The organism is Lacticaseibacillus zhaodongensis (genome assembly GCF_009687905.1).
GTDB lineage: Bacteria > Bacillota > Bacilli > Lactobacillales > Lactobacillaceae > Lacticaseibacillus > Lacticaseibacillus zhaodongensis.
On sequence record NZ_BLBG01000001.1, the window covers coordinates 115,344 to 228,124 of the forward strand.

121 protein-coding genes, 3 tRNA genes, 1 other RNA gene, 1 pseudogene and 1 other annotated feature (2 of these 127 cut by a window edge) are annotated in these 112,781 nt (G+C 52.3%); of the genes and pseudogenes, 95 read left to right on the forward strand and 31 right to left on the reverse strand.

Translation table 11 applies throughout. The features are described from left to right. The 5 genes from GN107_RS00545 to GN107_RS00565 all read left to right on the forward strand — a co-directional run. On the forward strand, positions 1 to 501 hold the 3' portion of the coding sequence (locus GN107_RS00545; RefSeq protein ID WP_155286173.1) for a uracil-DNA glycosylase. It extends 189 nt beyond the left edge of the window; the window shows 501 of its 690 coding nt (coding positions 190-690); its start codon lies beyond the left edge, outside the window; it ends in the stop codon at positions 499 to 501. Positions 502 to 595: 94 nt separating this feature from the next. Then, positions 596 to 1,567: a phosphate acetyltransferase gene (gene pta, locus GN107_RS00550; RefSeq protein ID WP_155286172.1), complete on the forward strand. Its 972-nt coding sequence runs from the start codon at positions 596 to 598 to the stop codon at positions 1,565 to 1,567. Beyond that, entirely contained in the window at positions 1,567 to 2,043 is a 477-nt protein-coding gene (gene tsaE / locus GN107_RS00555) for a tRNA (adenosine(37)-N6)-threonylcarbamoyltransferase complex ATPase subunit type 1 TsaE (protein WP_155286171.1), read from the forward strand. Before pta ends, tsaE begins: the two co-directional genes overlap by 1 nt. A 161-nt stretch (positions 2,044 to 2,204) precedes the next feature. Then, positions 2,205 to 2,642: a DUF805 domain-containing protein gene (locus tag GN107_RS00560; protein ID WP_155286170.1), complete on the forward strand. Its 438-nt coding sequence runs from the start codon at positions 2,205 to 2,207 to the stop codon at positions 2,640 to 2,642. A gap of 125 nt (positions 2,643 to 2,767) precedes the next feature. Continuing rightward, the gene (locus tag GN107_RS00565; RefSeq protein WP_196246214.1) at positions 2,768 to 3,343 is read left to right on the forward strand and encodes a DUF805 domain-containing protein; all 576 of its coding nucleotides are present in this window, start codon (positions 2,768 to 2,770) and stop codon (positions 3,341 to 3,343) included. 407 nt (positions 3,344 to 3,750) lie between these two features. On the opposite strand, the gene GN107_RS00570 is transcribed toward GN107_RS00565, so the two are convergent. Both GN107_RS00570 and GN107_RS00575 read right to left on the reverse strand, forming a co-directional pair. Then, positions 3,751 to 4,284, reverse strand: a complete 534-nt coding sequence (locus GN107_RS00570) for a 3'-5' exonuclease (protein ID WP_155286168.1) — start codon at positions 4,282 to 4,284, stop codon at positions 3,751 to 3,753. Positions 4,285 to 4,310: 26 nt separating this feature from the next. Then, positions 4,311 to 5,078 carry an exodeoxyribonuclease III gene (locus GN107_RS00575; protein ID WP_155286167.1) on the reverse strand — a complete coding sequence of 256 codons (768 nt, stop codon included), beginning with the start codon at positions 5,076 to 5,078 and terminating at the stop codon, positions 4,311 to 4,313. 151 nt (positions 5,079 to 5,229) lie between these two features. Here GN107_RS00575 and murB point away from each other — a divergent pair, with 151 nt between their 5' ends. From murB to GN107_RS00605, 6 genes are all read left to right on the forward strand, one after another. Next, positions 5,230 to 6,141 carry a UDP-N-acetylmuramate dehydrogenase gene (gene murB / locus GN107_RS00580; RefSeq protein ID WP_155286166.1) on the forward strand — a complete coding sequence of 304 codons (912 nt, stop codon included), beginning with the start codon at positions 5,230 to 5,232 and terminating at the stop codon, positions 6,139 to 6,141. A 3-nt stretch (positions 6,142 to 6,144) separates the two neighbouring features. Then, positions 6,145 to 8,250, forward strand: coding sequence for a cation:proton antiporter (locus tag GN107_RS00585; RefSeq protein ID WP_155286165.1), 2,106 nt, complete (start codon positions 6,145 to 6,147; stop codon positions 8,248 to 8,250). A 418-nt stretch (positions 8,251 to 8,668) separates the two neighbouring features. Then, complete coding sequence (locus GN107_RS00590; RefSeq protein WP_155286164.1) at positions 8,669 to 9,760, forward strand: ABC transporter ATP-binding protein; 1,092 nt, start codon at positions 8,669 to 8,671, stop codon at positions 9,758 to 9,760. 2 nt (positions 9,761 to 9,762) lie between these two features. After that, positions 9,763 to 10,590: an ABC transporter permease gene (locus GN107_RS00595; protein WP_155286163.1), complete on the forward strand. Its 828-nt coding sequence runs from the start codon at positions 9,763 to 9,765 to the stop codon at positions 10,588 to 10,590. Next, complete coding sequence (locus tag GN107_RS00600; protein WP_155286162.1) at positions 10,583 to 11,383, forward strand: ABC transporter permease; 801 nt, start codon at positions 10,583 to 10,585, stop codon at positions 11,381 to 11,383. Before GN107_RS00595 ends, GN107_RS00600 begins: the two co-directional genes overlap by 8 nt. Before the next feature lies 1 nt (position 11,384). Next, complete coding sequence (locus GN107_RS00605; RefSeq protein WP_155286161.1) at positions 11,385 to 12,458, forward strand: ABC transporter substrate-binding protein; 1,074 nt, start codon at positions 11,385 to 11,387, stop codon at positions 12,456 to 12,458. Positions 12,459 to 12,569: 111 nt separating this feature from the next. Here GN107_RS00605 and GN107_RS00610 read toward each other — a convergent pair whose 3' ends face one another. Beyond that, a complete protein-coding gene (locus GN107_RS00610; RefSeq protein WP_155286160.1) occupies positions 12,570 to 13,673 on the reverse strand; it encodes a glycosyltransferase in 1,104 nt (367 codons plus the stop codon). 431 nt (positions 13,674 to 14,104) lie between these two features. Between GN107_RS00610 and GN107_RS00615 the strand changes: the two genes are divergently transcribed. Together GN107_RS00615 and GN107_RS00620 are read left to right on the forward strand one after the other, a co-directional pair. Beyond that, on the forward strand, positions 14,105 to 14,530 hold the full coding sequence (locus tag GN107_RS00615) for a nucleotide pyrophosphohydrolase (RefSeq protein ID WP_155286159.1): 426 nt from the start codon (positions 14,105 to 14,107) through the stop codon (positions 14,528 to 14,530). Positions 14,531 to 14,907: 377 nt separating this feature from the next. Further along, complete coding sequence (locus GN107_RS00620; protein WP_196246213.1) at positions 14,908 to 16,839, forward strand: alpha/beta hydrolase family protein; 1,932 nt, start codon at positions 14,908 to 14,910, stop codon at positions 16,837 to 16,839. 83 nt (positions 16,840 to 16,922) lie between these two features. Here GN107_RS00620 and GN107_RS00625 read toward each other — a convergent pair whose 3' ends face one another. Continuing rightward, positions 16,923 to 19,427 (reverse strand): glycoside hydrolase family 31 family protein, encoded by a 2,505-nt coding sequence (locus GN107_RS00625; RefSeq protein WP_196246212.1) that lies wholly within the window; start codon positions 19,425 to 19,427, stop codon positions 16,923 to 16,925. A 216-nt stretch (positions 19,428 to 19,643) separates the two neighbouring features. Next, positions 19,644 to 19,883: a binding site (T-box leader), on the forward strand. 81 nt (positions 19,884 to 19,964) lie between these two features. Between GN107_RS00625 and GN107_RS00630 the strand changes: the two genes are divergently transcribed. From GN107_RS00630 to GN107_RS00645, 4 genes are all read left to right on the forward strand, one after another. Then, positions 19,965 to 20,663 carry an amino acid ABC transporter permease gene (locus tag GN107_RS00630; RefSeq protein ID WP_155286287.1) on the forward strand — a complete coding sequence of 233 codons (699 nt, stop codon included), beginning with the start codon at positions 19,965 to 19,967 and terminating at the stop codon, positions 20,661 to 20,663. 12 nt (positions 20,664 to 20,675) lie between these two features. Next, entirely contained in the window at positions 20,676 to 21,422 is a 747-nt protein-coding gene (locus GN107_RS00635) for an amino acid ABC transporter ATP-binding protein (RefSeq protein WP_155286156.1), read from the forward strand. 44 nt (positions 21,423 to 21,466) lie between these two features. After that, positions 21,467 to 22,288, forward strand: coding sequence for a transporter substrate-binding domain-containing protein (locus tag GN107_RS00640; RefSeq protein ID WP_155286155.1), 822 nt, complete (start codon positions 21,467 to 21,469; stop codon positions 22,286 to 22,288). A 167-nt stretch (positions 22,289 to 22,455) separates the two neighbouring features. Then, positions 22,456 to 23,538: a hypothetical protein gene (locus GN107_RS00645; protein ID WP_155286154.1), complete on the forward strand. Its 1,083-nt coding sequence runs from the start codon at positions 22,456 to 22,458 to the stop codon at positions 23,536 to 23,538. Between the two features lie 40 nt (positions 23,539 to 23,578). On the opposite strand, the gene GN107_RS00650 is transcribed toward GN107_RS00645, so the two are convergent. After that, positions 23,579 to 24,214 carry a TMEM175 family protein gene (locus GN107_RS00650; RefSeq protein WP_155286153.1) on the reverse strand — a complete coding sequence of 212 codons (636 nt, stop codon included), beginning with the start codon at positions 24,212 to 24,214 and terminating at the stop codon, positions 23,579 to 23,581. 198 nt (positions 24,215 to 24,412) lie between these two features. Between GN107_RS00650 and GN107_RS00655 the strand changes: the two genes are divergently transcribed. Further along, positions 24,413 to 24,498: transfer RNA gene (locus GN107_RS00655), tRNA-Leu, on the forward strand. Positions 24,499 to 24,667: 169 nt separating this feature from the next. Here GN107_RS00655 and GN107_RS00660 read toward each other — a convergent pair. Beyond that, entirely contained in the window at positions 24,668 to 25,135 is a 468-nt protein-coding gene (locus tag GN107_RS00660; RefSeq protein ID WP_155286152.1) for an HIT family protein, read from the reverse strand. Between the two features lie 324 nt (positions 25,136 to 25,459). Here GN107_RS00660 and GN107_RS00665 point away from each other — a divergent pair, with 324 nt between their 5' ends. The 6 genes from GN107_RS00665 (at position 25,460) to msrB (ending at position 30,464) form a co-directional block, all read left to right on the forward strand. Continuing rightward, the gene (locus tag GN107_RS00665) at positions 25,460 to 26,140 is read left to right on the forward strand and encodes a response regulator transcription factor (protein WP_155286151.1); all 681 of its coding nucleotides are present in this window, start codon (positions 25,460 to 25,462) and stop codon (positions 26,138 to 26,140) included. After that, positions 26,128 to 27,264: a HAMP domain-containing sensor histidine kinase gene (locus GN107_RS00670; RefSeq protein ID WP_155286150.1), complete on the forward strand. Its 1,137-nt coding sequence runs from the start codon at positions 26,128 to 26,130 to the stop codon at positions 27,262 to 27,264. Before GN107_RS00665 ends, GN107_RS00670 begins: the two co-directional genes overlap by 13 nt. Positions 27,265 to 27,318: 54 nt before the next feature. Beyond that, positions 27,319 to 28,194 (forward strand): ABC transporter ATP-binding protein, encoded by an 876-nt coding sequence (locus tag GN107_RS00675; RefSeq protein ID WP_155286149.1) that lies wholly within the window; start codon positions 27,319 to 27,321, stop codon positions 28,192 to 28,194. 188 nt (positions 28,195 to 28,382) lie between these two features. Further along, positions 28,383 to 29,306 (forward strand): ABC transporter permease, encoded by a 924-nt coding sequence (locus tag GN107_RS00680; protein WP_155286148.1) that lies wholly within the window; start codon positions 28,383 to 28,385, stop codon positions 29,304 to 29,306. Beyond that, positions 29,275 to 29,898, forward strand: a complete 624-nt coding sequence (locus GN107_RS00685; protein WP_155286147.1) for an ABC transporter permease — start codon at positions 29,275 to 29,277, stop codon at positions 29,896 to 29,898. The genes GN107_RS00680 and GN107_RS00685 overlap by 32 nt, the downstream gene beginning before the upstream one ends. Before the next feature lie 122 nt (positions 29,899 to 30,020). Next, positions 30,021 to 30,464, forward strand: coding sequence for a peptide-methionine (R)-S-oxide reductase MsrB (gene msrB / locus GN107_RS00690; RefSeq protein WP_155286146.1), 444 nt, complete (start codon positions 30,021 to 30,023; stop codon positions 30,462 to 30,464). Between the two features lie 87 nt (positions 30,465 to 30,551). On the opposite strand, the gene GN107_RS00695 is transcribed toward msrB, so the two are convergent. The 7 genes from GN107_RS00695 to nrdH all read right to left on the reverse strand — a co-directional run bounded on the left by GN107_RS00695 (position 30,552) and on the right by nrdH (position 39,753). Next, positions 30,552 to 31,100: a hypothetical protein gene (locus GN107_RS00695; protein WP_155286145.1), complete on the reverse strand. Its 549-nt coding sequence runs from the start codon at positions 31,098 to 31,100 to the stop codon at positions 30,552 to 30,554. A 221-nt stretch (positions 31,101 to 31,321) separates the two neighbouring features. After that, positions 31,322 to 33,265 (reverse strand): PTS fructose transporter subunit IIABC, encoded by a 1,944-nt coding sequence (locus tag GN107_RS00700; protein WP_155286144.1) that lies wholly within the window; start codon positions 33,263 to 33,265, stop codon positions 31,322 to 31,324. A 36-nt stretch (positions 33,266 to 33,301) separates the two neighbouring features. Continuing rightward, on the reverse strand, positions 33,302 to 34,216 hold the full coding sequence (pfkB, locus tag GN107_RS00705) for a 1-phosphofructokinase (protein ID WP_155286143.1): 915 nt from the start codon (positions 34,214 to 34,216) through the stop codon (positions 33,302 to 33,304). Continuing rightward, positions 34,213 to 34,962: a DeoR/GlpR family DNA-binding transcription regulator gene (locus GN107_RS00710; protein WP_155286142.1), complete on the reverse strand. Its 750-nt coding sequence runs from the start codon at positions 34,960 to 34,962 to the stop codon at positions 34,213 to 34,215. Before GN107_RS00710 ends, pfkB begins: the two co-directional genes overlap by 4 nt. 224 nt (positions 34,963 to 35,186) lie before the next feature. Further along, the gene (locus GN107_RS00715; protein WP_155286141.1) at positions 35,187 to 36,380 is read right to left on the reverse strand and encodes an SAM-dependent methyltransferase; all 1,194 of its coding nucleotides are present in this window, start codon (positions 36,378 to 36,380) and stop codon (positions 35,187 to 35,189) included. Positions 36,381 to 37,165: 785 nt separating this feature from the next. Next, positions 37,166 to 39,337, reverse strand: a complete 2,172-nt coding sequence (gene nrdE / locus GN107_RS00720; protein WP_155286140.1) for a class 1b ribonucleoside-diphosphate reductase subunit alpha — start codon at positions 39,335 to 39,337, stop codon at positions 37,166 to 37,168. Positions 39,338 to 39,525: 188 nt separating this feature from the next. Beyond that, positions 39,526 to 39,753, reverse strand: coding sequence for a glutaredoxin-like protein NrdH (gene nrdH / locus GN107_RS00725; RefSeq protein WP_155286139.1), 228 nt, complete (start codon positions 39,751 to 39,753; stop codon positions 39,526 to 39,528). Positions 39,754 to 40,091: 338 nt separating this feature from the next. Here nrdH and nrdF point away from each other — a divergent pair, with 338 nt between their 5' ends. The 4 genes from nrdF (at position 40,092) to GN107_RS00745 (ending at position 45,555) form a co-directional block, all read left to right on the forward strand. Further along, positions 40,092 to 41,117: a class 1b ribonucleoside-diphosphate reductase subunit beta gene (gene nrdF / locus GN107_RS00730; protein WP_155286138.1), complete on the forward strand. Its 1,026-nt coding sequence runs from the start codon at positions 40,092 to 40,094 to the stop codon at positions 41,115 to 41,117. Further along, a complete protein-coding gene (locus GN107_RS00735; RefSeq protein WP_155286137.1) occupies positions 41,117 to 41,614 on the forward strand; it encodes a class Ib ribonucleoside-diphosphate reductase assembly flavoprotein NrdI in 498 nt (165 codons plus the stop codon). Before nrdF ends, GN107_RS00735 begins: the two co-directional genes overlap by 1 nt. A 361-nt stretch (positions 41,615 to 41,975) precedes the next feature. Further along, positions 41,976 to 43,763 carry an ATP-binding cassette domain-containing protein gene (locus tag GN107_RS00740; RefSeq protein ID WP_155286136.1) on the forward strand — a complete coding sequence of 596 codons (1,788 nt, stop codon included), beginning with the start codon at positions 41,976 to 41,978 and terminating at the stop codon, positions 43,761 to 43,763. Further along, a complete protein-coding gene (locus GN107_RS00745; RefSeq protein ID WP_155286135.1) occupies positions 43,744 to 45,555 on the forward strand; it encodes an ATP-binding cassette domain-containing protein in 1,812 nt (603 codons plus the stop codon). Before GN107_RS00740 ends, GN107_RS00745 begins: the two co-directional genes overlap by 20 nt. Positions 45,556 to 46,241: 686 nt before the next feature. On the opposite strand, the gene carB is transcribed toward GN107_RS00745, so the two are convergent. From carB to argF, 3 genes are all read right to left on the reverse strand, one after another. After that, complete coding sequence (gene carB / locus GN107_RS00750; protein ID WP_155286286.1) at positions 46,242 to 49,388, reverse strand: carbamoyl-phosphate synthase large subunit; 3,147 nt, start codon at positions 49,386 to 49,388, stop codon at positions 46,242 to 46,244. Beyond that, positions 49,381 to 50,463, reverse strand: a complete 1,083-nt coding sequence (locus GN107_RS00755; protein ID WP_155286134.1) for a carbamoyl phosphate synthase small subunit — start codon at positions 50,461 to 50,463, stop codon at positions 49,381 to 49,383. Before GN107_RS00755 ends, carB begins: the two co-directional genes overlap by 8 nt. Before the next feature lie 230 nt (positions 50,464 to 50,693). Next, positions 50,694 to 51,719 carry an ornithine carbamoyltransferase gene (gene argF / locus GN107_RS00760; RefSeq protein ID WP_155286133.1) on the reverse strand — a complete coding sequence of 342 codons (1,026 nt, stop codon included), beginning with the start codon at positions 51,717 to 51,719 and terminating at the stop codon, positions 50,694 to 50,696. Between the two features lie 232 nt (positions 51,720 to 51,951). Here argF and GN107_RS00765 point away from each other — a divergent pair, with 232 nt between their 5' ends. The 25 genes from GN107_RS00765 to GN107_RS00885 all read left to right on the forward strand — a co-directional run bounded on the left by GN107_RS00765 (position 51,952) and on the right by GN107_RS00885 (position 77,253). After that, positions 51,952 to 53,169, forward strand: a complete 1,218-nt coding sequence (locus tag GN107_RS00765; RefSeq protein WP_371863469.1) for an argininosuccinate synthase — start codon at positions 51,952 to 51,954, stop codon at positions 53,167 to 53,169. 230 nt (positions 53,170 to 53,399) lie between these two features. Then, positions 53,400 to 54,788 carry an argininosuccinate lyase gene (gene argH, locus GN107_RS00770; protein WP_155286131.1) on the forward strand — a complete coding sequence of 463 codons (1,389 nt, stop codon included), beginning with the start codon at positions 53,400 to 53,402 and terminating at the stop codon, positions 54,786 to 54,788. After that, entirely contained in the window at positions 54,788 to 56,257 is a 1,470-nt protein-coding gene (locus tag GN107_RS00775) for an ABC transporter substrate-binding protein/permease (RefSeq protein ID WP_155286130.1), read from the forward strand. The genes argH and GN107_RS00775 overlap by 1 nt, the downstream gene beginning before the upstream one ends. A 334-nt stretch (positions 56,258 to 56,591) precedes the next feature. Further along, a complete protein-coding gene (locus GN107_RS00780; protein ID WP_155286129.1) occupies positions 56,592 to 57,008 on the forward strand; it encodes a PTS sugar transporter subunit IIA domain-containing protein in 417 nt (138 codons plus the stop codon). A gap of 18 nt (positions 57,009 to 57,026) precedes the next feature. Beyond that, positions 57,027 to 57,515, forward strand: coding sequence for a PTS sugar transporter subunit IIB (locus GN107_RS00785; protein ID WP_155286128.1), 489 nt, complete (start codon positions 57,027 to 57,029; stop codon positions 57,513 to 57,515). Between the two features lie 33 nt (positions 57,516 to 57,548). Further along, complete coding sequence (locus GN107_RS00790; protein WP_155286127.1) at positions 57,549 to 58,388, forward strand: PTS mannose/fructose/sorbose/N-acetylgalactosamine transporter subunit IIC; 840 nt, start codon at positions 57,549 to 57,551, stop codon at positions 58,386 to 58,388. Continuing rightward, positions 58,385 to 59,212: a PTS system mannose/fructose/sorbose family transporter subunit IID gene (locus tag GN107_RS00795; RefSeq protein WP_155286126.1), complete on the forward strand. Its 828-nt coding sequence runs from the start codon at positions 58,385 to 58,387 to the stop codon at positions 59,210 to 59,212. The genes GN107_RS00790 and GN107_RS00795 overlap by 4 nt, the downstream gene beginning before the upstream one ends. A 206-nt stretch (positions 59,213 to 59,418) precedes the next feature. Next, entirely contained in the window at positions 59,419 to 60,879 is a 1,461-nt protein-coding gene (locus tag GN107_RS00800; RefSeq protein ID WP_155286125.1) for an ABC transporter permease, read from the forward strand. Between the two features lie 11 nt (positions 60,880 to 60,890). Next, positions 60,891 to 61,580 carry an ATP-binding cassette domain-containing protein gene (locus tag GN107_RS00805; protein WP_155286124.1) on the forward strand — a complete coding sequence of 230 codons (690 nt, stop codon included), beginning with the start codon at positions 60,891 to 60,893 and terminating at the stop codon, positions 61,578 to 61,580. Between the two features lie 131 nt (positions 61,581 to 61,711). Beyond that, positions 61,712 to 62,554 carry a diadenylate cyclase CdaA gene (gene cdaA / locus GN107_RS00810; protein ID WP_155286123.1) on the forward strand — a complete coding sequence of 281 codons (843 nt, stop codon included), beginning with the start codon at positions 61,712 to 61,714 and terminating at the stop codon, positions 62,552 to 62,554. Further along, positions 62,551 to 63,549, forward strand: a complete 999-nt coding sequence (locus GN107_RS00815) for a CdaR family protein (RefSeq protein WP_155286122.1) — start codon at positions 62,551 to 62,553, stop codon at positions 63,547 to 63,549. The genes cdaA and GN107_RS00815 overlap by 4 nt, the downstream gene beginning before the upstream one ends. Positions 63,550 to 63,600: 51 nt before the next feature. Next, positions 63,601 to 64,956, forward strand: a complete 1,356-nt coding sequence (gene glmM / locus GN107_RS00820; RefSeq protein ID WP_155286121.1) for a phosphoglucosamine mutase — start codon at positions 63,601 to 63,603, stop codon at positions 64,954 to 64,956. 772 nt (positions 64,957 to 65,728) lie between these two features. After that, positions 65,729 to 66,475, forward strand: coding sequence for an EAL domain-containing protein (locus GN107_RS00825; protein ID WP_155286120.1), 747 nt, complete (start codon positions 65,729 to 65,731; stop codon positions 66,473 to 66,475). A gap of 382 nt (positions 66,476 to 66,857) precedes the next feature. Next, positions 66,858 to 68,669, forward strand: coding sequence for a glutamine--fructose-6-phosphate transaminase (isomerizing) (glmS, locus tag GN107_RS00830; RefSeq protein WP_155286119.1), 1,812 nt, complete (start codon positions 66,858 to 66,860; stop codon positions 68,667 to 68,669). A 152-nt stretch (positions 68,670 to 68,821) separates the two neighbouring features. Continuing rightward, positions 68,822 to 69,358 (forward strand): VanZ family protein, encoded by a 537-nt coding sequence (locus GN107_RS00835; RefSeq protein ID WP_155286118.1) that lies wholly within the window; start codon positions 68,822 to 68,824, stop codon positions 69,356 to 69,358. 335 nt (positions 69,359 to 69,693) lie between these two features. Beyond that, on the forward strand, positions 69,694 to 70,428 hold the full coding sequence (locus GN107_RS00840; protein WP_155288042.1) for a YebC/PmpR family DNA-binding transcriptional regulator: 735 nt from the start codon (positions 69,694 to 69,696) through the stop codon (positions 70,426 to 70,428). A 458-nt stretch (positions 70,429 to 70,886) separates the two neighbouring features. Then, on the forward strand, positions 70,887 to 71,783 hold the full coding sequence (locus GN107_RS00845; RefSeq protein WP_196246211.1) for an ATPase, T2SS/T4P/T4SS family: 897 nt from the start codon (positions 70,887 to 70,889) through the stop codon (positions 71,781 to 71,783). Then, entirely contained in the window at positions 71,773 to 72,741 is a 969-nt protein-coding gene (locus tag GN107_RS00850) for a type II secretion system F family protein (protein ID WP_155286115.1), read from the forward strand. The genes GN107_RS00845 and GN107_RS00850 overlap by 11 nt, the downstream gene beginning before the upstream one ends. 1 nt (position 72,742) lies before the next feature. Then, entirely contained in the window at positions 72,743 to 73,099 is a 357-nt protein-coding gene (locus GN107_RS00855; RefSeq protein WP_155288043.1) for a type II secretion system protein, read from the forward strand. Between the two features lie 21 nt (positions 73,100 to 73,120). Further along, positions 73,121 to 73,546 (forward strand): hypothetical protein, encoded by a 426-nt coding sequence (locus tag GN107_RS00860; protein WP_155286113.1) that lies wholly within the window; start codon positions 73,121 to 73,123, stop codon positions 73,544 to 73,546. Further along, entirely contained in the window at positions 73,546 to 73,833 is a 288-nt protein-coding gene (locus GN107_RS00865; protein WP_155286112.1) for a hypothetical protein, read from the forward strand. The genes GN107_RS00860 and GN107_RS00865 overlap by 1 nt, the downstream gene beginning before the upstream one ends. Continuing rightward, positions 73,784 to 74,284, forward strand: coding sequence for a prepilin-type N-terminal cleavage/methylation domain-containing protein (locus GN107_RS00870; protein ID WP_155286111.1), 501 nt, complete (start codon positions 73,784 to 73,786; stop codon positions 74,282 to 74,284). The genes GN107_RS00865 and GN107_RS00870 overlap by 50 nt, the downstream gene beginning before the upstream one ends. A 304-nt stretch (positions 74,285 to 74,588) precedes the next feature. Next, the gene (locus GN107_RS00875) at positions 74,589 to 75,599 is read left to right on the forward strand and encodes a class I SAM-dependent methyltransferase (protein WP_155286110.1); all 1,011 of its coding nucleotides are present in this window, start codon (positions 74,589 to 74,591) and stop codon (positions 75,597 to 75,599) included. 14 nt (positions 75,600 to 75,613) lie between these two features. Then, a complete protein-coding gene (locus GN107_RS00880; protein ID WP_155286109.1) occupies positions 75,614 to 76,804 on the forward strand; it encodes an acetate/propionate family kinase in 1,191 nt (396 codons plus the stop codon). Next, positions 76,801 to 77,253: a hypothetical protein gene (locus tag GN107_RS00885; RefSeq protein WP_155286108.1), complete on the forward strand. Its 453-nt coding sequence runs from the start codon at positions 76,801 to 76,803 to the stop codon at positions 77,251 to 77,253. Before GN107_RS00880 ends, GN107_RS00885 begins: the two co-directional genes overlap by 4 nt. A 71-nt stretch (positions 77,254 to 77,324) precedes the next feature. On the opposite strand, the gene GN107_RS00890 is transcribed toward GN107_RS00885, so the two are convergent. Further along, a complete protein-coding gene (locus GN107_RS00890) occupies positions 77,325 to 78,803 on the reverse strand; it encodes a sensor histidine kinase (protein ID WP_155286107.1) in 1,479 nt (492 codons plus the stop codon). Further along, entirely contained in the window at positions 78,800 to 79,513 is a 714-nt protein-coding gene (locus tag GN107_RS00895; RefSeq protein WP_155286106.1) for a response regulator transcription factor, read from the reverse strand. The genes GN107_RS00890 and GN107_RS00895 overlap by 4 nt, the downstream gene beginning before the upstream one ends. A 163-nt stretch (positions 79,514 to 79,676) precedes the next feature. On the opposite strand from GN107_RS00895, the gene ssrA reads away from it, so the two are divergent. Continuing rightward, positions 79,677 to 80,047, forward strand: a transfer-messenger RNA (tmRNA) gene (ssrA, locus tag GN107_RS00900). Between the two features lie 117 nt (positions 80,048 to 80,164). On the opposite strand, the gene GN107_RS00905 is transcribed toward ssrA, so the two are convergent. From GN107_RS00905 to GN107_RS00915, 3 genes are all read right to left on the reverse strand, one after another. Continuing rightward, a complete protein-coding gene (locus tag GN107_RS00905) occupies positions 80,165 to 80,734 on the reverse strand; it encodes a hypothetical protein (RefSeq protein WP_155286105.1) in 570 nt (189 codons plus the stop codon). A 25-nt stretch (positions 80,735 to 80,759) separates the two neighbouring features. Then, on the reverse strand, positions 80,760 to 81,509 hold the full coding sequence (locus GN107_RS00910) for a hypothetical protein (RefSeq protein WP_155286104.1): 750 nt from the start codon (positions 81,507 to 81,509) through the stop codon (positions 80,760 to 80,762). A gap of 155 nt (positions 81,510 to 81,664) precedes the next feature. Next, positions 81,665 to 83,971: an LTA synthase family protein gene (locus GN107_RS00915; RefSeq protein ID WP_155286103.1), complete on the reverse strand. Its 2,307-nt coding sequence runs from the start codon at positions 83,969 to 83,971 to the stop codon at positions 81,665 to 81,667. Between the two features lie 111 nt (positions 83,972 to 84,082). On the opposite strand from GN107_RS00915, the gene GN107_RS00920 reads away from it, so the two are divergent. Beyond that, complete coding sequence (locus GN107_RS00920) at positions 84,083 to 84,724, forward strand: VanZ family protein (RefSeq protein ID WP_155286102.1); 642 nt, start codon at positions 84,083 to 84,085, stop codon at positions 84,722 to 84,724. A 367-nt stretch (positions 84,725 to 85,091) separates the two neighbouring features. Here the strand turns inward: GN107_RS00920 and GN107_RS00925 are convergent, their stop codons facing one another. After that, complete coding sequence (locus GN107_RS00925) at positions 85,092 to 86,141, reverse strand: tagatose 1,6-diphosphate aldolase (RefSeq protein ID WP_155286101.1); 1,050 nt, start codon at positions 86,139 to 86,141, stop codon at positions 85,092 to 85,094. A gap of 316 nt (positions 86,142 to 86,457) precedes the next feature. On the opposite strand from GN107_RS00925, the gene GN107_RS00930 reads away from it, so the two are divergent. Beyond that, the gene (locus GN107_RS00930) at positions 86,458 to 87,318 is read left to right on the forward strand and encodes a GRP family sugar transporter (RefSeq protein WP_155286100.1); all 861 of its coding nucleotides are present in this window, start codon (positions 86,458 to 86,460) and stop codon (positions 87,316 to 87,318) included. A gap of 272 nt (positions 87,319 to 87,590) precedes the next feature. Next, positions 87,591 to 88,931 (forward strand): glucose-6-phosphate isomerase, encoded by a 1,341-nt coding sequence (locus GN107_RS00935; RefSeq protein WP_155286099.1) that lies wholly within the window; start codon positions 87,591 to 87,593, stop codon positions 88,929 to 88,931. Positions 88,932 to 89,034: 103 nt separating this feature from the next. Here GN107_RS00935 and GN107_RS00940 read toward each other — a convergent pair whose 3' ends face one another. The 6 genes from GN107_RS00940 to GN107_RS00965 all read right to left on the reverse strand — a co-directional run bounded on the left by GN107_RS00940 (position 89,035) and on the right by GN107_RS00965 (position 92,682). After that, positions 89,035 to 90,258 (reverse strand): tyrosine-type recombinase/integrase, encoded by a 1,224-nt coding sequence (locus GN107_RS00940; RefSeq protein ID WP_155286098.1) that lies wholly within the window; start codon positions 90,256 to 90,258, stop codon positions 89,035 to 89,037. 93 nt (positions 90,259 to 90,351) lie between these two features. Further along, positions 90,352 to 90,924: an SHOCT domain-containing protein gene (locus tag GN107_RS11340; protein ID WP_230678530.1), complete on the reverse strand. Its 573-nt coding sequence runs from the start codon at positions 90,922 to 90,924 to the stop codon at positions 90,352 to 90,354. A 167-nt stretch (positions 90,925 to 91,091) separates the two neighbouring features. Further along, positions 91,092 to 91,394: a hypothetical protein gene (locus GN107_RS11345; RefSeq protein WP_230678529.1), complete on the reverse strand. Its 303-nt coding sequence runs from the start codon at positions 91,392 to 91,394 to the stop codon at positions 91,092 to 91,094. Next, positions 91,387 to 91,848 (reverse strand): hypothetical protein, encoded by a 462-nt coding sequence (locus GN107_RS00955; protein ID WP_155286097.1) that lies wholly within the window; start codon positions 91,846 to 91,848, stop codon positions 91,387 to 91,389. The genes GN107_RS11345 and GN107_RS00955 overlap by 8 nt, the downstream gene beginning before the upstream one ends. A gap of 13 nt (positions 91,849 to 91,861) precedes the next feature. Further along, on the reverse strand, positions 91,862 to 92,278 hold the full coding sequence (locus GN107_RS00960) for an ImmA/IrrE family metallo-endopeptidase (RefSeq protein ID WP_196246210.1): 417 nt from the start codon (positions 92,276 to 92,278) through the stop codon (positions 91,862 to 91,864). Next, positions 92,278 to 92,682: a helix-turn-helix domain-containing protein gene (locus GN107_RS00965; RefSeq protein WP_155286095.1), complete on the reverse strand. Its 405-nt coding sequence runs from the start codon at positions 92,680 to 92,682 to the stop codon at positions 92,278 to 92,280. Before GN107_RS00965 ends, GN107_RS00960 begins: the two co-directional genes overlap by 1 nt. Before the next feature lie 142 nt (positions 92,683 to 92,824). On the opposite strand from GN107_RS00965, the gene GN107_RS00970 reads away from it, so the two are divergent. Continuing rightward, on the forward strand, positions 92,825 to 93,049 hold the full coding sequence (locus GN107_RS00970; protein ID WP_155286094.1) for a helix-turn-helix transcriptional regulator: 225 nt from the start codon (positions 92,825 to 92,827) through the stop codon (positions 93,047 to 93,049). Positions 93,050 to 93,060: 11 nt separating this feature from the next. Further along, positions 93,061 to 93,279, forward strand: a complete 219-nt coding sequence (locus tag GN107_RS00975; protein ID WP_155286093.1) for a hypothetical protein — start codon at positions 93,061 to 93,063, stop codon at positions 93,277 to 93,279. On the opposite strand, the gene GN107_RS00980 is transcribed toward GN107_RS00975, so the two are convergent. Then, a complete protein-coding gene (locus tag GN107_RS00980; protein WP_155286092.1) occupies positions 93,274 to 93,546 on the reverse strand; it encodes a hypothetical protein in 273 nt (90 codons plus the stop codon). The genes GN107_RS00975 and GN107_RS00980 overlap by 6 nt on opposite strands. A gap of 67 nt (positions 93,547 to 93,613) precedes the next feature. Between GN107_RS00980 and GN107_RS00985 the strand changes: the two genes are divergently transcribed. After that, entirely contained in the window at positions 93,614 to 94,399 is a 786-nt protein-coding gene (locus tag GN107_RS00985; RefSeq protein ID WP_155286091.1) for a phage antirepressor, read from the forward strand. 12 nt (positions 94,400 to 94,411) lie between these two features. Then, complete coding sequence (locus GN107_RS00990; protein ID WP_155286090.1) at positions 94,412 to 94,639, forward strand: hypothetical protein; 228 nt, start codon at positions 94,412 to 94,414, stop codon at positions 94,637 to 94,639. Here GN107_RS00990 and GN107_RS00995 read toward each other — a convergent pair. Both GN107_RS00995 and GN107_RS01000 read right to left on the reverse strand, forming a co-directional pair. Further along, positions 94,636 to 95,040, reverse strand: a complete 405-nt coding sequence (locus tag GN107_RS00995) for a DUF2513 domain-containing protein (RefSeq protein ID WP_196246209.1) — start codon at positions 95,038 to 95,040, stop codon at positions 94,636 to 94,638. The genes GN107_RS00990 and GN107_RS00995 overlap by 4 nt on opposite strands. Before the next feature lie 91 nt (positions 95,041 to 95,131). Then, entirely contained in the window at positions 95,132 to 95,716 is a 585-nt protein-coding gene (locus tag GN107_RS01000; RefSeq protein ID WP_196246208.1) for a helix-turn-helix domain-containing protein, read from the reverse strand. Between the two features lie 122 nt (positions 95,717 to 95,838). Between GN107_RS01000 and GN107_RS01005 the strand changes: the two genes are divergently transcribed. The 34 genes and pseudogenes from GN107_RS01005 to GN107_RS01165 all read left to right on the forward strand — a co-directional run. Further along, the gene (locus tag GN107_RS01005) at positions 95,839 to 96,063 is read left to right on the forward strand and encodes a helix-turn-helix transcriptional regulator (protein WP_155286087.1); all 225 of its coding nucleotides are present in this window, start codon (positions 95,839 to 95,841) and stop codon (positions 96,061 to 96,063) included. A 37-nt stretch (positions 96,064 to 96,100) separates the two neighbouring features. Next, positions 96,101 to 96,418 (forward strand): hypothetical protein, encoded by a 318-nt coding sequence (locus GN107_RS01010; RefSeq protein ID WP_155286086.1) that lies wholly within the window; start codon positions 96,101 to 96,103, stop codon positions 96,416 to 96,418. Positions 96,419 to 96,432: 14 nt separating this feature from the next. Continuing rightward, positions 96,433 to 96,597: a hypothetical protein gene (locus tag GN107_RS01015; protein ID WP_155286085.1), complete on the forward strand. Its 165-nt coding sequence runs from the start codon at positions 96,433 to 96,435 to the stop codon at positions 96,595 to 96,597. 70 nt (positions 96,598 to 96,667) lie between these two features. After that, complete coding sequence (locus GN107_RS01020) at positions 96,668 to 97,219, forward strand: hypothetical protein (protein WP_155286084.1); 552 nt, start codon at positions 96,668 to 96,670, stop codon at positions 97,217 to 97,219. After that, positions 97,198 to 97,491 carry a hypothetical protein gene (locus tag GN107_RS01025; protein WP_155286083.1) on the forward strand — a complete coding sequence of 98 codons (294 nt, stop codon included), beginning with the start codon at positions 97,198 to 97,200 and terminating at the stop codon, positions 97,489 to 97,491. Before GN107_RS01020 ends, GN107_RS01025 begins: the two co-directional genes overlap by 22 nt. A 2-nt stretch (positions 97,492 to 97,493) precedes the next feature. Continuing rightward, complete coding sequence (locus tag GN107_RS01030) at positions 97,494 to 97,661, forward strand: hypothetical protein (protein WP_155286082.1); 168 nt, start codon at positions 97,494 to 97,496, stop codon at positions 97,659 to 97,661. After that, positions 97,658 to 97,918 (forward strand): hypothetical protein, encoded by a 261-nt coding sequence (locus tag GN107_RS01035; protein WP_155286081.1) that lies wholly within the window; start codon positions 97,658 to 97,660, stop codon positions 97,916 to 97,918. Before GN107_RS01030 ends, GN107_RS01035 begins: the two co-directional genes overlap by 4 nt. Positions 97,919 to 97,949: 31 nt before the next feature. Further along, positions 97,950 to 98,903, forward strand: coding sequence for a recombinase RecT (locus GN107_RS01040; RefSeq protein WP_230678528.1), 954 nt, complete (start codon positions 97,950 to 97,952; stop codon positions 98,901 to 98,903). Then, entirely contained in the window at positions 98,821 to 99,681 is an 861-nt protein-coding gene (locus tag GN107_RS01045; protein ID WP_308779390.1) for a PD-(D/E)XK nuclease-like domain-containing protein, read from the forward strand. The genes GN107_RS01040 and GN107_RS01045 overlap by 83 nt, the downstream gene beginning before the upstream one ends. A gap of 11 nt (positions 99,682 to 99,692) precedes the next feature. Continuing rightward, the gene (locus tag GN107_RS01050; protein WP_155286079.1) at positions 99,693 to 100,586 is read left to right on the forward strand and encodes a phage replication protein O; all 894 of its coding nucleotides are present in this window, start codon (positions 99,693 to 99,695) and stop codon (positions 100,584 to 100,586) included. Further along, positions 100,583 to 100,987: a RusA family crossover junction endodeoxyribonuclease gene (locus tag GN107_RS01055; protein ID WP_155286078.1), complete on the forward strand. Its 405-nt coding sequence runs from the start codon at positions 100,583 to 100,585 to the stop codon at positions 100,985 to 100,987. The genes GN107_RS01050 and GN107_RS01055 overlap by 4 nt, the downstream gene beginning before the upstream one ends. Continuing rightward, positions 100,984 to 101,352: a hypothetical protein gene (locus GN107_RS01060; protein ID WP_155286077.1), complete on the forward strand. Its 369-nt coding sequence runs from the start codon at positions 100,984 to 100,986 to the stop codon at positions 101,350 to 101,352. Before GN107_RS01055 ends, GN107_RS01060 begins: the two co-directional genes overlap by 4 nt. After that, on the forward strand, positions 101,349 to 101,519 hold the full coding sequence (locus GN107_RS01065) for a hypothetical protein (protein ID WP_155286076.1): 171 nt from the start codon (positions 101,349 to 101,351) through the stop codon (positions 101,517 to 101,519). The genes GN107_RS01060 and GN107_RS01065 overlap by 4 nt, the downstream gene beginning before the upstream one ends. A 206-nt stretch (positions 101,520 to 101,725) precedes the next feature. Continuing rightward, positions 101,726 to 102,268 (forward strand): single-stranded DNA-binding protein, encoded by a 543-nt coding sequence (ssb, locus tag GN107_RS01070; RefSeq protein WP_155286075.1) that lies wholly within the window; start codon positions 101,726 to 101,728, stop codon positions 102,266 to 102,268. 97 nt (positions 102,269 to 102,365) lie between these two features. Further along, a complete protein-coding gene (locus tag GN107_RS01075; protein ID WP_155286074.1) occupies positions 102,366 to 102,878 on the forward strand; it encodes a hypothetical protein in 513 nt (170 codons plus the stop codon). A 15-nt stretch (positions 102,879 to 102,893) separates the two neighbouring features. Beyond that, the gene (locus GN107_RS01080; RefSeq protein WP_155286073.1) at positions 102,894 to 103,280 is read left to right on the forward strand and encodes a hypothetical protein; all 387 of its coding nucleotides are present in this window, start codon (positions 102,894 to 102,896) and stop codon (positions 103,278 to 103,280) included. Further along, positions 103,258 to 103,476, forward strand: coding sequence for a helix-turn-helix domain-containing protein (locus GN107_RS01085; RefSeq protein ID WP_155286072.1), 219 nt, complete (start codon positions 103,258 to 103,260; stop codon positions 103,474 to 103,476). The genes GN107_RS01080 and GN107_RS01085 overlap by 23 nt, the downstream gene beginning before the upstream one ends. Beyond that, entirely contained in the window at positions 103,473 to 103,868 is a 396-nt protein-coding gene (locus GN107_RS01090) for a helix-turn-helix domain-containing protein (protein WP_155286071.1), read from the forward strand. Before GN107_RS01085 ends, GN107_RS01090 begins: the two co-directional genes overlap by 4 nt. Next, complete coding sequence (locus tag GN107_RS01095; RefSeq protein WP_155286070.1) at positions 103,865 to 104,398, forward strand: DUF1642 domain-containing protein; 534 nt, start codon at positions 103,865 to 103,867, stop codon at positions 104,396 to 104,398. Before GN107_RS01090 ends, GN107_RS01095 begins: the two co-directional genes overlap by 4 nt. Continuing rightward, positions 104,388 to 104,564, forward strand: coding sequence for a hypothetical protein (locus GN107_RS11285; RefSeq protein WP_196246207.1), 177 nt, complete (start codon positions 104,388 to 104,390; stop codon positions 104,562 to 104,564). Before GN107_RS01095 ends, GN107_RS11285 begins: the two co-directional genes overlap by 11 nt. Beyond that, positions 104,554 to 104,949, forward strand: a complete 396-nt coding sequence (locus tag GN107_RS01100) for a hypothetical protein (RefSeq protein WP_155286069.1) — start codon at positions 104,554 to 104,556, stop codon at positions 104,947 to 104,949. The genes GN107_RS11285 and GN107_RS01100 overlap by 11 nt, the downstream gene beginning before the upstream one ends. Further along, positions 104,946 to 105,215, forward strand: coding sequence for a hypothetical protein (locus GN107_RS01105; protein ID WP_155286068.1), 270 nt, complete (start codon positions 104,946 to 104,948; stop codon positions 105,213 to 105,215). The genes GN107_RS01100 and GN107_RS01105 overlap by 4 nt, the downstream gene beginning before the upstream one ends. Then, positions 105,215 to 105,523: a hypothetical protein gene (locus tag GN107_RS01110; protein WP_155286067.1), complete on the forward strand. Its 309-nt coding sequence runs from the start codon at positions 105,215 to 105,217 to the stop codon at positions 105,521 to 105,523. The genes GN107_RS01105 and GN107_RS01110 overlap by 1 nt, the downstream gene beginning before the upstream one ends. Further along, on the forward strand, positions 105,523 to 105,879 hold the full coding sequence (locus GN107_RS01115; RefSeq protein ID WP_155286066.1) for a hypothetical protein: 357 nt from the start codon (positions 105,523 to 105,525) through the stop codon (positions 105,877 to 105,879). The genes GN107_RS01110 and GN107_RS01115 overlap by 1 nt, the downstream gene beginning before the upstream one ends. Next, on the forward strand, positions 105,876 to 106,157 hold the full coding sequence (locus GN107_RS01120) for a hypothetical protein (RefSeq protein WP_155286065.1): 282 nt from the start codon (positions 105,876 to 105,878) through the stop codon (positions 106,155 to 106,157). The genes GN107_RS01115 and GN107_RS01120 overlap by 4 nt, the downstream gene beginning before the upstream one ends. Continuing rightward, on the forward strand, positions 106,141 to 106,587 hold the full coding sequence (locus tag GN107_RS01125) for a hypothetical protein (RefSeq protein ID WP_155286064.1): 447 nt from the start codon (positions 106,141 to 106,143) through the stop codon (positions 106,585 to 106,587). The genes GN107_RS01120 and GN107_RS01125 overlap by 17 nt, the downstream gene beginning before the upstream one ends. Next, positions 106,584 to 106,838 carry a hypothetical protein gene (locus GN107_RS01130; protein ID WP_155286063.1) on the forward strand — a complete coding sequence of 85 codons (255 nt, stop codon included), beginning with the start codon at positions 106,584 to 106,586 and terminating at the stop codon, positions 106,836 to 106,838. The genes GN107_RS01125 and GN107_RS01130 overlap by 4 nt, the downstream gene beginning before the upstream one ends. Before the next feature lie 71 nt (positions 106,839 to 106,909). Further along, the gene (locus tag GN107_RS01135; protein WP_196246206.1) at positions 106,910 to 107,398 is read left to right on the forward strand and encodes an ArpU family phage packaging/lysis transcriptional regulator; all 489 of its coding nucleotides are present in this window, start codon (positions 106,910 to 106,912) and stop codon (positions 107,396 to 107,398) included. A 255-nt stretch (positions 107,399 to 107,653) separates the two neighbouring features. After that, positions 107,654 to 107,724, forward strand: a tRNA-Trp gene (locus GN107_RS01140). 1,553 nt (positions 107,725 to 109,277) lie between these two features. Further along, entirely contained in the window at positions 109,278 to 109,736 is a 459-nt protein-coding gene (locus tag GN107_RS01145; protein ID WP_155286061.1) for an ArpU family phage packaging/lysis transcriptional regulator, read from the forward strand. Positions 109,737 to 109,922: 186 nt separating this feature from the next. Continuing rightward, a tRNA-Ala gene (locus GN107_RS01150) sits at positions 109,923 to 109,997 on the forward strand. A 299-nt stretch (positions 109,998 to 110,296) separates the two neighbouring features. Then, a complete protein-coding gene (locus GN107_RS01155) occupies positions 110,297 to 111,520 on the forward strand; it encodes a DNA modification methylase (RefSeq protein ID WP_155286060.1) in 1,224 nt (407 codons plus the stop codon). Between the two features lie 225 nt (positions 111,521 to 111,745). After that, positions 111,746 to 112,270: a helix-turn-helix domain-containing protein gene (locus GN107_RS01160; protein ID WP_155286059.1), complete on the forward strand. Its 525-nt coding sequence runs from the start codon at positions 111,746 to 111,748 to the stop codon at positions 112,268 to 112,270. Further along, a pseudogene (locus tag GN107_RS01165) lies at positions 112,233 to 112,781 on the forward strand (PBSX family phage terminase large subunit) (its annotated part continues 390 nt past the right edge of the window); the annotation flags it as partial. The gene GN107_RS01160 and the pseudogene GN107_RS01165, both read left to right, overlap by 38 nt.

The following is a 112,781-nucleotide window of genomic DNA, read 5'->3' on the forward strand; positions in this document are numbered from 1 at the left end:
CAGGACCCTTACCACGAACCGGGGCAGGCGGTCGGGGCTAGTTTTGCTGTTGCGCCAGGGGTGCAGCTGCCACCATCACTGATTAACATCTACAAGGAGCTGCAGGATGACTTGGGCATTACGCCCGTGCAGCACGGCTACTTGAAGGCTTGGGCGGAGCAGGGCGTCTTGCTACTCAACTCGGTGCTCACGGTGCGCCGTGGCGCCGCGTACTCGCATCGCGGCCAAGGCTGGGAGGAAGTCACCGATGCGGCCATCAAGGCGCTCTCGGCGCGTGGTGGCGTCGTCTTCATCCTATGGGGGCGCGCTGCGCAGAACAAGCGTGAGTTTATCGACGAAACCAAGAATGCGGTCATTGCGTCGGCGCACCCGAGCCCGCTCTCCGCGTACCGGGGCTTCTTCGGAAGCAAGCCGTTTTCGCGGACGAATGCGGAATTGCAGCGGATGGGTGAACAGCCGATTAACTGGCAGTTGCCGACGACCGTTGCTCCGTTAAACTAGGTCTGACTGTTACCCGGGAAATATTCTTGCTAGAATAGAAACTGATAATTGTGTTGGCACGCCGCCGTTAACACCGGCGGCCAAGGAGGAAATCGTGGATCTTTTTACAACTCTCGAACAAAACGTTAAGGGGAAAGGTGTTTCCATTGTCTTTCCTGAAGGTACTGAGCCCCGCATTTTGGGTGCCGCGGCTAAACTGCAGAACAATGGTGTTCTGAACGCCACCGTTTTGGGCAAAGCCGACGATGTTGCGGCCGTCGCTAAGGACAACGGTTTTGACATCAGCAAGTTGACCGTGCGTGACCCAGAAAATGATGCCAGTTATGACAAGCTGGTTGCGGCTTTTGAAGAGCGGCGCAAGGGTAAGACCACGCACGAAAAGGCGCTGGCCACTGTCAAGAACGCCACCTACTTTGCGACCATGCTTGTCTACACGGGTGAGGTTGATGGCTTAGTTTCCGGCGCCGTGCACTCAACTGCCGACACCGTGCGCCCAGCCCTGCAGATCATCAAGACCAAGCCTGGTATTTCGCGCACGAGTGGGGCCTTCATCATGCAGCGCGGGGATGAACGTTACCTCTTCGCCGACACCGCGATCAACATTGATCCGAACGCGGACGAACTGGCTGAAATCGCCGTCGAGTCTGCGGCGACCGCCAAGGCGTTCGGCATCGACCCCCGCGTGGCAATGCTGTCATTCTCCACGAAGGGATCCGCGGCTGGCGACATGGTAACGAAGGTACAGGACGCAACGGCCAAGGCCCAGAAGCTGGCGCCAGACGTGCCGATCGACGGTGAGTTGCAATTCGACGCCGCCTTCGTGCCTAGCGTGGGTGCACAGAAGGCGCCGGGTTCCAAGGTTGCCGGGCACGCCACCGTGTTCGTCTTCCCTGAACTGCAGTCTGGGAACATTGGCTACAAAATTGCCCAGCGGCTCGGCGGCTTCACGGCGGTCGGCCCGATCCTGCAGGGGCTGAACAAGCCGGTTTCCGACTTGTCTCGTGGTGCCTCAACTGATGACGTCTACCAGACCGCCCTGGTGACGGCGACCCAGGTTCTTGCATAATGGCTAAGAAGTGGGCGTTTGCAAACGAAGTGCAGTTGCAAAATTTTGCCAAGCAGATTGCCCCCCTACTGCAGGCGGGGGACGTGCTGTTGCTTGACGGTGACCTCGGTGCGGGCAAAACCAGCTTCACGCGGGCTCTAGGGACTGCGCTCGGCATTACCGACGAGCCGATCAAGAGTCCGACCTTCACCATCATTCACGAGTATCCCCAGGGCCGCATTCCGCTCTACCACATGGATCTATACCGGCTTGAAAATGGCGGTGCCGGTGACCTTGGCCTTGAGGAGTACTTCGAAGGCGATGGGGTCAGCGTCGTGGAGTGGCCTGACTTTCTCGGCGTTAGTGCTCCGGTTGACGCCCTGACCATCCACTTCTTCAAGGATGATGACGATGACAACCGGCGGGTCCTAACAACAGATGCCGTTGGTAAGCGCAGTGCGCAGCTGCAGCAACAGATCGAACAATTAACAGCTTAAACTAAAACGGCAATAGGCCCTGAATCTGACTGGATTCGGGGCCTATTTGCGCTCAGGACAAAATCTTTCCGGTAGCTTGTAAGCGATTACATTATCCTGCTATAATATAGTTAACAAGTAGGAGGCAGTGCAGACAGGACAAAGGATAAGGAGCTGATAACATGACCGAATTGATGGGTCCAGGCAAGGCGCTGCGGCGGCTGACGCTGCGGTACGTGGATTTCGATGGCCGCAGTGGGCGGAGCGCGTACTGGTGGGCGATGCTCGTGCTGGCTATTATCACCGGTGGCTTTACGCTCTGGCTGCGCACGCGGGGGGCCGCGTTAACGGTGACCGCGATTTTTGCGGCGGATGTTATCTTCTTAGCGATGTTTTTCACCGCCGCGATCTTGGCGGTCCCATATGCGAGCCTGCACGTGCGCCGCTACCGGGACGCGGGGCTCAACCCGTGGTTACTGCTGCTGACAGTGTTCCTGCCGCTGATCATGATCGTGGCGGAGACGGGTGTGCAGTGGGTCAACATTAGTGCCGCCGCTCTGCTGGTGGTGAACCTGATTCTGTGCACCTTGCCGAGCAAACCAAATTACTCTTTCTTCTAAGCAGATTGTTTATCAGGATGAACAAAATCTCGGCGGTGGCGCCGAGATTTTGCTATACTTATGCCAAGCTGTGAGACTTGTGGCCGGTAGAAGGGGCTACCGGTGGGTTGATGGAGGAAATTACGATGGAACAGAAGCGAGTTGGTTTTTTAGAAGCATTTAAGCTGTTTTTCAAAAACTACGTTAATTTTGAGGGCCGGAGTACGCGTGCGGAGTATTGGTGGGTCGTTCTTTGGAATCTGATTATCAGCACGATTTTCATCGGCGGCGCCGTTCTGGTGTTCATTAGCGCCATTAGTAGTCAGGAAATGGGCCGGTTCATCTGGTTGCTCCCAATTCTGCTACTGCTGGTCATTTACAGTCTGGGGACCCTGATCCCGCGCATCAGTCTGGCGGTGCGCCGCTACCGTGATGCTGGCTTTAACCCCCTGCTGGTGATTCTGACTTACGGCTTGCCTTACGTCCTCGGGCAGATCACTAGCATTGGCAACATGTTCCAGGGACGGCAGGCACTGACGCACGAGGTCAGCCACAACTTTTTCATTGCCGCGCTGACGTCCAGTTTCGGGGGCAGCGTGCTCGCAATCTTAAGTTTCGTGACAATCATTGCTTGTGAGATTTTCAATCTGGTCGTGTTGCTACGGCCGAGCAAGTTCGTTGCCGGTAATCCGCACCCGCAAGATGACCAAATGAACTGGTAGGCAAAATTATATAAGTAACGCCCCGTGCGGTTATAGACTGCGCGGGGCGTTTGCTCATCAGCTTTGTAATTAATACCGAGCATCGCGGCCGGCCGTTTCACTGTCCATTCCACTACGGGCAGCAAGCTGCGCTAGTGGAAGTGGCGACTCCTGACCAATCTTAACTGAGGTGAGGAGTCGGCCACCTCCGCTACGCTCCGGATGTAGGAGAGTATGCGGCAAGCCGCCAACTCTCCCAGCATGGAAACGTGCTCCACAATGCAGATCATACTCCGTTGTCCATTCCACTAAGGGCGAAATTCGCCCAAGTGGAAGTGGCTCCGCTTAGCCCAAAAAAGCCAACTCCCAAGTGCGGAAATTGGCTTTTTTATGCTAATGCTCATGAGCTAAACGCATTGTGGAGCACTCTATGCTAACTTAATAAACGGCTTCAGCCGCTCGGCGCTGAACTGCTGCTCCTCTTCAATCAGAATGCGCGCACAGGCGTAGGAATCGGCGAGGGCGTTGTGGTGATTGTTCAAGGTGATGTGCAGGGCGTCGCTGACCGTGTCCAGCTTGTGGTTGATCAGTTGTGGATAGAATTGCTTAGAGGTCTTAACCGTGTCGATGTACTGGAAAGTTGGCACCGGCATGTGGTAGCGCTCCAGACTTTTGCGCACCACCGACACGTCAAACGGTGCGTTGTGAGCCGCGACCAGTTGCTGGCGGGTGAAGAAGGTCTGGATGTGCGGCCACAGCTGCGGCCAAGTTGGGGCGCCCTGCACCATGTCCGCGGTGATGTGGTGAATGCGCGTGTTGTAAGGACTGAACGGCACCTCGGGGTTGATTAGGCTGTAGAACGAGTCCACGACCTTGCTGCTGCGGACTACAACAATAGCGACCGAGCAGGCGGAGGCCCGCTGACCAGCGGCGGTTTCGTAATCCATGGCGATAAAGTTCATTGCTATCTCCTCGTTCTCAGGCTGCGTTAGGCAAGCAGGTCCTTGGTGGTCAGTTCAACGGGACAGTGGTCGGAACCCAGAATCTCGTTGTGGATTTTGGCGTCCTCTAGCTTGCCGTCGAGGGCTTTGCTGCTGACAAAGTAGTCAATTCTCCACCCGGCGTTGCGGGAGCGGGCGGCACCACGGTAGCTCCACCAGGAATAGATTCCGGCCTGGTCGGGGTAAAAGTGGCGGAAGGTGTCGGTGAATCCGGCGTCGAGCTGGGCTGTGAAGTCCTGACGCTCTTCATCGGTGAACCCGGCGTTGTGGTGGTTGGTCTTGGGGTTCTTCAGGTCGATTTCCTTGTGGGCAACGTTCAGATCGCCGCAGTAGATAACCGGCTTAGTTTCCGCCAGCTTGCTGGTGTAGCCGCGGAAGGCTTTATCGAAGCCTTGGCGGAAGTCCAGCCGCTTGAGTTCACTACCGGAGTTCGGCACGTACACTGTAATTAGGTAAAATTTCGGGTATTCAAGTGTGATGACCCGGCCTTCAGTGTCGTATTCGGGCACATCGATGCCGTAGTGGACGCTCTCCGGCTCGTGTTTGGTGAAAATGGCGGTGCCAGAGTAACCCTTACGCTCCGCGTAGTTGAAGTACTGGTGGTAACCGGGTAGGTCGAGCGTGAGCTGGCCTTCCTGCATCTTGGTTTCTTGCAGGCAGAACCAGTCGGCATCGAGCTCCTTGAAGGCTGCCGCAAAGTCGGGCTTCTTCACGATTGCGCGTAAACCGTTAACGTTCCATGAAATAAATTTCAAGATTCTCAGCTCCTTATCGTTGCGGCCAAATGGTGGTGACAATTATGCCACATCGTCCGCATTCACTTCCTAATTGTACATTAGCGGGCAAGCGAAGGCGAACGCATGTGTTAAAATATAGTATCTGAATTGATAAAGAAATGGACGTGATATGGTGCTAGCTAAAACGGATACTGTTGCGGGCTTGCCCGTACTTAAAAACGAACCCCTATCAAATTACACATTTACAAAAACTGGGGGGCCAGCGGACATGCTCGGCTTCCCAGAGTCAGTTGCGCAGGTGCAGACTTTTGTTGATTACGCGAACGAGAATGATGTTCCGCTGACCGTAATCGGTAATGCCAGCAACTTGATCGTTAAGGATGGCGGTATCAAGGGCCTCGTGATCATTTTGACCCACATGAAGAATATTGAAATCAAAGGCACTCAGGTCAGGGCGGCTGCGGGCGCACGCATCATTGACACCGCCGACACCGCCGCTGCGGCTGGCTTGTCCGGGCTGGAATTTGCGGCCGGGATTCCCGGTTCCGTCGGTGGGGCCGTGTTCATGAACGCGGGCGCTTATGGTGGTGAGATCAAGGACTGCATTAGTGGCATTGATGTCATCAGCCGGGCCGGCGAACTGCACAGCTATCATGGCAGCGAGATGCATTTTGCGTACCGGCACTCGGTTGTGCAGGAAACGGACGAAATCGTGCTGGGGGCCACTTTTGACCTCAAACCTGGCGATAAGAACAGTATTCGCAGTGAGATGGATCACCTGAACGAGCTGCGCGCAGCTAAGCAGCCGCTCGAATATCCATCTTGCGGGAGTGTGTTCAAGCGGCCAGTCGGGCACTTTGTGGGGCCGATGATTCAGGAGGCCGGTCTGCAGGGCCACATCATTGGCGGCGCGCAGATTTCGAAGAAGCACGCGGGGTTCATCGTCAACATTAACCACGCCACGGCCACTGACTACATGGACATGATCCACTACGTCCAAAAGCACGTGAAGGCCAAGTTTGACGTTGATCTGGAGCCGGAAGTCCGGATCATTGGGGATGAACCTAAGAAAGCGAGGTAGCGGATGGCATTAATCCAGGGAACAGTTTTACTGGTGTGTTTCGTGCTGCTTGGGAACGTGATCGGTCACTTTATCCCGATGGTGCCGGACGCACTGATTCAAATTGCCTTGGGTCTGCTCCTCGCGCTCACCGTCAAAATTACGGTGCCGGTCGCCACTGACTGGTTCATGTTGCTGTTCATCGCGCCCTTGCTGTACAACGACGGCCGCCACTTTCCCCGCCGGGCGCTCTGGGCACTGCGGGGGCAAATCGTTAGCAACGCCGTCTTCCTGGTGTTTGCGACGATGTTCTTTGGTGGTTTCCTGATCCACGCGCTCGTGCCGCACATTCCCTTTGCCGCGGCCGTTGCCTTGGGTGCCATCCTCGCCCCAACTGATCCGATTGCGGTCGAAGGGATTGCGAAGCGGGTGCACCTGCCGAACCGGGTCTTGCACCTGGTGGCGGGGGAGAGCCTGATTAACGATGCCAGCGGGCTGATCGGCTTCAAATACGGGATCGCGGCGGCACTGTCCGGAACTTTTGTGTTCAGTCAGGCTGCCGGCGACTTTCTGTACATTAGTATCGTCGGCGTGATTGTCGGGGCTGTTCTCATGCTGCTTATCAACTGGCTGCGCAAAATTTTGTTTAGCCAGGGCATTGGCGACACGGTCGTGCACACAGTTTTGCAACTGATCACTCCCTTCGTCATTTACCTAGTTGCTGAGGAGGTTTTTCACGCGTCCGGCGTGATTGCCGTGGTTGTGGCGGGTTTGCTCAGCAACTCGCGCACCAACGTGTTCATGAGTGCTTTGCCGCAGCTACGGTTAGTCAGCGCCCACGTTTGGGACATCGTGGTGTACGTGCTGAACGGGCTGATTTTTGTGCTCCTCGGTTTGGAGCTACCGGTGGCCATGCGTGGGACGATTGTTGATAACGACGTTGGGACCCTGCAGGCCATCATGTACGTGCTGATTGTGTACGCGGCGCTGCTCCTGCTGCGCTTCGTGTGGATTTTCTTCAACGACTCCTTTAGCGCGCACCGGCGCGGCAAAAAGGCGCGGCCAATTTCCGCCCTTTTGTCCGCGGTTGCGGGCGCGCGGGGGGCCATTACCGTTATCGGGGTGCTGGGGCTGCCTTACGAGATGATCAACGGCACCGCCTTTCCGGAGCGCTCGCTGATGCTGTTCATTGCGGCGGGGGTGACGCTGACTAGTTTGATTGTCGCCACCATGGCATTGCCACTGCTGGTGCAGTTGTTGCCGCACCAGACGCCGATTGCAGTGCCCGAGACCGATACCGACACCAAGCCTGAAGATGACAGTAACACCGCGCCGCGGAAGCTGACCCGGGCCGAGGCTGAGTCCTACGTGCTGCAGGCCGCCATCAAGGAGATTCGCGCGCAGCGGCGTGACGACATGCAAAAGCCCGCCTTTGACCTCATTGCCGAGTACCAGCGGCGCCAGCGCCGGGTCCGGCTCAGCGCGGACAGTGGCCACAGCGGGATCCCGCTGATGGTGCGCGATGAACTCGAAATGAAAATCATGGGCACGCAGGGCGAGTTGCAAGCTGTCGCCAAAATGCGGCAAGACGGCAAGATCAGTACCAAAATGCTGGATCACACTGAGAAGCGTCTTCGCCTCAAGCTCCACGACTTGCAGTACATGCAGGGTCACGACGGTAAACGGACCGTGCGGATGCACTGGCAACAATTGCGGGGCCGCATCCGCCACACCCTCGATTTTCTCCAGGTCTTTCACAGGATGGGCGGCAGCGCGGAGTATCGCCAGGTGCTCCAGAACACCGCCAAGGGGGCACTGCACAACATGACGGTGACCCTCAAGAGCCCCGACTACAAGCACCGCAAGTTTAGCAAGCAGGTGGTGTACACCCAGTTCGTGCACTATCGGAACCGGATCGAAACGGTGCGCGTTTACGGCAAGACCAAGCACGCCCATTACGACACGGAACTACAACGGCTGCGGATGATTGCCTTCACGGCAGAGCGCGCCGCCGTCCACCAGTTGATGGAGGACGGCTACATCACGCCAATCACCGCGCAACACCTATCCTCGAACATTTCCTACAGTGAAAATGCCGTCAGCTTGCGGGCGGCGGATGAAGATGAATAAGAGTTGCCCACAATGCGTTTAGCTCCTGAGCATTAGAAAAAGCACCACCTAGTCCCGCACTTTGGGATTAGGTGGTACTTTGGCTAAGCGGAAGGAGCTGCATTGTGGGCCACGTTTCCATGCTGGGAGAGTTGGCGGCTTGCCGCATACTCTCCTACATCCGGAGCGGAACGGAGGTGGCCGACTCCTCACCATAATTAAGATTGGTCAGGAGTTGGCCGACATCGATGGCCGATATTAAATTCGAAGTTACTCTTCATGGAGCTGCATTTGTCTATCCCGCCCCATTAGTAAACTAGTATTCACAGCCAGAATTGGATATAATTTGTGCTGGACCGCTTGGTTTCAAGCGGTTTTTTCGCTGTTTGGGGCTATCTGGGCCTAAGCGGGCGGCGAAAACAATGAGGAGGCGGAAGAATTGGGCGCAGCAATTGTTGAATTAAAACATGTCGATAAGAATTACGGGGACACAACCGTATTGCGAGACATCAATATCACACTTGAAGAGGGGAAGTTCTACACCTTACTGGGGCCCTCAGGTAGTGGCAAAACCACCATCCTGCGGGCAATTGCGGGTTTCCTGAACGTCACTGCTGGCGATATTTACATCGCCGGTAAGCGCGTCAACGACATCCCGGCCAATCTCCGTCAGGTCAATACCGTCTTTCAGGACTACGCACTGTTCCCGCACATGGATGTGTTTGAGAACGTTGCGTACGGTTTGCGGATCCGCAAAGTGGACAAGGCTAGTGTCGAAAAGCGGGTGCTGGACGCGCTCAAAATGGTGCGGCTGGACAACCTGATCGACCGGCAGATCAGCGAATTATCTGGGGGCCAGCAGCAGCGGGTCGCCATCGCGCGGGCCATTGTGCTCGAACCCAAAGTACTACTGCTGGATGAACCGCTGTCCGCGCTGGACGCAAAGCTGCGCAAAGACATGCAGTACGAACTGCGTGAACTGCAGCAGCGGCTCGGAATCACCTTCCTGTTCGTCACGCACGACCAGGAAGAAGCACTAGCGCTTTCAGACGAAATTTTTGTCATGAACGACGGGAAGGTCCAGCAAAGTGGGACCCCCGTGGATATCTATGACGAGCCGATCAACCATTTTGTTGCCGACTTTATTGGCGAAAGTAATATTGTTTCTGGCCGGATGGTTGCCGACTACAAGGTTAAATTCAACGGGAAGGTCTTTGACTGTGCCGATGCCGGCATGCGGCCCAACGAACCGGTCGAAGTCGTGCTGCGGCCCGAAGATCTGGACATCACCAGCGCCGAGAAGGCCAAAGTGACGGTTTCAATCGACACGCAGCTTTTCCGTGGGGACTTTTACGAAATTGTCGCTTATGATGACGGGCACAACGAGTGGCTGATTCATTCGACTAATCCAGCCCCAGCGGACGGTTCGCTCGTGGGTCTGTACTGGGACACCGAGGACATGCACGTAATGCGTTTCGGTGAGTCAGAGGAGGACTTCGACGCCCGGCTCGACAGCTACGAGGGGGAATAGTCATGCGCAAAAAAGTAAACACCGCGTTCTACGTTCCTTATGGCTTGTGGCTGCTGCTGTTTGTCATCGCCCCAATGCTGCTCATTGTCTACCAAAGTTTCTTTAATATTAACCATCAATTTACTCTGGCTAACTACGCCACTTATTTTCAGTCCGGGACTTACCTCACCATGACCTTTAACTCGGTCTGGTATGCCTTTGTGATCACGGTGGTGACGCTGCTGATTAGTTATCCCGCGGCGTACATTCTGCACTACATGAAGCACAAGCAATTATGGCTACTGCTGATCATTCTGCCGACCTGGATCAACTTGCTGCTGAAGGCCTACGCCTTTATCGGAATCTTTGGCCGGGACGGGGGTCTGAACAACTTCCTCGGCTGGTTCGGCATCGCGCCGAAGCAACTGCTGTTTACCGACGCTGCCTTCATCTTTGTGGCCGCCTACATCGAGATTCCGTTCATGATCCTGCCGATTTTTAACGGGATCGAGGAACTTGATGAGGGCTTGGTCAACGCCAGCCGCGACCTTGGCGCCAGTCCGTGGCAGACTTTTATCCACGTCACCTTGCCGTTGACGATGAGTGGGGTCAAAAGTGGGGTCCAGGCCGTGTTTATCCCCAGCCTGAGTCTCTTCATGATCACGCGTCTCATCGGTGGGAACCGCGTTATCACTCTCGGGACCGCGATTGAGGAACACTTCCTTACCACGATGAACTGGGGGATGGGGTCTACGATTGGGGTTGTCCTGATTGTGACCATGTTCGTCATCATGTTCCTGACCGGTGAACGCAATAAGCGCCGGGTGAAGGGAGGCAAACACCATGCGTAAGTTTAAGTGGAGTCACCTCTACCTGATTTTTGTCTTTATCATTCTCTACGTACCAATCGCCTACCTGGTTGGCTTCTCCTTCAGCGATGGCGACCGCATGAGCCACTTTAGCGGCTTCACCTTCCGGCACTATGGGGAATTGTTTAACGACCCACGGATGATCCAAATCGTGCTCGACACGCTGCTGCTGGCATTGTTGTCAGCACTGATCGCGACCATTATTGGGACGTTCGGGGCGATGGCTATCAACAGCGCGCGGCGCAGCGTGACCAAGAACACGGTGCTCTCGCTGAACAACATCCTGATGGTCAGCCCAGACGTTATCATCGGGGCGAGTTTCCTGATTTTCTTCACTGCGTTAAACATTCCGCTCGGCTTCGTGTCGGTACTGCTCAGTCACATCGCCTTCGAAATTCCAATCGTGGTGCTGATGGTGCTCCCAAAATTGCGCGAGCTGCCGAGTAGCATGCTCGATGCCGCCAGTGACCTCGGGGCCAGTGACTTCCAGGTTTTGCGCGACGTAACGCTGCCGTACATCATGCCCGGGATTTTCTCTGGCTTCTTCATGGCCTTTACCTACTCGCTCGATGATTTTGCCGTCACCTACTTCGTCACCGGGAACGGCTTCTCGACCCTGTCAGTTGAAATCTACGCGCGGGCGCGGCAGGGCATCAGCCTGGAAATCAACGCGCTGTCCGGCGTGATGTTCATCTTCGCGCTCGTACTGGTGGTTGGTTACTACTTCATCCAGCAGCAGCAGACCGCCCACAAGCGCAAGAAGGGGGTCCGCTAAGATGAAAAAAATTCTGACGTATATTCTGCTCATTTTGCTGGTCTGCACCGGCTTGGCCGCGGCCAGTCACAAGCTAGCGGCGACGCAGGGGGCCACGAGCGGCAAGGTGCTGAACCTGGCCAACTGGGGTGATTACATCGACCCCGCCCTGGTTAAAAAGTTCGAAAAGCAGAGCGGTTACCACGTGAACGTTGAGACTTTTGACAGTAACGAAGCCATGTACACCAAGGTCAAGCAAGGTGGCACTAGCTACGACCTGACTGTGCCATCTGAGTACATGGTGCAAAAGATGGCCCAGGACAAGCTGCTCATTCCGCTCGATAAACAGCGCTTGCATGGCCTGGGTAATTACGGCCATTACTACATGAACAAGACCTTTGACCCCGGTAACAAGTACTCACTGCCGTACTTCTGGGGCACGTTGGGGATCATTTACAACGACAAATTCATCAAGCCTGGGAGTGTCGATCACTGGGACGACCTCTGGAATCCCAAGTACAAGGATTCAATCATGTTGATTGATTCCGCCCGGGACATCATGGGGATGGGCCTCGTTTCGCTCGGCAAGTCAATGAACACGACCGATGCACCGACCCTGGACGCGGCTAAAGCCAAGCTCGACGCGATGTCGGGTAATGTGAAGGCCGTGGTTGCGGATGAAATCAAGATGTACATGGAGAACAACGAGGCGCCGCTAGCGGTGGACTGGTCCGGTGAGGCCAGTGAGATGCTTGCGGAAAACAAGCACCTACACTACGTTGTGCCGAGTGAGGGGAGTAATCTCTGGTTCGACAACCTGGTCATTCCGCGGACGGCCAAGCACTTCGATGCCATCTACGCCTTCCTGAACTTCATGACCGAACCGAAAAACGCCGCGCAGAACGCCGAATACGTTGGCTACGCGACGCCAAACGATGCGGCCCGCAAAATGTTGCCAGCCAGCATTCGTAACGACCGGCAGTTCTACCCGAATGAAACCACGATGAAGCACCTGCAGGTTTACGAGAACCTCGACCCGACCGTGGTGGGTAAATACAACGATCTGTTCCTGGAGTTTAAGATGTTTAAACATTAATTAATCGCAACACAAAGCGCCGGTAATCTGGTTTTGGTCCAGATCACCGGCGCTGTTTATTGCTATCCAAGATTTTATCCTCCAAATTGCTAGTTAAAGCGGTGCTTCTGCTCAAGCCACAGCGGCTATCTGCAATAATTCACGTTCCCAAGCTGTGCGGACGGCTTCCAGGGAGAAGTCTTGTGCGCGGATGAGTGATTGTTCGGCGTAGTAGGCGCGCAGTTCAACATTATCGATCAGCGCGTTGACGCCAGCACTGAACGCATTGACATCCATCGCTGGTGTCAGCAGGCCGTACTGGTCATTCTTGATAAATTCAGTTGAGCCCGTGTTGGCCATGGCCACTATCGGTAGTCCCGCAGCCATTGCCTCACCAATCACTAACGGCATACCTTCCCAACGTGATGTTGAAACGAACATTGAGGCGGCCTCATAGTGGGCGTGTAGCCCCGCGTCGTCTAAGGGCCCGCGGTAGATGATGCGATCTTTAACGGCCGGGTCTTGAATGTGGGCTTCGAACCACTGCTGGTCAGCGGGTTTGCCCGCTCCTGCGATTGCGACCTGCCAGCTTGAGCGCAGTTTTGGAATTGCTTCTAGGAGCAGGTCGACGCCCTTGTGCCGAATATCGATGCGGCCGGTAAAGGCAATGATTCTGCTATCGAGGTTGCTGTGGTGCTTGGGCTGCAAGGTAATTGGGTTGTAGAGCTTCTGGGTGTTCGGGTTGCAGTAGGCATAGGCGTTCAGATCCGCGTCGGTCAAAACGACCAGTTCATCGACCGCATTCATCCCCGCTTCGAACTCCGCCTGCATCTGGCCGTAGTAGTCATTCATATAGGTGGCGTAGTTGTTGTGCATCCAGCCAATCAGTTTGACGCCCGGTACCGCGCGCTTGAGGAAGGGCGCGAAGCTGGTCAATAGTCCGCCCGGCAGAATGACCACGTCGATTCGGAGTCGCTTGACCGTGCGAATTAGGTCCAGGATTTGGTCGTGGTAAACACTGTAGGGCTTAGTCCCAAAAAAATTCGCGATGCCCGATGTGACCGGCGGGGTGGCGGTGATAATCGGGGCTTTAATGTCGAAAATGGGGGTGCCCATAACCGGGGCTAGTGAATAGTACCAGAGTGGATTATGTTCTGCCAAACTGTTGGCAACGACGGTCGACGCCCGTTTAACGCCGTCGACCTTTAAGTTTTCAAGTGTCATCAAAATACGCATATTGTACCCTCCGTTCGGTCCGTTGCCGCGGGAAACCAAGCCGGCAAGCAGACCGCAGTTCAGACAGCAGTGCCACTTCCAATCAGGCTGCGGGTTGAATAGATGTTGATAACCACGCCCCAAAATAAAGTACTTGTAATTTAATAGTAGCATGTTGGACCGTTAAAATCTAAAGCATCCATTATGTAAATTAGATGCATTTTGTACTAAAAAGTGTACAGAGCACCGGTGGCAAAGGGATTACGCGACTGCAAAAATATTTTTACATTCCGCATAGCTGTCACATTCTGCCCGAAAGTTCGTGTTTTGTATGCAAATAATGGTAGCGATAACAGCGTTCTTTGCAATCAGGGCTGGTGCTGCAGAGTCTTAATGCGGTGCGTGGGCGAAGGGTGGTATGATGGGGCCATAATCTTTTGGAGGTAAATTATATGAACGGCAAAATCCACGAGCTCGATGCGGCCGACCACGGCGCAAAACTACAGATTGATGCAGACAGTGATCCGGCCATCGCGGCGATGATGCATGACCTCGAACACTTTCGCGACGTTGAAAAGCATTGGGCCCCGTACCACACGCCTAAGAACCTGGCGATGGCGCTGGGAGTCGAGGCCAGTGAACTGAGCGATATTTTCACTTGGACTAAGGACGGTTACGATATTGACGATACTCAGCGTGCACACGCCGCTGAAGAATTGGCGGACGTGATGATTTACGCGTTCTTCATGTGTTCCCGCCTGCATCTTGATCCACTCAAAGTGATCCGCGCCAAGCACGAAATCAATCAGGGGCGGCACTGGCAAGAAACTGAACCCAATCAGGGGGAAAAGGTCGACGCTAAAGACAAGGATAAATAAGCTAAACCAAGAGAACCGGTTACAGCGAGTGGCTTTGAATTAACTGTCGACCATCGCTGCCGGCCGACTCCTGACCGTTCGTAATTGTGGTGAGGAGTCGGCCACCTCCGCTCCGCTCCGGATGTAGGAGAGTATGCGGCAAGCCGCCAACTCTCCCAGCATGGAAACGTGGCCCACAATGCACCTCCTTGCGCTTAGCCTGAAAATCACTGTATTCCCGGAGTTCGGGAATACAGTGATTTTTTGCTAATGCTCAGGAGCTGACCGCATTGTGGTCCACTCTCTTTAATTTGCATAGCCCGGCACTGTTGACAAGCTTCTCAGCGTAGCTTAATCTGAACTTAATCTGAGCAGTAAAGAAAGGAATGTGTGATGTAATGCAGGCAATTAAGGCAACAGATATTTTTCAAATCAAAACGCTGTCCAAACCACAGGCGGCCGGCGACACGGTTTTTTACGTCGAGAACCGCATTGATCAGGACCAAAATGCATATTTAAGCGCCATTTACGCTTATGCGCGCGGCAAACGGCGTCGGCTGCGTTTTGGCACGAACGGTGACCATGATAACAACCCCCAGGTGAGCCCGAACCAGCACTTGCTGGCCTTTACCGCGCCTGACGCGGCCGGTAAAACGCAGATTTACATGCAGCCGGTAACCGGTGGCAGTGCGCAGCAGTTCACCAGTTCACCGTACGGAATCAATACATATGCTTGGCGGGCGGATGGCAACGTGCTTTACTACGTTGAAGCCCAGCGCCCGGAGCGCCACCCCAATCGGGATGCCACGCGCATCACCCGGCTTAACTACCATTCAAACGGGCGGGGCATCCTGCCGGAGAACGGACAGTATGTGCTGCAGCGGCAGGAGTTAAAGCGGAAAACCCCGCTAGAAGTTTACCGCCAGTCTGAAGAGTTCGCACTGGATGCAGTCGATCACCAGGACCATTATGTTGCCCTGAGTATGGCTGCGGCCGACCCTGAAGTTAGTGGTATCGCCAGCCAGAACCTGCTCGTGGATGTGCGCACGGGTGCCGTGACGACCATTGCCACACAGGCCCCCCGCGGTGATTTTAAAGCGGCCGCGTTTAGTCCCGATGGCAGTCAGCTACTGATGGTGGGTTCCACACAGGCAACGGCGGTCGATCTATCGCAGCATTTATACACCTACAATTTAGCTAGCGGTAGTTTTAGCTCGGCGCAGACCGATCAGAACCTTGAAATCGGCGATGAACTCGCCGCCGATACTCAGCAGAATTTAAGCGGGCGGACTGCGGCGTTTGGTCCCAGTGGGGAGTATTTTGCCATCAGCTGTCAAAAGGGTGCGGTGGGTCTGTACCAGGGCCCCGAGCTGGCGCCGCTGCTGACGGGGATGCGTCACATTACCGACTTCAGCATTCAGCCGGACGGGAGCGGGATTTACTTTACCGTCAGCTCCCCAACTGTCCCGAGTCAACTGGCTTACTACAGCTTTGAGCGCGGGCTCGAGTCGACGCTGTATGACCCTAACCGGACCTACAGTCGCAACCACCGGATCGTTGCCCCCCAGGAGTTTAGCTACAAGCGCGGGACGATGACCATTCAAGGTTGGTACTACGCGCCGACCCAAAGCGGTAAGCACGCCGCGACGCTGTACATTCACGGTGGCCCACACGCGGCGTATGGCTACACCTTCTTCCACGAGCTGCAAGTGCAGGCCAGCCGCGGTTACGGGGTGATTGCCGTTAATCCGCGCGGCAGTGCTAGTTACGGCCCTGACTTTAAGGCGGCGGTGCTGCAGGATTACGGTGGCGAAGACTATCAGGACCTCATGGCCGGGGTTGACGCGGCTATGAAGCTGGATCCGGATATTGACCCCGAGCGGCTGTACTGTACTGGTGGTTCATACGGCGGCTTCATGAGCAATTGGGTCGAAACACACACCGACCGTTTCCGGGCCGTGGTGACGGCTCGCTCAATTTCGAATTGGGTCAGCTTCTTTGGCACTAGTGACATTGGCCATACCTTTACTCCGCGCGAGATGCAGGCCAACTTCCAGGGTGACCTGTCCGACCCCGCAACTCTGTGGAAGTACAGTCCGCTGGCATACGTTGACCAGGCGGTGACACCGATCTTAATCATGCACGGTGAGGAAGACCTGCGCTGCCCGATTTCGCAGGGCGAAGAGTTCTACGTCGGCCTCAAGAAACACGGCGTGACCTGTGAGTTTCTGCGTTTTCCGCACAGCAATCACGAGTTGTCGCGTAGCGGTGACCCGCGGCTGCGGGTCCAGCGCATTCAGGCAATCATCGACTGGTTCGCACGGTTTTAGCTAGAGTTAACAAAATAGTCCCGGTAGCACCGCTGTTCGTTGTGGTGCTACCGGGATTATTTACGTACGTTTAATGTTCATTCTCAGTAGTTGATTGTAACTGTGATACTGGCCACGTTGGGGTTGGTTTCTTGAAAATCAATACGCAGCGGCTGGCAATTGCGGTACTCGGCGAGGGGGTCCGCTGCAGCCGGGCCGAATTGCCACTGCGCCGCTTGCTCTTTACCATCGACCAGCACCTGCACACTTACCGGTTTTGCGGAAGAGTAGACGTTGATGGTGGTGGTGATTTTGCTAGCGGCCCCGGCAAAGGTTCCCTGGCGCGGATCAATTGTCATCGTGATCTGATCGCTCTTCATGGCAGCCGCAATGTGAGTCGTGGCGCAAGCACCCTGACTGTATTCCAGCCCGCTGCCCGCATCTTCATACAGGGTGGTGGCACTAGCTGGCCCGGGGTAGTAGTCGATAACGCGATTTTGTGTAAACGCACTTGGATTCTGACTCCAATTGGTTCGCGGAATAATGCTGCCCGCGCGAACAAAAATTGGGAGGTGGCTGATTGGCGTCTGCAGGTCACTCAGGGTCTGACCGCCATTAATGCGGGTGCCGGTCCAAAAGTCGTACCAGTCGCCGTGCGGTAGGTAGACGTGGTCGCGGAGGCTGCCGCCGTCTTGCTGCAGGCCATAGGGGTTCATGATTGGCGCAAGCAGGAATGCATCCCCCAGCGTGAACTGCTCGTTTAAGGAATTGCCGTGGGTGTACGCATCGGGGTCACGCCACCAGCTTGGCCGCATAATCGGTGCACCGCTATTGCGTGCCGCTGCCGCCAGACTGTATAGATATGGCAGCAGGGTCGTGTGGTATTGCAGGTAGGCGCGGTTGATGCTATGGAGCGGTTCCGGCGCGTCCATCCCCAGCCACTTGGCGCGTTCGCCCCAGCCGTCCATCGCGAAGAAGAAGGGTGTGAAGGCTTTCCACTGCAGGTCGCGAGTCTGAATGACGTAATCACTACCGGCGTAGATCCCGTCGACATCGCTGGCAACGTAGGGCAGGCCGGACAAGCCGGCGCTGAGGTAACTGGCGATGTGGGTCGCCATACTCTGCCAGTTGCTGCCGCTCTGGTCGCCGGTCCAGATAATGGCGTCGCGCTGGCTGCCGGCCCAGCCATCTAAACTGATAATCAGCGGCCGGAGCCCGAACTGCTTGAGGCTAGTCGCTGCTTGATCCGTTGCGTTGAGGCCAAAAGTATAACCTTCACCAACCCAGGCGACGTCCGTCTTCAATGCCTTGACGCCGCCCGTTTTGATTTCCGCGTCCAGGTCGCGCTCGCCCTTTTCCGGGTGCTGCGGATCCTTGGGCGTGACGTTTTGCTGGGTCCAGAGGCCGGTGGTGATGCCGCGGACGGCGGCCCATTTGCTGAAGTCGGCGAGGTTGGCGAGGTCACCGGCAAAACTGTCACTCTGGCCGTAACCAGCCCCATAGCCATCATTCGGCAGGAGCCAGCCCAGTGGGAACTGATTGCGCTGGTATCGGTCCACCACCGCGCGGGCCGTGAACTGGTAATTTTCCGGGCCGTTCAGTGATTCCCGCCGGTAGCTGCGGGGCATGCCGGCCCCGTCAGCATCCACAAACTGAACGTGGCCGGAGCCATACACGTTCGGGACGAGTTGCACGCCGCCGACCGTAATCGTGCCGGGCCGATACTCCGTGTTGAAGGTTTCCTTCTTGATTGGCTGGTATTCCTTATAGTATTTGCCGTCTTCAAAGCGCACCGCGGCCGCGGAGCCCGCCGTGACCTCGACCCAGTAGTCACGGTTGTAGGCGTTCAGGTGCGCGGGGTAGAAAGCCGTGCGCGGTGGCAGTGCCGGCAGCCCAGTCAGTTCGTGATAAGTATGCAAAATTTGTGCTGGTTCAGCCGCCAAAATCACGTAGGCATCGTACACCGGATCCTCGTGGGTCAGGCGGACCCCGCGGTGCGGCGTGCTGAAGTCATACTCACCTGGCGTGAAGGTGTTTTGCAGCATACCGTAGCCGCTGGTGCTCCAGTAGAAGGGGACGGGGCTGGTCACGCCGCCATCCGTCCAGCGGTTCTCATTTTTGATTGCAGTCAGCTTTTCGTTGAGGGCGACGGGGCCGTGCTGCATGCCGCCACCATAATAAAAGCTGGTTGGTGTCGCGCGCACCATGCTGCTCCAAGAAGTGTCTGTTAGCTGCGGTAAGCTCTGTTCAAAAATCAGCTGTTTGTCTTGCGTGCACGTCAGCAAGCCATCGTGCACCCGCAAGCGGTAGGCACCGATTTGAACGGTGTCCGCAGCTAAGGTGAGTGGGTGATCCTGGTTTTGCAGCACGATTGGTGCGCGGAAAACCTGGCCGCTGCCGCCACTGGCCACGGTCTGATCTGCGTGTTTTTCCACTTTGGGGGCGGCGGGGATGCTGGGGTGGTCTGGCCAGGTTTCTGCCGCGGTGACGGTCAGCCGGAAGACACGGTCGCTCCAGCCACTGATGCGTGCATGCCACTGGTTATAGTCGAAGTACACCTGTCCGGCAGCTAGGTGCAGATTGCGAATCTGGTTTGGATTATCAGTCATGGGACACCTCCCGAAATTTAGCCTAATCATACCGCAGATTAATTGTGAATTAGAAGCTGCTGGCAAACATTTCTAATTTATCAGCGGCCAAACCCGATGGGGGCGGGGCTGCTGGCTGTAGATAACTTTTGGCTGCGGCCTCTGATTAAAATAAACCTAGTAATTAATGTTGACTTATTGTGACGTAACCATTAATCTAAGAGCTAAGAAATAATAAGTATGTGGTTGAGGGAATGAGTAGGCCGCTTAGCAACAGCAGAGAGCTCACGTTTGGTGAAAGTGAGTGTTGCGGCGCGACCGAAGATGGTTCCGGACACGAATGCCGCCGAGCGTGAGTAAGGTGGCAACGGGTACTCCCGATAACGAGTAAGGCTATCCGCTGATGCGGGCAGCTGAAGGAGACGGCTTTTTGGCGTCTCGAAGAAGGGTGGTACCGCGAAAGACTTCGCCCCTGTCTACTATTACGTTAATAGTGGGCAGGGACGGAGTCTTTTTGTGTCTATGCCCCCAATCACGAGGAGGAGATGTAACTTGAATATTTGGCACATTATTGTTAGTTCCGCACCGCAGTTACTGGCAGCGGGCATTAAGTACACAATTCCGATTGCAATCGTTTCGTTTGCAATCGGCCTGATTCTGGCGCTGGTCACCGCGCTCATTCGGATTTCTAAGCAGCGCGGGGCCTTCAACATTCTGCGCTGGATCGCTAGCTTCTACGTCTGGTTGTTCCGAAGCACGCCGCTGCTGGTCCAATTGTTTATCGTTTACTTCGGTTTGCCCTACCTCAAAATCAAGGGCATCTTTCCGAAGGGAATTCAGCTCGACCCGGTCGTTGCCGGAATCATCACCTTCTCACTGAACACCGGTGCTTACTGTGCCGAGACCATCCGTGGGGCAATCGAATCGATCCCGCGCGGGCAGTGGGAAGCTGCCAGTTCGATTGGCATGACCCGAACGCTGGCGCTGCGGCGGATCATCATTCCACAGGCGGTGCGGGTCTCATTGCCACCACTGGCAAACAGCTTCATCAGCCTGGTCAAGGACACCTCGCTGGCGGCGTCAATCACCATCGTCGAAATGTTCGAAGTTAGTCAGCAGATTGCCGCCGCCAACTACCAGCCACTGGTCATGTACTGTGAGGTCGCCGCGTTTTACGCCGTCGCCTGCACGCTTTTGGCTTGGCTGCAGAAGTACTTGGAAAAGGTGACGTCCCGTTACGTCAGCCCGATGAACTAGGAGGTCGCAAACATGATTAAGTTAGAACATGTGCACAAGACTTTTGCCGAGCACAAGGCACTGGTGGACATCTCCACCGAGTTTCCGGAGCACAAAACGACCGTGATCCTCGGGCCGTCCGGATCCGGAAAATCGACCCTGTTGCGAAGCCTGAACCTGCTGGAACGGCCGGAGAGTGGCACCTACCAACTGGACGACCTGACCATTAACTACGCCGAGCCCATCAGCACCGCGACTACGCTGGATGTGCGCCGGCGCACGGGGATGGTGTTCCAGGGTTTCAACCTGTTCCCGCACCTGACCGTGCTGCAGAACCTGATCGAGGGCCCGGTCCACGTGCTCAAGCACGACAAGGCGGCCGCGACGAAGGAAGCGCAGGAGCTGCTCGCAAAAGTTGGCCTGGCCGATAAGGCGGACGTCTATCCCAACCAGCTATCTGGTGGGCAGGCGCAGAGGGTTGCCATCGCGCGCAGCCTGGCCATGCACCCCGACTACATTTTCCTCGATGAGCCGACCAGTGCCTTGGACCCAGAACTTGAGTTGGAAGTACTCAAGGTCTTGCTCAAGATTGCACGGGATCAGCAGTCGATGATCATCGTGACCCACAACATGGCCTTCGCGCAGAAGGTGGCGGACAAAATTCTCTTCGTTGAGGACGGCCAGATCCAGTTTGATGGTTCTAGCCAGGACTTCTTTAACACTGATAACGCCCGCATCAAGGCGTTTGTGTCTGCGATGACCTTTGCCACTTTGGATTAGTTATTCACCATTACTGGATGCTCAAAATTAAGGAGAATTTGATTATGAAAATTAACGCAAATGGATTGAAGAAGACTTTGGTTGGCGCCGCAGCATTGGCGAGCGTCATTTTGCTGGCGGCTTGTGGTAAGAGCAGTTCATCTAGCTCCAGCCAGGATACTTACAAGAGTAACTTGGTCAAGAAGGGTGAGCTCACAATTGGACTTGAGGGAACATATGAGCCTTACTCATTCCGGAAGGACGGCAAGCTGACTGGTTTCGAAGTCGATTTGGGCAAGGCCGTTGCCAAGAAGCTCGACTTGAAGCCGAATTTTGTCCCGACCAAGTGGGATTCACTGGTCGCCGGCCTGGGCAGTGGTAAGTACGACATTGTTATGAACAACATCACCCAGACGGCCGCGCGGCGCAAGGTCTACCTGTTCTCCGAGCCTTACGTTTACTCCCGTTACGCCCTGATCACTAAGACCGGGAACAAGAGCATTAAGTCGGTTGCGGACATCAAGGGGAAGAAGTTTGCTGAGGGGACTGGGACCGATAACGCCGTGGTTGCCAAGAAATTCGGCGCCACGATCGTTCCGCAGGGCGAATTCGCTACTTCCCTGCAGCTGATCAAGCAGGGCCGGGTCGATGGCTCGATCAACGCCACCACCGCATGGTACGCATTCAAGAAGAGCAACGCTACTACGGGGCTCAAGCTGCAGGTGCTGAAGGATTCCGACCAGAAGCCTGCTAAGGCCTCCGCACTGTTTGCCAAGAAGAACGGCAAGCTGCGGACCAAGTACAACAAAGCGCTGGATGAACTGCGCAAGGACGGCACGCTCAAGAAGCTGTCCGTGAAGTACTTCGGCGCAGACATTACCAAGTAGAGCGCAATTAATTAACGGGGTCAGGGCTACCGGCGACATTCGGTGGTCCTGGCCTCTTTTGTTGTGCACAACATAGTTCCACTATCATCAAACACTTGTTTGCACTCGCGATTAGCGCTAAAATTAATGCCTGTGTTTTCACCAAATCGGGACGGAGGAGCAAGTAAATGGAGACTTTCACCATGACGGCGCGCAACCGGGCGCAGATGTGGGCCCAACTGAACGCGCAGCAGCTGACGGTGTTGCAGAAGTACAGCATGTACGCGCTGAAATCGCAAATGTTCAATCAGATCTATGCGCGGGGTGCGCAATGGACACTGGTGGATGTGCGCACCGACTACCACTGGGACGAGCACAAGGCCGGCCGTAAAGCTGCCGGGCGTTTGCACTGCATGTGCGGCCGCGTTGTGAAACACCAGTACGTACTCCAATCCGTCACTGACCACCGCCGGGTCGTGCGGCTCGGCATCACCCATTTTGAACAGGAAATGGGGATTCCCCAGGCTATCGCTAGCGAGGTCCATCAGCGCCTCAACCAGGTCGAGCTCTACATGGACGAGATTTTGACCTACTACAAGCGGGGGCGTCGCTTTCCGGCGGGCCTTTACCAGGAGGCGCAGGCGCGCGGCGTGCTTGCACAGAACGTCGATGCCACCAGTTTTGCGGCCAAAATGGCGGATTTTGCGGCTGCCGATTTTCCGCTCTTTCACGTGGATCAGCAGCGACTGACACAGTACGTGCTAGCGGCGCGGGCGGTCGCAAGTCAGGAGCGGGTGGTTCGAGCACCGCAAGTAGTCGCTGGCGAGCAACGCGGACAAGCTAGCGCGCCTAAACGCCAAGTTAGTGTTGAGGAGGGTGCCGTCACTAATTTCGCCCGCCGGTTGTGGCCGGAGCGCAAACGGTCCGAGCTGACGGTTGCCAATTTGTGGCGCGAGCAGCCCGTACTCAAACGTTTGTGGCTTCATGATCCTGCGGCGCTGCAAAAGTTCAGTTCGGCGCAAATTGCGCAACTGCGCACGATTCTGCAACAAGATGTCAGCAATCGGAGCCGTTTGCGGCGCTTGGCTAAGCCGGCACGCAACTATTACGATGCGCATTATCCCGCTGTGGTGGCGGCCCAATTCACGCAATTCAGGAAAGACCAGGCTGATGATGGTGCTTTGAAGTACAGTTTAGCCTGGCAGGCAACCCTGCAGAAACTGCAATCTCGCTGTCTGTTTGAGGCAACGCGGGGCCAAGTGTACTTATAAAAATCAAAATGGACTGGCCGCAATTGGTCAGTCCATTCGTTCACTTAACGCTGTTTTTCTTGACCCCGATTTTGATTACCTGGCTGTAGCGCAGGTAGGCGACGAAGTGGAAAATGACCCCGCCAATCAGGAGAATCCCCGCGAGGATGTTACTGAAGAAGCTGGCGATGATCGAGGCACCATAAATTGTCACGCTGCGCGCCGGGTCGGAACGGATCCGGGAGTAGTGGTCCTTGATACCGGTGAAATTTTGCAGTTCCGGATGGTGCTCGAGGTAGCGGTAAAGAATCAGGAAGGAAAATGAAATCAGCATGGCCACCAAATCGTAGACGATGATTCCGATTTGGATGTCCAGGTGGTTTCCGTTCGTGAGTGCCTCGATGATGAGCACCATGGCGTAGTTAACCAAGGTGACGGTAAACAGCAGGAACAGGTTCAGGATGTTGAGCGTGCGGTTAGTCTTCTTGACGTAGATGAAGTAGTCGTGGTGAAATAGCCAGGACGTCCCCACGTAGACATAGGACATCACGTACATCGCGAATAGCGGCCCTTGTTTCAGCATCAGCGGCAGCAAACCACCGGGGTGAATGTTGACGGGTTTGAATTCTAAAATCAAGATGGTGAGTAAGATTGCAAAGACGCCGTCACTCAGGGCATTCAGGCGGGCTTTGGACATGACAGTGACCTCCTCCAAGGTGTTTGCGCTTAGTATTGCATTGCTGAGTAAATTTTACCAGCTTGCAGCAAGCGATGCCGCGACGGATACTTTGTGCAAAATGCCACATTTTTAATCTTTGTGGGCAAATTCCATTGACAGCATGGCCTAAATTCGGTATGATATTTCTTGTGCTTGAGGCACAAAACATACCAGATTGCGGGTGTGGCGGAACTGGTAGACGCGCAAGATTAAGGATCTTGTGGCTAATTATGGCCATGAAGGTTCAAGTCCTTTCACCCGCATCATTGAGTCAGGCGAGCAGCCTGGCTTTTTTTGTATACAGAGCGGAGGCCCGCGGTCAGAAGCTGAGCATTTGCGTACTTTTGGGGTAAGGCCAGGTCTTAGGCCTTGCCCCAAAAGTGTGCAAAGCGCAGGCTTCTGCGGGCCGCAGCTCGACTCGGCACCGTAACTTCACGCATTATACTTTTCTTCAATTTCGCTAAGTGCTGCTTGCAACTGAGACTTGAGTTCAGTTAATTTTGCGGCCGATGGTGCCGTTGCATCTGCATACATAATTTTGGGATCAACCCACCAAATTGGGCCGGGTTTTGGTGTGTCACCAATGTGTCTGGGAATGATGTGCCAGTGTGCATGTGCATCACCGTTGCCAAGCATTTCAACATTCATTTTGTCGGCGTGAAATGCAAGTGAGCAAGCCTCTGCGACCCAACTCATCTCCTGAAGAAATTGCATCTTCAATTCTTCAGGCATTAAGTGTAGTTCGGTTACGTGTTCTTTGGCGAGAAATAATGTGTAGCCGGGAAAGTATTGGCTGTCTGCCAGCACAACGTAGCCAGTAGCCATTTCTTTAACAAAATACGGGTTCTTGTGGTCTTTGATCATTGCGATGCGCTTACAGATTAAGCAGTCCTGTTCCATAATGGTTGGCCTCGATTTTGTAGTTTTGATTTTGCGGCGTTCAGTGCCGCAATTATGGCATGCTGCATTTGCCTTGTCTACTTACAGCAGATAATATTTGCATACTCGTAAGTATCAAAAGGTGGTGGTATTAATGTACCGCAGTGACAATCTCCGTTCGATCGGCATATAATCAGAGTGGTTGGCGACGCTTTCACGGCGACGCTGCAACTTGTCATCAAATTGTAACTGGTAATGAGTATTTTAGTTAAGGGGTGCAAATCATGATAGGACAGTCTCACCATAATTGCACACAAGTGTGGTCACGCCTTGTAAGTAATCGCTATGAATAAGCGTGTATTGGCTGTTGATGACGACATCGACATTTTAACCATGCTCAACCGCTTTTTTGCTGGTTATACACCGCATTACTTACTTGATACGGCAACTGATGGGAGTTCAGCATTCGCACAGCTAGTCAAAAAGCCGGACTTGATCCTCTTAGACGTCAACCTACCGGATACTGATGGTTTCACCTTAATTACTCAAATTCGGCAAGTCACATCGGTGCCCATCATTTTTCTAACTGCTCGTGTTAGTGATCAGGACAAGATTCGGGGCTTAAGCGCTGGTGGTGATGATTACGTTGTCAAGCCATTCTCCCTAGGGGAGCTTGCAGCCCGAATTAACGCTCACTTGCGTCGGGAAACGACACCGAAACATCAAGACCAAGTTGCTGTCTTTGGTTCGGTAGTAATTAATTATTCTGCGCAAACGGTCACTGCTGGTTCAGAGCAACTGGATTTAGCGTTAAAACAATACCAACTGATTGCGGTATTAAGTCAGAATCCCAACCAAGTATTTAGTCGAGAACAGCTTTACGAGAAAGTCTGGGGGTATGACGCGGAAGGTGATGATCACGTGATTGCTGAACATATTCGGCGAATTCGGCATCAGTTTGAACAATGTAACGTGGTGACACCAATTGAAACCGTTTGGGGAGTTGGTTATCGATGGCAAAGTTAGAACGCAAATTGGCCAATTTGCCAATCAGGCAGGCATTGCTGCGGATTATCCTGGTTGGAACTCTGATTGCCACTGCAATGATTCTCGTGTTTCTCTTTGTTTGGAACACTTTACTTAATCTTTGGGCAACAAGGCTGTTAGCAATCAGTGGCTGGAACCTGTTGGGCTTTTCCGCGAACGCAGTCGGTATCTTCGCATTATTTGGTGGTGCCATTCTCGGTAGTTTCTTGATTCTTGCTTTGGTGATGCGCAAGACAGCTGATGTTTTCTATGCCATCAAGCTCGCACGTCCACTAGAACAGCTCAATTACGGTGTTGACCAGATTCAGCATCAGAATCTTGATTTCAAGCTCCAGAACGCAAGTCACGATGAACTCGGCGATCTGGCCCGCTCGTTTGAGAAAATGCGTCAAGCCCTGCAAGAAGCACTTCAGAAGTCTTGGCAGCTGCTTGAAGATCAAAAAGAAGTCAACGCCGCATTTGCACACGATCTGCGCACGCCGTTAACCGTCCTCCAGGGCGATGTTGAAATGTTGACGGTAAGTAATAATCAGACAAATCAGCAAGTGCTTGTTCAAGACATGCAAGGCCAATTGCAGCGTCTCACCAGTTTCATTAGTCTGATGAGTAAAATCACGTCACTACAAACTGCGCCAGTTGAGAAACACGATTGCACCTCAGAGCAGCTTGTTACGTTAATTAAAGACGAAGCCGCACATACGCTCGGTGACTGTCACTTTACTTTTGATATTGACGATGAACTGGCAGTCGATTCGACATTCAGGCTCGCCACCAGTGCGGTGCTCGAAGTATTCGACAATCAGCTGAGCAATGCTAAGAAGTTTACCAAGTCAGCAGTTAGCATTACGGCAGGTCTGACTACTCAAGAGCTGCAAGTGACGGTGGTGAACGACGGTCAGCATCTTTCCAAGGTTGAGCTTGCTAACGTGCGGGTACCGTTTTTCTCATCCCAAAAGGCCGGTCACCACCTTGGCGTTGGCATGTATATTTGCAAAGTGATTTGTGAGACGCAGGGTGGTAGCTTCACCGTGCGCAATGTACCAGAGGGCGTTGCTACGATTGCACGTTTTCGAATCGAACAATCTAACAGCGTTGATAGATAATTGATAATTGCTTGGTATCGTCTCCTTGTAAACAAAACGAGGAGGCGTATTTTTATGAGCTCAATTAAAGTTGCTGATATTACCAAGGTCTACCGCAAGAAACCGACTCCGGCACTAAATCACCTGACACTTGAAATTGGTAATGGGATGTTTGGTTTGCTCGGAAAAAATGGCGCAGGTAAGTCCACACTGATGAAAATCCTGACTACACTTGAACAACCCACCAGTGGTCGCGCGGAAATCTGTGGTATTCCGTTAACGCAGCCGGGGGCAATTCGCAACATTATCGGGTATCTACCACAGAATTTTGCATTCTACCCAAACATGAAAGTTACTGCTGCACTCAGTTATTTGGCAACACTAGCCAATGTGCCAGTTCGTGAGCAGCGGCGGCGGATTGAGCAGTTACTTGATGAAGTTAATCTAACCGCCAAGGCCAACGTCAAGATCCAGCAATTATCGGGTGGCATGCTGCAACGGTTAGGAATTGCTCAAGCTTTGATCAACAACCCGCAGTTGCTGATTGTTGATGAACCGACTGCCGGCCTTGACCCTGAGGAGCGAATTAGATTTCGCAATCTACTGACTGATTTTGCCAGTAGTCGAACCGTACTACTTTCAACCCATATCGTGTCTGACGTTGAGGCAACGACGAACCGAATTGGTATTCTCGAACACGGACAACTATTGTTTACAGGTACCACTAATGAGCTAATAGATGCGGCGACTGGACATGTTTTCCAAGCGTTGATACCCCTTGAGGCGGCTGCTCAGTTCAAGCAAACGCATCAGATCAGTGAGCAAGTTGCCCAGGCTGACCAGATTCGCTTTCGCTTCATTGCCGGCTCATCTACTAGGTCACCGATTGCCCCAACCCTTGAGGAAGCTTATCTATTTCTTCAAGCTGAGCAAGAGGGGGTGCTACCATGAGGTTGTTTTGGCTTGAATGCAAGCGAATGTGCTTTAGCCTCGCGTTTCTGATATACAGCGGGCTCGTCTGTGCGTTTATTGTTCTCAACGTTAGTCCGATGGTCAACCGTAGTTTGACAGAAATGCCAGCGCCTAGTCACTATGACGTTATTTATGCCTCTGACTTTGGAACATTGAAGGAGGGCGTTTTGGAGCAGTTAGTCGCCGAATATAAAGAAAACAGCTACACGACTTACTCATTAGGCTTTGCCAAGACAAACTCGTTAAAAGCAAATAAACGTGCTTTAATGCAGACACAAATTAGCGCGTTAAAGCATTCCAAAAACCGCCAAACTTTCAATGCTGGCCTAAGGCGTGTGGATACGGTTCTGGGTGGACATTCTGCTTACACTCCAGCAAACGCTGTGACATTGGCGGAACGGCCCATGACCAAAAGCGAGGCTAAACGCGACTACCGCTTAATCGTTAAGCGTGACAAAATTTCTGGTACTTTCGCACGTGTTTTCGCGGACATCGCGAGTCTAATTGTGGGTATTTTGCCCACCGTCATCATTATTTCGTTCTGTTACTCTGATCGGCGCAGCCGTGCACTTGCAACGATTCAGTCGAAGTTCGTTTCAAGCGGCAGAAGGCTGTTTACGCAGTACTGGGTGAGCCTGATTGTTTTATTACTGCCAGTTCTGGCAGTCGGGATGTATTTCACCCTACGTGTCATTAGTTTGTATCCTAACCAGACCATCGATTTGCTTGCATTCATGAAGGTTACGTTCGTTTGGGTATTGCCAACTCTGATGGTTAGCAGCGCAGTCGGCTTTTTAACCTACCAACTTTTCGGAAATTTCATGGGCTTCGCATTTCAAATCGCTTGGTGGCTTGTGACAACATTAATAGGAGCTCAGCGAGTCGATGGTAATTATGGGTGGCTGTTTATGCCTCGCCACAATTCTCTGCACAATGTTACTTACTTCTACGATCATTTCGCCATGTTCATCATCAATCGTGTCAGTTATGCGATTCTGGCGCTGGCAATGGTAGTTGCTGCGATTCTTGTTGCGCGAGTAAGAAAAGGGGCTTATCGCAATGCTTTTTCGAGTCATCACCAAAGATTTTAAGACCAATGTCTGGTCAATGAGTACTGTTGCGCTGCTGTTAGCTTGCCTGATTCTGATTCTGTTCAATCTTGCCCCTAGTTCGTTAGCACAGGCCGCAATGCCGGGCGAGCTGTTTGTGCCACTGATTGCGATTATCTGTTTGCCAACAGTTTTTCTTCCGGACCAAGCAGAGTCGATTCAAGCCGTGATTAATAGCAAACACTATCGCTTACCACTGGTTCGTTTCCTACGGGTGAGTTGGTTTTTGCTGTTGCTCAGTATGCTGGACGCCGGAATCATAATCGTTTATGGACTGCATGGTGTGGCCGTTCCGCTGCTGGCCTTACTGGTAGATTTTATTGGCAAGGTGCTATTACTAGCCGGAATCATTGTAACAATCTATCGAATTACCCAAAACATTGTTGTAGCGTACATTGTCCCGGTAACTTACTTCGCACTTTGCCTGGGGTACACTGGGCTAGGCCCATTTAACTTGCTAACGGCTATGCATGGGCGGTCACTGTTAGATTGCTGGTGGCAAATATTCGTTGCATTGCTCTTATTGGTTACCGGACTTTTACCGTTTCGACAAGCGCGGACGTATTTAGATTAGCTATCGATTGGTCGGCAAGTACTTAGAAATAGCATCCGCCATTCCACAGAGCCTGCTTTCATTTAGTTAGTAAAATTGCTATACTGACCATACCAAATGCGGATACAGGAAGGATGATTGTGATGAGTGCAACTAAAAATACTCCGGATCAGGATGAATTGAAGAAGCGGCTGACGCCCGAGCAGTATGCGGTGACGCAGGAAGCTGCTACCGAGCGGGCTTTTACCGGCAAGTACGATGATTTTTACAAAGAGGGCATTTACGTTGATGTTGTCAGTGGCGAGCCCCTGTTTTCCTCGCTCGATAAATATGATGCCGGCTGCGGCTGGCCTTCCTTCACCCACCCGATTGCCAAGCTGCAGGAGCACCGCGACCAGAGCTGGGGTATGGAACGTACCGAGGTCCGCAGCAAGCAGGCTGGTTCCCACTTGGGCCACGTGTTTACCGATGGGCCGATTGCTGAAGGCGGGTTGCGCTACTGCATCAATTCCGCCGCACTGCGTTTCGTGCCTGTCAGTGAGCTCGAAAAGGCTGGCTATGGCCGATATGCAACGCTGTTTGAGTAGATTAAAAGAGTGTCAGTTACCGTTAATCGCGGCACTGGCACTTTTTATTTTGGATACGGAAAGAGGTGACAGAGGCAAAATGTCTTTCTAGTGATGCTTTGTTTCTGCCATCAGGCGCAGGTGTAGTTCCCGATAACTAGGGGCGGCGAAGGGTTCGGTTAGATAATAGAAGCCGTTACTGGCCAAGTAACGGAGGCAGCGCTCGTTATCACTATCGTCGTTAGTGCCACCAAAGAGGCCGTAATATCGCTTAACTTGGCCAGCAACCTGGTAATCAAAGCTAAGTCGCCACTGCTGCGGGCCGTCAATCTCTGCGCTAGCGCCAAAATTGAAGTTAGTGATGGCACTTTTGGGGATGCGGACTACGGTGCTGGCTAATTTTGCGGGATCGAAACGGGCAAGTCGGTCTTCCTTGATGCACAGATAAACCATTCCGGGCATGAACACTAGGACGGAGACGCGCCAGTTATCCTCCGTAAACCAGGGTAGTCCGCTAGTAAGTAAGTAGTCTGCCGCCTGTCTGGCTTTACGCTGCGCTGAATTTACCACGTAGTTGCAAACCAGAACGTTGTGCTGGAGTGGCAGTTTCAGCTCGGCGACGACCGCCGCGGTCTGTTTAGGGTTTAGTAAGTACATATCGTTTTGCTCCGTTCACATTAACTAAGTACACCAAGGCTTATCTAGTGTCGTTAAAATAACACATTACATTTCATTTCGGCTTGTCACTGTCAATATACATGCTTCTGGATACTTGTCAATACAGGCTCGTGATTACACAAAAATAACGGCCAATCGCAGCTCTTCTTCAAGCTGCGGCTAGCCGCTATTTCTGTGCAATTTATTTTGTCTTGCTTGGACTAAGCTTCCTTAGCCTTTGGGCGCCAGAAACCAAGAATCAGTCCGGCGACGATTGCACCGACCACCAGGGAAACGAGGAAGCCAAGTTTCTGGTTGGTCAGGGCCAGGGCGACAATCCCACCATGTGGTGCAGGGACGTTGACGTGGAAGAGCTGAGTGAGCCCACCGGCGATGGCACTACCGATAACGGAGCTACCGATAACGTGGACAGGGTCGGTTGCGGCGAATGGAATCGCACCTTCAGTGATGAATGTCAGGCCCAATACGTAGTTCGAAAGACCGGATTGCCGTTCAGAAGCAGTGAACTTGCTGGGGAAGAAGGTGGAGGCGAGGGCGATTGCCAGTGGTGGAATCATCCCACCAACCATGACAGCGGCCATCCAGCGACCATCTTTGTAACCTGATGCGGAGAAGACCCCGATGGCGAAGGTGTAAGCAGCCTTGTTGAAGGGGCCGCCCATGTCGATACTCATCATGCCGGCGAGGATAATGCCGACCAGAATGGCGTTACCAGTGCCCATGCCTTCAAGGAAATTGATGAGGGCACCGTTGATTGCGGCGAAAATTGGGTTAACGACGAAGAACATGATCAAACCAATAATTGCTAAACCAACAACTGGGTAAATCAGAATGGTCTTCATGCCATCCAGGGATTTTGGCATCCCCTTGAACAGCTTTTTCAGGCCAACGACCATCCAGCCGGCGATGAACCCGGCGACCAGACCACCTAGAAAACCGGATGGGTTAGCAGCCTTAACAACGGACGCGGTCGCGAGGGTTGCCATCCACCCACCGACGAACCCAGGCATTAGGGCTGGCCGGTCACCAATGGACATCGCGATGTAAGCGGCGAGGACTGGAACCAAGAAGCTGAAGGCGTAGTTCCCGAGGTTATTGGTGAAGGTGAACCACATGGAACCCTTACCGGCGACCTGTTCGAAGATGAAGGAGATTGCCATGATGATCCCACCACCAACAACGAATGGCAGCATGTTGGAAACACCGTTCATCAGGTCCTGGTAGATGTGCTGCCAGAGGCCCTTCTTGGTTTCTTCATCACCGGCTGCGCTTGCACTGCTGCTAGCGCCGTCACCGGCGAAAATTGGGCCCTCTTCGTTCAGGGTTGACTGAATGAGTTCTTCAGGCTTCTTGATTCCGTCAATAACGGGGCGGTTGATCAGGTGCTTACCGGCGAAGCGGTTCATCTCGACCTTTTTGTCGGCGGCGATGATGACCCCAACGGCGCGGCTGATATCGCTGGCGCTGAGCTGGTGCTTGACCCCTTCAGAGCCGTTAGTTTCGACCTTGATGTCAACGCCCATCTTCTCGGCTGTTTCCTTAAGTGCGGATTCGGCCATGTAAGTGTGGGCAATCCCGGTTGGGCAGGCGGTAACCGCAACGATGTACGGTTTCTGGGCCGCACTGGTGTCGGTGGCTACAGGTGCCGCTGCTGCGCGGGCTTCCTCTGCGGCCTCCTTGGCGTCCTTTGCTTCCTGGGCAGCTGCGAACAGCCGCTGGACCTCATCTGGCGTCTCGGCCTTGCGCAACTGGGCGACCAGGTCGGGGTTGATCAATAGGGAGGAAAGGGCGGACAGTGCGGCGAGGTGCGTGTTGTCGGCACCTTCTGGAGCGGCGATCATGAAGAACAGGTGTACCGGTTGACCGTCCAGCGAGTTGTACTCTACGCCGGCCTCACTTTTGGCGAACAGCACGGCCGCCTTGGTGACCGCCTTGTCCTTCGCGTGTGGCATGGCGATGCCGTCGCCAATGCCGGTGGTTGATTCATCTTCCCGGCGCAAAATGTCCTGTTTGTAGAGCTTGGCGTCGGTGATGATCCCACTAGCCGCGTATTTGTTGACCATTTCGTCGATGGCCCCGGCTTTAGTCGTGGCTTTCATGTCCATGATCATGATGTCATCGCGTAAAAGTTCACGAATGTCCATGTTGATTCCTCCTCTGGTTCTGTTTTGAATGTTTATCTAGACTTCTTCAATGGTGATGGTCTGCTCAACTTCGGCAATTTTGGCGCTCGTGGCGAGGTCAGTTGAGTACGCCGTCGCACTGCCACAAGCGATTGCCTTCTTGAAGCTCTTCAGGGCATCGTGCGTCTGGGCAAAAGTCCCGGTGAAACCGGCCAACATGCTGTCGCCGGCACCAACGGAATTCTTGACCGTGCCCTTAGCCGCGCTGCCGTGCCAAGCCTTGTCCTTGGTGATCATCAGGGCGCCGGCACCGGCCATGGAGATGAGCACGTGCTGGGCACCCAGGTCCAAGAGCTTGCGGCCCGCAGCGACGATCGACTGCGTGTCCTGGTATTCAGGATCACCGAACAGGTCGGCCAGCTCGTGGTGGTTAGGTTTCACGACGAGCGGTTTTTCGGGCAGCGTTGCCAGCAGCGCCTCACCAGTCGTGTCGATGACAAAATCGGCACCAGCCTGGTGAATCAGTGGCAAGAGGTCGCGGTAGAAGCTCTCCGGCAAGCTAGCGGGAATACTGCCGGCCATGATGACCACATCGCCGGGCTGCAGTTGCTTGAACTTAGATTTGAACGCAGCGATTTCAGCCGCCGTAATGTCGGGGCCCGGTGCGTTCAATTCGGTTTCGTCTTCAGCCTTCAGTTTGACGTTGATTCGGGTGTCACTCTGGATGGGGGTGAAGTCACAGCCGAGGCCGAGTGCAGCCAGTTGTTGGTTCACGAACTGGCCGGTGAAGCCGCCGGTGAAACCCCAGGCGGTCGTTGGCAGCTGCAGTTCCTTCAAAATCCGGGAAACGTTGATGCCCTTACCGCCCGGCAACTTGATTGCCGAATCAAGCCGGTTCACGAGGCCGAGCTCCAAGTGGGGCAAACCGACGACGTAATCAATTGCGGGGTTCAGGGTGATTGAGTAAATCAAAGTGTTGCCTCCTTGATATTTGCAAATTGCGTGAATGATGAATCTAGTGCCGCCAAGCTGTTGGTGATAATCGTTGCTTCGTTAATGCCGATAATTTTGGCAAAAGACGTGGCGCCGAACTTACTCGTGTCCGCGAGAATGACGGTCCGGGCCGCCTGGGCGATTGCGACGCGCTTGGTGGCTGCTTCTTCGGGATCCGGGGTGGTGCAGCCGTATTGGGCGTGCACGCCGTTGGTCCCGAGGAAGGCGATGTTGAAGCGATAGAGTGAAAGTGACCGGGCGGCTTCGGCACCGATCACCGCCTTGGTGAGGGGCTTGACCATGCCGCCAAGCAGGATGGTGTTGATGCCGTAGTCAGCGAGCAGGGAGGCGTTGTCAACCCCAGTTGTAACGACGGTGACATCCTTATCCCGCAAGAGCGGAATCATCTGGGCGGAAGTGGTGCCAGCGTCGAGAAAAATCAGGTCGCCGGAATTTATCATGGCCGCCGCGCTGCGTGCAATTGCGACCTTAGCGGCGGTGTGCGCCGTTGCTTTTTCCTGCACGCCGGGTTCGTCACGCAGACTGCTGATGCGTTGCGCACCTCCGTGGACCCGCTTGAGCAGGCCATCCTTGGCCAGCTCGCCGAGGTCGCGGCGAATCGTGGACTCGGATGCGTTCAGCTCAGCTGTTAGTTGCCGAATTTGCACGGTCCCGTTACGGTCAATTTCTGTCAAAATCCGCTGTTTCCGTTCTTCAGTAAGCACTTTCATTCACCTCTTAACTAGTATTATACTCATGAACCGCTTCCATGCAAGCATAAAACGCCAAAAGCAGTCAAAAACTGCCACGGGGTGCCAAAAGCCAGCAAGCAGGGGGCTTTCGGTCACGCTTTTTGAGTTTAGTTGAGTTACGCACGGCTTAAGCTTCCCTCTGTACAAAAAAACGGCAGCCAGAACGGCCACCGTTACGTTAATTATTTAATTTTAGCTTAGTGCTTGTGGTTGTACATGTAATCACGGGTCATTGGCAAAGTTTTGCCGGATGGGCCCTTGGTAAGCAGGTACTGCATGACGTCGATGTTGCCAGATTCGAATGATGCGGCACAAGCCTGCAGGTAGATATCCCACATGCGGGTGAAGGATTCGCCTTCCATCTCGACGACCTTGTCCTGCACTTCATGGAAGTTGTCGGCCCAGATTTCAGTGGTGCGCTGGTAGTGCCGGCGCAGTGGCTCGAGGTCACTGACCTGCAAACCGGCGTCAACGATGTGCTGCAGATTCTCGGTCATGCCGGGAACGTAGCCGCCTGGGAAGATGTACTTGGTCAGCCAAGCGTTAGTAGCGCCGCCCTGCTGCCGCGTGATCCCGTGGATGAGGGCAACCCCGTCATCCTTCATGAGCTTAGCAACATCCTTGAAGTAGAGGCCCAGGTTTTCCTGACCGACGTGTTCAAACATGCCGACGGAAGTAACATAATCGAATGGTTCGTGCTTGAGTTCACGGTAGTCAACAAGGTGAACTTCAGCAACATCGCCCAAACCTTCATCGTCGATGCGGCGCTGAACGAACTTGAGCTGTTCTTCAGACAGGGTGTTGCCGACAACGTGCAAGCCGTACTCCTTGGCGGCGGTGAGCATCAATGTACCCCAACCACAACCGATATCGAGCAGGGTTTTGCCAGGCTGAGGGTCAAGCTTGTCCAAAATGTGGTGGACTTTGTTGATCTGTGCCTGTTCAAGGGTGTCGTCATCGTGTTCGAAGTAGGCACAGGAGTAAGTCATCGTTGGGTCGAGCCACAACTTGTAGAAGTCGTTCCCGATGTCGTAATGACTCTGCACATCCTTGCTGCTGGCTTTTTCGCTGTGGGACTGCTTAGGAATGATTTTCATGAGCTTACTGTTCCGCATGAAGGAGTCGGCGCTCTGGTAAGCAGCCGTCAAAACGGTCTGCAAAGGCCGCTTTTCGGGGCCGGTGACTTCAATGTCGCCAGCCATGTACGCTTCACCAAGTGCGAGGGAGGCGTTGCTTGTGATTTCTTTGATTGGAATTGCACGCTTAATGGTAATGTTGGCTTTAGGTTCGCCGTCACCATACGTTTCCGTTTTGCCGTCCCAGTATGTAACTTCAACGGGGATGTTGAAGGAACTAGCAAACAACTTCTTATATAGTGTCTTTTCTAACATCAAGGGACCTCCAAATTTTACTTATGATTAGTCTACAACTTTTCCTGAAAACATGTAAGCAACATGCGATGATGGGTGACAATTGTCGCGTCTTGTCCCTACGGATCGGGGTGTACAGCACACTTATTGATGAATACTGGCGTGAATCGGGATAAATTTACTGGGGTTGGCAGGATTAATTGAATTGTTTTCTGTAAGTTTGCGACAGCAAAAAACGCCTGCCCGGAATGGGGAGGCGCTTTGGAATTGTTGAAGTTGTGAAGCGTTTTGAAGTTACGGTGTGCATCATAGTCGAGCTGCGTCACCCTGCTCCCTGCGCTCAAAATGACTTAGGCCTTGACGAGAAAGACATTCGTCAAAACCTAAGTCACCTTGATGCTCAGGAGCAACCCGGGTGACTCCGCTCTGTTTTCATAGTCGAGCTGCGCGGGACTGAAGCTTGCGCTTTGCACACTCAGGAAGTAATGCCAAAGGGCGGCATTTCTTCCTGAGTACGCAAATGCTCAGCTTCAAACCGTCCCGCTCCGCTCTGTTTCGTAGTCGAGTTGCGTCACCCTGCTCCCTGCGCTCAAAATGACTTAGGCCTTGACGAGAAAGACACTCGTCAAAACCTAAGTCACCTTGATGCTCAGGAGCAACCCGGGTGACTCCGCTCTGTTTTCATAGTCGAGCTGCGGCCCGCAGAAGCTTGCGGCTAACACACTTCTGAAATAATGCCTAAAGACCAGGCATTCTTCCAGAAGTACGTTAGTCCTCAGCTTCTAAGCGCGGGCCTCCGCTCTGTTTTAGATCGAGCAGCTCTCACACGCATTAGCACCAATCTCGTCATCGTTATCGGTGTAGGTCCGGATGTAGTAGATGGACTTGATGCCCTTTGCGTGGGCGTAGTTACGCAGAATGTTCAGGTCGCGAGTGGTCATTTTGTCGGTGCGACCCTTCTTCCATGGGTAGAGGCCTTCGGGGATGGTGCTGCGCATGAACAGGGTCATGGACATGCCCTGGTCGACGTGCTGCTGGGCAGTTGCGTAGACATCGATCACCTTGCGCATGTCGGTGTCGTAAGCACTCTTGTAGTAAGGGAGGGTGTCGTTAGCCAAACCACTAGCAGGGTAGTAAATCGTGCCGATGGTCTTTTCCTGCCGGTCCTCGATGCGGTTAACGATTGGGTGCAGTGATGATGAGGTGTCGTTGATGTAACTGATGGAGCCGTTTGGTGCAACCGCCATCCGGTTCTGGTGGTAGAGGCCATCCTTCATCACGTCAGCGCGCAGCTGTTCCCAGTCGGCGCGGGTCGGGATGTGAATCCCAGCAAATTGCTCAGCAACTTCTGGATACTTGGGTGCCCAGTCCTGCTTGACGTACTTGTCGAAGTAAGTTCCATCGGCGTACTTGCTCTTGTCAAAATTGTGGAAGGTCTCATTGCGTTCCTTAGCAATTTTGTTGGATGCCTTCAGTGAGTAGTAGTTAAGCAGCAGGAAGTAAATGTTGGTGAAGTCGATTGATTCCGGACTGCCGTATTCCATGTGGTGCTTGGCAAAATAGGTGTGCAGACCCATCGCGCCAAGGCCGATTGAGTGGGCAAGGTGGTTACCATGCTGGACGGATGGCACGACGTCAATATCGCTGTGGTCGGTGACGTAGGTCAAGGCGCGGACCATGGCTTCAACACTGGCGCCGAAGTTCGGGCTCTTCATCAGGTTCGGAATGTTGGTTGAACCCAGGTTGCAGGAGACGTCAGTGCCGAGCTTGGTGTACTCCTGCTTGTTGTTAATTTCTGAAGGTTCTTGCACCTGCATGATTTCGGAGCAGAGGTTACTCATGATGATTTTGCCGTGAATCGGAGATGCGTTGTTGGCCGTGTCCACGTTCATGATGTAGGGGTAGCCGGACTCTTGCTGCAGCTTGCTGATTTCAGTTTCGAGCATCCGGGCGCGGATCTTGGTCTTGCGAATCCGCGGGTTGGCAACCAGGTTGTCGTATTCCTTGGTGATATCGATGTAGGAAAACGGCTTGCCGTACTCACGCTCCACGCTGTATGGCGAGAAGAGGTACATGTCGGCGTTGTCGCGGACCAGTTCGTAGTACTTGTCAGGCACGATGACACCGAGGCTCAGCGTCTTCAGCCGGTACTTTTCGTCGGCGTTTTCCTTCTTTGCACCAAGGAAGGCGATGATGTCGGGGTGGAAAACGTTCAGGTACACCACACCGGCACCTTGGCGCTGGCCCAGCTGGTTGGAGTAGGAGAAGGAGTCTTCAAGCAACTTCATGACGGGCAAAACGCCACTAGCCGCGTTTTCGATGCCCTTGATTGGGGCACCACCTTCACGCAGGTTCGACAGGGAGAGACCGACACCACCACCGATCCGGGACAGCTCCAGCGCGGAGTTGATGGCCCGGCCGATGCTGTTCATGTCGTCCATGACCTGGAGCAGGAAACAGGAAACCAGTTCCCCGCGGCGGGCGCGCCCAGCATTCAGGAATGATGGGGTGGCCGGCTGGTAACGCTGGTGAATCATCTCGTCGGCTAAGTTTTGGGCGAGGTCCTCGTTGCCGTCCGCGAAGAACAGGGCGTTGGCGAAGACGCGTTCCTTGAATCCTTCGAGGTAGTAGTTGTTGTCATTGGTCTTCAGCGCGTACTGGGCGTAGAACTTGTACGCCGCCATGAAGGACTGGAAGTGGAAGTCTTGGGCGTCCAGGTAATCGCTGAGTTGCTGCTTGAAGGCGTCACTGTATTTATCGAGGAAATCCCGTTCGTAGTAGTTGTTATCAACCAGGTAATCGAGCCGTTCCTTCAGGCTGCCGAAGCGCTTGGTATTGGGCTCAACGTTTTCCTTGAAAAAGGCGGCGAGGGCCTCCTTGTCCTTCTCGAGCGGGATCTGGCCGTTGACGGGGATGTTGATTTCATTGTTGAGCTTGAAATAGCTAACTTGCCCGGGATCGATATCTTTAAGTGCCATTGTGTGTGCCTCCATGTGTTCAAAATGCGTGCTGCAAACCAAAAGCTCGTCTTCATATATAGGTACAGCGACGTTCACAGGTCCTAATAAAGGAAATTGGACATGAACCTCCACGCGGAGATCCGTGCCCAATTCGGTCTGGCCCTGCCAGAAATTGCTGTTACCCTAAATTGACGTTAGTAAATAAACTAGCCCAACTTAGCGAGCGCATCCGGACGGAAGCCAGAGAATGCTGGTAAGCCGTCTGCTTCAACAACTGGGACCGCCTTGAAACCCTGTGCTTTAAGGTAATCAATGGCACCCGGTTCGTTATTTATATTGTGTTCGGTGAAGGGGATGTTGTGGGTGCTGAGGTAATTACGCGTCATCCGGCACTGCGGGCAACCATTTTTTGTGAATAGTGTGATGTTCTTCATGTCCAAAACCTTCTTTGTTTGATCTGATGACCACATAATACCGTGGTTTGACGACAACGTCAATATATGGTGTGCTAATAATCTGCTCATGTCCATATATTGTTAATTAAGCCATTTTTGCTTATGCAATCAGTTTGGCGCGGCCTGCCAGGATTTATGCATTTTGGCTTAGGAATATACCGGATTTTTGCAGCTTGAAGCCATAAAATTAACGTGTTACAGTTTGGACACGGACACTACATGTGGGGGAACGGCGGAGACCGTTTCCAAGGGGGTACGCGCCGCGTAAACCCGAACATTGTTATTTTGTGTGCGACAAACAAAAGGGGAATGTGGCAATGACTGATAAACTGGCACAAATCGGCAATTATAAGGCAATTAATTGGGATCGGGTTAGCGACGAGATCGATAAGGCAACCTGGGAAAAGTTGACCGAGCAGTTCTGGCTCGACACCCGAATTCCCGTTTCTAACGACACGAATGACTGGCGGGAACTTGACGATGATCACCAGTGGGTCGTCGGCCACGTCTTCGGCGGTTTGACCCTGCTCGACACCGTGCAGAGTCAAGACGGCATGCGCGCCCTTACAACCGGTGCTCTGACGCCCCACGAAAAGGCCGTGCTCAACAACATTCAGTTCATGGAATCCGTGCACGCCAAGTCTTACTCGACAATTTTCTCTACATTGAATACGCAGACTGAAATCGATGAGATCTTCAACTGGTCCGACACAGAGGACTTCCTGCAAAACAAGGCCCGCTGGATCGTGGACATCTACCGCAACGATCCGGACCCACTGCACAAGAAGGTCGCCAACGTCTTCCTGGAAACCTGCCTGTTCTACTCCGGCTTCTACACGCCGCTTTATTACTTGGGTAACAACAAGCTGGTTAACGTCGCCGAAATCATCAAGCTGATTCTTCGCGACGAATCCGTCCACGGTACTTACATTGGCTACAAGTACCAGGTCAAGTACAATCAGCTCAGTGATGCCGAGAAGCAAAAGCAGGACGACTGGGCTTACGACTTGCTCTACAAGCTTTATGCCAACGAGCAAAAGTATGCTGGTTTGTGCTACGACCAAGTTGGTTGGACCAGCGAGGTCATGACCTTTGTTGAGTACAATGCGAACAAGGCCCTCATGAACTTGGGTAAGGAAGGTTTGTTTCCGACCACTGCTAGCGACGTTAACCCAATCATCATGAACGGGATCAACACCACTACGTCCAACCACGACTTCTTCTCCCAGGTCGGTAATGGTTACCTCTTGGGTCAAGTTGAAGCGATGCAGGATGACGATTACGAGATCGGCATCAACGACGACCCTGAAGCTAACGATGACGGTAAGGACGGTGACAAGTAATGGCAGCAGCAATCAATGTGCTCTACGTGAGCATCTCCGGTAACACCCGCGCTTTTGCCCAGCGCCTGACTGCCATTGCGGCTAAGAAGCAAGCGGAGGACGCCAGCATGCCCGCTATCAACGCGGTGGAATATGATGAGCAGTTCGACGACGCCTTTTGCGAGCAGCCTTACTTCATCATGGTGCCAACGTACCTCGATGGCGGTAACGGCATCAGTACTGGCTACCGTGAGATCTTGACGCTCGATTTTCGCGATGAACTCGATGATGCCAACACTGACAACTTGCTCGGTATCGTCGGCAGTGGTAACCGCAATTTCAACGCCCAGTTTGGCCTGACTGCCAAGCACTACGCTAAGCGTTACAACAGCCCGCTGATCGGCTTGTACGAGTTGCGTGGGAACGATGAGGAAGCACTGCGCATCTACACCACGATGCGCAAGTACCAGGCTGACTTTGATAAGCGCGGCGTTAAGCGCGGATTGATTACGGCGTAGTAGGGAATATGATTCAAAGCAAAATTGTGGCACTCCAAAGGGGGTGCCGCAATTTTTTTGTACAGCAAGTGTTGCTAGTGGATACAGTTATCCTTGAAACCGATTTCGATATCATGGTTGACACCCAATCTGCCGCAGAATATTATGTAGGCAAGTTAAAATACTTTTATGGTATTTTAATTAAATGTACATAAAGCACACAAGATAATAATGACAAACGAGCATGAGCGACTTCAGATTTCCGCCCAGTTGGCAGCATTAGTTAAAACCTTTATTTTGGACACCTTTTGTGGGCATTTGCGAGATGTTGTGGATTACTGCTTATGAGGATTACCGTTTCTAAAGATAGAGGGTAATAGTTTTGAAGATTGAACAATCGAACCGTTCAATTATTCACCTGTTCTTTTCCAAATCACGGGCGATTCGCTTAGCCCTTGCCTTAGCAATTTGCGTAATTGAGTTGTGTTCATTCGTCGGCTTAGTCCTACTTCCAGCTGCTGCCACGGGATTGCTACGTGCTCGCGGCGTTCCGGTGGTTAATAGATTGGTGCTGATGATAGTACTAATCATTGCCGTTTACGGATTCCAAGCAGCGGATACATATTTAAAGGGCCGGCTTGAGGTCCAAGTCTTTCGCTTTCGGTTTGATTACATCACAGTGTTTAGTAAACACATTTTTGGCTGGCAACAGAGTGCGATTGATTCGGTTGCTGGCAAAACTGCAATTGATCAAGGGTACGAGGCTATTTACAATGGCCAAAGCGTTGGAATCGGAGCCATCGTGACCCAATTCCTGCTGCTGATTCGTCTGGCGGTTCAGACCATAGTGCTGTTACTCATGCTCGGCACCGTGAGCATGAGTGCAGCAATAGTTCTGATCGTATGTAATGTCTTTGAATATGGAATTCAGATGATTGCAAATCGTTGGTACGGGCAACACAAGCCAGAGCAAAATGCACTCACCAGTTATCAGAGTTACTTTGAACGCACGTTGATGAAGCGCACTAGCGGTCCAGATATTCGGGTGTTTAACATGCAGCCACTGCTGCATTTCCACTTGCAAGGGTTGGCAGATTCTTTGGTCGGTTGGCAGAAGCAGTACACGACCGTTCAGTGGTGGATAAATGTGGCTGCACAAGGGCTGAATATTTTGGCACTTGGACTTTGCTTATTGCTGAGCATTGCTAATGCGAACACCAGTCTTACAATGGTGGTGTTCATTGTCTCTGCGGTACAAATGCTGAACACAAATATTGGTGGTGTGCGTGATGCCGCAACTGCGCTGGGCAAGAATCAATTTTATGCCCAATCGCTGGCAAAATTTTTGGCTTATCACTATGATCCGGTCACCGAAGTCAATGAAATTGTTCCATTTACCGGTTACGCTCTTTCTGGGGTGCGGTATGCAGTTGGGGGCACCGAGCTGATTCATGACCTATCGCTTTCCATCCATCCAGGTGAACGCGTGGCGATTGTTGGGGAAAATGGTGCGGGTAAGTCAACTCTGATTAAACTCATGGCCGGACTTTATCAACCGCAGAGTGGGACTGTACTTCTTAACGGGACACCGGTAGTTGAGCAGTCGCGGGAGCAGCTCAATTCGACGGTTGCGGTTCAATTTCAAGATGATTTGCTGCTGCACTTTTCGATTGCAGAGAATATTGCTTGCAAGACACGAAATGAAATTGACGATCAGCGGGTGGTGGCGGTTATCGCTGCACTGGGGCTGACAGATTTTGTTGCTGCACTTCCGCATGGAATTGATACTGTGATTGGCAATGAATTGGCTGATGACGGTGTTGAACTTTCTGGTGGGCAGGCGCAGAGCCTGTTGTTTGGAAGGTTAATCTACCGGCAAGCAGAGGTGAATATTCTGGATGAGCCAACCTCTGCACTGGATGCGGAGCGCGAGGCTCAGTTTTACGATCTTCTTGAGCATCAGTTGGCCGGAAAAGCTGTTGTGATTGTGACGCACCGTCTGGGTAGTTTTGTTCAAAAGGCTCACATTGTCGTGATGCGAGCGGGGGCAATTATCGCCGCGGGCACGCACGCAGAATTGCTCAAAAGCTGTCCGTACTATGCCCAAATGTGGCAAGCGCAAAAGCAGTTAACGCAAGGGGGTGTTGACCATGCGACCGGATCAGACTGATACCCAGCGCTTTGGAAAAGCGATTCGTTGGCTGTACCACTTGGATAGTTTGGTTCTTTTTGAGGTGGTTTTGGCGGGTGTGCTCAACGCAACTCTTGCTTATGAACTAATTCTTGGCAATTCGCGGATTATAAATGAAGTGGCTGTAGGGGCACGGCATTCAGCAATAACCACGATTATGTGGACTTACGCCGGTGCTATTGTGTTGACCTTAACTTCTATTGCCATGCAGCGCGCGATTAGTATCCGTTCTACCCGTGATAATGAGCAGTTGAAAATCAAAATGTTTTCCGGCTGGCAGACGGTTGGCATTCAGAGACTGGAATCGGCTGACTACTTTGGAGGCATGATGAAGGCCGACTCGTCTTTCCGCTACTCAGGCGGAGTATCAGTACTGTGCAACCAGCTGCTAACCCTGAGTCAACGCGTGTTAACTGCGGTGACTGGTGCACTCTTGGTTGTTTCTTTGCTTTTCAAGGGAAACTTTAGCCATCCCTTCGTTGCGTGGTGGACCCTTGGGGTGCTGACAGTTTTAATTGTTTTTGCGCTGCTGAATATTCGCGGTTATCGGCAATTAACCCGTACCAATGTCGCACTCTACAAAGTGCTGATGGGGCTGGAACGTAAAATGAACTACTTCCTGATGGGAATCATTACCAAGTACGATTCGTTGAAGGCGATTAAACTATGGGGATTAGCTCCGGTCATTCAGCAGCACTATCACAAAACCTGGGCTGACGAACGTAGCGCAAACGAGCATTTGATTACAAATGGCTATCAAACGCAGTTAGCGGCAGGACTGTTGACGTGGGTGCCGACACTCTTAATCTTTACAATTTTGTTTTTGAAAATTGTGATGGGGATTATTGCGATTGGGCAGGTGAATACCTTCTTTGGTGCAATCACACAGTTAACAGCGGCTGTGAGTCTGATTGTCAGTACTTGGCAGCAGTTTCTGCGTTTTGAGAATCAGATGGCCTTTGTCTGGACTAACATCGAGGATAGCAAGGCTGAGACCGCTGAGGGTCAGGAACCTGCTTTACAAGATAAGAATGAGATTGAGTTTAAAGACGTTTCTTTTGTTTATGAGGATGGCAGGGAAGCAATCGCCAACCTGTCGTTTAAATTGAGTTTGCGGGGGACAACGGCACTCATTGGTGCCAATGGTAGTGGTAAGTCAACCTTAGTCAAACTATTGCTGGGCTTGTACAAGCCAACGACGGGCAAGATTTTGTTTAATGGCACGGATTTAGCTCAGTTGAATCAGCGTCAGTACCAGGGGATGTTCAAGGCAGCTTTTCAAAACTTTGAAATCTTTGACATTCCAATCGCAGAAAATATTGCTGCTAGTACCGAATATACTAGCGACAGGCTAACTGCCGTGGCTAAAGGTCTGAGTATGGAGGATTGGATCAATGCACTACCAGCACGGATGGAAACTGTGATTGGTTCCTACAGCGATAGCAATTTTGAACCCAGTGGTGGTCAGCAGCAGCAGATTGCACTGGCCCGTTCTGCATATAAAAATGGTGTTTATCAAGTGCTGGATGAGCCGACGTCTGCCTTGGACCCGCTTCGTGAATTAGCCATGTTTACGCAGCTGCAAGAGCTATCGGCTGATGCGCCAAGTTTGTTTGTGACGCACCGGGTTGGTGCCGCCGGTTTGGCAGACGAGATCATGCTGTTGCGTGATGGTCGGCTAGTTGACCGGGGGACTAAAGATGAACTACTGAAACGCTCGGATTATTTCCGCGAGCTTTGGGAGAAGCAAAGCAAAATGTACGAATCCTAATAACTGAGGACCGTTTGTCTCAAGGATTGCGCCGGCTTGTAGAGCCAGCGCTTTTTTGAGTGGGATGAGAGATTTCGGAGACGCATGTCTTTGCTAGTTGCCGCAATAATTAGGCGGCTAGTCAAAACACACGAGACCGCAAAAGCACAAAACATGGTCGGGACATATTTTTAAAAAGGCGCATTGGGATGGCCTAAATCCCGTCATGGCGGCGTTTATGCGGGGTCGCTAAAATATGGCTTGTGGTTTGATGCACAAGCAGGCTGATCTACCTGATTTTTACAAAATTTGCCTTCATAAGCTCAATTTTTAGTTCAACTGTTTAACTATCCCAATATTAGCGATTTCCGCAAAGCCAGTGCCAGCAAGGGTTTGCGGGTGCCGCTGCGCATATTTTATTATATGTCCCGAGCAAATATTGGGATTTTGGTGATTGGTCGTTTCGAGGTCGATCATGACATGAGGACTTCTGAGCAGCCGGTACCGCGTTGACCTAGGTGGGGTAATCGTTTTAGGCTACAGTGCCGAGTCGAGCTACGGCCCCGGCCTCCGCTCTGTATACACAAAAACTCACCTACTGCGAACGAAGGGGTTGCCGCGTGGGTGAGTTCTTTAGGTGGCATTTTGTGGAGCACAAACGAATTGTGGGCGGCCAGGCGCCACGAATCTGGTCGCCCGCCTTGGTTTTAGTGAACAGGAACTGGTTTACCGATCATTTCGGGTGCATCCGCGAGTGCCGTCAACATTGCGTAGACGGTGTCGATACAGGTAAACAGGGTCACTTTCTGGACCGTGGCAGTTGCCCGCAATTCCGCCGCACCGGTTTCTTCAACCGGGACGGTGGAGATGACCATGGCCGCATCTTTGACAGCCTTTTGCAGCTGCTCATTGCTGGCTGCTAGCTCAGGTTGCTCCACGAATTCTGCGGTGTCAGCGTCCAGTAAGAGCTTGTAGCCAGCCTTTTGCAGGTGGGCGATGAGTTCTGGCGCCTCCTGGTGGTCGCGGTGGTTCAAGGCAATCACGACTAAACCGCTGCTTGGGACGTGCATTTTAGCGCCGGCAAAAGCCCGGGCGAGTGCTTCACCATAAGTTGCGGCGCTGCCCATGACCTCACCGGTCGATTTCATCTCTGGGGCGAGCAGGGAATCAACGCCCGGCAGCTTGCTGAAGGAGAAGACCGGTGACTTCACGTGAATCTTGCCGTGGTGCGCGACCAGACCGGTTTTGTAACCGGAATCACTGAGTTTGGCGCCGAGCATCACTGCCGTCGCGAGTTGGGTCATCGGCACTCCAGTGACTTTGGAGATAAAGGGCACGGTGCGGGACGCACGCGGGTTGACTTCGATCACGTAAGCCTTGTTATCGTGAATGACAAACTGCACGTTCATGATGCCAATCGTCTTGAGGGCGCCGGCCAACTTCAGGGCGGCGTCAACAATTTCGTCCTGCACTTTCTGACTCATGCGCTGCGGTGGGTAAACAGCCATCGAGTCACCTGAGTGAACGCCGGCGCGTTCGATGTGTTCCATGATGCCGGGGATGACCGCGGTCGTGCCATCAGCAATCACATCGACCTCGGCTTCCTGACCGACCAGATAGGAGTCGATCAGAACTGGGTGGTCGTTGGAGATCCGCACGGCGCGACCAATGTAATCGCGGAGCTCCTCCTCGTCCCGGACGATTTCCATCGCCCGCCCGCCGAGCACGTAGGACGGCCGGATGAGGACGGGGTAGCCGAGCTCCTTGGCCGCACTGACCGCCTCTTCAGCGGTCATGGCCGTTTTGCCGGCTGGTTGTGGTAGTTGCAGGCTCTGCATGACTTCGTTGAAGCCTTCCCGGTCCTCGGCGCGGTCAATGTCAGACAGCTTGGTGCCGAGAATTTTGACCCCCGCCGCGGCGAGTGGGGCCGCGAGGTTGATGGCGGTCTGGCCACCGAACTGCACGACAACGCCGACTGGGTGCTCGAGCTCGATGACGTTCATGACGTCCTCGAAGGTGAGCGGCTCAAAATACAGTTTGTCGGACACCGAAAAGTCAGTGGAGACCGTTTCGGGGTTGGAGTTAATGATGATGGCCGCGTAACCAGCTTTGCGGATGCTCTCCGCCGCGTGGACGGTTGCGTAGTCAAATTCAACACCCTGGCCGATACGGATGGGGCCAGAGCCCAGCACCAACACGGACGGCTTTTTGAGCGGCGTTGACTCCGTGTAGTGATCATAAGTGGAGTAGAAGTAAGGTGTCTGGCTGGCGAATTCGCCAGCAACCGTGTCCACCATTTTGTAGACCGGGTGCACGCCTTGTGCTTCCCGCTGCTGGCGGATGCTCGCTTCGTCCGTACCGGTCAGCTGGGCAATCGTGACATCTGCGAGGCCATAATACTTAGCCGTGGCGAGCTTATCTGCCGTCAGCCCGGACTGCAGGCTGCTTTCGATTTCGGTGATGTGGAGCAGCTTGTCGAGGAAGAAGGCGTCAATGCCAGTTGCAGTCTGGACTTGGTCAAAATCCACGCCGCGCCGCAGCAACTCACAGGTCTGGAACAGGCGCTCATCGGTGGGGTGGGCGACTGCCTGGAGCAACTGGGCGACTGTCTGGTCGTTGAAACGCATATCAATGAAGCCCTTGACCCCAATTTCTAGTGAGCGGACAGCCTTGTTCATGGCCTCCTCAAAATTACGCCCAATAGCCATGACTTCACCTGTCGCCTTCATTTGTGTGCCCAGCGTCCGGTCGGCGTCACTAAACTTGTCGAACGGCCAGCGCGGAATCTTGACGACCACGTAGTCTAAGGCTGGTTCGAGTTCGGCGAGGGTGGTGCCGGTGACGGGGTTGGCAATTTCGTCGAGGTTGAGTCCGACGGCGATTTTGGCCGCCATCTTGGCAATTGGGTAGCCAGTCGCCTTACTTGCGAGGGCTGAAGACCGGGAGACGCGGGGGTTAACTTCGATGATGTAGTACCTGTAGCTGTTTGGGTCGAGCGCCATTTGCACGTTGCAGCCGCCCTCGATTTTGAGGGCGCGGATGATCCGCAAGGCCGCGTCCCGCATCATTTCCAGTTCCTTGTCGGAGAGGGTCTGGATGGGGGCAACCACAACGGAGTCCCCAGTGTGAATGCCCACGGGGTCAACGTTTTCCATTGAGGCGACGATCAGGGCGTCGTCCTTGGCGTCGCGCATGACCTCGAACTCGATTTCCTTGTACCCGGCGATGCTCTGTTCAATCAATACTTGGGTAACAGGTGACAGGTCGAGGCCGTTAGCTGCAATGGTCTTCAGCTCCGCTTCATCAGCCGCAATCCCGCCACCGGTCCCGCCCATGGTGTAGGCGGGCCGCACGATGACGGGGTAGCCGATCTGTTGCGCAAACTGGAGTGCTTCCGCCACCGTGGTCGCGATGGTTGACTGCGGCACGGGTTCGCCCAGCTGTTGCATCAGTTCCTTGAACTCTTCGCGGTCCTCCGCTTGGTTGATGGCACTCATCTTGGTACCTAAGAGTTCAATATCCAGTTCGTCCAGAATGCCAGAGTCACTCAGTTCCCGGGCCATGTTGAGGCCGGTCTGGCCCCCGAGCGTCGGCAAAATTGCGTCGGGGCGTTCCTTGCGCAGGATGGGAATCAGGGCCTGCAGGGTCAGGGGTTCGATGTAGACTTTGTCGGCCATCTCCTGGTCGGTCATGATGGTCGCCGGGTTGGAGTTCACCAGCACGACGGTGTAGCCCTCTTCGCGCAGGGAGATTGCAGCCTGGGAACCAGAGTAGTCGAACTCGGCGGCTTGCCCGATGATGATGGGGCCGGAACCGATGATGAGAATTTTGTTGATATCAGTGCGTTTAGGTATGGCTGACGGCCTCCTTATGGCTGGTGACATTAGCGACGAACTTGTCGAACATGTCGACGTAATCGTGCGGACCAGGGGCTGCGTCGGGGTGGAACTGCAGGGAAAATGCGGCGTGGCCCTTGAGCTGCAGGCCCTCAACGGTGTGGTCGTTGATTTCTTCATGGGTGACTTCCAGCTGGGTGCCGGCCAACGAATCGCCATCGACGGCAAAACCGTGGTTCTGACTGGTGAAGCCGATACGGCCGGTGCTCAGTTCGCGAACGGCGTGGTTAAAGCCCCGGTGCCCGAACTTCAGCTTATAGGTGCTGGCCCCGTTAGCGAGCGCGAACAGTTGGTGACCGAGGCAAATCGCCATCAGCGGTAGCTGCTCCTCCAGTTCGCGGATCACGGGCAGGACCGCGGTGAGTTCGGCCGGGTTGCCGGGCCCGTTAGACAGCATGATGCCATCAACGTCCGTGGCCAATATTTCCTGGGCGGAAGTGCTGGCGGGAAAGACGATGGTCTGCATGCCGCGCTGCTGCAACTCGCGCAGGATGGAATTCTTGAGGCCAAAATCCAGAACGGCAACGCGCAGTTTCTGAGGGGCGGAACTGTAGATTTTATCTGTCGTGACTGCGGCGACTTGCTGCTGACCGTAGTGGGCCGCCTTGACCTGCGCGACCAGCTCTGGCGTTACTTCATCAACGAGCAGGGCCTGCATGACGCCGCCGTCCCGGATTTCCTTGGTGAGGGCGCGGGTATCCACGCCGCTGATGCCTGGTAAATTATGTTTGCTGGCCCAAGCCGCAATACTCATTCGGCTGCGCCAGTTGCTGGGCCTGCGGGCAATTTCGTGGCAGACAATTGCACTGGGCTGCAGGCGCCCGGATTCATCGTCGTCGGCGTTAATGCCGTAGTTGCCGATCAGCGGGTAAGTAAAGCACAGGATCTGGTCGTGGTAGGAGGGGTCGGTGATGGCCTCTTGGTAACCAGTCATGCCGGTGCTAAAAACCAGTTCTCCGGCGGCCTGCTGCGTCCCGCCGAACGCTTCGCCGCTGTAGACGGAACCATTTGCTAGTAATAGGTAACGTTTCATTTCAAACAACTCCTGACAGAGCGTAGCGAGGTGGTTAGAAGCTGAGGACTAGTGTACATTTCACGTAATACCGGGGTTTAGGTATTTCGTAAAATGTGTACTAGCCGCAAGCTTCTGCCTCGCGGAGCTCGACTTGACAGAGTGACTTTTTCCTCGACACCAATGGCAGCAATACTTAACACCTTGCTGCCACCGGGGAAAGCCACTATTTTTCTACGTTTAATTGCAATTTATTTTGGTTCCACCAGTGCGGGGATGAACACGTTACCCAAGCTGGCCGCCATGACCGCCTTGATGGTGTGCATGCGGTTGGCCGCTTCTTGGAACTGTTTGGCGAAGGGGGCGTTGAAGACCTCATCGGTGATTTCCAGTTCGCTCAGCCCGAACTTGGCGTGGATGTCTTGGGCCAACTTGGTGTTCAGGTCGTGGTAGGCGGGCAAATCGTGCATGACGATGACGTCCGGGTTGCCGGTCGCCTTGACCGCGGCCATGTTGAGCTGGTACGGCTGCAGCAATTTGATCCGCTCGGCCCACTTGTCCTCCTCACCCATTGATGCCCAAATGTCGGTGTAGAGCACGTCGGCATCCTTGACCCCAGCGGCGAGGTCGTCGGTGATGAGGAGCTTGCTCCCAGACTTGGCCGCGTAACTCTGGGCCAGCTTTTGAATGTCAGCACTCGGCTGCAATTCTTTGGGGCCGACAAGGTGAATGTTGGCTCCGAGCAACGCCCCGGTCACCAGTAGGGAATTCGCGACGTTGTTCCGGGAGTCCCCTAAATAGGTAAGCGTGATGTTTTTGACGTGGCCGAAGACCTCATCAATGGTCATGAAGTCTGCCAGCATCTGCGTTGGGTGCCACTCATCACTCAGACCGTTCCAGACCGGGACCCCGGAGTATTTGGCGAGACCCTCAACGATTGCTTGGTCGTAGCCCCGGTACTCAATGCCATCAAACATGGAGCCCAAAATTTTGGCGGTGTCGGCTAATGATTCCTTCTTGCCGAACTGAATGTCGTTGGCCCCCAAGAATTCGGGGTGGGCACCCAAGTCAGTCGCCGCCACCGTGAAGCTGGAGCGGGTCCGGGTTGACGTTTTGGCGAACATTAAGGCAATGCTCTTGCCGGCCAAGTAGTGGTGTTCAATGTTGTGTTCCTTTAAGTACTTGAGATGTTCGGCGAACTTGATGAGTGTGTACAACTCGCTGCCGGTGAAGTCTTTCTCTTTTAATAGGGACTTACCCTGGAAATAGCTGTCCATGATGGTGCTCCTCTCGAATTTAAATTCATTTATTCGTATGATGCCAGTATACTAGTTGTGCAACAATATGCAAGATATATGCGCAAAAAAAGCCGAATATTGCAAAAATATTGAATTTAGGGGTGTTTTTTTCAAATTGCACGTGCTACTATACATACATCAGCAATTGCAAGAAAGCTTGCAAATGTATAATTCAAAAATAAAATACAAAAATCATTCGGAGGACTCACTCATGAAAAAAATCGTTTTAGCATACTCAGGCGGCCTGGACACATCCGTAGCAATTCCCTGGCTCATGGACAAAGGCTACGAAGTTATTGCCGTTAACTTGAACGTCGGTGAAGTTGATAAGGACATCGACTTCATCAAGGCCAAGGCGCTGAAGATTGGGGCCATTGCCAGCTACGCCATTGACGCCCAAGCTGAATTCGCCGCTAACTATGTGGCTCCTGTCATTAAAGGTAACTTGATGTACGAGGGTGAGTACCCACTGGTTTCCGCATTGTCCCGGCCCCTGATTATTAAGAAGTTGGTTGATATCGCCCATGAGAACGATGCCGTTGCCATTGCGCACGGTTCAACCGGTAAGGGAAACGACCAGGTGCGGTTTGAAGCCGCGATTCACGCCCTCGACCCAGACATGGCCATTGAAGCACCGATTCGGGAATTCCACTGGTCCCGTGAAGAAGAAATTGAATACGCTAAGGAACACAACGTGCCAGTGCCAATCGGTCTGAAGTCGCCATACTCCATTGACCAGAACCTTTGGGGCCGGGCCAACGAATGTGGCATCCTCGAGAACCCATGGAATCAGGCGCCAGAAGATGCTTATGGGCTCACGGTTGCACCGGAAGCTGCACCCGACGAGGCAACCTTCGTTGATTTGACCTTCAAGCAGGGTCTGCCCGTTGCCATTGACGGTGAGGAGTTGCCACTCCACACCTTGATTTTGAAACTCAACAAAATCGCGGGCGCCAATGGTGTCGGCCGAATCGACCACATTGAAAACCGGCTCGTTGGGATTAAGTCCCGGGAAATCTACGAGGCACCCGCTGCCGCTGTCATCATGACCGCCCACAAGGACCTTGAAGACCTCACCTTTGAACGTGACCTGGCCCACTTCAAGCCAATCGTTGAGGAGCAGTTGACCAACATGATCTATAACGGCCTCTGGTTCTCCCCACTGTGCACCGCGCTGAACGCCTTCATTGATGAATCCCAGAAGGTCGTTAACGGGGTCGTTAAGGTCAAGCTCTACAAGGGCAGTGCCGTTGCGGTAGCCCGGAAGTCAGAGAACTCACTCTACGATGAGAACCTGGCAACCTACACTTCTGCGGACTCCTTCGACCAGCAAGCCGCAGTCGGTTTCATCAAGCTGTGGAGCCTGCCAACGACTGTTTACAGTCAGGTGAACGGTAAGAATGCGAAGACGGCCGAAACTGAGAAGTAATCGCCACAAGATTGCGAAGCGGGGCGTGGTGCACGAGGGCCACACCCCGTTTTGTTACATAGAGAGTTGGGCAGAATAACTCGGGATATTTGTAGTCGAGCTGCAGCCCGCAGAAGCTTGCGGTTAGCACACTCCAGGAACAATGCCTAAGTGCTGGCATTATTCCTGGAGTACGCTAATCCTCAGCTTCTATGCGCGGGCTTCCGCTCTGTCATTAAGGAGGACATATCATGGCTGTTAAGAAAATGTGGGGCGGGCGCTTTAACGCGGTGAGCCCAGAATTTGCCCAAGAATTCGGTGCATCAATTGATTTTGACCAGGCCATGGCTGCCGAAGATATCGAGGGCTCCATCGCCCATGTGACCATGCTGGGGAGTACGGGGATTCTGCCCGCTGGGGATGTGGCCAAAATCAAGACGGGCCTGCAGGACATTCAAAAGGACCTCGAAGCCGGCAAGCTCGAGTTCACGGTGGCCAACGAAGACATTCACATGAATATTGAGGCCATTTTGACCCAGAAAATTGGCCCGGTCGCCGGCAAGCTCCACACCGCGCGCTCGCGGAACGACCAAGTGGCCACCGACTTCCACCTCTGGGTTTGCCACCGGCTGCCAGAAGTGATCAGCAGCATTGATGGCTTGCAAAAAGTCATTTTGAAGTTGGCTGAAGACAACGTGGAGACCATTCTGCCCGGGGTCACCCACCTGCAGCACGCACAGCCGATTTCACTTGGTCACTATTTCATGGCTTACTTCTCCATGTTGCAGCGGGATAAGGAACGCTTCCAGTTCAACCTCAAGCACGCCAGCATCTCGCCACTCGGAGCGGCGGCACTCGCCGGAACGACCTTCCCGATCGACCGCCAGCAAACCGCCGACTTGCTCGGCTTCCAGTCCGTTTACAACAACTCGCTGGACGCCGTCTCCGACCGGGATTTTGCCATCGAGTACCTGAGCAACGCCAGCATGCTGATGATGCACCTGTCCCGGCTGTCCGAAGAGCTCATCATCTGGGCCAGCTACGAGTACCAGTACGCGGAGATGGATGACGCCTACGCGACCGGTTCGTCGATCATGCCGCAGAAGAAGAATGCCGATTACGCCGAGCTCATTCGCGGCAAGGTTGGCCGGGTCTATGGCGATTTGACCAGCCTGCTCACCGTGATGAAGGGCCTGCCGCTCGCCTACAACAAGGACATGCAGGAGGACAAGGAGGGCGTGTTTGATGCGACCACGACCATCATGGGTTCCCTGCACGTGATGAACGGCATGCTCAGCACCCTGCACATCAAGAAGGACAACATGGCCGCGGCCGTGCAAAATGACTTCAGCAACGCGACCGAACTCGCGGATTACCTGGCGACCAAGGGCTTACCGTTCCGGCAGGCACACGCGATTGTCGGCAAGCTGGTGCTCAAGGGCATCCAGACCCACACGCCGCTACAGGACATGCCCTTGTCAGAATTGCAGGCTGCCAGTCCGCTCGTGGAGAAGGACGTTTATGTTGACCTCGACCCGAAGACAGCTGTTGAGCGTCGGACCAGTTTTGGCGGCACCGGATTCGACTCCGTGCGCCAGCAAATTGCGGCGGGAAAGAAATTACTGAGTGAGGTAGAGTAATGGCTTGGTTACGGAAAATTGCGTTAAGCCTTTTGTTAACCGCGGGGGTGATTGCCAGCGCGCCGCAGCACAGTACCGCGGCTGCTGCCAAGACCGACCCCACGCTGACTAAAATCAAGAAGGCCGGCAAGGTGCGGGTCGGGCTCTCCGCCGATTACGCGCCCTATGAGTTTCACTCAACAATCAGTGGTAAGGACCAGATTGTTGGTTTTGACGTCACCATGGACAAACTGATTGCCAAGCGTCTCGGCGTGAAGCTGCAAATTGTCGAAATGAGTAACGACGCGCTTTTGTCGGCACTCGAATCGGGCAAAGTGGATCTGGTTATTTCTGGGATCACGCCAACGCCAGAGCGGGCCAAGCGGGTGGACTTCTCTGTGCCTTACTTCAACGACCCCAACGTTGTGCTGGTCAAGAAGGCGGACAAAAATAAGTACAAATCTTTGAACGATTTCAAGGGGACGCGGATTGGTGCCCAAATCACCACCATTCAGGAGGACCAAGCGAAGAAGTACCTGCACGGCGCCACGGTCACTTCGCTCAAGAAGGTGACCGATGAGGCTGCTCAACTGAGTCAGGGCAAACTGGATGGCATCGTGGTCCCAACCACGACCGCCAAGTCCTACTCCATGCAAGATCCACAGCTAACCACCGCGCCCGTGCACATTCCCGGTGGTGGTGGCGAGTCCGCTGTCGTGCTGCCGAAAGGTTCACCGGTGCTGACCGCCAAAATCAACCACATCCTGAAGACCGAGGTCATCGGGGCGCCGATGACGCGCTGGCGGAACCAGGCCATCAAAATCATGGTGCACAAGAAGAGCTTCTTCCAGCAGTACGCGCCCTACTTCCTAAAGGGGACGGAGAACACCTTGGGCCTTGCCATCATCGGGGTCGCGGGGGGCTTTGTCCTCGGCACGATTCTGGCGCTGATGAAGCGTTCCAAAATCTGGATTTTCAAGGCACTTGGTAATATCTACATCGAATTCGTGCGGGGGACGCCACTGCTCATCCAAGTCTTCATCGTGTTCTTTGGCACCCAGATTATTGGCATGAACGTGTCGGGCTTCGTTTCCGGGGCAATTGCGATGTTCCTGAATTCGGGGGCGTACGTTGCCGAGATCATCCGGTCCGGTTTGAATTCCGTACCGGTCGGCCAGGGCGAAGCCGCGCGCTCACTGGGCCTGTCCCGTGGCCAGACAATGCAGCTGGTGGTTTTGCCGCAAGCGCTCAAAACGATTTTGCCGGCACTGGGGAACGAGTTCGTCTCGGTCATCAAGGAGGGCTCAGTCGTTTCCGTCATCGGGGTCGGCGAGCTGACCTTCCAGACCTCTGTTGTCCAGGGCGCGTCGTTCCGGGCGTTTCTGCCGCTGATCGTTAGCGCGATGATTTACTTCATCCTGACCTTTGGCTTGACGCGGATTTTGAACGCAATCGAAAAGTACGATAACCGCTCCAACGCTGCCAGCTGATGCTTTGCCGCTGACGTGCAGGTGGTAGATCAAACTAATTCTGACTTTAAAAGACCGCAATGTTTCCAGACAAAATCTGGTAACATCGCGGTCTTTTTTTGGCTGCGAAACTGGATTCAGGCCGGTTGGGAAGTGATTGGCAGTTTGGCAGCTTTAGAGCTAGCGGCGCGCGGATGCCGCAACCACGCGGGTTTGCGACTGGCTGGTGGTGCGGCTGCGCTTGGCCCCGCGGTGCTTAATTCGCTTGCGTTCAGCCCGCTTGCTATAGTTGGGGCGTAATCACGAATCAGTTTTCAACAATCGTCAGCACAGCCGCAGAGGGGAGGTGAACTTAATGGTCAAAATTCTAATTGCCAGTCACGGTCATTTTGCTAGCGGACTTAAGAGTGCGATTCAAATCCTGACGGGGATGGGCGGGAAGGTTGAAACGATTGACGCTTATATTGATGATTCTGATTACACCTTAGCAATTCGCCAATTTGTGCAGCAGGCCAAGGCCGATGGTGGGGTCATTTTCACCGATTTAGTCGGGGGCAGTGTTAACCAGAAGGTACTGCTGGAAGTTGCCAATGCCCCCAAAATCATTGTGGTCAGCCAAATGAACCTCGCAATCATCCTGGCAACACTGCTGGAGGCCCGGCCAATCACGACTGAGGTGCTGGACGAACTGATCAGCCAGAGCCAGGTGCAAAGAATCACAGTGCCTAAGACTCCAGAAACTACTGCAAGTGATGATGATTTCTTTAGTTAATGGAAGGGATGAATCGAAATGATTGCCCAATTACGGGTCGATGACCGCCTGATTCACGGCCAGGTGGCGTTGGTTTGGACCAAGGAGCTGGACACGCCGGGAATCGTGGTTGCCAATGACAACGCCGCGAAGAACGAGATGGTGCAGATGACGCTCAAGATGGCCACCCCGACCGGGAAGAAGCTGCTCATCCGGAGTGTAGACGATGCCATCAAGGTCTTCAACAACCCCAAAGGGAAGAATATGCGCATGTTTGCGCTGGTGAATAGCGTGCGGGACGCGCTGAAAATTGCGCAGAATGTTTCCGACATTGATGGCATTAATGTCGCCAATGTCGGCCGGTTTGCGGGCGGCGACAAGGCCACCATCAAGCAGCTGAGTTCGACTTTGATGCTCGAGCCGGCTGAGGTTGCTGCGCTCAAGGAACTAGTTAAAATGCCCATGCCCGTTTTCCAGCAAGTTTTACCAAGCAATGCAAAGACGCCAATTAAAAACCTACTCAAATAATTGCGGAACACCAGAATAAAGGAGGAATGAAGCATGTTACGCACCGCGATTTTGGCGGCACTGTGTGTGTTCGTCTGTTTTGGTGGTAACTGGTTGTGGGGCCAAACAATGATCGAGCGGCCCCTGGTAGTTGGTTTAGTTGCGGGCATTATTTTTGGTGATGTGCGGACGGGGGTCATGATGGGAGCGGCGCTTGAGGCAATATTCATGGGCGCCGTTGATATTGGTGGGGCCCTGTCCGCCGAGCCCGTCACGGCGACGGTGCTAGCGACGACTTTCGCCATCACCCTGAATGTGAACCAGAAGGCGGCTTTGGCGCTTGCCGTCCCGATTGGGGTGTTTGCGGCGTTTATTTCGATGTTCCTAAAGAACGTTGTAATGAACGTGTTCGCACCCGCCGTGGACAAGGTTGCGGAAAAGGATGACGCCAAGGCCTTGACCCGCCTGCACTTTACCATGTGGTTTCTGAATTACTTTGTCTTTTCGCTGGTAACCTTCTTCTCCGTACTGGCCGGGGCCAAGCCCGTGCAGGCACTCGTGGACCGGATTCCCGCAAACTTGATGGCGGGCTTGTCCGCGACTGGGGGCCTATTGCCGGCCGTGGGGTTCGCGATCCTGATGCGGATGCTCTGGAGTAAGCAGTTGTCGCCATTTTACTTCTTGGGCTTCATCCTCACGGCCTACATGAAGTTACCATCCGTAGCCGTGGCGGCGGTCGGCCTCGTGATCGTCATTGTTCAGTGGTTGCGGGACAAGCAAGTGATGGATCTTCAGAACAAGGAAAAGAAATTAGCCACTGAGCCGCAGAGCAAGGCAAGCAATGAAAGCAAGTCGAGCAGTGCCGAACAAGAAGAGGAGGATTTCTTCAAATGAAACTGACTAAGAATGTTTCCGCTGAAGACCGCAAAATGCTCAACTCAATCTTCTGGCGGTCATTTACTGTTTTTGCTAGTCGGGCCGGTGCTACCAAGGCGCACGCGCCCGGATTCATGTACTCGATCATGCCGGCCTTGGACCGGTACTACAAAGACGACAAGGAGGGCCACCGGGACGCGATGATGCGGCACACGACCTGGTACAACATCACTCAAAACGTCGGGACCTTCGTCATGGGGCTGGTTGCCTCAATGGAAAAGAAGAACGCCGAGGACAAGAATTTTGATGCCAGCTCCATCGTTGCTTTGAAGACCTCGCTGATGGGGCCCTTGTCGGGGATCGGTGACTCAATCTTCTGGGGCGTTCTGCGTGTGATTGCGGCGGGCATCGGGATTTCGTTAGCAACGCAAGGCTCCGTTTTGGGGCCAATCTTGTTCCTGTTGATCTACAATATCCCCTCGATCGCAACGCGCTACTACCTGACCTACATGGGCTTTACCGTTGGTGACACCTTTATCCAGAGTATGTACAAAAGTGGCAGCATGGCGCTGCTGAACAAGGCCGCCTCGACCTTGGGGCTCATGATGATCGGCTGCATGACCGCCAGCATGGTGACCTTCAAGAGTAAGCTGTCGATCCCGATTGCAGGCGGCAAGCCGATTCTGATTCAGACATACTTGGATCAGCTTTGGCAGGGGCTGGTGCCAATGTTAGTGACGTTGGGCTGCTACTGGCTGCTCAGCAAGAAGGTCAACGTTAACTGGATCTTGCTGGGGGTCTTGGTATTGGCGGTTGCCTTAGGACTACTCGGGGTGGTCTGATGGATAGCCCCCAAACTGAATATATTTGTAAGCAAAGGGCTTGGCGCTGGCGCTGAGTCCTTTTTGGTCCGCTCCCGCAAAAACTTTCCTAACTTCACCACAGTTTGGCCCCCAAACACTTCACATTTTGAACATTTTTGCCCCGTAGGCTGATTACATTGCAATTAATTACGTCGCTTTTACGGACGGAAATGGGGAATGTAACTATGAATTTCATCAAACGGGCCTGGCTCAACCTGATCACGCGGCGGGGGCGCAGTTTACTCCTAGTCTTGGTCACTTCTGCAATCATGCTGTTTGTGCTTGCCGGGATTCTCCTGCGTGGTGCCGCCAATACGGCCACGCAGACGGCCAAGGATAATGTCGGAGCGACCCTGACGCTGAGTGCGAACCGGCAGGCCGCATTCAAAAAGCTGCGCCAGGGCTCAAGTAGCGGCAAACCGATGGGCAAAATGGCGCTCAATATGCAGCCGGTCAAGATCAGCATTGCCAAGCAGATCGCCCAGCTCAGTAACATTGCGGGCTATTCGGTCAACGTGGCGGCGTCGGCAAATGCCAGCGGGTTCAGCGCGATTAGTAGCACCAGCGGCAGTAGTGGTGGCCCCGGGGGGATGCCGGGTGCCAGCAGCCGCGGCGATATCACGATCAGTGGGGTCAGCAGTACCGCCAGCAGCAGTAATTTTGCAAATGACACCTACAGTATCACCCGCGGGCACGGTTTGACCGCTAAGGATGCCGGGACCAAGCACGTTGTCATCGAAAGCGAGCTGGCGAAGCAGAACAATCTTAACGTGGGCGACACGATCAAACTGAAGGCCACGAGCGGCAGCAAGAAGACCTATCAGGCTACGGTTATCGGTATCTACAAGGCGAAGAGCTCCAGCACGGCAACTGCCGGTCCGGGGGCAAGTGACCCTGCCAACACTATTTTCACTGCTTACGCTTTTGCCAACCAGCTGAAGGGGAGCAAGTACGCCGGCACTGCTGACAGCGTGACCTTTACCGTTTCGACGCCCGGCAAGCTGTCCAGCGTCAAGAAGGCGGCAAACAAGCTGATCAACCGCAAAACCTACGTCCTGAATTCGGATGACGCCAGTTACAAGCTCGTTGCGCAGTCAATGAGTTCCGCAACCAGTTTTGCGAACAAAATTGTGTGGCTGGTCGCAATCGCCGGGACGATTATTTTAGCCTTGATCGTTATCCTGATGATTCGCGAGCGTCGCCATGAAATCGGGGTGCTCCTCGCACTGGGTGAGGGCCGGGGCAAAATCATTGCCCAGTTCTTCACCGAATTGTTCATCGTTCTGCTTGTTGGGGTCGGGATTGCCGGTGCGGGTGGCAAGTTTGTCGGTGACAAGCTCGGGGCCCAAGTCATGAGCAGTCAGACCGCCAGTCTCACGAATCTCTCCACCGTCACGGGTGGCGGGCAACAGGGTGGTCCTAGTGCCGGTGGTCAAGTTCCAGGCGGCCGTGGTGGTGCGCCAGCCGGTGGCCAGATGAACGGTGCGGCAACGCAGACCGCCAAGCTCAGTGCCATCAAGACCCACGTAACGGCCAAATATCTCCTGGAGCTATTTGCATTTGGCCTGCTGATCATCTTGATTGCCATTTTGGCCGGTGCGGGCGGAATCTTTGCCCTGCAGCCGCGGAAGATACTCATTGAATAGGAGGATGGCCCATGCTCAAGACTACAGATTTAGCTTACTGGTACGAAAATGAAAGCAACGTGCTGTTCAAAGACGTCAACCTGGAGTTCATGGCCGGCAACTTGTACGCAATTGTTGGTCAATCGGGGACGGGCAAGACCAGCTTGCTGGCGCTACTTGGCGGTTTAGACGTCCAGCGAGCGGGGCACATCGAATACGCCGGGACCGACATCGCCAAGATTGGGCTCAGTAACTACCGCCGCCGCGACGTCAGCATGATTTTCCAATCGTACAACCTGCTCGAGTACATGTCGGCACTCGACAACTTGATGACGGCGATGGCAATCACCGGCGCGCAGCACCAGGGGGAGCGTGAGTATGCGCGGGGAATGCTGCGCCAGCTCGGCCTCAGTGAAGACCAGATGGTGCAAAACGTGCGCAAACTGTCCGGTGGGCAGCAGCAGCGCGTTGCCATCGCCAGAACGATGGTGCTGGACGCAAAATTGGTGTTAGCGGATGAGCCTACTGGCAACTTGGATGAGCGCAACACTGCCGCCGTGCTCGCGCTGCTGCAGGCGCTCGCTCACGAGGCGGGTAAATGCGTGATCATGGTGACCCACGAAGCAGAGGTGGCCCGGCAGTGTGACGTGGTGCTCCGACTAAAGAACCGCCAGCTGACAGTTGAGCAAACCGTCGCCGCCGCGGCTAGTGGTACCAAATAAAATCAGCAGCAGGACGACCCGGTTTGTGAGTCGTCCTGTTTGGTTTTTGCTCAACTCGCTGACCTGACTGCTGCCCCCTAGTCTGCCTATGGTATAATGCGAGGTATAAAAATGTGGACGGAGGGGAATCTATGCAGAATATACTGAGCAGCCTGTGGTCATGGTCAACAGTCACGAACCTGATCGATATTCTTGTCGTCTGGGCAGTCTTGTACCGCCTGATCATGCTGCTCCGGGGTACCAAAGCCGTCCAGCTCTTCCGCGGGGTGCTGGTCATCGCCGTGATTAGAATCATTGCTTGGTACGCGCAGCTGCACGCGGTTGCGTTCATCATTGACCAGGTGATCAACTGGTCGGTTGTTGCAATCGTCATCATTTTCCAGCCGGAAATTCGGCGGGGCCTTGAGCACATTGGGCGGGGGAGTATCTTCACCCACACCCGCGACGATGAGCGGGAACAAGAGTTGCGCATGGTGAACGAAATCGACAAGGCCGTGCAGTACATGAGCAAGCGCCGCATCGGGGCTCTGATCACCATTCAGCGCAACACCGGGCTTGAGGATTACATCGAGACGGGGATCAAAATGGACGCGGAAATCACCGGAGCCCTCCTCATCAACACCTTCATCCCGAACACACCGCTGCATGACGGGGCGGTCATCATCAGGGACAACCGCATTGCCGTTGCGGCGGCCTATCTGCCATTGTCCGAGTCCAACGCCATTCCGAAGAGTCTCGGCACGCGGCACCGCGCCGCCGTTGGGATCAGCGAAGTGACGGACGCGGTCACGGTGGTTGTTTCCGAAGAAACTGGGGGCGTGACCCTGACCGCCAACAACAACCTGATGATCGATGTTTCGCGGGAAGATTACATGAAGTTCCTCACGGCGCAGTTAGTGTCACCCGAACAGGAAAAGCGGAATTCATTCCTGGACGCCATTACGTCGATTTTCCATAAGGGGGCGAAGAGATGAGCAAAATTTGGGATAGTCCGTGGATGTACCGCATCCTCTCACTGATTCTTGCGCTCGGAATTTTCGCCTATGTCAACGCCGAGAAGCTGAACAACTCCGTACGGACCGACCGCAATGATAACACCGCGATTCTGGCGACGAAAAAGCAGACCGTTAAAGTGCCGCTTGAACTTAACGCCGACACCGATAAGTATTTCATTACCGGTTATCCGGAAAAGGTTGCCGTGAAGGTTGAAGGTAACGCCGCCCTCGTGACGGCAGTTGCCAACACCCAGAACTTCCGGGTCTACGCTGATCTGCGTAACCTCGGCGTCGGTCAGCACACCGTTGCCCTTAAGCAGCAGGGACTGAGTAATCAGCTCACCTACTCGATTGAGCCGAAAACCATTAAGGTTAACATCCAGAACCGAATTAGCAAGACAATGGCCATCCAAGTGCACTACAATAAAGAAGCCATTGCGGACGGCTACCAGGTGGGGACGCCGCGGCTGTCGTCTAATTCAGTCCAGGTAACGGGTGCGCGTAACGAAATCGACCGGATCTACGAAATCTCTGCTAGTGTGACCTTGAACCGCAACACGAACAACGATGTAACGCAGACGGTCATGCTGCAGGCACTGGATAGTAACGGTCAAACCGTGAACGTCGTCGTGACACCGGAGACCGTGCGGGTGAAGTTGCCGATCAGCCTGCCGAGCAAGAAGGTCAAGCTCGACTTCAAGCAGAGCGGGACGCCGGTCACTGGCTTTAGCTATTCCTTTAAGTCGGATACGGATTACGTCACCATCCGCGGCAGTCAGCGGGAGCTAGACCGCATTGACCGTTTGACGGTGCCGGTGGACGTTTCTGGTCTCTCTAAAGACACCAAGAAGACGGTTGATCTGCGGGATGCCAACAAGGCCCTGCGTAGTATCAGTCCGCAGTCAGTTGCCGTGAATATCCAAGTGCAAAGCGCCAAGGCGGCAATTGAAAATTCAAGCCTGACTGGGCAGTAGTTTTTAAAATGAGTGTAAGCAGTAAATTAATATCAAGAAATGGGGATAAAAATGACTAAGTATTTTGGAACTGATGGTGTGCGCGGTGTTGCTAACGAGGATCTGAGCCCTGAGCTCGCCTTCCGTCTGGGTCGGACTGGTGGTTATGTACTTACGAAGCACCAGGACAACGATGGCGCACCACTAGTCCTGGTTGCCCGGGACACCCGGATTTCTGGCCAGATGCTTGCCGATGCGTTGATTGCTGGCCTTTTGTCAGTCGGCATTGAGGTGCTGAACCTGGGCGTGATCACCACACCAGCCGTTGCCTACCTGATTAAAATGCAGGGCGCCGCTGCCGGGATCCAAATTTCCGCATCCCACAACCCAGCGCGCGACAACGGGATCAAATTCTTTGGCCCTGATGGTTACAAGCTGTCCGACGCAACCGAAGAAGAAATCGGGACTTACTTGGACGCAAAGGTCGACACCTTGCCGCGGCCAAGCGCTGAGGGTCTCGGGACCGTTGCCGATTACCCAGAAGGGGCGCAAAAGTACAGCCAGTTCCTCGAACAGACCGCATCTGAAGACCTGTCCGGGATTCGTGTAGCGCTTGATTCCGCTAATGGTGCCACCAGCAAGTTGGTCAGCCGCATTTTTGCCGACCTCGACACTGATTTCGTGACGATGGCAACGAACCCTGACGGCATTAACATCAACGCCGGCGTTGGTTCGACTCACCCAGAACAACTCAGCAAGTTCGTTGTTGAGCAGAACGCCCAGATCGGCCTCGCTTTTGACGGGGATGGCGACCGTTGTATCGCCGTTGATGAGACTGGCGCCATTGTTGATGGTGACAAGATCATGTTCATTTTGGGTAACTACATGAAGTCCCAGGGTCAGCTCAAGCAGGACACCATCGTTACGACCGTCATGAGTAACCTCGGCCTCTACAAGGCGATGGAAGCTAACGGCATGAAGTCAGTGCAGACCGCCGTTGGGGACCGCCACGTTGTCGAAGAGATGCGTGCTAACGGCTACAACATCGGTGGGGAGCAGAGTGGCCACGTCATCTTGTTCGACCACCACAACACCGGGGACGGCATGTTGACCGGGATCCAGCTGCTCTGCGTCATGGCTGCGACTGGCAAGAAGCTGTCCGAACTGGCCGCACCAGTCCACACTTACCCGCAGCGGCTCGTTAACGTCCCTGTTAGCGATAAGAACGCTTGGAAGAACTACCCAGCAATTACCGACGCCATCAAGCTCGTTGAAGACAAGATGGCCGGCGATGGCCGCGTCCTTGTGCGCCCTAGCGGTACCGAAAGCCTGCTCCGGGTCATGGCTGAGGCCAAGACGCAGGAGCTCTGTGATGCTTACGTTGATGAAATTGTCGACGTTGTTAAGGAGCAGATGGGGAGCAAGTAACTACCCGCTGTAATTCAAATCGATCTGTGCACTAAACCAAAACAAAGCCTGACTGCTTCAACACGAAGCAATCAGGCTTTGTTTGTCTATAATTAACTGGTAACATGTATAACCTGTTATTTGTCTGCCAGTTTAAACGCGCTGATTTATATCCCCGTTCCTAGCAGCTGGAAACAAACTTCATTAATATCGATTTGATACGCAATAATATTTAGAAAAATAATCTCTATAAATAGCTTATGCATAAACAAAGAATGACCATTATTGAGAAATATTAAGCGATTAATATTGACAAAGTTTTAAAAGAAAACATGGCTGAACACATTGTTCACTTAACAGCCTAACGAAAAATATCATTATTTAAACATTTACACCAGCGGCATCAGAATGTAAATCTCAACACGTGGTCAAGATTAGCCGCGTAGTTGCAGGCTAATGGCTGTTATAATCATGCTTTGACGGTAAAAATCAAGCGCCGCTTTTTAGATTCAGATAACATCACGGCTGACGACAGTACGCGTTTATTAAGACTATTAAATAATTAGCCAACCATGCCCCAACTTGATATACTAAAGGTGTGTAAAAATGACTAACATGCTTATCTTTGGTTAGTAGCACTGAAAGGAAACTTCATTTTTCTAATGGTTCCTTTTAGCAAGAAAAGGATATACATTGTTAAAGTTGATGCGATTTAACCATTGCCGAAACCGTTATTTAAACTTAGATTGCAGTGCGCCCGACAGTTCATGCGCACGTGAGAGGAGACGCAGGCATGTACAGATTTTTTGGCCAACCCAAATTCTGTCCCACCGATTATGATAAAGGCCCCATTGGCTATGAGCTTTTTCTTCGGGAGAAGATTAATAACCAGTGGCGCTTACCAGAAAATTTCGAAGCAATTTCCGGTGAAATTTTTGCTGAATTGCTTCAACGGACAATTTTGTCCCTGCCTGCCAGCACCGAAATGATTTCGTTTAACCTGGAACAAAGTCATTTCGTTAATGCCACCTACCTGAAAATGGTGAAACGCATTCAGGGCCTGACCTCGATTCACCTGTACACCGAGCTCACTGAGCGGAACATCGATGGCGTTAATGTCGATCAATTACGTAGTGCAGCACAGCAGTACTATAACTCCCGGCTCTCCGTTGTCCTGGATGATGTCGGAACTGCGGAGAACAACGATGATACCGTGACTGAGTTGAACGCTTATGTTGATGAGTATAAGTTCGCCCTGCAGAACCTGCGTCCGTTCGCGTCCATTGATGACATTCGGCCAATCATTGATCACTGGTGGCGGCGTGCCAAGGACAACAACAAGTTGCTCGCGATTGAGGGCATCGAGACTCAGGAAGAATTCCAGACAATCGTCAAGGATTATCCGAGTGATATTGTTCAGGGTTACTACCTGGGCAAACCAGCAATTATCCCGATCAACAAGACTTTGACCGTCAGCCCCAGGTTTGCTCCTGCTGAGAAATGGTGCCTAGGGACTTTTGCAGCTGAATCATTTGCTTGATCTCGTAGGTGCTTCCTCCTACACACGAAGCAAGAATATTTGAATAGCGTCGATACCGTTCAGCACAGTTTGGCTGACGGTATTTTTTTGCCTAATTTTAACGCTGAACTAAAAAAATAAAAAAGTTTTCTGGCCTGATTGGTCTAGTTACCGAATGAGCATGATTTCGGGCCTGTAAACGCTATTGTGCAGACTGATGCCATTTGTGAGCTTTCCTGACAAAAGTGGCAGCTTCCTGTACCTATACCAATTTCAAAATTGCAACTATACCAATAATGATTCGGCCTTGACAAGTCCCACCGGACACCGGTATTCTAGGCACATCCAATAAATGGGCGGCTGAGTAATGGCATAGCCCAATTCGAAAGGGTGGAACATATACATGTGTGGAATTGTCGGAGTTGTTGGGAACGTTAATGCAACTAAAGTATTACTGAATGGTCTAAATCGTCTTGAATACCGGGGTTACGATTCAGCTGGTATCTACGTTAATTCACAAGATGGCAAGCCGTGCCTGATCAAGCGCGTTGGCCGGATCAAGAACCTTGAGGCCGCTGTCCCGGAAACGCTTAGTGGGACCCAAGGAATCGGGCACACGCGTTGGGCAACCAATGGTGAGCCTACTGTTGCTAACGCGCACCCCCACGTTTCCGCAGATGGTCGTTTCTACCTGGTCCACAATGGTGTGCTGACCAATGCCCAGGCTCTGCGTAACGAATACTTAGCTGACGTGGATTTTGCCAGTGACACTGATACTGAAGTTGCCGTGCAACTTGTTGCTCGCTTTGTTGCGGAAGGGCAGTCCGTTAAGGAAGCCCTGCGCAAGGTGATGCAGCTCGTTGAGGGTTCATACGCTTTTGCACTTGCCGACAAGGAAGATCCAAACACCATCTATGTTGCCAAAAACAAGTCCCCATTGCTGATTGCGAAGGGTGATGGCTTTAACGCTGTTGGTAGTGACGCCTTGGCCTTACTTGACCAGACTAATCAGTTCATCGAATTGCACGATGAGGAATTGGTTGTGCTGACTGCTAACTCGATCAACATCGAAAGTATTGACGGCACGCCACGGGAACGTGAGACTTACACAGTTGACGTGAGCGAAGGTGACGGTGAGCTCGGTGCTTACCCATTCCACATGCTCAAGGAAATCGACGAGCAGCCCGTTGTGATGCGCCGGCTGCTCAGTGCCTACGCTAAGGCTGACGGCAGCATCGATATGCCAAGCGAACTGCTCGACGCGATGAAGCAGGCTGACCGGCTGTACTTCGTTGCCGCCGGGACTAGTTACCACGCCAGTCTTGCCGCCGCAGCCATCTTCGAAAAGATGGCGCAGGTACCAGTTTCCGTTAATTTTGCCTCCGAATTCGGTTACCACATCCCATTGCTGTCCAAGAAGCCTTTCTTTATCTTCCTGACTCAGAGTGGCGAGACCGCCGACATTCGCCAGGTGCTCGTTCAGGTCAAGAAGCGGCACTTGCCAGTTCTGACCATTACCAACGTCATCACGTCCACCCTGGCCCGCGAAGCCGATTACGCACTGAGCCTGCACGCTGGCCCAGAAATTGCCGTTGCCTCCACCAAGGCGTACACGGCACAGGTCGCGACCTGCGCGCTGCTGGCCAAGGCGCTGGGCATGCACAAGCAGGTGGCCGCTGCCGCTGATTGGAACCTTGCGCACGACTTGAGCCTGGTTGCTACCGCTCAGCAGACCCTGGTTGACCAGAAGGAGACCATTCACAAGTTCGCCAAGGAAATGTTCGCGACGACGCGCAACGCCTTCTACATCGGCCGTGGTAGTGATTACTTCGTTTCCCTCGAAGCAGCACTGAAGCTGAAGGAAATCTCCTACATTCAGGCTGAAGGCTTTGCTGCCGGGGAACTTAAGCACGGCACGATTGCCCTGATCGAAGACGGGACCCCAGTGGTTGCCGTGATCAGTGATCCGGTTACTGCCGACCACACGCGCTCCAACGCAACCGAAGTTGAAGCCCGGGGTGGGAAGGTGCTCCACATTGTGACCGCCGCGCTTGAGCAGAAGGGTGACGAGCTCGTTGTACCAGACGTCAACCCACTGCTGGCACCACTAGTAACAATCGTTCCTGGTCAGCTGCTGGCGTACTACGCAAGCCTGGACCGTGGTTACGATGTTGACCGGCCGCGGAACCTGGCTAAGTCAGTTACCGTTGAGTAATTAATCCAAAATGTTTCAGCAAACGGGGCGCACGTGGGTGCGGCCCGTTTTTGCGTGGACAGTCTAAGATTCGCTTACGGAGCTTACGCAAAGGCTAAATCGGCGTGCGTTTTGGGCCGGATATGCTAAGCTAATGCATGGAGGATACATAAATGCAAACACTGAAGAAGTGGCGCTGGTTCATCCTGGCCCTGCTGGTAATTTTGTTTCTATTCATTAGTAGTTCCATGACTTATAAACAGCAAACCGCCGTCCCCTTATTTGAGCGCGTGCTGCACAGCGAGCCCGGTCTGGGTTTACTAGCCAAAATTCACATTAATTACGCTCCGGGCGAAGTTATTAGTGTGCAAACGTCAGGCTATTACAAAACCTTGGAGTTTATTATGCGCAAGGCGGCCCATTTCGGCAGCTACTTTTTGATGGCGCTGTTCACTTACCGGGCACTGTACGGGCGGATGACGCCGCAGTGGTTGCGGGTGATTTTTGTGCCCCTGGCCTGTGGTGGCGCTGCCGCCCTTGACGAGTGGCACCAAGCATTTACCGGCGGCCGCTCGCCGATGGTCCAAGATGTCATTTTGGATATGGCCGGGGCGACGGTGGCGGTACTGATCTGTGTCATTTGCGGCTGGATCTGGGCCCGAAGCAAGCACGGAAAGCAGGGTAGGCACAGTGCGCGGTCAGTTAGTTAGGTGGCCGTTTAGATAACCGTGCCGAGTCGAGCCTTCGCTCTGTGCATAGTCGAGCTACGCAGGGCAGCCTTTAGAACTTTCGCAGCTTGCTGCCATTAGTTCCAAGGACAACGAAGTGAAGCCTGCGCTTTGCACACTCCGGAAGCAATGCCAAAACCCGGCATTTCTCCCAGAGTACGCAAATGCTCAGCTTCTAACCGTCCTGCTTCGCTCTGTGCATTAGAATCTCCCCGCAACTCCCTGTTAAACGGGGGTGAAAGCGTTGAAGGTCTAGGCCGCGTTTGCTATAATAGTAGCGATTTTGTGATTAGCACATCTAAGAAAGAGGGTTTATCATGTCAGGACATTCCAAGTGGCACAACATCCAGGGCCGTAAGAACGCGCAGGATTCTAAGCGGGGTAAGATCTTCCAAAAGATCTCCCGTGAGCTTTTCATGGCAGCAAAGCAAGGTGGTTCTGACCCTAGCGGTAACCCATCTCTTCGTTTGATGATGGACAAGGCGCGTGCTGCTAACATGCCTAAGGACGTTATGAACCGGGCCATTAAGAAGGCTGATTCCGGCGACAAGACGAATTATGATGAAGTCACATATGAAGGTTACGGACCAAACGGGATTGGGATCCTTGTTGAAGCAATGACCGACAACAAGAACCGGACTAGTTCCGACGTTAAGGTCGCCATTACTCGTCACGGCGGGACAATGGCTGGCGCTGGTGCGGTTTCCTACATGTTTGACCGCAAGGGTAGAATTGAAATCAGTCGTGAAGATCTCGACACGACTGAAGACCAGATGCTCGAAGTTGCACTCGAAGCTGGTGCTGATGACCTGAAGACGACTGATGATACTTTTGAAATCATCACCGACCCGAAGGAATTCACCAAAGTTCGTGACGCAATTTCCGCACAGGGCTTCAAGTTTGAATCTGCTGACCTCGCAATGATTCCTGAGAATCGCGTTGAGGTTCCAGAAGACAAGGAAGAAAGCTTCCAGAACCTACTGGACGCGCTTGACGCAAACGACGATGTTACCGACGTTTACACGAGTGCTAAGTGGGCTGACGAGGACTAAGCGTTAGGTCTTAATAGTGCAATTATGGGCTCCCGATTATTCGGGGGCTCTTTTTGTATGATGCGCAGCGGGGTGTTCAGAAGCTGAGCATTTGCGTACTCCGGGAGAAATGCCGGGCTTTGGCATTAACTTCCGGAGTTTGCAAAGCGCAGGCTTCTGCCCCGCGCAGCTCGACCGTACAGAGCGGAGTCACCCGGGTTGCCCCTGAGCATCAAGGTGCCTTAGGTTTTGACGAATGGTTTTCTCGTCAAGACCTAAGGCATTTTTAGCGGAGCCATTTCTGCTTGTGCAGCTTGCTGCCCTTAGCGGAATGGACAACGGAGTAGGAGCAGGGTGACGTAGCTCGACTACGACAGAACGGAGGCTCGTAGCTCAACTAGGATGCGGCAAAAATATTTTACCTACCTTGTGCAAAATCCGGTCTGTCTTCGAAATATATATGTGTAGAGGTGATGAAGATGGACATTGAACGGATCATTGAACTGGCACTTGCCGATGGCGCGAGTGATGTTTACCTATTGCCGAGTGGCGACAGATATCGGCAGTTGGTGCGGACACCACGGGGCGTGGAGTGCATTCGCGCGGATATTGATGCGGAAACGGCCGCAGTGTGGATCAACTTGTTGAAGTATAAGGCGGGGATGAACTTATCCGAACACCGCCGAGTCCAGCAGGGAGCGGTGTGGCTGGACTCGGCAGGCTGTTTTTTGCGGCTCAGTTCGGCCGGAGATTATCAGAATCACGAATCATTGGTTATTCGGATCATCGACTCGGTGCCAGCGGTGAATCCGAATAGCGAGGACGTTATTGCCCAGTTGCTGGACCTAGCGACGCACAAGGGCCTCCTGGCGGTGTGCGGACCAACGGGGGCTGGGAAGACCACCCTGATGTATCAACTAGCGCAGCGCCTCGCCCAGGACCGGGTGGTAATGACCATTGAAGATCCGGTGGAAATTGCGGAGCAAGGCTTCCTCCAGCTGCAGGTGAATGTTGCGGCGGGGATGACCTATGCTAGTTTGCTGAAAGCTAGTTTGCGGCACCGGCCGGACGTGGTGATCATCGGTGAATTGCGCGATGAGGAAACCGCCCGGGCGGCGTGTGAGGCTGCTTTAGCGGGTCATATTGTGATGGCGACCGTGCACACGCGGAGCCCGGAAGATGTGCCGCTACGGCTCATCAGCTTGGGCGTGCCGCCTGAACTGGTCCACGGTGCGCTGCGGGTTTCGGCGCAAGTACAACTGCACGTTGCGGCTGCAATCGAGCCTTTGGTTGAAATTTGGCAGTGGAACAATGGGGAAGGAGAATTACTGACTCCGCGGCTCTGGGAACAGGAGGTGGCGGCCGGTGCGGAATAAACGCATGTCGCTGAAAGTGCAGGCGCGCTGTTGCGGGACAATCAGCTCCCTGCTGGAGGCAGGGTTTACCTTGGCGCAGTCCTTAGATTTTTTGGCCGTGCAGATGCCGCGGCAACGGGAACGAATCGCTGCGCTGCAGGCGGAACTGGCGGCGGGCACGGATGTCGCCGCGGCGTTTGCAGAAGCTGGCTTTGCGCCAGTGGTGTGCACCCAAGTCGCGCTGGCTGATGAGCATGGGGACCTGACCGGGACTTTAAGCGAAGTTGCAGCCTACCTAAACTTGTTGCAGGAGTCACGCAGTCGGGTGTGGCAACTGCTCGCTTATCCGCTGACACTGTTGGTGTTGCTCACGGTGCTCCAGGCGGGGATCGTCTACTGGGTGCTGCCCCAGCTAACGATGCATCCCGCGGGGGCGATGCTACCGCAAATTGCCCTGTGTGTTGCCATTATCGCCGGGGTGCTGATCGTGTACGTTTTTGTCCGCGGCATGGATGCGTCCAGGCGCTACCACCTGTTGCGCCACGTGCCCATCGTGGGTGGCATCATGAATCGCTACTACCAGTATGAATTCACAATCGGTGCCGCCAGCTTTTTGAATGTGGGGCGGGACTTAGGCATTTACTGTGAATATTTAGCTGCAATGCGGCAGGGGCCGCTGGCGGAACTCGGTCAGCGGGTGACCACGGAGGTGAAGCGCGGGTCGTCATTGAGCACCGCGCTTGACGACCAATTGGTGCCAGCAGGCCTAGTTCAGTTGGTCGAAATGGGGCAAGCGCCGGATTTGTTTGCCAGCTCGGTTGCAACTTATGCCCGCGGAATTTTTGCCGACCTGCAGGTGCAGATGAACCGCATTTTGGCGTTTGTGCAGCCCCTAATGTTCTTGATCCTGGGGGTGCAGATCGTCCTGATGTATGCGCGCCTGTTGTTGCCACTGTACTCAGTGATTGGAGGATATTAGAATGCACAATTTATGGGACGTAAAATGCACTCGGCGGCGGGCCGGCTTCACCTTGATCGAGGTGCTGGCCGCACTGGCAATTATCGTGGTGCTGACCCTCGCCCTCATTTTGACGGTCAAGGGGCAGGTGGAACAAGCGCACAAGAAGGATGAAAACCTGATGATTACAACGGTGAACGCTCAGCTTGAAGTGCAGAGCACTGACATGGAAAGTGGCGAGCTGGCGGGTTTGAACAGCACCAAGGAATTGCTCGACTCCGGGTTGATCAGTAGCCAGCAGTATTCCCAGCTCAACAAGGATCACGCAAGCGTCAAAATTGAGGACGGTCATCCGGTGGTGACCGCGGGGAAGGATTAGTTGCGGCGCCCGGGGTACACCATGGTGGAGGTGACTGCAGCCTTAGTGGTTATCACCATGTTGATGCTGATGGGTCTACATTTTGGCAAGCGGTACGTGCAGGAACAACGGGAGCTCGCGTTCATGCACCAGGTGCAAACCGAATGGCGTGCGGTCCAGAGTCGGGCCCAACTGCAGGCCCGGCCCGGCAAAATGCAGTGGCTGGAAGACGAACATCGGGTCAAATTCATGCTTAATGAAGGCAGCGGGAATAACCTGTACGCCCTACCGCTGCCGGCAACTCTGCACGTGCACAATTTTGTCATTGAGCAACCGGCCGGCAGCAAAATGTACAGTAAACCGCGAACGGTGCATGTGCGGTCCAGTCTTGGTGATGACTACATTCTTAAATTTGAAATGGGGTGGGGACAATTATTTATTCAAAGGGGCTCCGTGCGGGTGGAGTAATGGTTGAACACCTGGCCGCCATCGTGGTGGTGGCGCTCAGTTGCGTCACTGTGGCGACGGTTGCAAGTGTGCACAGCCAAATGGTCATGCCCGCACGGATGGACGCGCTCGCCCAGCAGGTGGCGCTCAACATGGTGCGGATCAACCAGGCAGGTGGCGGGACTCGTACCGTTGAGCGAATGGGTAGTCACGAATTTACGGCGCGAATCGTGGACCGCAATGTGGAGGTGAGCAGCGATGCCAGCAGTCAAAAATGGCGCTACACGGCCCGGGTTCACGATGATTGAATGCACAGCGGCGCTGGTGGTGTTTGCTATCATCGCCCTGATGTGGCAGCCAATTTTGCACACCGCAACGCATCTGCGCCCGCGAGATGAAGGTTTGGTCCAGTTGTTAGCGGCCCAAAGACAGCTGGAGGAGCTTGCCAAGGGCGGGACGGTCGCGGCGGAATCGGGAGAGCTAGTTGTCAACTCTGCTGCTGGCAAACGTTACGAGGTCAATTACTACATGTCGCCGGCAAATGGGCACATTATCCGCATGACGACCGCCGCCGGGGGCTACATGCCGCTTATTGCACACGCAGCCGGTTTCACGGCGGAACAGGTGGCGGCCGGTACTGTGCAGTATGTCATTAAATTAGACACGGGCGATGAATTCACGGGGGTGTTGGCAACAGATGAACTGCATGACGTCACAAAAAAATCTCCGCCGGGATCCGCAAAGAAGGCGGAGCGCTAGTGCCCTTGTGAGCGCACTAGCGCTATTGGTGGTTGTAACAACGCTCACTTTAGGATTGGTACTGCAGTTTAGCCGCTGGCGGGGTGAATACCGGGCCGAACGGCAATATACGGAACAGTTATTAGTACAGCAAAACAACAAAAGTGACAGTCCGCAGTCAGCGCCAGATGCCGCTAAAATGCCGGTTGCGGCCGTAAAGTTGGAATGATTCTATAAGCCCAAACTTAAGCATAATAAAAGCCACTTGAATTATTCGCGTTTTCTGAGTAAACTGTACTCATTGAAAACGAGGAGGCGGCACCCTTTGGCCAATGAGCATTTGGAGCAACTTTACAACGTATTACTGCAGAGTACCGAGCTTTTGCAGAAGGCACTCAAATCAAGCATGATTGATGCACTTGTCGAAGTCGGCGACGATTTGCAGGCGAAGAGTATCCACCAAGAAGACGGCTTACCAGACGCTGCAACCAGCGCTAAGTTGAGCGAACAATTCAAAACGATCAACCTGAACGATTACAGCGCCGAAGAGATCCGCATGGCACTGCAATTGGTATTGGTTAAAGCGAGTGAGCACGACAATCTAGAACCAAATCAGCAGGTTACGCCCGATGCACTCGCCACTTTGGCTAGTTTTATCATCACCACGATGATGCCAGACATGGGTGAGCAATTGCAGATCGCCGATATTGCGGCCGGGACCGGGAACCTGCTCTTTGCGGTGATGAACGCGCTCCATGACACCAAAAAGGTGGTGGTCAAGGGCTACGCACTGGACAACAACGAGGATCTGCTCTCCGTTGCCAGCATGAGTTCCGCCCTGCAGGACATTGACGTCGAGCTTTACCACCAGGACGCAATTGACGCGTTGCCGTTCAAGGACGTTGACGTTGTGCTCAGCGACCTGCCTGTCGGTTATTACCCGATTGACGAGCGGGCCAAGGGTTTTGCGACAGCAGCGAAAAAAGGACATTCCTATGCGCACCATTTGCTGATGGAGCAAGGCTTGAATGCGCTGCGGCCAGGCGGTCTCGGTTTGTTCTTTGTGCCGAGTTCTGTCTTTAAATCCGATGAAGCTAAGGGCCTGACCGCTTGGCTGGCAAGCAGTGCCTACTTCCAAGGTTTGCTGGGCTTACCGGAGAGCTTCTTCAGCACCAAGTCCGCAGAGAAGTCCCTGCTGATCATTCAAAAGCCGGGTCAGGGTGCAAAACAGGCCCCACAAGTGCTTCTGGGTCAGTTCCCAGAACTGAGTGACCGGGCAGCCTTCACGAAGTTCATTGATGATGTCACGAAATGGTACCGTCAGAACATCAACTAAAGGAGAGGCTAAACGTGGCTAATATTCTTGCAGTCAACACCGGTAGCTCAACCATGAAGTGGAAATTGTTCCGGATGCCAGAGGAGCGCTTGATTGCTTCAGGGATGGTCGACCGCTTGGGCTTGCCCCGGTCTAAATTCATCCTCAAGTATGCTGATGGAAAGCAATACGAATTACACTGTGAAATTAAGAGTTCTGATGAGGCAGTTGACCTCATGCTTAAGGAATTGATTGAACTCAAGATCATTAATGATTACGACGAAATCAATGGCGTCGGGCACCGAGTAGTTGCCGGTGGCGAGGTCTTCAACCGGTCGGCATTGATCGATAAGGCCAAGCTGCAGCAAATCATCGACCTATCCGAGCTTGCACCCCTGCACAACCCGGTTGAAGCCCGGGGGATCGCGGCATTTATGCACATGTTGCCGAACGTGCCCGAGGTGGCAGTTTTTGACACCTCATTTCACACGTCGCTCAAACCGATGAACTATCTCTACAGTATTCCCACTAAGTACTACAAGCAGTACGGCCTGCGCAAGTACGGAGCGCACGGGACAAGTGTCCGCTTCGTTGCCAGCAAGGCTGCAGAAATGCTCGGTGCGAGTGTGCAGCAGCCCCGCATGGTCGTTTTGCACCTTGGTAGTGGGGTTTCAGTGACCGCGGTTAAGGACGGCAAGAGTTACGATACTTCGATGGGTTACACCCCAGTCTCTGGGGTCACAATGAGCACACGCAGTGGGGACATTGACCCCTCACTGGTTGCGACCTTGATGCGCAAGCTCGACTTGAACGACCCTGAAGACGTCATCAAAATTCTCAACACGGAATCTGGGGTTTACGGGCTGTCCGGCTTGTCACCAGATATGCGTGAAGTTGAAGCCACCCGCACAACGCGGCCCGAATCCCAGCTTGCTATCGACATTTTTGTTAACCGGATCGTGAAGTACGTCGCTGGTTACATTGCCGAAATGGGCGGTGCTGAAGCAATTGTCTTCACCGCTGGGATCGGTGAGGCTGATGCCGCGATGCGGCAGCGGATCGTTGATGGGCTGCAGGTCTTCGGCGTGCAGCTTGACCCCGCCAAGAACGAGGCGGCTACAGGGCCGACTGACATGACCGCCGCTGATTCCAAAATTAAGGTGTTCATGGTGCCAACTAACGAAGAGCTGATGATTGCGCGCGACGTGTACGAGCTGAGCCGATGACGGGCATGGATTACGTCTACCTCATCGTCTTGGCCGTAGCGGTAATTGCGACCATTGCTGAAGCACTAAGTATCCGCGTTCCCGCGCGGGTGAGTAAGTTCCGCCTGATTGGTTTTTCCTTGCTCGCTCTGCTTGCCTTAGTATTCACACTCCTGTATGCGCGGGAGTTGCAGGCACAGATCATTGGCTACTTCATAACGGGGATGTTGCTGGTGTTTGCGCTTTGGCGGAAGGGCTTGGCCAATTGGGCGCTAGTGGCCAGCCTCGGTTCTGCACGCTTATGGACAACGCTGACTAGCGTTGAAATTGCACCGGAAAAAGAGGGCACCGTACTGGACGCTTTTGTTGGTGCCATTCGTGTGACCCGCCTGCACTTCAAGCAGTCTCCGGACACGGTGGCGCAGTTCTTGCGGACCCGTTTAGATGCGAAGAAAGTAATTCAACATTAATTGAGCGCAGCAAATAGGACCCGGTCGGTAGATATCTAAATCTACTGACCGGGTCCTATTCTTACGTTAATTTAGCTCTTCTGCGGCTTTTCGCCATTGTTGATCGGTGCTTGCTTTGGCGCGTTGTCCTCATCAGGGAAGGTCAGCCGGAAGGTGGTACCGACGTTTTGCTGCGACTCAACCTCAATGGTACCGCCGTGTTGGGCAACCAGCTGGTGCACGATTGCTAGGCCCAATCCGGATTCACCGTACTTGGTGTTTTTGCGGGAGGGGTCGGCTTTGTAGTAGCGGTCCCAAATATTCTTCACCTGGTCGGGACTCATGCCGATGCCGGTGTCGCTGATTGCGAATTCCGACTGGTGGTAACCGCGTTTGGCCGTGATCGTGATGTGGCCATTTTGGCAGAACTGAATCGCGTTTTGCAAAATGTTGAAGATGATCTGGACGAAACGGTCGTGGTCTGCATAGACCGGCATCTCTGCTGGCGCATCGATGGTGATGTCATCGCCCGCGTCATCGGCTTTTTGCTGCAGCTGGCTGGTAACGTTGTCGAGGTCGGTGCGGGCGTTGAAGTTGGTTTTCTTCAGCAAAATCTGGTTGGTGCGGATTTTTTCGTAGTCTAGGTTCTCGTTGACCAGCCGGATCAGCCGTTTGGTTTCGCCCCGCATCAGCTCAATACTCTTGCCGCGCATGTCTTCGGGAATGGCGTCGTAGGCAAGGCCCTCGAGCAGGCCGTTAATGGTCGTGAGCGGCGTGCGCATCTCGTGCGCGGCATCCGCCATGAACTGGCGGCGCCGGTCTTCCTGGCGCTCGATTTCGACCTCACTGGCCTGCAGGGCGGCCGCCATGTCGCCGAAGTCACTGGCCAGCTCACTGATTTCGTCGTGGCCAGCAGTGTTCAGCTGCACGTCGTAATTACCCCGCGCGATTTCGTGGGTGGCGTTCCGCAGGCGGTTGATTTTGCGCACCTGGTACTGAGCTAGGAAGTAGCTGAGGAAGATGGCAAAAATCGCGGAGATGACAAAACCAATGAAGACGTTCCGTTCAGTCTTGTTGATGGTTTGCTGGATGGTGTTGACCGGCGCGAACGCGGCGATGACGTAGACTAGTTTTGCGGAATAAAAGACTGGCCGGTAGTAGACGGTCATGCCCTGGCGCCGCTGCTCAGCGTTGACGCCGTTGCGGGAGGGCAGGAGCATGCTGGCGCGAATGCTGACGTCATCGCCCCGTTTGAGTTGTTGCCAGTATTTTGCGGGGATACTCTGGTTGGTGGCAACGGGGTAGGCCAGCTCGTTCTTGGCGCTGTAAACGGCGAAACGGACGTGTTGGCCACTCAGGATGCGCTCGCTGTCCTGCAGAAAATCCGTGTTGACAGAACCATCTGCCATCAGTGCATTCTGTTCCAGCGTGTCGGTGTAGTTCGCCAGTTGTCGCGAGTTGCTGTCCCAAGCGTTATTGCTGGTGGTGCGCACAAAGAGCAGGGAAACAACTGACAGAGCAACGATAATCAGAAAGAGGAAGCTGAGCATTTGTTGGTAAATCAGTTTCATGAATCAAGCCCCGAATCATCGAATTTGTAGCCCACCCCCCAGACCGTTTGGATGACTTGGGGACCGACCTTTTCAATTTTCTGCCGCAGTTTCTTGATGTGGGCATCGACCGTGCGCTCATCGCCGTAGTATTCGTATTCCCAGACTAATTGCAGCAATTGCTCACGGGAGAATACCTGTTTGGGGTTGTGGGCTAGGGTCCGCAGCAAATCGAATTCCTTCGGCGTGAGGCCCGGAATTTCCTTGCCGTCTAGGAAGGCTTCCCGGGTCTTGGTGCTGAGGCTGAAGTGCGCGGTCTGCACATCAAAATCCTCATTGACCTGGGTTTGGGGCTCTTGCTGGATGTCAGCGCGGCGGTGCAGCGCCTTGATGCGGGCAATCAGGGTCATCGGTGAGAAGGGCTTGGTGACGTAATCGTCAGCTCCGATATCGAGCCCCAGCACCTGGTCGCTCTCCGTGTCGCGCGCGGTCAACATGATTAGGGGCACGGTCTGGCTCGTTTCACGGATGTGTTTGGCGACCTCCATCCCGTCCATTTTGGGCAGGTTCAGGTCCAGGGTGATGATGTCCCAATCATCGGGGGCGTCTTCGAACAGCTGCAAGCCTTCTTCACCATCGTAAGCGTTTTTGTAGTCCCACTTTTCCTTTTGAAAAAACATATCCATCATCTGTGCAACTGATTCGTTATCTTCAATCATCAGAATCTTCATAGTAAACAGTTACCTTTCTTTTTTTCACGGCTCCCTGACAATGACGTGGGGGCAATCAACTTCTCCAAGTATTATTCTAATTGTATTGATGCATGAATCCTAGCATTTCAGGCGGCTTTTGACAAAAGTCGGTGCAGATGTTATCGTTATTGTGCATATTAACGGGGATGTAATGGTCTCGACACCGACATTCACGCATGTGGTGCACTTCGGAGGCTCGGCTCCGTTAACAACGGAACAGTTTATTAACTGCAAACAACAATGAAACATCTTACGCACTCGCTGCCTAATAAGTAAGCAATGCGTGATCTAACCGGCTTTGTCCAAGGGTCGGATCTAGGTCTCAAATTAATTGGACTACGGTCAGCGTCGCCACCTGAAGTTCTGACAAGAGATTAGCAGGTTAGCGGGCTGGGGGTTGCCATGATGATCGGCGTGCCCAGTTCGCGAAATTTTAAGTAGATCACCTATGAGTGTAGACCTGTGTGTTGGTGGGGTCGGTGGACAGGGGTTCGATTCCCCTCATCTCCATTTTCCCGTTAAGTGGGATTCTGCGGAACCCAAGGAATGCTGTTAAATCAGCATTCCTATTTTTTTGTTCCGGTAACTTTCGCATAATTTTGAACGCTTGAGTACCTTTTGAGGACCGTTTTAGTTCAGTTCCTGCTGCTTACTATCTACCGTCAGTGGTGGTGGCGTCTGCAGGCTACTTTGCGGGTTGTCCCGTAGCAAAGTGGCATCGCTCGTGAACAGGATGAGGGACACGCCAAGCTGGCGAACGCAGTGCCGGAAGACTTCCAGCATTTGCCTGCCTTCCGGTGAGCTCAGCTTGGCAAGCACGTCGGTCATGAGGACGTAGCGTTTGCCACTGAGGACGCTGCGGAAGAATTCCACGTAAATCCGCTGCAGCTCGCCCAAATCGGCAGCTTTTTCCTCAAGAAAGTGGACATCATTCCGCATCTCGCGCGGCAACAGGTCCAAATCATGGACGCGGCCCTGAATGAACAGGTTGGAGCGCACACTGAGGTAAGGGACCAGGGCACTCTTATCGAGCACAATGCCCACCTCACGGATGAGGCCACTGCGCATTAGCTCCCGCACGTAGGCTTGTAACTGCTGATTAAGGTCCCGGCCGGCGGGGCGCTTGATAAAATAAACCCCGGCCTGATCAAATAGGGAATTGATGGCAACATTTGGGCGATATTTTGATTTAAAGAACATAGGCTACCTCCCGCTGGTAAAGCAGTTATAGTTGCGCCCGCATCCGGAACGCTTGGACATAAGTAACGACAAAATTGACGAGAACCACGATGACGGCTCCAAAGGCAAAACTGATGCTGTAACCCGCCGGACCGTCCAGCATGTGGTCGACCAAACCGCGACCATAAAGCAAGCCGTGAATATTAAAGTCGGTCACGCGGTTCTGGAACAGGACCGCCAGGCTAGTTTTGATAATCGCCAGGCCGCCTGAATCACCCCGGCTGAACGCGGCGATAAACGCCGTGCGGTTCTGTTCATTGATCAAGTTCACTAGAAAACCGGAACTGAGCAAGGAGACGAGGGCGGTGATCGTAAACCCGGTCACAAAGACGGTCAGGGACTCAAGGGCCCCCTGCAGCGCGATGTCGGCACTGGACTTACCCGCGACCAAGTACGCTTGCGTTTCTGCGCGGCGTGACCGCAGCAGCATGACGGCTAGTGCAATCGTGACGACCGCAAACGCGGTAACGGTGATCCAGAAGCCCGTCAGATAAAATTGCTGCTGGTGGTGGTGCGCGGTCATGATCACTGAACTGGCACTGTTAACTTGTTCCAGAATATCCCGGGGGAACTCTTCGAGCCGCTTCGTAAAGTTATTGCTGGTTAAATTTTCGAGCATCAGGTTGGTCTGAAAGAACAGCCCGCTGATGGTGAACAAAATTGCCATGACTAAGGCGATGATGTGCACCCGTTTGTGATATTTGATGCCCATGAACATTCGCTCAAAAAAACGCATTATGTCACCTCATTGGAGTCCAGTATAGTGGCCAATCGTGAACAAATTATGAATAGATTGCAGATATATTGTTCCGAGTGACTATTTTTGGCCCGAAACAAGAAAACGCGCTCCCGCAATTAGTGCCAAGCGGGGACGCGTTACCTTTGGATCAATTATTTACTGCTGGAAGATTTACTGCTCGAAGTGCTGCTTGAAGTAACATCAGCTTCTGAATTCTTCGCGTCGGTGTTACCAGCTTCATCAGTCCCCCGCAATTGTTTGCCAACCGCTTCCGGGAATTCACTCAGGATGGAACTGTCACCCTTGATTTCGGGAGCGTCGGTGCTGTAGAGCGGCACCGTGCTCTTATCTTTGCGCTGTGAATACAGGCTGGTACTGCCAGGATGTGCTTCTGTTTGCAGGAGGCGCTGCAGGGAATTACTGTAGTCGATTTCCTTCGTGTTGACCGGTGTGAAGCCTTGCGGTGTGTAAAAACGCAAGAGGTTGCGGTTCGCGATGGAATCGGACAGGCGCAGCTCGGTGTTGACCTGTTTCTGGTCGGCCTTGAGCATCATTCTGGTTTCTAGATCTGGACTGATTCGTTCGCCGTTGGCATTCAGGTAGGCTTCCCCACCAATCACCGTGTATTCAGGCGTTATGAAATCGTGATTCCGCTGGGCAACCACGGAGCTGTGGGCGTCACTGAGCAGGTCCGTCCCGAATTGGACGTAATTGTTGGTGCTGATTCCGAGCAGGTGCAGGAGGGTGGGCAGGACGTCGATTTCACCGCCGTACGTGTTGTTAACGCCGCCCTTGAGCCCTGGTGAATAGAAAATGAGCGGTACGCGTTGCATTTGGGCGTCGTCAAAATCATTCCATTTCTTCGGATTCTTGCCCACTAGCTGCGCCATGTTCTTGTAACGGTCGTCAGCGATTCCGTAATGATCACCATAAAGCATCACAAGCGAATTCTTCGCCAGGCCACTCTTTTTCAGGTATGCGAAGAATTCTTTCAGCGCCGAGTCAAGGTAGTTGGCCGTCTTGAAGTAATCGTTGACGGTCACATCGTTGGTACCAGCGTCCGGAAAACTGCTGTCCTCGTCATCGATGGTGAAGGGAAAGTGGTTGCTAGTCGTGATGATTTTGGCATAGAAGGGTTGCTGCAGGTGCTCCAAATAGCGGGCACTTTCTCCCAACATCAGCTTATCCTTGATACCGTACTCCGTGTTCATCTCGGTGCTGTGTTGGAAGTAGTCGTTGTCAAAGAAGTATTGATAACCCAGGCTCTTGTACGCGCCATCCCGGTTCCAGAAGCTACCCACTCCGCCGTGCAGGGCGGCGGTACTGTAGCCGGCCCGCTGGTTCAGAATTGCCGGGGCACCCTGGAAGGTGTTGTCAGAGCCGACGTTGGCGAACAGGGAACCACTAGTGATCCCAAAAGTGCTGGTTTCCAGCATGTTCTCAGCGTCACTGGTTTTGCCCAGGCCGACCTGGTTAAAGAAGTTGTCAAAGCTCAGAGCGTTTTTATTCTTAACGAGTGAATTGAGGAAGGGCGTAACCTCCTGGCCGTCGATTTTCTGACCAATCAGGAATTGCTGGAAGGATTCGAGGTGAATGATGATCACGTTCTTACCCTTAGCCGCGCCATAATACTCCATGTTGGGGGCGGCGTACTTCTTCTGGGTGTACTGCAGCACTTTGGCCATGTCCGCACTGCTGGCTTGTGCCCGCACCTGGCTGGTCTGGGCGGTTTTAAAGCCGTCGTACACGGTGAAGGGGGCCAGACCCAAATACTTGACGATAAATGCCCGGTCAAAGGTTCTGGTCAGCAGTTGCGGGCGGTTCAGTTCGCTGACGGCCATCGTCAGGGTGAGCAGGGCTACACCCAGCACAGTTGTCGCCAGTGGCAAGTGGGGTGGCTGCGTAGTTGTGTTAGCACTTGGTTTTGCAAAATGCGGTCCGGGCCACCTCACCTGTTTGTGGTTCAGGAAGGCGATGATATTCTTAATGCCAGCAATGACGTAAATTGTTAGCACCACGATGTAATCAAGCAGGAAGACGAGGTCTCGCGGCTGAAACATGGACGCACTATTTTTGCCCAGGCCCTGTGCGACTTTGCCAACGCTGAGAATCGTGTTCACCGTTAAGAAGTCGGTGAACTCGCGGTAGTAGAGGACATTGGCGAGTAGCAGGACCGTTAGTGCGGTGTAAATGATCAAGCCGGTGATGTAAGCTCGCTTCGAATTGTGCACGTACATCGCGATGGACAACAGCAAAATGCTTGTGCCGAGCGGATTAATCAGTAGAATAAAGTACTGCAGAATGTTCTCGGCACCTAAGCTGAAGTCAAACAGGTAGGCGTAAATGGTTTTAACCCAAATCAGTAGGAGCAAAATGGTGAGAAAGCCGATCCGTTTCTGCGCGAAAGCTTGCAATTTCTTGGCCAAAAAGCTGGCCTCCCTTCTCAGTGTCCTTATCATTTTACCTTTGCGAGCAGTACCAAGCAATTACTTCAGCCCGTTCGTAATTATTTGCTAAGGTATACCGGATAACTGAGGATATTTGCTACAATAGGTGCGGAGGAGAATAGAATGATTTTCTTGGGACCAGTTTATCGCAATTTATACGCCCATTATGCGGCACACATTAATCATTTTCCCTTGATCAGACTGGTAATGCTCAGTTTGGACAAAACCATTCTCTATTTATTACTGTTTCTCTGCGCGCGCGGCCTATATTTACTGTTACGCCGGCGGAGAGTGAACTTCTGGCGGGAGTTATTACTGTTTATCTTCGTGGCGTACGTCCTGTTGGTTTGGTTTCTCACCGTGTTCCGCGGGACTTATTATTACCCGTGGCAGCTCGTATGGCATCTGCACCGGTCACTGACTGTGATCAACTGGCAGCCCCTAGTGGAAACGCTGAAATTGACCCAAGGCGCGACGATGTTCGACTTCTATTACCAATCCTTCGGTAATATTGCTTGGTTCGTTCCGTTCGGTTTGCTGGCCCCCGGACTAATGCGACGCAAGCGCCGAATGCTGCGGACCATCGTGTTTGGCAGTTTGATGTCACTTGCCATCGAGACCATGCAGTTCTTCCTGATTACCGGGATTACTGATATCGACGACTGGATTTTCAACACGATTGGGGTTGTCTTGGGCTACCTTGTTTTCGCAATCTTGGCGGCTTTCTGGCGGCTGATCCGGCGGGGGAGTAAGCAGACAAAATAATCATAATTTTTTGGATCGCACTGGAGAGTGGGCCACAATGCGGTCAGCTTCTGAGCATTAGCAAAAACTAGGTGTATTCCCTGAACTTTGGGAATACACCTAGTTTTAGGCTAAGCGGAAGGAGCTGCATTGTGGACCACGTTTACAGGCCGACTCCTCACCATGATTACGAACGGTCAGGAGTCGGCCGGCAGCGATGGCCAACGTCGACTCGAAGCTCTTCATTGTGACGGCTTTTTTTGATTAAAGGCAAACGTGCACCACGTAATGGAGCACTGTTACCTAGCAGATGCGAATTACATTGCAGGACCATAAAAAAAGAGCCTTGGGAAAAATCTCCCAAGGCTCTTTAATATTATTGACTAAATTAGTCGGTAACGACTGGGTCAACAACGTTGATGTTGTCGAGACCACCGTACCATTCGTACCAAGGCTTAGCGTACTTGTCAAGGATGGCGTTGAGTTCTTCAACGTTACCCTTACCAGTTGTTTCCAGCCACTTGGTAAGTGCTTCTTCACCGCCGTCAGCGAAGACCTGGATACCATCGCGCCATGTAGCACGGCCACAGAGGATACCGTTGAACTTGTTTCCAGCCTCGCCGGCAAATGTGAGTTCTTCACGGAATGTCTGTGCGGAAACACCAGCTGACAGGTAGATGAATGGACGATCAACAATGTCGTTCATTTCCTTGAAGTACTTAGCAGCTTCTTCTTCAGTGTAGGCAGCCTTAACACCGTCTGCAGTGTGACCTTCAACGAAGGCCCAGTTGACAGGAACTTCAGCCTTGATGACGTCAACGCCATACTTGGACTTGGTGAATTCCTTCATTGCGTCAAGGACCAGGGATGGCTTTGCCTTAGCGTATTCGTAGCTCTTTGCATCAGGAATTTCGTCATCGTAGGTAACAATTTCGAGGAATAGAGGCAAATCAGCTCCGCGAGCTTCGTTAGCAAGGCGCTCAACGAAGGCGTGCTTGATGTTGTTGATTTCTGGCTTGTCGTGCGGGTTGTAGTAAACCAGTACCTTAGCGGCATCGGCACCCTTAGCAGCAAGACGAGTCATGCTTTCTTCGTGTAGCAGTTCTGGGAAGCGGCCAACGGTTGTAACATCGTAACCGGTCTTCTCGTAGGAAAGGATCAAACCTGAGTTAGGATCCTTAGCAGTCATTGCTTTGAAGCCAAGTTCTTCATCGGTCAAAATGGATGAAGCGTACTTAGTCAGTTCCTTGGAAACGAGTTCCTTGAACTTGTAAATCTGATCAAGGCTGTATTCAGCACCGGCTTTGTCGTCGGCAGCCTTCATCATCTTCTTCATCGAGCCGCGCTGGTCGATGGCAAGAGCGGCAATGACACCGTTCTTGTTGGACAACTGCTGCAACTTGTCAAACTTACCACGTGTAATGGTTTTCTTTGCCATGAGATATATCCCTCCAGAGACATTAGACATTGTTTTAACAAACTCATTGTACAAAAAGTATTGGTGACAATCAAGTCTAAAGCGAGTTCATACGCTTTCAGAAAATTTAGGAAACGCTCTTTCTTGAAAACTCACTAGTGAGGGCAAACAATGAGGCTGCATGAGAAAGGCGTTAATGACACTGCCAAAAACGCTTGCACGTTTTCAAAGTTTCAGCTAGAATAACTTGTCTGATTCGTAAATGCATAAAAGTGAATTTTAGTCTTTTAGCAAAATCATTACGTATTTCATAAGATAAAGGAGACGAGTAACAATAATGGGTATTTTAATTGCACTGATTCCCGCGATTGCGTGGGGGTCAATTGGCCTGGTCAGCGGTAAACTGGGTGGAAATGCGTACCAACAAACTTTGGGGATGACCTTAGGTGCCTTGCTCTTCGGCATCGGGACCTTCATCTTCGTCCAGCCAGCAATCGACGGCAAAACCTGGCTTTTTGGGATCGTCTCCGGGTTGTTCTGGGCCCTCGGACAGTCAAACCAGTTCCGCTCAATGAAGGCAATCGGTGTCTCCATGACCACCCCGATTTCCACTGGTTTGCAGCTCACAGCGAACACCCTTGCTGGAGCGTTGTTGTTCCACGAATGGCATACCGGTAAGGATGTCACCCTCGGTATTTTGGCAATGGTCGTTCTGATTGCTGGTGCTGCCATGACCTCCAAGCGGGAAAAGAACCCCAACCAGGCGGCGGAAAGCAAGAGCGCGATGGCCACTGGGATTCAGGCACTGATTATTTCAACAATTGGTTACGCTGGCTACACGATCGTGTACACCGCCGGTAACCTGAACGCAACTGCCGTTGTCCTGCCCCAGAGTATCGGGATGGTGATCGGCGCGCTCATCTTCGCAGCCAAGCACCAGCCAGTTGCCAAAGCGACAGCTAAGAACATCATTACCGGTCTGTTCTGGGGCGTGGGGAACATCTTCATGCTGATTGCAACTAAGGATGTTGGTTTGGCAATCGCGTTTTCCTTCTCCCAGATGGGAATTGTTATTTCCACATACGGGAGCATTTTCTACCTTGGCGAGCACAAGACCAAGCGGGAGATGATGTACGTCACGATTGGGAGCATACTGGTGATTGCCGGTGGGGTCATCCTCGGGATCATGAAGGCTTAACCGCAGCAATCAAATAATTAACCGACAGGCAGTTGCGTAGTGGTGGTGACCACGACGCGGCTGTCTGTTTTGTTTGCCAGGACGGGGCGAATTGTGAGCGCAAAAGCTTAGTGTTGATCCCCATATATATAGAAAGAATCGGTGCCACTAAACTGCTTGCCTGCGACAAAATAGCAAAATTGCTTGTTCAGATTGCGCGTGTTTCTTGCTTTTTGACTCATATGCGTCTAGAGTAAATCATGGTTTTAGTGAAAATTAGGAGGAACCGACAAATGGCTCATATTTCTTTTGATTCATCTAAGTTGAGTAAGTTTGTACACCCAAACGAACTCGGACAGATGCAGGCAATGGTCACAGCTGCTGACCAGGAACTGCGTCAGGGAACAGGTGCTGGTAGCGACTTCCGTGGCTTCTTGGACCTGCCAGTTAACTACGATAAGGACGAATTCGCCCGCATCAAGGCAGCTGCTAAGAAGATTCAGGATGACTCCGAAGTCTTCGTTGCTATCGGAATCGGTGGTTCATACCTCGGTGCCCGGGCCGCAATTGATTTCCTTAGCCACACCTTCCGGAACGCGGACCCAGCTCGCAAGATGCCAGAAGTTTACTTCGCCGGCAACTCAATCAGCAGCAGCTACCTTGCTGACCTGCTTGACGTCATTGGCGACCGCGACTTCTCCATCAACTGCATCAGCAAGTCCGGTACCACAACCGAACCTTCAATCGCATTCCGCGTTTTGAAGGCGAAGCTGGTTGCTAAGTACGGTAAGGAAGAAGCAAGCAAGCGCATCTACGCAACAACCGACCGGGCCAAGGGTGCCCTGAAGGTTGAGGCTGACGCTGAAGGTTACCAGGAATTCGTTGTTCCTGATGACTTGGGTGGCCGCTTCTCCGTTCTTTCCGCTGTTGGTCTGCTCCCAATCGCCGTTGCCGGTCTCGACATCGACTCCCTGATGAAGGGTGCCGCAGATGCTCGCACCGAATACAGCTCAGATGACCTCAGCAAGAACGAGGCTTACCAGTACGCCGCACTCCGCAACATTTTGTACCGCAAGGGTTACACCACCGAATTGCTTGAAAACTACGAGCCAACACTCCAGTACTTCGGCGAATGGTGGAAGCAGCTCATGGGTGAATCTGAAGGTAAGGATCAGAAGAGCATTTACCCTTCATCCGCTAACTTCAGTACCGACTTGCACAGTTTGGGCCAGTACATCCAGGAAGGCCGCCGGAACCTCATGGAGACCGTTGTCTGGGTCGACAAGCCTAACCGCGACATCAACATCCCGGTTGAATCCGAGAACCTTGATGGCCTTAAGTACCTTGAAGGCAAGACCATGGCCGAAGTTAACCGTAAGGCCTACGAAGGGGTTGTCCTTGCCCACACAGATGGTGGCGTGCCAGTTATGACCGTCAACATTCCTCAGCAAGACGCTTACACCCTTGGCTACTTGATTTACTTCTTCGAAGCAGCTGTTGCTGTATCTGGCTACCTGAACGGGATCAACCCATTCGACCAGCCAGGTGTTGAAGAATACAAGTCCAACATGTTTGCTCTTCTTGGCCGTCCTGGCTACGAAGAAAAGACTAAGGAACTTAACTCCCGCCTGTAATACCAAGGCTTTGAGCGGTTACGAGTGCATCTCATTGCTAGAGCAATAAATGAGCCGAAACCGTAAAAAGTATAGAAAAAAGGATAGACCCTCGAAAGAGGGCCTATTTTTTTTCGTGCTGATTCAAATATTTGATGTATTTCTCACTGGCGTTTTCGACAACCTTGGGAGTGATCTCGGCGTAAATTTCTGTAGTTTGAACGCTACTGTGACCGAGCACTCCCCGAATGTCGTCAAGGGATACTCCAGCTTCTCGGAGAGCAACTGCGTGGGTATGCCGCAGGTCATGAACGGTGATGTTGGGCAGGTCTACTAATTCACAGAGTCGCGTAAATGCATGATTGACTGAGGATTCTCGAATTACAGACCCAAAGCTACGCTTGCTGGTGTATCGAAAGACAAACTCGCTGCCACCAGGAAACATGGAACGGCCGTGTGCAATGGTAGGACGGTTGTTGAAGTATATTCGGTTTAGGGCCCATAACGCGGAAACTAAGCGAGGAGTGAGTGCAACCGTGCGTACTGATGCTTTTGATTTAGGATCGTCGAGGATTATGTTGCTTTTATACTTGCCTTTTTCTTTGCGATAGAGCCGTGTTTTGTTGACGCTGACTGTGTTTGCTCCCAAATCGAAATCGTCCCATTGTAGAGCCATAGCTTCGCCTTTACGCAAGCCGGTGTCAATCAGTAGCAAGAAGAATGGATACCAAATTTTGTTGGGCTCTTTGTGGTGCTTTACAGCATCTAAAAATTCGTCCGCCTGGTCAACAGTCCAGTAGCGGAGCAGTTTGGGCTGAGAGCCTTGGCGGGGGAACTCAACACCAACAGTCGGATTATTTTTGATAATGCCAAGACGTGCGGCTTTGCCCAATGCCGCATGCAGGGTGGCGTTGATTACATTGACACTGTTTCTGGACAGTGGTGTGCCATCCTTACCGCCGTGGTTCAAGAGCCCCAGGATATATTTCTGGTGCTCGATGGGCGTGTACTCATAAAGTCGATAATTGCCGATATCTGGAATTAGGTAGTGTTCAATCTGGTAGCGGTAAACGATCATGCTGCCTTCCTTGACGTTGACCTTGTACTTCTTGACCCATTCTCGGAGCCAAGTGGCAAGCAACATATTTGGACGATATGAATTGTGTTGCTTATCATTGATGAGCTCGTTTTCTTTGGCCCGGCCCCAAGCCCTGGCATCTTTGGCATAATCAAAACCAGCTTTGTGGTAGTTATTTTGCTTGCCGGTGCCTTTATTAATTCCAGCATATCCCCGGACTTCGTACTTCACTTTGCCGGATTTTGTTGTGTAACTGTTTATTGACGCCATGTTATGCCTCCCTTTCTGGATAAATGAATCGGTTTATCCGAACGTATGTTCAGACGGAACGTTAAAGAAAAGCCCGTTTCCGGGCTGATCAGGCTACAGATTCAGTAGCTCTTTTTTCTTTGCATCAAATTCATCCTGGGTAATAACGCCATCATCAACAAGTTTCTTGTAGTCACGAAGTTGGTCGGGAACTGACTTTGCTTCCGGCTGAGCAGCAGGAGCAGGTTGCTTTATACGCTCTGCCATTGGCGGCCATGCGGCTACTACAGCCATAGCATTCTCAATATTCTGTTTCCAATAGGGTTCACCAACGAATGACGTGTAGCAAATGTAAGCTTGTTTGCCACCGTTACCATCAAAGATCTGCATTTTGTCGGCGTTTAACAGCATGCGACCATTAATTAGCTTTGCACTCTTTACGGTCACATCGCTAACGTCCTTATAATCAACAAATTGAGTTGTGCCTTTAAAACGGCGCATAGTGCCCATACCCATGAAGAAAATGCCGTTTCTTTGGAAACTAGCGCAGTAGTACTTATCTGTAAAGGCTGCGTAATTGCCTAGAAAGCCTTTCAACCCATTGATGGCTTCGAGGTATACGGTAGTGCTTGGGTCTTCCGGATAGCCATACTTTTTGAGCTGCTCGGAAATCTTTTCAATCTTCATTTCTCTTCCCCCAGAGATATTTGTTTGACACGTGTGACTTATCAGACTATCTTAACCATGTAATTGTGCGGGTGAAGCCATCAGAAATGTTCTTCATCTGCATCACTTCATTCTTTAGTTGACTATCGAGATTGCTCCGGCTCCCAGGCCGGGGCTTTTTTTGATGTCTACTTGAGATGCGTCAGCACAAAGATGACGATGCCTGACGTTGCTGCAACTATGGCTATCGCAGTACCAACAGTCCATTTGATTGCTTTCAAGGCAGCTCGGTCAATCTTAGAATCTATGCTTTTGTCTAAATTTGATTCAAGTTGGGACAGCTTGTGGCGCAGGTGCTTTTTGGTTACGTATTTGTCCATAGGTCCATCACCTCCGCCACCATTATCCCTTTTTTGGGATGAGGAAGCACTGTATGGATTGACTGGTGTGTGAAACTGGCTAACGTTGCTTTTTTTGTCGGCATTACCCATTGTGTTTTACCTCAATCGCAGTATTGAAAAACGTTCCAGCTTTAATCTTTGCAGCGAGCTCATTGTTTTTGTCTGGGTAATGAAGGCTACTAACGAATGCTAGTTCAAATATTGCAAAATTAGGCGGCTCAATAAGTTTTTTACCGGGATTGTTAATATCGTCCGTTATCCAAAAAAAGGTGTTAGGAATTGTAAGATTGAAGGGATTTTTTTCATCTGATTCAACCATACCAGTCCATTGGCTTGCAATTGAAGGAATTCCGGAATCGTCTAAAATGTAGCTGGTCATGAAGAGATGCATGGTTGGCTCCGGCAATTTACCAATTCGGACTGAAAAGGAAGTATCCCAAACTAAGGGGCTTTGTTCAGGCAAAGTCAAATAGCGAACCTCTTTATCGTCTTGCTTGAATTCAAGGAAGACGAGACTAGCAGGTTTTAAAATATTTGAATCCATTTGATCATCACCTTTACATTCCATACATATTTTCTAGGTCGCTTATCGTTTCCGGTAGGCGGCCTGTTTCGTCTTCATACAATTCTGTCAGCAAGGTCAGGGCGAAACGCTCCGCCTCATTTTCGGCCTTACTGATCCCACGGTCGGCAACTCTATAGTAAGCAGCTGTTCCATCATGCAGGAGCGCATGTCCCAGCTCATGTGCTAACACTCTAGTTTTGAGCGGACTGCCCTTGATGGACTCAGCCAACCAGATGAGCGGTGCACCCATTGGTGGAAAGCACGTCCGTCCCAGCTTGTCGCCGGATAGGGCAGGCGTGTACTTCACGTCGATGCCGAGTCGCTCGACTAGCTGCCAGGGATTAGGTGTGCCATAGCGCTTGCTGACAAATAGCGCCAACCGTTCAGGCGTAACTTTATCGTCTACCACTATTTACCATCACCTTTATCATCTGAGCGCATCGGCATGCGTTTGAGATTTAGACGGTCCCAGAATATCTGCGTCATGGACAGCTTGAGCTTTTCTTTTTCTTCTTCGGTCAAATCAGCACCGCCAAAAGAAAAGCCGTCCATCGCATCAGGATCGTCGAGCCACTGCTTTAGGTCAGTGACCTGCTTCGGTGTAGCCCAAACCGGGGTGTTGTTCACTCCTAATAGGTAATCAACAGTTACACCATAGTACTTGGCGAGCTTCATCTTGGTGGTATCGTCCGGTTGACGTGTGCCGCTCTCATAAGCTGTATAAGCGGGCCGCGTAATGCCCAAAAATTTAGCAACATCTTCTTGTGTGAGCCGCTTGGCGGTACGCAGTTCTTTAAGTCTTTCTGGTAACATTACGGCACCTCCTTATGCTGCTATGGTAACAGACGGTTACATAAAATAAAGTTTCGATTTGTTACTTTTAGAGGTTTACAAGTAACGATGTGTGACGTACTATAATAAGCGTAACGAAGTGATACATGAAGAGGGTGAAAAAATGCGAACCTGGTTAAAGGATTTACGCGAAGAATCAGGAATGACTCAGGAGCAAGTTGCTGAACAGGCAAAGCTTAGCCGCCCAGCCTACACAATGATTGAGAATGGCAACCGCAATCCAAGCGTGCCTGTTGCTAAGCGGCTAGGTGCGGCGCTGAAAGTAGAGTGGACTTATTTTTTTGATACTGATGGTAACGAATCGACACCTAAGAAAATCACAACCTAGGAGGCGAGGAAATGAGCAGTAAAGATGAACTAGACAAGTTTTCCGAATTGGAACTCATTCGGGAGCTGGAACGCCGCATTGCTAATCGAGAAAAAGAGGAGACTCCAACCGAAGTTGTAGCCTCCAAAGATTCGCTGTTTACCGGCATGGCCTTTAGAGGGCCAGCGGTTAGCGAAGAGCAATACATGAAGCATTACCGCGAGTACCGAGAACGTTGCAGTGCCTTATAACCCTCGAAACTTAATTATCTCGTTTGAACGTAAATCAGTGGTTCTCAGTTCGTCGAAGCGAACCACAGATGTTCGAACTTTGTCAGCTTCGGGTTGTAGGTACTTAACAACTTCGTCAATATCCATGTCGGTTTCAACAGCAACTTGATAAGGCATTATCTGAACTCGTTTCTTGGCGGAGAGGGATTCAGCCTTTGCCCTGAGTGATGATTCAAGTTTTCCGTTGAAGTCAGGATCTGGCAGGAAGGTAATCAAGTACTTTGCCATGTGTGCTCACCTCCTTTTGCAGAGATGAGCCAAGTGTATCGCATTTCAATATGGAGGAGGTAAGCATATGAACGACTTACAAGTATTTAGTTCAAGCGGCTGGACGGTACGCACCGTTGATGTAAACGGCGAACCGTATTTCGTTGGTAAGGACATTGCTGAAGCTCTTGGCTATAGCAATACGAAAGATGCGCTTCAAAAGCACGTCGATGCTGATGACAAGCTGAGGTCGCGAATCACGACCTCAGGTCAGGCTCGAGAAATGACTGTTATCAGCGAATCTGGAATGTACAGCCTCGTGTTAAGCAGCAAGCTTCCCAGTGCAAAGAAGTTTAAGCACTGGGTGACAAGTGAAGTTCTCCCGTCGGTTCGTAAACACGGCGCGTACATGACTGGCGAAACGATTATGGAAGTCATGCAAGACCCTGCTAATTTTGCTAAGGTGCTTAATGCATTGGCTGATGAACGAAACCAGCGGCAAGCTGCTGAAAATCAAGTCGCAGTTATGAAGCCCAAAGCGTTCTTTGCCGATGCAGTATCGGTCAGCAACACCACAATCTTGATAAACGATCTCGCAAAGTTAATCCGTCAGAACGGCTATCAGATTGGTGGCAAACGACTTTTCAACTGGATGCGTAGCAACGGTTACCTGGTTAAACGCCACGGTGCTGATTACAACTCACCAACACAGAAAGCTATGGAGATGGGCCTTTTCAGCATCAAGGAAACTGTAATCACACATTCAGATGGCCGGACCACCATTAGCAAGACGCCAAAGGTTACCGGCAAGGGTCAGCAATACTTCATCAACAAGCTGCTTGGCTCGTCTGATGCTAGAGCTGCCGAAAATTAAGGAGGTGATCACATGAAGCCACTAAAAAATTTTGCCTATTGCTTTAAGGACGAAGCAGGAGAGCTAGTTCCTGTAACTTACGGAAGCTCATCTGGATATAGTTCAGTTCTAATACCGCCTGATGAGTACCGGAGACTCGTAATCAAGTTTCCTGAATGCAAGGACAACTTATATCTCATCGTAGATGGTACAGAATTCAGGCTCGACAAAGCTCCACAGCTGTTAGACCTGGGTGATTAATAGAGCTTGAGGCCCGTCTTTTCGGCAATCTTAGCAAGCACATATGACTTGGCGACGGTACCAACTGTTGAGACGGCAGTGGACGAAAAGTCTGCCAATGCTTCTTTGGTTTTTCTCCAAACTTTGTTGTCTCGGATGGTGTCTAGTAATTCATGTCCGGAATAGGTGATGGCAACTATGGAACACGTTGTTGCTACTCCTTGATAATCATCCCATTGAACTTGGCCTTCGAGAAACCCAGCTTCGATTAGCTTGTCGATGACATAGATGAGTTGATTGGCTCCGTACTTCTTATAGGCGTTGTAATTTGCCAGGTTATCTATTGTTTCGTATTTGTGACCGGGGCCTTTATCCTCATATTCCAACAAAAAGTCTCGGATGCATTCATGATCTAATTTCAAGATTTTCACCTTTCAGCTTGCATGGCATGAATTAACCGTCGGTGTTCCGTCGATTAGTCCTCGTCAGTCAGAGCTTTGCGAACACGCTCCATCATTGGTCACGACCATTTGGAGATTCAGAGCGGCCATCTTTTTCGTGAGCAAGCATTCTAAAACCGCCAAAAATCCCAGCTAAATTATTTGAAGCATCATCGTATAAGTTGTCTGCTTCGGCTACGTAAGCTTCGGTTTCCAATTTCTTCGAGTTGAGGAGTGTTTTAGCAGCGTAGATATTACCAATTAGTAGTTCTAAATCATGAGCCATTTTCTGTTCAGTACCTGATTTTGGACTAGCGATAATTTGATTTAGAAAAACGTTGGCTAGGTTGATTGATGAAACATCATCGCCACGTTGTTTGGCCTCATCAAGTGTTTTCTTGCCAAGCTGGTAAACAAGTTCAGCGACGTCTACTTGTTCACCATTAAGAAGCCAGTCGGTTGAAACCCCGGCAATTTCGGAAATTCGTTTTAAGCGTTCTGCAGAAGGAACGGATGTACCGTTTTCCCATCTGGTGACAATACTTTGAGAGACGTTACCAATACGGCGACCAAATTCGCTCATAGTTAATCCCATATTATTACGCACATTGCTGATGCGTTGACCAATCTGTTTCTTCTGTTCAACCGTGTATGCCATTTTCAGTACCTCCAAGACTATTTTAGCAAAAAACATTCGAGATTATGCGAATTATTATTGACATTCGTAAATATACGCGTAGTATCATTCTTGTAAAGATGATACGGGAAAGGAAGTGTATCATGCCAGCACACATTGGCGGTAAAGGTAAGGTAGCCGGTTATCGAGTCATGGCACACATGACGCAAGGCGATGTTGCCAGCTACTTAGGGATTACTAGGCAGACCTACAACATGAAAGAACGCGGTATTAACGCGTTCACAGACAAGGAAAAATTGAAAATGCGTACGTTGTTCCAACAACGTGTGGATCAGGGGTTAACAATTGATGCTATTTTTTTCCAGTAATCCATTCGCATTAATTCGTGAAAGGAACTGTTAGTTAATGGAAATTTCCGAAGAGCAACTTAGTAAGCTCATCGACCAACGGGTTGATGAGCGGTTAGCAGAACGATCTAATCAACAAACGCCCGCTGTTGCAAAGCTGAACAGTGAGGTCAAAGCCTGGGCGGCGACGTATTATCCAGAAGACCTTGGTTATTCGACCAACAAACAACGTTCGAACTTGATTAACGGCTATCGAGCAATCATCAAGTCACGTTACGACCTAAAGGATATTCGTCAGCTAACCGATGACATGGTGCCGGAAGCTAGAGCCTTGTTTGAACGGTACAAGAAACTGTTTGAAACAAAGAAGCCATGAAAGGGGGTGATCACATGCACATGACACGAGAGCAGATGCTTAATTTTCTGACCACGGCACGGCCGGAAGTTTCCAAAGACTTCTGGGAGACGTTCGATGACGTCAATCTCATGACCCAGGTAAAGCTGGTACGGCGGTCAATCGAGCAACAGGCTTCTGATGCGCTGGCTATGTCATAGCTCAATTATGTGTGGTTTGGCACCGGATTAGTACAGACAAACACGTCTAAAAAGTTCGGGAGTGAAAAACATGAAACTACAAATGAGCACATTGCTTCACCGGCATCTTGAAAAGACCGGTGAGCCGCGTAAAGCCATTGCAATCGACGCAGGGCTTACAAGATCAACGGGAAATGATTACATCCACGGTGCCAACGTTCCAGGCGGAACGGCAATTGATATCGCCACAGCACTTAACGATGCAGATCTATCAATGTCGTTAGGCCACGCAATGCTGGGCCTGCTAACAGCTTTTAACGGTGATAAGTGGGAACACAATTCTAAGGCGGCACTTGATTCCTATGATGCTCACGAGGAAATGCAGGAAAAGCAATCCTACGAGAACAACGATATTAGGACGCTGCTTAGCACTAACGAGCTCAGTGACAGCGACCGTAGAAAGCTAAAGAAATGGTTAGCTGAGAAACTCGACAGTACGGTGATGGACATGACGCTCATCGCCAATGTATGCCAGCAGCTTGGCACATCGCCAATGGATCTATTTGAATCACGACTCCCTCTATACAAGAAGGAGCACTACATGAAGGAGGATGAGCCTAAATGGCACAAGGAACGGGCTTAAGAATCTTACCGGCGCCACCAACTAATAATTCAACGCCTACGAAGCGTGTACACAAGCCACGCGCTGAGAAACAGGCCAGCGCACAGTATCTAGCTGAACTTTGGGAAGTATCAATTCCGACCATCAACCGCTGGACACTTCATCCAATGACCGGTGAGCGTCCAATTCCGAGCATCAAGGTCAACGGCAGCCGACGTTACCCGCTTTCTAAGGCAATCAGATGGTGGAACGAGCACAACGGTTGGACCACTTCAAAAGCTAAGGAGGGCTAGCAATGATCATCTTTTGGGTAGTAATTGGCTTCACAGCCTATATGTATGTAGCGCTAGAACTCATCAACTACGAGCGCAGAACCCACAAGCTGGCGCATCTGCTTGGATACAAGAGCTTCCGGATGCCACCGCGCTTAGCAAAGTTCCTAGATTGGGAGGGAGACAAATGAGTATCAAGTCATTACGCGACAAGCACCTCACAGCTGCCATCATGCAAGACAACGGCGGCGATGATTCATACGCCTGGGCTCGGCAGTGGACAGCACGCAAGCTACAGGAGTTTCACGCAGGTAAGTGCTTCGCAGCCCGTCGCAATCCTATCTTTGATCCAACCGCTGAACCTAGCAGCCGCATCATGGTGAGGCTAAGCAATCGGACACAAAAAAAGCCCGAAGCGGGCGCAACCGCTACGGACTTTAGTATCTAAGGAAATTAAATCACTAAGGAGATTATAACACATGGCAAATGAACTGATAAACACCGTGATTTCGCGTATTGGTGCGATGCAGAAGGAGCAGGGATTGACCTTGCCAGCTGATTACAGTGTTGCGAACGCGCTTAACGCCGCCTGGCTGATGCTGACAGATGATACACGCGGTCAATCGCTGCAATCACGGACTTCACCAACTTCACAATCCCAGGCATTGCTCAACATGGCAATTCAGGGACTATCACCAGCCAAGAATCAAGGCTACTTCATCGCTTACGGTCAGCAACTGAGCTTTCAGCGCTCCTACTTTGGCAGCATTACCGTTCTCAAACGACTACCAGAAATCAAGGATGTTTGGGCTGAGGTTGTACACCAGGGTGACGAGTTTTCCATCGGCGGTGATCAAGGCCACATGGTCATCAAGACCTTTAATCCGTCCTTTGAAAACCAAGACAAGCCCATCGTCGGGGCCTTTGCCGTAATCGTAAAGGAAGACGGCAGTAAGGACTACACCGTGATGACCAAGAAGGAAATTGACGTGTCATGGAGCCATGCCAAAACCAAAAAGGTGCAGAACGAGTTTCCACAGGAGATGGCGCAGCGGACCGTGCTCAACCGGGCAGCCAAAATGTACATCAACACTTCGGTCGATAATGACATGCTCGTTAAAGCCGTCAGCGACACCACTCACGATGAATACGACGATGATGCACCACGCAAGGACGTCACCGACAGCGCAACTGCTAAGCAATCCAGTGTAGACAAGCTGATCAATACCGCCACAAAGCGCGTCAAGCAGCAGAAACAGGCAGCACCAGCTAAGGAGGTAACACCAGATGACGGAAGCACCGATAGTAACACCGACGAAGCCGACGCAGCAGCAAGTCAAGGAAGTCTCTTTGACACTGAACCTGCCGCCCCGGCCGGAGAAGACGCCGGAACCGGAGACGAAGAAGAAGCCATGGAGACTGACCAAGGCTAACTATTACAGCAACGAAGCCGATAAGCGCTACATGAGCTTTTCACAGTACAAGAAGTTCGCCGCCTGCGAAGCGGAGGCCCTAGCGGAGCTAGAAGGCCGCTGGACGCCTGACAAGGATTCAGAGCCGCTACTGGTTGGACAGTATCTGCATACCTATTTTGAATCTGACAAGGCTCATCAGCAGTTTATTGCCGAGCACCCGCAGATTATTGCTAGTAAGGGTACGACTAAGGGACAGCTGAAAGCAAAGTACAAGCTGGCCGACAGGATGATCGAGACTTTAGAAAGTGATGAGCGATTTAATGAGCTTTACCGAGGTCACAAAGAGGTAATGCTGCAGGGCAAGATTGCAGGCGTTCCATTTATCGGCAAGCTCGATAGCATCTGGACTAGTCATGCTTTGCTGCTCGACCTCAAGACCACCGAAGATTTGCACAAAAAGCACTGGCTTGAAGATGAGCACAGATGGGGAAGCTTTATAGAGGCTTATAACTACCCGCTGCAGATGGCAATCTATCAAAGCTTGTCTGAGCAGCGCTGGGGCGTCAAACCACAGCCGGTGATCATTGCGGTCACCAAGCAAGACCCGCCCGACAAGGTGGCAATTGAAATTGAGCAGCATGACATGGACGTCGCCATGCAGCAAATGATTGATAAATTGCCACGTATTGCGGCCGTTAAAGCGCATCAGGAACAGCCACATCGCTGTGAACGCTGCGACTACTGCCGCTCCACAAAATCCCTAGAGGTCATTGGCATGGACCAACTGATTGATTAGGGGGTGACGTTTTGGACTATTGGAAGCAACGACGGGCTTACCGCTCATTGAAACTCCTTGAATTGAATATCTCATCTGGCCAAAACAATTTGTATCGCGAGTTACTTGATTACGCGAACGATGAAGGCAAGATGGACGGGCAATTCGGGATCAAGAATGAGGCGCTTGCCAGTCTAACTGGCTTATCCGACCGAGGCATGAAGGAAGCGCGTAATGCGCTTGTCCAAAGTGGGTTGATCACGTATAAGCCGGGCAAGAGATCCGCGTCAGTTCCTATGTATCAAATCATAAAGCTATACCGCGAAAAGGGCCAAAGTGCCCGAAGTAGTGCCTCAGGTAGTGCCTCAGGTAGTACCGAATTAGTGCCTCAGGTAGTGCCTCAGAAAGTGCCCGAAGTAGTGCCTCCAAGTACTTGTACTACTACCGACTACAACAAGACTAATAAAAAGAGCACGTCGAAACCGAAGAAGCCGGTTTACGCCGAGGCGTCCGAGGAATACAAATTGGCGCTCAAACTCTGGAATCAAATTCAGGAACGACTACCTGAGACCAAAGCACCTAACTTGCAGCATTGGGCAGATGACATTCGCAAGATGCACCAGCTAGACAAGCGTGAATACAAGAAAATCAGTGGCATGATCGACTGGAGCCAGCAAGACGGCTTTTGGCAAGGCAATGTGTTATCCGCCGCAGCCTTGCGCAAGGACTACGACAAGATGGCTGCTCAAGCTAACCGCAATTACCTGAGCCGTAACAAACAGCAACGCAAGGAAAAAGAACCGGATTGGATGAGCAAGGATTATCAGCCACCCAAGCCGGAAGTGAGCGACAAAAAGCGAGCTGAACTGAACGCCAAGCTTGCCGCGCTAAACGGTGACACAGAACCGGAAGGAGCGACTAAATGATCCACATCACCATACCAGGAGAACCCATCGGACAAGCAAGACCTCGCGTCACACGCTGGGGTACTTACGACCCGCCAAAGTCTAAGGCTTACAAGAATCTCGTGAAGCGCTATGCACTGCATGACTACTCCGGTGAGCCGCTGACTAAGCCAGTGTTTGTGGGGATGCGTATCTATCGGCCAATTCAAAAATCAGGCAGCAAGAAGCTGCACGCACAGAAAGAATCAGGAGCCATCAGACCCGCTGTTAAGCCCGACATCGACAATGTTTTTAAAGCCGTGACGGACGCCATGACCGGCATTGTGTGGGTCGATGACAACCAAATCGTTGAGACGCGCATCAGCAAGTTTTACAGCACTGATCCCCGTGTCGAAGTGGAAATCAAGGAGATTAAATCATGAAAAATATGCAAACAGTAAAAATCACAGTTGCTCAAGCATTGCTATTGCTTTCGGAGTTACATAAATCAACCAAAGATGCGGGCAACTACAAGCTAGCAAATTCACTCGCAGATACTTTTGCCGGCTTAGTTAATAGCGCCCACGACCTTGGACAGAAGCCAAATAGCATTGTTTGCAGCGCAATGGTCGATATTGATGGCACGCAAAGCATTATTGACGAAGCAACCGGTGCTCAGGACGATGAGGAGCCCGTGCCAGACGACATGCAAGTATTCGGGTTTGACCTGGACACTATGAGTCCAGAGCAAATCGCCGAAAAGATTCAGTCCATTCTTGCTACAGCGAAAGCAGGTGATCAGCAATGATGGGCCAAGTGAGTACCAATCTGCTTGAACTAGAGGCACTGCTAACACGAGCTCGTACGCAAACTCATGACTTGAAGCAGACACTCGATGAAATCAGCCGCTTCAAGATTGTAGTTAGCGACGTACCAGCCAGTGATGGGGATGAACCACATGAAAAAGCCAATTGAACTGTCAAAGTGCAAACTGCGTAGCATCGTGCAACCGGCGATTAGGGAGAGCCGGTTTGCATCGAGCTTACTGCGCGTCGATCACTTTGAGGATGACCAAATTGTTCTGACTTGCATCTACGGCGAGGAGAAAGGATTCAGATTCACACTGGACCCTTCCACACCAGTACGAGTAATTGCGATGGAATAGCTGGGGGGGAATTTGAATGATCAACCAAGTGGCCTTAACTGGCCGACTGACTAAGGACGCTGAACTCCGCTACACACAAAGCGGCACCGCCGTTGCCACCTTTACACTTGCGGTTGACCGCCAGTTTACGAACGCGGCCGGGGAACGCGAGACCGACTTCATCTCATGTCAGGTATGGCGCAAGAAGGCCGAAAACCTGTCGAACCTGACACACAAAGGCGTATTGATTGGTGTCGAGGGCCGTATTGCTACCCGGACCTATGACAACGCACAAGGCCAGCGTGTCTACGTTACGGAAGTGGTCGTTGATAACTTTGCACTGCTGGAGAGTCGTAACCACGACAGCTCACAGAATCAGCAGCAAGGCCGCACAGCGCCGACTGACCCCGTAGACCGGAAGCCGGGCAATGAGGCCCAGCAGCAATCGCAGCAGCACCAGACTCCACCTGCGGCCAACCAGGGCCAACAGAGCAAAGCACCAGCGAAGCCAACCAATCCTGATCCGTTCGCTGACAATGGCAAGCCAATCAATATTGATGAATCAGATTTACCTTTTTAGGGAGGATTAATCATGCCTGACGCAAACACATTTTATTTAGACCAGTACCTCGATGAGCTCGAAAAGGCTGACCGGGATGCCGAGGAGGACGAATCCAATGAAGACGACAAACCAATCAGAGATCAGTTTTGAAGAATTTGAAACCATTGAGCCCGGCGACACGATCCGCGTTAGTCGTGGCTTGAAGCTAGGCAGCGCCCAGATGGGCCACGTCAAGGGCGGCTTTGATGCAGTAGTCATCAACCGCTATGAAAACAGCGTGTCAGTCCACCTAGCAGGACAGAGCAACGAGATTATGCGCGAACTGCAAGGCAAGACGGTTATCAACCAACGCTACATCGAGAAGATTTTATTTCAGCCACGTAAGGGCGGCGTCATCTCCAAGCCGGACCACAAAGGCCCAACACAGGCCAACATCAGCTCAATGGCTGAGCAAGCCTATCGTAGTCGCGACTCGATGCAGCAGCGACAGAAGCGTGCCTGGGACCTGCGTCAAAAGGGCCTCAGCGCTTTGCAGATTGCTGGGCGAATGCACCTAGCCAAGACCACAATTTACAAGTACCTTGCACAAGCAAGCAAACAACAGAAATCAGCCGTAACGGAAGGCTAGATAGGAGAAAAAATCATGAAGCGTTCGCAAGTCGTTGGCAGCTACATGTGGATTCTGCACCACCCAGAGCAAGCTGCAGAGATATTCAACGATGAGTGCTCTGATGATGGAGTGACCCGTCTCTGGTTGCAGCAGGGTGATGTGATCCGCATGTCACTCAAAGACCGCACAAAGGGCCTGGGCATCTGGTCAGCTGTCTGCACGCCAGTCCGTGACTGCAAAATTCGAGTAGTGCTCACCAATCTGCGAATGGGCCGCCAGAGGATCTACTACGTGCCCCGCAGACGAATGCTGCAGAAGGCTATGCAGTATTTGCTGAGTGCTGTCTGGGACGAGCAAGAGCTGGCCACGGCACGGCGTATGAAAGAGGAGAGAACACATGCTGAACTGGGAACTGATTGAAGACTACAAAATTAGGCACGGCTACACTTGGCAGGAGATGAGTAAGCTGTCCGGACTCGGCTACGCCACTTTGTATTCTTGGCGTGAGCAGCACTGTATGGCCCCACGAATCTCACGTGTGGACAAGTTGGCCGCTTTTATGGGTGTTGAGCTTAGCAACCTGTGGATTCGTGAGGAAAAAGGAGAACGAGTATGAAACTAGTAGTCAACAAGCAATTCGGTGGCTTTCAGTTATCACCGGCAGCCAAGATTGAGCTTGCTAAGCGTAAACATGTTTATGTGAATTCGGTCGTGGTGCAGTACAAACACATTTTTGACCGTGACACTAGCACAGAAATCCACGATTACGACAATCACCGGTACGTGGTGAGCGGTCGCCTTGTCACGGTCGTACAGGCCGCTGGCGGTGACTACCTAAACGAAATGGAATTCAAGAAGAAGACCAGTCCGGTTGCATCAAAGCGGCAAGCGGTCGAAACAATGCTGAAGCAAGGCGCGACCCATTTGGCCATTGCCCGCAAGCTGCACATGTCACCGACCACGATCACCCGCATAGCAAAAGAAACCAATATGGAGGTATCGCGATGAGCTGGTTTGCAGTTAGAGATGAAGATGGCAAGTATTGGGATTTTGAGGGAATGGACGATTACAGAAAGCCTCTAAGCGCGACCGATCGTGGACGCAAGTGGGCCGAAGAGGCGAAGGCGAACACCGGCGGGTCGGAAATCATCGAAGTAGTCGAGAAAACCGCACCAATCGCGGTGAGCGAGGCGGAAGCGGATATGCTGGAGCAGGCTAAGTGTGATGATGACCCCGCCGAGCTAATTGTCGGGTTCGTCAACTCTCGTGACAATTATGACGATGACAGCAAAGCTGAAGACCGCCTCATGCGTGCCTACGTCAACGGCTACACCGTGGCAAAGGAGAAGAAATACAACGTCAAGGTGCCGTACGCGTACGACAGTTACTTCTACAAGGTTGATGATGACCGCTGTGATGCTGCAAGTTCACTAGGCGCTGGTTTGAGTCATAACAGATCCCGGTTCACCGAATCAGAGATCGAGCATTACGGCTTGCAAGACTGCGAAAAAGAAGAGGTGACTGACGATGACGACTAAAGCTGACATAGACGCTGCGCAAAAGGCCATCGATGCCGCGAACAATGCAATCAACAAACTTGATCTGTGTGGCCTGTATGATTGCGCGTGGCAAGCACATGACGGCTATCAACGCATCATCGATTACAACATGGAACAGTTGGGGGTGACAGACGATGAGCAATGAGACGAAGCGGGACGTGTTCGATGCGGCACTAGACGACTGGAAACAAAATTTTATTAATAGTTTGCCTAGGGACGGGTCATTTGAAGACTGGTCGGAAAGCCTGTCTGATTATAGTGCTCGTTACGCCGCCGCCCTGCCAGATGATCTGCCGGTGATACCCATGGCGGCTGGAGATGAGATTGAAATCGCAAAAATGCGAGGTCAAAGCATCGTTGAGCTACTTGAACCGCTTTACAGTACGGACACGCTCAAGACCAGTCAATCCGTTACCGGAGTATGGACTTGGGCAGTCGACCATTCCGACACATTCGCCCGTGCGTGGCTGGACGGTGTCTGGCGCGTGGAAGAAACCGGCGAAATCGTGAAACTGGAGGCGGAGAAATGACTGAAACGATGGCAATCAAGGAGCTTTGGAATAGACGCACTGGCAAAAAGGTTTCTGACTATGCGTGTGAATTTAAAACTGATGGCACCCTGCTGTTGAATCTGCACTGTGAGCAAATGGCAGCAGGCACGCTTTCGGATTTTATGGCTAGAAAACATCCAGATATCAAATATCAGCTGATGAAAGCCACTTGGCATGGTCATGATGGCAAATGGGGTTCCGCACAAGGCACCGTAATTTATGTAGATATGCAGGGGGAGGACTAATGAGTGATCAAAGTAAGCCTGAAACTAGTGACACTGCCGAACTAGAAATTTTGCGCCGCGCATACGATCAGTTGCAGCAGGAAAATCGCAGCATCAGAGCTAACTACGATGCAATGCGAGATGGATACCTTGATTTGCTGAATATGCCCAGCGTCAATGAACCAATTAAGGCGCAGCTGGCTATCACCGAAATGGGGGTGAAGTATTTCCAGGTCAAAGACGCATACGACCAATTGCTGAAAGATTACGAGGAACTCATGGAGGAGAACGACCAGCTCTATGAGTTCCTGCAGGAGGACGACGACTAGTGGAATCTAAGTTAGACGTTTTCCTGGACTTGCTGAATCACTGGGGAATGCGTGAGCTTTACGTTCAGCAGGAGCAGGCGAACAGAGAAGCCTTCAATTCAGGATTCGATGAATTTATCGGGCGGTACATGGAAGCAAGCGAAACACGCAAGCCTATTGCAGTCCCACCTTCGGTTGCTTCCTACATTGCTAAGTTAAAACATAATCACCGCACGCTGATAGAGGTGTTTGGAATCATCTACAACGCTGAAAGCACCTGTACAGGTGTCGGCCCTGGCCTTGTCTGGATTAAGGACCACCAAGAGCAGTTTGCTGAGGCGTGGGTGCATGGCTGCAAGGGGGATGATGCTAAATGAAGATTGAAATTGATACGGACGTCTACATGCAGACGTACCTGCTGGAGCTAAAGAAAGAGCTGCTGATGGCTGGCCTCGACCAGGGTACCTACAAGATGGCAGCTGAATCACTCGACGAGGCAATTGAAGCCTTTGAAAAGCATCATACAGAGTTCACCAAAGAGCAATGGCTCAACCAGATTGTTGGTGGAGCGATTCAGTGGGACGCCCATAATTCTATCGAGGGGCTGAAACAGGTGATCAAAGCACAGGAGGCAGAGTATGGGAAAGAGCGGTGATACCGTGCAAATGACTGCTAATGAATTTAAACGGTTTGCCAGTCCCAGCCTCAAAGAAAGGTACGAAATCGTTGCTGGGCCGGAGCCACGTACCAGCGAAGCTTTCGCCCGAATTGAAGATATTGAGGTCGCAGGCTTTCGGTACGCCGACAACGCGTTTCCAGTTGAGGTCGTAGATCCGTATCCCACAAAGCTGCTGGTGCGGCATGACCTGCCACGTGTAAAGCATGCATGGATTGTTGACGAGTGCTGGAAAATGCGGCCTGACGAGCCATACGACCGCAGGAAAAACGGTTGTGTCACTGCAGCGGCATTCGTTGAGTTTGCTGATGGGACTATCAAGTATTTTGATTCTGACAACGAGATTATCAGGTTTGTGACCCTGCCGGCTGAGGCATGGACCACCAGTGAGGAGACAACATTATTTTGACAAATAAGCAAGATGCAGTTGAGTGGATGGCCCGGCACCCTGACCAGGTAGCCAGGCAAGAGCTTCACCACGTTGAGGAGCAAATCAAGTATTGTGAGCGGCGGCTGGACGATTTAGATGTTCAGATTCGCGACGAAGCACTAATCACAAGTGGCCCTATAGCCAGTTTGGCGGCTTATGGCCGGACAAGCGGTGAGCTTAGGCTGCTGCAGCAATATCGGCAAATGTTGCTAGGCGATTCAGAGCAATAAAAAAGCGTGCCCGCTAAGGCCCGCCTGTGGTTCATATCAAAATCAATTATATCACAGGGGGCTTTGGAGCAGTGAAACGAGTAACTAGTCTGCATAGCAGCATCGACGAGGACGAGACTGCCAAGAATGCAGAGGCACTTTTACTAGAGTATCCGCACTATTGGCGGCTGTCACGGCAGGCCAGTTATGGCCTAAAGTCACCTGCAATGGACGGCATGCCTCGGCCGGATTCAACAGCCAACACAGCGGATTTGGCAATCATCAATAAGGTGGACGCAGGTCAGTGGCTGCGCATCTGTAACACGATCATCGATGGCATGCAGCAAACACAGTATGGCAAGACCCAACGCTGGCACGCCATTCTAAAGGAACGGTATGTGCGGGGCTTGCCTGACTACACAGTAATGAGCAACCTGGGCATCGAGAAGTCTCAGTATTATGAGGAGCGCCGTGATGCGCTGATTGCCTTTGCGGAGATGTGGCCACCAGTGCTGGGTCAGCTGGTTGTTATTTCTGGAGCGGAAAATAACCGGAAGATTACCGGACAAAAACCGGAGTAATACCGGACAAAGAGCGGAAAGATAACGGAATGACATGAACTATTATTGTAATGTGCGGAAGGTATGAAGAGCCTCCGCGCCTCCTAGATTTCTGTTTACTACACACGGGACCATGTGGAATCTCCCCACAGGGTATGTGGTCGGCTGGGGACAGGCAGCAAAGTGGGCAGGTAACAAATTGGCATTAGACATGCAGACCTCCACTCACTTGCTAACCGCCCATGCTGATCAATATTGCCTCATTCGAGGCAGTATACGGATTTAGTCCAATGGCAGGATAGCGGTCTCCAAAACCGTTGATGCTGGTTCGAGCCCAGCAGTCCGTGTAGGCCAAGGCCGTGAAGTTCTTGGTGGTAGTGCTGGTGCCATCATATGCCACGATACGCAAGCGGGAGACGTCCTAACGGCAGGCCAAGGCTTAAATTAGCTGGCAAAGATTTGATAGCGGTTGTGGCGGAATGGGTAGACGCTACGTACGAACAGGCGAATGCTGTGGGGCATAATACTTGCAGGGTCACAGCAATGTTGGGTTCAAATCCCAACCGACCGCATAGGACGAGTGTCCGAAGAGGCAACGGAAAGCCTCTGAACTATCGACAAAAGTTCATCTGATACGTTGTGTGGGTTCGATTCCCACTTGACGTTTAGTCCTAGAGATAGGACGAAGGTCACAGGTAGCGAATATACTTATGACAAGTAGACGGCGGAAAACGTCTGCGAGGTACAAGAACGAGGGGTCGCGAGGAACGGCGGCCCAATTGGTTGGTAAGCAAATCAGGTGATTGCACCAGTTTGAAGCACTGGAGAGCCTGGATCGGTACCAGGGCCAACCAGGGTGCGCTGGTATTCCTAGCTAGTAGAGCATGGCTAAACGCATGCATAGACAGCTTGGCTAGTAAAGTGGCGGCCGAAGTACAAGGTATCAGCCCAAGGTGAGACATTGGCGCTCGCTCACCTATCATTATTCCCGTGTAGTAGTAAGCAAGTGAGGTACGCCATTTACTAGTGGTGGCTATCGGCCGAGCTTTGGCAGAACACTGTGGTAAGCCCACAGAGATGCTGGTTCGAGACCGGCTGCGGGGGTCGAACGTCAGAAATGGCGTTCTTTTTTTGCGTTGGGCCTGTATCGCATTGACTGCATAAAAAAGGCCCGCCAATGCGAGCCCGTTGGGTGGCGGTTAGAGGTGTGCCAGCGCAACCCTGTAACTGCCGTGCACTGTCTTAACAGTGCGCTGACCGTAAACATTAAGCATGAATTTTTCGGCTTGAGTGCTCCGAATTTTACGAGCGTCCAACATGCTGTCATTAGCCGCGCTCCGTTGTTCAGGGCTGATCTTGATATCACCGTGGCTTTATGCGCTCATATCGAATAGCAATACCGTTAATCTAACCACATCCGATCGTGACCTTATCGTGGCTGAAATGAAATCTGAGCAAAAACTGCACAACTTAAAAATGATGGCATTACAGCGGGGGCTAATCGTCTGACCCGTTACCGCCTATACAGCGACTAATCACGTGCACCCGGCGGTCGCGAGTATCTGCACCGCGTCGTAACGGTCACAGGAGAGCGCCTAGCGGTGACTGTCGAGTTACCCACACGATTAGGTGCGGTTGAGTTTGAACCAGCAGAAGCCGTTATATTTATGCACAGAGACAAAAGATTGAGGAAAGAGGAAGTCGAATGAACCTGCATAATTATCTGGAGTTCAATTTCTGGTGGAATGTCATCACTACAATTATCGGCTTCACTGCGATTGCTATCTGGTTAATTTACAACTGGTGGCACGATCGTTGATTGATGGCACGAAAAAGGCCACCTCACGGCAGCCTGAATTAATCCCGATAAGTTAATTCTATCACAAGGGGTGGCTAACTGATGGCATTGTTTCCAGAAATTGATGAAAAGGCTAGTTGTGATAAGGCTCGCCAGAAGCTAAAAGAATATCGACACTATGCGCGCTTGGCAGGTCGCCCGTTGACTGATCTCAAGTCACCATCTATGGACGGGATGCCAAAAGCTCAATCATTTCAGAACGGCACAGAAGCAGCCCTTGTTGCTAGGCTGGATAAGGTGCTGGATGCTGAGGCACATCTCGGAGTGATTGATAACGCGTTAGCGCTGTACAAGTTTCAAAGCAAATGGTTATTGTACTTTTGCTACTGCACGCCAGAGGAGCTAGAAATGTGGCAGGTAGCAGAACGTATGGGGCTTGGAAGTGTTGGCACTGCTAAACGCCAAAAGACAGCCGCATTGTTCGAGTTTGCCGAATCTTACCCCAATCATGAGCTGATCGTGTTAAGAAATGAGACGAGCAAGCAACTTCTAAGTGATTAAATTGCAACTAAGTAGTAACCATTTGAATAAAATTCACTGTTATTATGATAGTGTTGAATGATTCGGGCAGCGATAATCCGCTGATGTTTCAACTGGTAGGCAACGCTAGGATAAGTCCTGTTGCCTGAATGTTAATAATGGAATTTTTCGACTTGGGTTCCCGGAAACCAGCTTACCAAGTTGAGTGCAATCGTAGCTTAAAGTAAAGCGGCACGTTAGCGCGACGTGAACACGATGCGGGTTCTAATCCTGCCGGTTGCATTGCGCGAGCACGCGGCGCTTGCTACATCAAAACTATTAAGTTAGAAGGTGCAGCCTCTCTTGATTACTCATAGCGTGTAAAAGAGTTTTATTCTAACGTGGCTCGGAAAACCCCGTTAGCCAATTTAATATTGCGGTGTGACACCACCGCTGTGGCCGTCTTAGGTGAGGCGGCTATTTATTTGTATTTAAATGGGGCGATCCCGTGAAGATGATAAAAACTAGTTGCGGATACATGACCGCCCAAGAGTGGGCGATGATCTGTCGCGTTAGCAAACAAGAAGAGAGGAAGCAACAGCATGAAAGTGGAAGAATGGCCAATCGGCAAGGTGACGCCTTACGACAAGAACCCACGAAACAACGATGGAGCAGTAGAAGCAACAGCCAATTCAATTAAAGAGTTTGGTTGGCAACAGCCTATCGTAGTGGATAGCGAAGGCGTCGTCATCGTTGGCCATACAAGGCTCAAGGCTGCACATAAGCTTGGTATGGATAAAGTCCCCGTGGTCGTCGCAAATCAGCTCACGGACGAGCAGGTGAAAGCGTACCGCCTGGCAGACAATAAAACAGGTGAGCTGGCGGACTGGGACTTCGGCTTATTGGATGATGAGCTGGCCGGTATCGATGATCTCGACATGAGCGACTTCGGATTTACAGACGCCGAGCTAGACGCAGCGCTAGGTGATGATGACGGTGAGGCAAAAGATGATGGCTTTGATGAGGAGCCACCCGAGGAGCCAACGAGCAAGCTAGGTGAAGTGTACCAGCTTGGTCGTCACCGCTTGATGGTTGGTGACAGTACCGACCCCGAACAGGTCAAAACCCTGATGGGGGGACAGTTGGCCGACCTGCTGATTACTGATCCGCCTTATAACGTGGCACTCGGAATGGGTGGCTCTCAAGATGACGCGCGAAAGCGGCACCGTCGGACAGATGGGCTGGTAATTATGAATGACAAGATGAGCGATGACGACTTTCGGTCATTTCTGGTGAAGGCGTACACGGCTGCCAAAGAGAATATGAAGGCTGGCGCCGCGTTTTATATTTGGCATGCTGACTCAGAACGATATAACTTTGAAGGCGCGTGTCTAGATGTTGGCTGGCAAGTTCGCGAAACTTTAATTTGGAACAAGTCGTCAATGACATTAGGCCGGCAAGATTATCAATGGAAGCATGAGCCTTGCTTGTATGGTTGGAATGAGGGTGGATCACACGCTTGGTATTCTGATCGCAAGCAAACGACTGTTTTGAACTTTGATAAACCAAATGCTTCAAAACTTCACCCTACTATGAAGCCGATACCGTTGTTTGACTACCAAATTAAAAATAGCTCCAAGGAAGGCGATAATGTACTCGATCTGTTCGGTGGTTCAGGTACGACGATGATCGCGTGTGAGCAGAATAATCGCAATGCCTACCTGATGGAACTCGACCCTCGATACGCTGATGTCATCATCAAACGCTGGGAAGAATTTACCGGTCAGAAGGCAGAAAGAGTTGTAGAAGCATCCGCTCAGAGCTAACATGCACACAACGCAGTGGGGTTCGAATCCCTGTTGCGCCATAGGCATCTCCGCCCATCGGGAAAATGGATATAAAAGGAGATGTTTATATAGTGGAGGACCGCAACAGCCTCCGCTTTTTTGTTGCCGTCAAATATGGAGCGATGGGCCGATTCATAAACGGCTCTTGGCGGTTCGAAACCGTCCGGTGACGTCGTGATAAAACACGGAGGTGGTGAATATGCAATGGCCAAGGGGAAGTACCAGAAATGGCTAACAAAACCTAAACTAGCTGTGCTAACTAACTGGGCGCGAATGGGCCTATCTGATCCGCAGATAGCCCATAACATGGGCATTAGTTATTCCACATTCAAGGTATGGAAGGCGAAGTATCCGGCCATTTCGGCCGCCGTAGAGGAAGGCAAAGAAGTGGTAGATGCTGTTGTCGTTAATGCGTTAATCAAGGCGGCGAAGAATGGAAATGTGCAAGCCATCACGTTCTGGCTGCGCAATCGAATGCCGGAGTATTTCCGGGATAACTCATACAAGGAACTGAACGAAGCACAAGCCCAAAAGGCAGATGCTGACAAGCGCATTTCATTGGCTCAGGCCACTATCGTTGAAGCTCAGGCTAAGAAGATTACTGAGGGCACACATACCCAGGAGGACCGCCTTGATGAGTTGCTAGACAAGATTACCGATGACGATGATGTAAAGGGAGATGACAACGACAGTGGGACTGCAGAAACTGTACACCGCAAAGCAGATTGAGGTGATGCGGGCAGCGCTCAATAAAGACTGGCGTTTCATCATCAACCACGGCGCTAAGCGATCAGGTAAAACCGTAATTGATAACGACATTTTCTTGATGGAACTGCGCCGAGTCCACCGTATGGCTGAAAAAGAGGGCGTTAAGACGCCCATGTACATCTTGGCTGGATACTCTAGCAAGTCGATTCAAAACAACGTGCTGCAAGAGCTGACCAACAAATACGATATTGATTTCAAGTTCGACAAGCACAACAGCTTCACTCTATTTGGCGTCAAAGTGGTGCAGACCTTCACCGGCTCCATTGCTGGTTTGGGTGCTATCCGAGGCATGACAGCCTATGGAGCGTACATCAACGAAGCGTCATTAGCTAACCGCGAAGTCTTTGAAGAAATCAAGGACCGCTGCAGTGCACCAGGTGCCCGCATCATTTGCGATACTAACCCAGACGCTCCTAATCACTACCTAAAGACCGACTACATTGACAACCATGACCCGAAAGCACGTATCATA

Bases quoted from the DNA above. Each gene is read 5' to 3' on its own strand.
- GN107_RS00970 (WP_155286094.1), top strand. From the start codon at position 92,825: ATGCGAACCTGGTTAAAGGATTTACGCGAAGAATCAGGAATGACTCAG.
- GN107_RS00790 (WP_155286127.1), top strand. From the start codon at position 57,549: ATGTTACGCACCGCGATTTTGGCGGCACTGTGTGTGTTCGTCTGTTTT.
- GN107_RS00700 (WP_155286144.1), bottom strand. From the start codon at position 33,265: ATGGACATTCGTGAACTTTTACGCGATGACATCATGATCATGGACATG.
- msrB (WP_155286146.1), top strand. From the start codon at position 30,021: ATGAGTGCAACTAAAAATACTCCGGATCAGGATGAATTGAAGAAGCGG.
- GN107_RS00975 (WP_155286093.1), top strand. From the start codon at position 93,061: ATGAGCAGTAAAGATGAACTAGACAAGTTTTCCGAATTGGAACTCATT.
- GN107_RS00795 (WP_155286126.1), top strand. From the start codon at position 58,385: ATGAAACTGACTAAGAATGTTTCCGCTGAAGACCGCAAAATGCTCAAC.
- GN107_RS00815 (WP_155286122.1), top strand. From the start codon at position 62,551: ATGAGCAAAATTTGGGATAGTCCGTGGATGTACCGCATCCTCTCACTG.
- GN107_RS00955 (WP_155286097.1), bottom strand. From the start codon at position 91,848: ATGGATTCAAATATTTTAAAACCTGCTAGTCTCGTCTTCCTTGAATTC.
- GN107_RS00715 (WP_155286141.1), bottom strand. From the start codon at position 36,380: ATGTTAGAAAAGACACTATATAAGAAGTTGTTTGCTAGTTCCTTCAAC.
- GN107_RS00780 (WP_155286129.1), top strand. From the start codon at position 56,592: ATGGTCAAAATTCTAATTGCCAGTCACGGTCATTTTGCTAGCGGACTT.
- GN107_RS00885 (WP_155286108.1), top strand. From the start codon at position 76,801: ATGACGGGCATGGATTACGTCTACCTCATCGTCTTGGCCGTAGCGGTA.
- nrdE (WP_155286140.1), bottom strand. From the start codon at position 39,337: ATGGCACTTAAAGATATCGATCCCGGGCAAGTTAGCTATTTCAAGCTC.
- GN107_RS01155 (WP_155286060.1), top strand. From the start codon at position 110,297: ATGAAAGTGGAAGAATGGCCAATCGGCAAGGTGACGCCTTACGACAAG.
- GN107_RS00745 (WP_155286135.1), top strand. From the start codon at position 43,744: ATGCGACCGGATCAGACTGATACCCAGCGCTTTGGAAAAGCGATTCGT.
- GN107_RS00965 (WP_155286095.1), bottom strand. From the start codon at position 92,682: ATGTTACCAGAAAGACTTAAAGAACTGCGTACCGCCAAGCGGCTCACA.
- GN107_RS00660 (WP_155286152.1), bottom strand. From the start codon at position 25,135: ATGGAACAGGACTGCTTAATCTGTAAGCGCATCGCAATGATCAAAGAC.
- GN107_RS01000 (WP_196246208.1), bottom strand. From the start codon at position 95,716: ATGGCATACACGGTTGAACAGAAGAAACAGATTGGTCAACGCATCAGC.
- GN107_RS00860 (WP_155286113.1), top strand. From the start codon at position 73,121: ATGGTGGAGGTGACTGCAGCCTTAGTGGTTATCACCATGTTGATGCTG.
- GN107_RS00930 (WP_155286100.1), top strand. From the start codon at position 86,458: ATGGGTATTTTAATTGCACTGATTCCCGCGATTGCGTGGGGGTCAATT.
- GN107_RS01030 (WP_155286082.1), top strand. From the start codon at position 97,494: ATGATCATCTTTTGGGTAGTAATTGGCTTCACAGCCTATATGTATGTA.
- GN107_RS00920 (WP_155286102.1), top strand. From the start codon at position 84,083: ATGATTTTCTTGGGACCAGTTTATCGCAATTTATACGCCCATTATGCG.
- GN107_RS00775 (WP_155286130.1), top strand. From the start codon at position 54,788: ATGGCTTGGTTACGGAAAATTGCGTTAAGCCTTTTGTTAACCGCGGGG.
- GN107_RS00805 (WP_155286124.1), top strand. From the start codon at position 60,891: ATGCTCAAGACTACAGATTTAGCTTACTGGTACGAAAATGAAAGCAAC.
- GN107_RS00570 (WP_155286168.1), bottom strand. From the start codon at position 4,284: ATGAACTTTATCGCCATGGATTACGAAACCGCCGCTGGTCAGCGGGCC.
- GN107_RS00695 (WP_155286145.1), bottom strand. From the start codon at position 31,100: ATGTACTTACTAAACCCTAAACAGACCGCGGCGGTCGTCGCCGAGCTG.
- GN107_RS01120 (WP_155286065.1), top strand. From the start codon at position 105,876: ATGAAGATTGAAATTGATACGGACGTCTACATGCAGACGTACCTGCTG.
- GN107_RS00615 (WP_155286159.1), top strand. From the start codon at position 14,105: ATGAACGGCAAAATCCACGAGCTCGATGCGGCCGACCACGGCGCAAAA.
- murB (WP_155286166.1), top strand. From the start codon at position 5,230: ATGGTGCTAGCTAAAACGGATACTGTTGCGGGCTTGCCCGTACTTAAA.
- GN107_RS00865 (WP_155286112.1), top strand. From the start codon at position 73,546: ATGGTTGAACACCTGGCCGCCATCGTGGTGGTGGCGCTCAGTTGCGTC.
- GN107_RS00835 (WP_155286118.1), top strand. From the start codon at position 68,822: ATGCAAACACTGAAGAAGTGGCGCTGGTTCATCCTGGCCCTGCTGGTA.
- GN107_RS00685 (WP_155286147.1), top strand. From the start codon at position 29,275: ATGCTTTTTCGAGTCATCACCAAAGATTTTAAGACCAATGTCTGGTCA.
- GN107_RS00605 (WP_155286161.1), top strand. From the start codon at position 11,385: ATGAAAAAAATTCTGACGTATATTCTGCTCATTTTGCTGGTCTGCACC.
- GN107_RS00985 (WP_155286091.1), top strand. From the start codon at position 93,614: ATGAACGACTTACAAGTATTTAGTTCAAGCGGCTGGACGGTACGCACC.
- tsaE (WP_155286171.1), top strand. From the start codon at position 1,567: ATGGCTAAGAAGTGGGCGTTTGCAAACGAAGTGCAGTTGCAAAATTTT.
- GN107_RS11345 (WP_230678529.1), bottom strand. From the start codon at position 91,394: ATGGGTAATGCCGACAAAAAAAGCAACGTTAGCCAGTTTCACACACCA.
- GN107_RS01025 (WP_155286083.1), top strand. From the start codon at position 97,198: ATGGCACAAGGAACGGGCTTAAGAATCTTACCGGCGCCACCAACTAAT.
- GN107_RS01055 (WP_155286078.1), top strand. From the start codon at position 100,583: ATGATCCACATCACCATACCAGGAGAACCCATCGGACAAGCAAGACCT.
- GN107_RS00635 (WP_155286156.1), top strand. From the start codon at position 20,676: ATGATTAAGTTAGAACATGTGCACAAGACTTTTGCCGAGCACAAGGCA.
- glmS (WP_155286119.1), top strand. From the start codon at position 66,858: ATGTGTGGAATTGTCGGAGTTGTTGGGAACGTTAATGCAACTAAAGTA.
- GN107_RS00670 (WP_155286150.1), top strand. From the start codon at position 26,128: ATGGCAAAGTTAGAACGCAAATTGGCCAATTTGCCAATCAGGCAGGCA.
- GN107_RS00845 (WP_196246211.1), top strand. From the start codon at position 70,887: ATGGACATTGAACGGATCATTGAACTGGCACTTGCCGATGGCGCGAGT.
- GN107_RS00980 (WP_155286092.1), bottom strand. From the start codon at position 93,546: ATGGCAAAGTACTTGATTACCTTCCTGCCAGATCCTGACTTCAACGGA.
- GN107_RS00675 (WP_155286149.1), top strand. From the start codon at position 27,319: ATGAGCTCAATTAAAGTTGCTGATATTACCAAGGTCTACCGCAAGAAA.
- GN107_RS01080 (WP_155286073.1), top strand. From the start codon at position 102,894: ATGAAGCGTTCGCAAGTCGTTGGCAGCTACATGTGGATTCTGCACCAC.
- ssb (WP_155286075.1), top strand. From the start codon at position 101,726: ATGATCAACCAAGTGGCCTTAACTGGCCGACTGACTAAGGACGCTGAA.
- GN107_RS00905 (WP_155286105.1), bottom strand. From the start codon at position 80,734: ATGTTCTTTAAATCAAAATATCGCCCAAATGTTGCCATCAATTCCCTA.
- GN107_RS00800 (WP_155286125.1), top strand. From the start codon at position 59,419: ATGAATTTCATCAAACGGGCCTGGCTCAACCTGATCACGCGGCGGGGG.
- GN107_RS00910 (WP_155286104.1), bottom strand. From the start codon at position 81,509: ATGCGTTTTTTTGAGCGAATGTTCATGGGCATCAAATATCACAAACGG.
- GN107_RS00645 (WP_155286154.1), top strand. From the start codon at position 22,456: ATGGAGACTTTCACCATGACGGCGCGCAACCGGGCGCAGATGTGGGCC.
- GN107_RS01090 (WP_155286071.1), top strand. From the start codon at position 103,473: ATGAAACTAGTAGTCAACAAGCAATTCGGTGGCTTTCAGTTATCACCG.
- GN107_RS00665 (WP_155286151.1), top strand. From the start codon at position 25,460: ATGAATAAGCGTGTATTGGCTGTTGATGACGACATCGACATTTTAACC.
- GN107_RS00990 (WP_155286090.1), top strand. From the start codon at position 94,412: ATGAAGCCACTAAAAAATTTTGCCTATTGCTTTAAGGACGAAGCAGGA.
- GN107_RS01125 (WP_155286064.1), top strand. From the start codon at position 106,141: ATGGGAAAGAGCGGTGATACCGTGCAAATGACTGCTAATGAATTTAAA.
- GN107_RS01100 (WP_155286069.1), top strand. From the start codon at position 104,554: ATGAGCAATGAGACGAAGCGGGACGTGTTCGATGCGGCACTAGACGAC.
- GN107_RS00925 (WP_155286101.1), bottom strand. From the start codon at position 86,141: ATGGCAAAGAAAACCATTACACGTGGTAAGTTTGACAAGTTGCAGCAG.
- GN107_RS00620 (WP_196246213.1), top strand. From the start codon at position 14,908: ATGCAGGCAATTAAGGCAACAGATATTTTTCAAATCAAAACGCTGTCC.
- GN107_RS00755 (WP_155286134.1), bottom strand. From the start codon at position 50,463: ATGAAACGTTACCTATTACTAGCAAATGGTTCCGTCTACAGCGGCGAA.
- nrdF (WP_155286138.1), top strand. From the start codon at position 40,092: ATGACTGATAAACTGGCACAAATCGGCAATTATAAGGCAATTAATTGG.
- GN107_RS01095 (WP_155286070.1), top strand. From the start codon at position 103,865: ATGAGCTGGTTTGCAGTTAGAGATGAAGATGGCAAGTATTGGGATTTT.
- GN107_RS01065 (WP_155286076.1), top strand. From the start codon at position 101,349: ATGATGGGCCAAGTGAGTACCAATCTGCTTGAACTAGAGGCACTGCTA.
- argH (WP_155286131.1), top strand. From the start codon at position 53,400: ATGGCTGTTAAGAAAATGTGGGGCGGGCGCTTTAACGCGGTGAGCCCA.
- glmM (WP_155286121.1), top strand. From the start codon at position 63,601: ATGACTAAGTATTTTGGAACTGATGGTGTGCGCGGTGTTGCTAACGAG.
- GN107_RS01145 (WP_155286061.1), top strand. From the start codon at position 109,278: ATGGCATTGTTTCCAGAAATTGATGAAAAGGCTAGTTGTGATAAGGCT.
- GN107_RS00560 (WP_155286170.1), top strand. From the start codon at position 2,205: ATGACCGAATTGATGGGTCCAGGCAAGGCGCTGCGGCGGCTGACGCTG.
- GN107_RS00825 (WP_155286120.1), top strand. From the start codon at position 65,729: ATGTACAGATTTTTTGGCCAACCCAAATTCTGTCCCACCGATTATGAT.
- GN107_RS00595 (WP_155286163.1), top strand. From the start codon at position 9,763: ATGCGCAAAAAAGTAAACACCGCGTTCTACGTTCCTTATGGCTTGTGG.
- GN107_RS00935 (WP_155286099.1), top strand. From the start codon at position 87,591: ATGGCTCATATTTCTTTTGATTCATCTAAGTTGAGTAAGTTTGTACAC.
- GN107_RS00650 (WP_155286153.1), bottom strand. From the start codon at position 24,214: ATGTCCAAAGCCCGCCTGAATGCCCTGAGTGACGGCGTCTTTGCAATC.
- GN107_RS00610 (WP_155286160.1), bottom strand. From the start codon at position 13,673: ATGCGTATTTTGATGACACTTGAAAACTTAAAGGTCGACGGCGTTAAA.
- GN107_RS00855 (WP_155288043.1), top strand. From the start codon at position 72,743: ATGCACAATTTATGGGACGTAAAATGCACTCGGCGGCGGGCCGGCTTC.
- GN107_RS01040 (WP_230678528.1), top strand. From the start codon at position 97,950: ATGGCAAATGAACTGATAAACACCGTGATTTCGCGTATTGGTGCGATG.
- GN107_RS01160 (WP_155286059.1), top strand. From the start codon at position 111,746: ATGGCCAAGGGGAAGTACCAGAAATGGCTAACAAAACCTAAACTAGCT.
- GN107_RS00785 (WP_155286128.1), top strand. From the start codon at position 57,027: ATGATTGCCCAATTACGGGTCGATGACCGCCTGATTCACGGCCAGGTG.
- GN107_RS00895 (WP_155286106.1), bottom strand. From the start codon at position 79,513: ATGAAGATTCTGATGATTGAAGATAACGAATCAGTTGCACAGATGATG.
- argF (WP_155286133.1), bottom strand. From the start codon at position 51,719: ATGGACAGCTATTTCCAGGGTAAGTCCCTATTAAAAGAGAAAGACTTC.
- GN107_RS01075 (WP_155286074.1), top strand. From the start codon at position 102,366: ATGAAGACGACAAACCAATCAGAGATCAGTTTTGAAGAATTTGAAACC.
- GN107_RS00890 (WP_155286107.1), bottom strand. From the start codon at position 78,803: ATGAAACTGATTTACCAACAAATGCTCAGCTTCCTCTTTCTGATTATC.
- nrdH (WP_155286139.1), bottom strand. From the start codon at position 39,753: ATGAAGAACATCACACTATTCACAAAAAATGGTTGCCCGCAGTGCCGG.
- GN107_RS00940 (WP_155286098.1), bottom strand. From the start codon at position 90,258: ATGGCGTCAATAAACAGTTACACAACAAAATCCGGCAAAGTGAAGTAC.
- GN107_RS00840 (WP_155288042.1), top strand. From the start codon at position 69,694: ATGTCAGGACATTCCAAGTGGCACAACATCCAGGGCCGTAAGAACGCG.
- GN107_RS00870 (WP_155286111.1), top strand. From the start codon at position 73,784: ATGCCAGCAGTCAAAAATGGCGCTACACGGCCCGGGTTCACGATGATT.
- GN107_RS00640 (WP_155286155.1), top strand. From the start codon at position 21,467: ATGAAAATTAACGCAAATGGATTGAAGAAGACTTTGGTTGGCGCCGCA.
- GN107_RS11285 (WP_196246207.1), top strand. From the start codon at position 104,388: ATGACGACTAAAGCTGACATAGACGCTGCGCAAAAGGCCATCGATGCC.
- GN107_RS00600 (WP_155286162.1), top strand. From the start codon at position 10,583: ATGCGTAAGTTTAAGTGGAGTCACCTCTACCTGATTTTTGTCTTTATC.
- GN107_RS00735 (WP_155286137.1), top strand. From the start codon at position 41,117: ATGGCAGCAGCAATCAATGTGCTCTACGTGAGCATCTCCGGTAACACC.
- GN107_RS01015 (WP_155286085.1), top strand. From the start codon at position 96,433: ATGCACATGACACGAGAGCAGATGCTTAATTTTCTGACCACGGCACGG.
- GN107_RS01020 (WP_155286084.1), top strand. From the start codon at position 96,668: ATGAAACTACAAATGAGCACATTGCTTCACCGGCATCTTGAAAAGACC.
- cdaA (WP_155286123.1), top strand. From the start codon at position 61,712: ATGCAGAATATACTGAGCAGCCTGTGGTCATGGTCAACAGTCACGAAC.
- GN107_RS00765 (WP_371863469.1), top strand. From the start codon at position 51,952: ATGAAAAAAATCGTTTTAGCATACTCAGGCGGCCTGGACACATCCGTA.
- GN107_RS00915 (WP_155286103.1), bottom strand. From the start codon at position 83,971: ATGATAAGGACACTGAGAAGGGAGGCCAGCTTTTTGGCCAAGAAATTG.
- GN107_RS01035 (WP_155286081.1), top strand. From the start codon at position 97,658: ATGAGTATCAAGTCATTACGCGACAAGCACCTCACAGCTGCCATCATG.
- GN107_RS01005 (WP_155286087.1), top strand. From the start codon at position 95,839: ATGCCAGCACACATTGGCGGTAAAGGTAAGGTAGCCGGTTATCGAGTC.
- GN107_RS01010 (WP_155286086.1), top strand. From the start codon at position 96,101: ATGGAAATTTCCGAAGAGCAACTTAGTAAGCTCATCGACCAACGGGTT.
- GN107_RS01110 (WP_155286067.1), top strand. From the start codon at position 105,215: ATGAGTGATCAAAGTAAGCCTGAAACTAGTGACACTGCCGAACTAGAA.
- GN107_RS01085 (WP_155286072.1), top strand. From the start codon at position 103,258: ATGCTGAACTGGGAACTGATTGAAGACTACAAAATTAGGCACGGCTAC.
- GN107_RS01060 (WP_155286077.1), top strand. From the start codon at position 100,984: ATGAAAAATATGCAAACAGTAAAAATCACAGTTGCTCAAGCATTGCTA.
- GN107_RS00585 (WP_155286165.1), top strand. From the start codon at position 6,145: ATGGCATTAATCCAGGGAACAGTTTTACTGGTGTGTTTCGTGCTGCTT.
- GN107_RS00565 (WP_196246214.1), top strand. From the start codon at position 2,768: ATGGAACAGAAGCGAGTTGGTTTTTTAGAAGCATTTAAGCTGTTTTTC.
- GN107_RS11340 (WP_230678530.1), bottom strand. From the start codon at position 90,924: ATGAAGATTGAAAAGATTTCCGAGCAGCTCAAAAAGTATGGCTATCCG.
- GN107_RS00625 (WP_196246212.1), bottom strand. From the start codon at position 19,427: ATGACTGATAATCCAAACCAGATTCGCAATCTGCACCTAGCTGCCGGA.
- GN107_RS01105 (WP_155286068.1), top strand. From the start codon at position 104,946: ATGACTGAAACGATGGCAATCAAGGAGCTTTGGAATAGACGCACTGGC.